The sequence below is a fragment of the Sinorhizobium sp. genome (genome assembly GCF_059070375.1).
Genome location: NZ_JCACWC010000002.1, coordinates 518,171 through 632,508, shown reverse-complemented (window position 1 = coordinate 632,508; position 114,338 = coordinate 518,171). Strand labels below are relative to the sequence as shown.

At 62.5% G+C, this 114,338-nt stretch carries 100 protein-coding genes and 3 pseudogenes (2 of these 103 running past the window's edge); 66 read left to right on the top strand and 37 right to left on the bottom strand.

Annotation, left to right across the window (positions count from 1 at the left end):
- Both AC5J09_RS07535 and uxaC read right to left on the bottom strand, forming a co-directional pair.
- Positions 1–155, bottom strand: partial view of a TRAP transporter substrate-binding protein gene (locus AC5J09_RS07535; RefSeq protein WP_100670249.1) — the 5' portion only. Its footprint begins 823 nt before the window's first position; only the first 155 of its 978 coding nucleotides appear in the window; its start codon is at positions 153–155; the stop codon falls past the left edge of the window.
- A 31-nt stretch (positions 156–186) separates the two neighbouring features.
- On the bottom strand, positions 187–1,596 hold the full coding sequence (gene uxaC / locus AC5J09_RS07530; protein ID WP_494297300.1) for a glucuronate isomerase: 1,410 nt from the start codon (positions 1,594–1,596) through the stop codon (positions 187–189).
- 153 nt (positions 1,597–1,749) lie between these two features.
- Here uxaC and AC5J09_RS07525 point away from each other — a divergent pair, with 153 nt between their 5' ends.
- The 6 genes from AC5J09_RS07525 (at position 1,750) to AC5J09_RS07500 (ending at position 7,214) form a co-directional block, all read left to right on the top strand.
- A complete protein-coding gene (locus AC5J09_RS07525; protein WP_494297299.1) occupies positions 1,750–2,769 on the top strand; it encodes a Gfo/Idh/MocA family protein in 1,020 nt (339 codons plus the stop codon).
- Between the two features lie 94 nt (positions 2,770–2,863).
- Entirely contained in the window at positions 2,864–3,856 is a 993-nt protein-coding gene (locus AC5J09_RS07520) for a YihY/virulence factor BrkB family protein (RefSeq protein WP_494297298.1), read from the top strand.
- 98 nt (positions 3,857–3,954) lie between these two features.
- Entirely contained in the window at positions 3,955–4,473 is a 519-nt protein-coding gene (locus AC5J09_RS07515; protein WP_100670253.1) for a DUF2231 domain-containing protein, read from the top strand.
- Positions 4,474–4,735: 262 nt separating this feature from the next.
- Complete coding sequence (locus AC5J09_RS07510) at positions 4,736–5,236, top strand: hypothetical protein (RefSeq protein WP_100670254.1); 501 nt, start codon at positions 4,736–4,738, stop codon at positions 5,234–5,236.
- Positions 5,237–5,246: 10 nt separating this feature from the next.
- On the top strand, positions 5,247–5,687 hold the full coding sequence (locus AC5J09_RS07505) for a DUF421 domain-containing protein (RefSeq protein WP_494297295.1): 441 nt from the start codon (positions 5,247–5,249) through the stop codon (positions 5,685–5,687).
- Between the two features lie 540 nt (positions 5,688–6,227).
- Positions 6,228–7,214, top strand: a complete 987-nt coding sequence (locus AC5J09_RS07500) for a YihY/virulence factor BrkB family protein (RefSeq protein WP_198516631.1) — start codon at positions 6,228–6,230, stop codon at positions 7,212–7,214.
- A gap of 8 nt (positions 7,215–7,222) precedes the next feature.
- On the opposite strand, the gene AC5J09_RS07495 is transcribed toward AC5J09_RS07500, so the two are convergent.
- Together AC5J09_RS07495 and AC5J09_RS07490 are read right to left on the bottom strand one after the other, a co-directional pair.
- The gene (locus AC5J09_RS07495; protein WP_494297294.1) at positions 7,223–8,776 is read right to left on the bottom strand and encodes a PQQ-dependent sugar dehydrogenase; all 1,554 of its coding nucleotides are present in this window, start codon (positions 8,774–8,776) and stop codon (positions 7,223–7,225) included.
- Positions 8,769–9,218, bottom strand: coding sequence for a DUF2231 domain-containing protein (locus AC5J09_RS07490; RefSeq protein ID WP_100670259.1), 450 nt, complete (start codon positions 9,216–9,218; stop codon positions 8,769–8,771). Before AC5J09_RS07490 ends, AC5J09_RS07495 begins: the two co-directional genes overlap by 8 nt.
- 251 nt (positions 9,219–9,469) lie before the next feature.
- Between AC5J09_RS07490 and AC5J09_RS07485 the strand changes: the two genes are divergently transcribed.
- Genes AC5J09_RS07485 through AC5J09_RS07460 form a run of 6 tightly spaced genes read left to right on the top strand, consistent with a single transcriptional unit; the run spans position 9,470 to position 16,124 of the window.
- Positions 9,470–10,051 carry a cytochrome c oxidase assembly protein gene (locus AC5J09_RS07485; protein ID WP_234819198.1) on the top strand — a complete coding sequence of 194 codons (582 nt, stop codon included), beginning with the start codon at positions 9,470–9,472 and terminating at the stop codon, positions 10,049–10,051.
- A complete protein-coding gene (locus AC5J09_RS07480; protein WP_494297292.1) occupies positions 10,042–11,166 on the top strand; it encodes a c-type cytochrome in 1,125 nt (374 codons plus the stop codon). Before AC5J09_RS07485 ends, AC5J09_RS07480 begins: the two co-directional genes overlap by 10 nt.
- Positions 11,163–12,146 carry a cytochrome c oxidase subunit II gene (locus AC5J09_RS07475; protein WP_494297291.1) on the top strand — a complete coding sequence of 328 codons (984 nt, stop codon included), beginning with the start codon at positions 11,163–11,165 and terminating at the stop codon, positions 12,144–12,146. The genes AC5J09_RS07480 and AC5J09_RS07475 overlap by 4 nt, the downstream gene beginning before the upstream one ends.
- A gap of 3 nt (positions 12,147–12,149) precedes the next feature.
- The gene (locus tag AC5J09_RS07470; protein WP_437405751.1) at positions 12,150–13,223 is read left to right on the top strand and encodes a sodium:calcium antiporter; all 1,074 of its coding nucleotides are present in this window, start codon (positions 12,150–12,152) and stop codon (positions 13,221–13,223) included.
- On the top strand, positions 13,223–15,745 hold the full coding sequence (ctaD, locus tag AC5J09_RS07465; RefSeq protein WP_494297289.1) for a cytochrome c oxidase subunit I: 2,523 nt from the start codon (positions 13,223–13,225) through the stop codon (positions 15,743–15,745). Before AC5J09_RS07470 ends, ctaD begins: the two co-directional genes overlap by 1 nt.
- Before the next feature lie 7 nt (positions 15,746–15,752).
- A complete protein-coding gene (locus AC5J09_RS07460; protein ID WP_102762594.1) occupies positions 15,753–16,124 on the top strand; it encodes a hypothetical protein in 372 nt (123 codons plus the stop codon).
- A gap of 3 nt (positions 16,125–16,127) precedes the next feature.
- On the opposite strand, the gene AC5J09_RS07455 is transcribed toward AC5J09_RS07460, so the two are convergent.
- The 7 genes from AC5J09_RS07455 to AC5J09_RS07425 all read right to left on the bottom strand — a co-directional run bounded on the left by AC5J09_RS07455 (position 16,128) and on the right by AC5J09_RS07425 (position 23,538).
- Positions 16,128–17,186, bottom strand: a complete 1,059-nt coding sequence (locus AC5J09_RS07455) for a LacI family DNA-binding transcriptional regulator (RefSeq protein ID WP_494297288.1) — start codon at positions 17,184–17,186, stop codon at positions 16,128–16,130.
- 106 nt (positions 17,187–17,292) lie between these two features.
- Positions 17,293–18,573: a D-tagatose-bisphosphate aldolase, class II, non-catalytic subunit gene (locus AC5J09_RS07450; RefSeq protein ID WP_494297287.1), complete on the bottom strand. Its 1,281-nt coding sequence runs from the start codon at positions 18,571–18,573 to the stop codon at positions 17,293–17,295.
- Between the two features lie 2 nt (positions 18,574–18,575).
- On the bottom strand, positions 18,576–19,517 hold the full coding sequence (locus AC5J09_RS07445) for a tagatose kinase (protein ID WP_494297285.1): 942 nt from the start codon (positions 19,515–19,517) through the stop codon (positions 18,576–18,578).
- 23 nt (positions 19,518–19,540) lie between these two features.
- Positions 19,541–20,503 carry an ABC transporter permease gene (locus AC5J09_RS07440; protein WP_100670268.1) on the bottom strand — a complete coding sequence of 321 codons (963 nt, stop codon included), beginning with the start codon at positions 20,501–20,503 and terminating at the stop codon, positions 19,541–19,543.
- Positions 20,500–22,011 carry a sugar ABC transporter ATP-binding protein gene (locus AC5J09_RS07435; protein ID WP_494297282.1) on the bottom strand — a complete coding sequence of 504 codons (1,512 nt, stop codon included), beginning with the start codon at positions 22,009–22,011 and terminating at the stop codon, positions 20,500–20,502. Before AC5J09_RS07435 ends, AC5J09_RS07440 begins: the two co-directional genes overlap by 4 nt.
- A 101-nt stretch (positions 22,012–22,112) precedes the next feature.
- Positions 22,113–23,003 (bottom strand): substrate-binding domain-containing protein, encoded by an 891-nt coding sequence (locus AC5J09_RS07430; RefSeq protein ID WP_411923647.1) that lies wholly within the window; start codon positions 23,001–23,003, stop codon positions 22,113–22,115.
- Between the two features lie 157 nt (positions 23,004–23,160).
- Complete coding sequence (locus AC5J09_RS07425; RefSeq protein WP_102762598.1) at positions 23,161–23,538, bottom strand: GFA family protein; 378 nt, start codon at positions 23,536–23,538, stop codon at positions 23,161–23,163.
- Between the two features lie 222 nt (positions 23,539–23,760).
- Between AC5J09_RS07425 and AC5J09_RS07420 the strand changes: the two genes are divergently transcribed.
- Positions 23,761–24,135, top strand: a complete 375-nt coding sequence (locus tag AC5J09_RS07420) for a DUF427 domain-containing protein (RefSeq protein ID WP_494297280.1) — start codon at positions 23,761–23,763, stop codon at positions 24,133–24,135.
- A 247-nt stretch (positions 24,136–24,382) separates the two neighbouring features.
- Complete coding sequence (locus tag AC5J09_RS07415) at positions 24,383–25,114, top strand: carboxylesterase family protein (RefSeq protein WP_100670273.1); 732 nt, start codon at positions 24,383–24,385, stop codon at positions 25,112–25,114.
- Positions 25,115–25,283: 169 nt separating this feature from the next.
- Here AC5J09_RS07415 and AC5J09_RS07410 read toward each other — a convergent pair whose 3' ends face one another.
- Together AC5J09_RS07410 and AC5J09_RS07405 are read right to left on the bottom strand one after the other, a co-directional pair.
- Positions 25,284–25,793, bottom strand: a complete 510-nt coding sequence (locus tag AC5J09_RS07410; RefSeq protein ID WP_324763697.1) for a nucleoside kinase — start codon at positions 25,791–25,793, stop codon at positions 25,284–25,286.
- 183 nt (positions 25,794–25,976) lie between these two features.
- Positions 25,977–26,145, bottom strand: a pseudogene (locus AC5J09_RS07405) (GntR family transcriptional regulator); the annotation flags it as partial.
- Positions 26,146–26,339: 194 nt separating this feature from the next.
- Here AC5J09_RS07405 and AC5J09_RS07400 point away from each other — a divergent pair.
- A complete protein-coding gene (locus AC5J09_RS07400) occupies positions 26,340–27,719 on the top strand; it encodes an enoyl ACP reductase FabMG family protein (protein WP_494297277.1) in 1,380 nt (459 codons plus the stop codon).
- A 95-nt stretch (positions 27,720–27,814) separates the two neighbouring features.
- Here the strand turns inward: AC5J09_RS07400 and AC5J09_RS07395 are convergent, their stop codons facing one another.
- Entirely contained in the window at positions 27,815–28,570 is a 756-nt protein-coding gene (locus tag AC5J09_RS07395; protein ID WP_494297275.1) for a DeoR/GlpR family DNA-binding transcription regulator, read from the bottom strand.
- Between the two features lie 201 nt (positions 28,571–28,771).
- Between AC5J09_RS07395 and AC5J09_RS07390 the strand changes: the two genes are divergently transcribed.
- The 3 genes from AC5J09_RS07390 to AC5J09_RS07380 all read left to right on the top strand — a co-directional run bounded on the left by AC5J09_RS07390 (position 28,772) and on the right by AC5J09_RS07380 (position 30,192).
- Positions 28,772–29,371 carry an NUDIX domain-containing protein gene (locus AC5J09_RS07390; protein WP_494297273.1) on the top strand — a complete coding sequence of 200 codons (600 nt, stop codon included), beginning with the start codon at positions 28,772–28,774 and terminating at the stop codon, positions 29,369–29,371.
- Positions 29,359–29,625: a GNAT family protein gene (locus AC5J09_RS07385; RefSeq protein WP_494297272.1), complete on the top strand. Its 267-nt coding sequence runs from the start codon at positions 29,359–29,361 to the stop codon at positions 29,623–29,625. The genes AC5J09_RS07390 and AC5J09_RS07385 overlap by 13 nt, the downstream gene beginning before the upstream one ends.
- Before the next feature lie 93 nt (positions 29,626–29,718).
- A complete protein-coding gene (locus AC5J09_RS07380) occupies positions 29,719–30,192 on the top strand; it encodes a GNAT family N-acetyltransferase (protein WP_494297270.1) in 474 nt (157 codons plus the stop codon).
- A gap of 84 nt (positions 30,193–30,276) precedes the next feature.
- Here AC5J09_RS07380 and AC5J09_RS07375 read toward each other — a convergent pair whose 3' ends face one another.
- Complete coding sequence (locus AC5J09_RS07375; RefSeq protein WP_029958543.1) at positions 30,277–30,714, bottom strand: Rrf2 family transcriptional regulator; 438 nt, start codon at positions 30,712–30,714, stop codon at positions 30,277–30,279.
- Complete coding sequence (locus tag AC5J09_RS07370; RefSeq protein ID WP_494297269.1) at positions 30,711–31,649, bottom strand: NAD(P)/FAD-dependent oxidoreductase; 939 nt, start codon at positions 31,647–31,649, stop codon at positions 30,711–30,713. The genes AC5J09_RS07375 and AC5J09_RS07370 overlap by 4 nt, the downstream gene beginning before the upstream one ends.
- A gap of 146 nt (positions 31,650–31,795) precedes the next feature.
- Here AC5J09_RS07370 and AC5J09_RS07365 point away from each other — a divergent pair.
- Positions 31,796–32,036, top strand: a pseudogene (locus AC5J09_RS07365) (hypothetical protein); the annotation flags it as partial.
- 159 nt (positions 32,037–32,195) lie between these two features.
- Here AC5J09_RS07365 and AC5J09_RS07360 read toward each other — a convergent pair.
- Positions 32,196–33,143 (bottom strand): alpha/beta fold hydrolase, encoded by a 948-nt coding sequence (locus tag AC5J09_RS07360; RefSeq protein ID WP_494297268.1) that lies wholly within the window; start codon positions 33,141–33,143, stop codon positions 32,196–32,198.
- A 79-nt stretch (positions 33,144–33,222) separates the two neighbouring features.
- Here AC5J09_RS07360 and AC5J09_RS07355 point away from each other — a divergent pair, with 79 nt between their 5' ends.
- Positions 33,223–33,843 (top strand): TetR/AcrR family transcriptional regulator, encoded by a 621-nt coding sequence (locus AC5J09_RS07355; RefSeq protein WP_494297660.1) that lies wholly within the window; start codon positions 33,223–33,225, stop codon positions 33,841–33,843.
- A 46-nt stretch (positions 33,844–33,889) separates the two neighbouring features.
- Here the strand turns inward: AC5J09_RS07355 and pdxR are convergent, their stop codons facing one another.
- Positions 33,890–35,365 carry a MocR-like pyridoxine biosynthesis transcription factor PdxR gene (gene pdxR / locus AC5J09_RS07350; RefSeq protein ID WP_494297267.1) on the bottom strand — a complete coding sequence of 492 codons (1,476 nt, stop codon included), beginning with the start codon at positions 35,363–35,365 and terminating at the stop codon, positions 33,890–33,892.
- A 155-nt stretch (positions 35,366–35,520) separates the two neighbouring features.
- Between pdxR and tauA the strand changes: the two genes are divergently transcribed.
- From tauA to AC5J09_RS07305, 9 genes are all read left to right on the top strand, one after another.
- Positions 35,521–36,540 carry a taurine ABC transporter substrate-binding protein gene (gene tauA / locus AC5J09_RS07345; RefSeq protein ID WP_100670279.1) on the top strand — a complete coding sequence of 340 codons (1,020 nt, stop codon included), beginning with the start codon at positions 35,521–35,523 and terminating at the stop codon, positions 36,538–36,540.
- 90 nt (positions 36,541–36,630) lie between these two features.
- Positions 36,631–37,443, top strand: coding sequence for a taurine ABC transporter ATP-binding protein (locus AC5J09_RS07340; RefSeq protein ID WP_102762609.1), 813 nt, complete (start codon positions 36,631–36,633; stop codon positions 37,441–37,443).
- Positions 37,436–38,263, top strand: a complete 828-nt coding sequence (locus tag AC5J09_RS07335; protein ID WP_494297265.1) for an ABC transporter permease subunit — start codon at positions 37,436–37,438, stop codon at positions 38,261–38,263. The genes AC5J09_RS07340 and AC5J09_RS07335 overlap by 8 nt, the downstream gene beginning before the upstream one ends.
- 119 nt (positions 38,264–38,382) lie before the next feature.
- The gene (locus AC5J09_RS07330; RefSeq protein WP_018098775.1) at positions 38,383–38,769 is read left to right on the top strand and encodes a nuclear transport factor 2 family protein; all 387 of its coding nucleotides are present in this window, start codon (positions 38,383–38,385) and stop codon (positions 38,767–38,769) included.
- A gap of 23 nt (positions 38,770–38,792) precedes the next feature.
- Positions 38,793–40,193, top strand: coding sequence for an NAD(P)/FAD-dependent oxidoreductase (locus tag AC5J09_RS07325; RefSeq protein ID WP_102762611.1), 1,401 nt, complete (start codon positions 38,793–38,795; stop codon positions 40,191–40,193).
- Positions 40,194–40,234: 41 nt separating this feature from the next.
- Positions 40,235–42,010, top strand: a complete 1,776-nt coding sequence (xsc, locus tag AC5J09_RS07320; protein WP_494297264.1) for a sulfoacetaldehyde acetyltransferase — start codon at positions 40,235–40,237, stop codon at positions 42,008–42,010.
- A 60-nt stretch (positions 42,011–42,070) separates the two neighbouring features.
- On the top strand, positions 42,071–43,108 hold the full coding sequence (locus tag AC5J09_RS07315; RefSeq protein WP_494297262.1) for a YeiH family protein: 1,038 nt from the start codon (positions 42,071–42,073) through the stop codon (positions 43,106–43,108).
- A complete protein-coding gene (pta, locus tag AC5J09_RS07310; RefSeq protein ID WP_494297261.1) occupies positions 43,108–44,100 on the top strand; it encodes a phosphate acetyltransferase in 993 nt (330 codons plus the stop codon). The genes AC5J09_RS07315 and pta overlap by 1 nt, the downstream gene beginning before the upstream one ends.
- 346 nt (positions 44,101–44,446) lie before the next feature.
- Positions 44,447–45,205, top strand: coding sequence for an SDR family oxidoreductase (locus AC5J09_RS07305; protein ID WP_102762615.1), 759 nt, complete (start codon positions 44,447–44,449; stop codon positions 45,203–45,205).
- A 179-nt stretch (positions 45,206–45,384) separates the two neighbouring features.
- On the opposite strand, the gene AC5J09_RS07300 is transcribed toward AC5J09_RS07305, so the two are convergent.
- Positions 45,385–45,963: a TetR/AcrR family transcriptional regulator gene (locus AC5J09_RS07300; RefSeq protein ID WP_440853781.1), complete on the bottom strand. Its 579-nt coding sequence runs from the start codon at positions 45,961–45,963 to the stop codon at positions 45,385–45,387.
- 67 nt (positions 45,964–46,030) lie between these two features.
- Between AC5J09_RS07300 and AC5J09_RS07295 the strand changes: the two genes are divergently transcribed.
- From AC5J09_RS07295 to AC5J09_RS07275, 5 genes and pseudogenes are all read left to right on the top strand, one after another.
- Positions 46,031–46,408, top strand: coding sequence for a nuclear transport factor 2 family protein (locus AC5J09_RS07295; RefSeq protein WP_494297258.1), 378 nt, complete (start codon positions 46,031–46,033; stop codon positions 46,406–46,408).
- A gap of 39 nt (positions 46,409–46,447) precedes the next feature.
- The gene (locus tag AC5J09_RS07290; RefSeq protein ID WP_018098768.1) at positions 46,448–46,732 is read left to right on the top strand and encodes a putative quinol monooxygenase; all 285 of its coding nucleotides are present in this window, start codon (positions 46,448–46,450) and stop codon (positions 46,730–46,732) included.
- A gap of 24 nt (positions 46,733–46,756) precedes the next feature.
- Positions 46,757–47,119, top strand: coding sequence for a nuclear transport factor 2 family protein (locus AC5J09_RS07285; protein WP_324763708.1), 363 nt, complete (start codon positions 46,757–46,759; stop codon positions 47,117–47,119).
- A gap of 116 nt (positions 47,120–47,235) precedes the next feature.
- Positions 47,236–48,374 (top strand): annotated as a pseudogene (locus tag AC5J09_RS07280) (DeoR/GlpR family DNA-binding transcription regulator).
- Positions 48,375–48,453: 79 nt separating this feature from the next.
- Positions 48,454–50,931: a GcvT family protein gene (locus AC5J09_RS07275; protein ID WP_494297257.1), complete on the top strand. Its 2,478-nt coding sequence runs from the start codon at positions 48,454–48,456 to the stop codon at positions 50,929–50,931.
- Between the two features lie 15 nt (positions 50,932–50,946).
- Here the strand turns inward: AC5J09_RS07275 and AC5J09_RS07270 are convergent, their stop codons facing one another.
- On the bottom strand, positions 50,947–51,816 hold the full coding sequence (locus AC5J09_RS07270) for a LysR family transcriptional regulator (protein WP_494297256.1): 870 nt from the start codon (positions 51,814–51,816) through the stop codon (positions 50,947–50,949).
- Positions 51,817–51,925: 109 nt separating this feature from the next.
- Between AC5J09_RS07270 and AC5J09_RS07265 the strand changes: the two genes are divergently transcribed.
- The 9 genes from AC5J09_RS07265 to AC5J09_RS07225 all read left to right on the top strand — a co-directional run bounded on the left by AC5J09_RS07265 (position 51,926) and on the right by AC5J09_RS07225 (position 66,199).
- Positions 51,926–53,596 carry a Na/Pi cotransporter family protein gene (locus tag AC5J09_RS07265; RefSeq protein WP_494297254.1) on the top strand — a complete coding sequence of 557 codons (1,671 nt, stop codon included), beginning with the start codon at positions 51,926–51,928 and terminating at the stop codon, positions 53,594–53,596.
- Between the two features lie 102 nt (positions 53,597–53,698).
- The gene (locus tag AC5J09_RS07260; RefSeq protein ID WP_494297253.1) at positions 53,699–54,895 is read left to right on the top strand and encodes a 2-aminoethylphosphonate--pyruvate transaminase; all 1,197 of its coding nucleotides are present in this window, start codon (positions 53,699–53,701) and stop codon (positions 54,893–54,895) included.
- Between the two features lie 27 nt (positions 54,896–54,922).
- A complete protein-coding gene (gene phnA, locus AC5J09_RS07255) occupies positions 54,923–56,197 on the top strand; it encodes a phosphonoacetate hydrolase (protein WP_100670293.1) in 1,275 nt (424 codons plus the stop codon).
- Positions 56,194–57,651, top strand: coding sequence for a phosphonoacetaldehyde dehydrogenase (phnY, locus tag AC5J09_RS07250; protein WP_494297252.1), 1,458 nt, complete (start codon positions 56,194–56,196; stop codon positions 57,649–57,651). The genes phnA and phnY overlap by 4 nt, the downstream gene beginning before the upstream one ends.
- Before the next feature lie 235 nt (positions 57,652–57,886).
- Positions 57,887–58,906 carry a putative 2-aminoethylphosphonate ABC transporter substrate-binding protein gene (locus tag AC5J09_RS07245; protein WP_494297249.1) on the top strand — a complete coding sequence of 340 codons (1,020 nt, stop codon included), beginning with the start codon at positions 57,887–57,889 and terminating at the stop codon, positions 58,904–58,906.
- A gap of 84 nt (positions 58,907–58,990) precedes the next feature.
- On the top strand, positions 58,991–60,154 hold the full coding sequence (locus tag AC5J09_RS07240) for a putative 2-aminoethylphosphonate ABC transporter ATP-binding protein (RefSeq protein ID WP_100670296.1): 1,164 nt from the start codon (positions 58,991–58,993) through the stop codon (positions 60,152–60,154).
- A 5-nt stretch (positions 60,155–60,159) separates the two neighbouring features.
- Complete coding sequence (locus tag AC5J09_RS07235) at positions 60,160–62,202, top strand: putative 2-aminoethylphosphonate ABC transporter permease subunit (RefSeq protein WP_494297247.1); 2,043 nt, start codon at positions 60,160–60,162, stop codon at positions 62,200–62,202.
- 184 nt (positions 62,203–62,386) lie between these two features.
- Positions 62,387–65,725, top strand: a complete 3,339-nt coding sequence (locus AC5J09_RS07230) for a M10 family metallopeptidase C-terminal domain-containing protein (protein ID WP_494297245.1) — start codon at positions 62,387–62,389, stop codon at positions 65,723–65,725.
- A 72-nt stretch (positions 65,726–65,797) separates the two neighbouring features.
- On the top strand, positions 65,798–66,199 hold the full coding sequence (locus AC5J09_RS07225; RefSeq protein WP_494297243.1) for a hypothetical protein: 402 nt from the start codon (positions 65,798–65,800) through the stop codon (positions 66,197–66,199).
- Between the two features lie 38 nt (positions 66,200–66,237).
- Here the strand turns inward: AC5J09_RS07225 and AC5J09_RS07220 are convergent, their stop codons facing one another.
- Positions 66,238–67,044: a LytR/AlgR family response regulator transcription factor gene (locus tag AC5J09_RS07220; RefSeq protein ID WP_494297241.1), complete on the bottom strand. Its 807-nt coding sequence runs from the start codon at positions 67,042–67,044 to the stop codon at positions 66,238–66,240.
- The gene (locus tag AC5J09_RS07215) at positions 67,032–68,183 is read right to left on the bottom strand and encodes a sensor histidine kinase (protein ID WP_494297239.1); all 1,152 of its coding nucleotides are present in this window, start codon (positions 68,181–68,183) and stop codon (positions 67,032–67,034) included. Before AC5J09_RS07215 ends, AC5J09_RS07220 begins: the two co-directional genes overlap by 13 nt.
- Before the next feature lie 230 nt (positions 68,184–68,413).
- Between AC5J09_RS07215 and AC5J09_RS07210 the strand changes: the two genes are divergently transcribed.
- The 7 genes from AC5J09_RS07210 to AC5J09_RS07180 all read left to right on the top strand — a co-directional run bounded on the left by AC5J09_RS07210 (position 68,414) and on the right by AC5J09_RS07180 (position 81,921).
- Positions 68,414–75,262, top strand: coding sequence for an autotransporter outer membrane beta-barrel domain-containing protein (locus AC5J09_RS07210; RefSeq protein WP_494297237.1), 6,849 nt, complete (start codon positions 68,414–68,416; stop codon positions 75,260–75,262).
- Between the two features lie 200 nt (positions 75,263–75,462).
- Positions 75,463–76,374 carry a sulfurtransferase gene (locus AC5J09_RS07205; RefSeq protein ID WP_100670302.1) on the top strand — a complete coding sequence of 304 codons (912 nt, stop codon included), beginning with the start codon at positions 75,463–75,465 and terminating at the stop codon, positions 76,372–76,374.
- Between the two features lie 107 nt (positions 76,375–76,481).
- Positions 76,482–77,696, top strand: coding sequence for a YeeE/YedE family protein (locus tag AC5J09_RS07200; protein ID WP_494297235.1), 1,215 nt, complete (start codon positions 76,482–76,484; stop codon positions 77,694–77,696).
- A 381-nt stretch (positions 77,697–78,077) separates the two neighbouring features.
- Complete coding sequence (locus AC5J09_RS07195) at positions 78,078–78,665, top strand: DUF6969 family protein (RefSeq protein ID WP_494297233.1); 588 nt, start codon at positions 78,078–78,080, stop codon at positions 78,663–78,665.
- Between the two features lie 556 nt (positions 78,666–79,221).
- Positions 79,222–80,649, top strand: a complete 1,428-nt coding sequence (locus AC5J09_RS07190; protein WP_275596165.1) for an ISNCY family transposase — start codon at positions 79,222–79,224, stop codon at positions 80,647–80,649.
- A 601-nt stretch (positions 80,650–81,250) separates the two neighbouring features.
- A complete protein-coding gene (locus AC5J09_RS07185) occupies positions 81,251–81,478 on the top strand; it encodes a CopG family transcriptional regulator (protein ID WP_080636789.1) in 228 nt (75 codons plus the stop codon).
- The gene (locus tag AC5J09_RS07180; RefSeq protein WP_324763721.1) at positions 81,475–81,921 is read left to right on the top strand and encodes a TA system VapC family ribonuclease toxin; all 447 of its coding nucleotides are present in this window, start codon (positions 81,475–81,477) and stop codon (positions 81,919–81,921) included. Before AC5J09_RS07185 ends, AC5J09_RS07180 begins: the two co-directional genes overlap by 4 nt.
- Here AC5J09_RS07180 and AC5J09_RS07175 read toward each other — a convergent pair.
- Positions 81,918–82,823 carry a LysR family transcriptional regulator gene (locus AC5J09_RS07175; RefSeq protein ID WP_275599103.1) on the bottom strand — a complete coding sequence of 302 codons (906 nt, stop codon included), beginning with the start codon at positions 82,821–82,823 and terminating at the stop codon, positions 81,918–81,920. The genes AC5J09_RS07180 and AC5J09_RS07175 overlap by 4 nt on opposite strands.
- Positions 82,824–82,917: 94 nt before the next feature.
- On the opposite strand from AC5J09_RS07175, the gene AC5J09_RS07170 reads away from it, so the two are divergent.
- From AC5J09_RS07170 to AC5J09_RS07160, 3 genes are all read left to right on the top strand, one after another.
- Complete coding sequence (locus tag AC5J09_RS07170; RefSeq protein ID WP_102763395.1) at positions 82,918–83,244, top strand: nuclear transport factor 2-like protein; 327 nt, start codon at positions 82,918–82,920, stop codon at positions 83,242–83,244.
- Positions 83,241–84,029 carry an SDR family oxidoreductase gene (locus tag AC5J09_RS07165; RefSeq protein ID WP_494297231.1) on the top strand — a complete coding sequence of 263 codons (789 nt, stop codon included), beginning with the start codon at positions 83,241–83,243 and terminating at the stop codon, positions 84,027–84,029. Before AC5J09_RS07170 ends, AC5J09_RS07165 begins: the two co-directional genes overlap by 4 nt.
- 204 nt (positions 84,030–84,233) lie before the next feature.
- Positions 84,234–86,015, top strand: a complete 1,782-nt coding sequence (locus tag AC5J09_RS07160) for a monovalent cation:proton antiporter-2 (CPA2) family protein (protein ID WP_127712365.1) — start codon at positions 84,234–84,236, stop codon at positions 86,013–86,015.
- Positions 86,016–86,096: 81 nt separating this feature from the next.
- Here the strand turns inward: AC5J09_RS07160 and AC5J09_RS07155 are convergent, their stop codons facing one another.
- The 8 genes from AC5J09_RS07155 to AC5J09_RS07120 all read right to left on the bottom strand — a co-directional run bounded on the left by AC5J09_RS07155 (position 86,097) and on the right by AC5J09_RS07120 (position 94,496).
- Positions 86,097–88,322, bottom strand: coding sequence for a xanthine dehydrogenase family protein molybdopterin-binding subunit (locus AC5J09_RS07155; protein ID WP_324763722.1), 2,226 nt, complete (start codon positions 88,320–88,322; stop codon positions 86,097–86,099).
- Complete coding sequence (locus AC5J09_RS07150; protein WP_324763723.1) at positions 88,319–89,296, bottom strand: FAD binding domain-containing protein; 978 nt, start codon at positions 89,294–89,296, stop codon at positions 88,319–88,321. Before AC5J09_RS07150 ends, AC5J09_RS07155 begins: the two co-directional genes overlap by 4 nt.
- The gene (locus AC5J09_RS07145) at positions 89,293–89,916 is read right to left on the bottom strand and encodes a (2Fe-2S)-binding protein (protein WP_324763724.1); all 624 of its coding nucleotides are present in this window, start codon (positions 89,914–89,916) and stop codon (positions 89,293–89,295) included. The genes AC5J09_RS07150 and AC5J09_RS07145 overlap by 4 nt, the downstream gene beginning before the upstream one ends.
- A 185-nt stretch (positions 89,917–90,101) precedes the next feature.
- Positions 90,102–90,611: a helix-turn-helix domain-containing protein gene (locus AC5J09_RS07140; protein ID WP_494297229.1), complete on the bottom strand. Its 510-nt coding sequence runs from the start codon at positions 90,609–90,611 to the stop codon at positions 90,102–90,104.
- Positions 90,612–91,271: 660 nt separating this feature from the next.
- Positions 91,272–92,534 (bottom strand): sensor histidine kinase, encoded by a 1,263-nt coding sequence (locus AC5J09_RS07135; RefSeq protein ID WP_324763726.1) that lies wholly within the window; start codon positions 92,532–92,534, stop codon positions 91,272–91,274.
- A 4-nt stretch (positions 92,535–92,538) separates the two neighbouring features.
- Positions 92,539–93,237 (bottom strand): response regulator, encoded by a 699-nt coding sequence (locus tag AC5J09_RS07130; protein ID WP_018099169.1) that lies wholly within the window; start codon positions 93,235–93,237, stop codon positions 92,539–92,541.
- A gap of 36 nt (positions 93,238–93,273) precedes the next feature.
- Entirely contained in the window at positions 93,274–93,825 is a 552-nt protein-coding gene (locus AC5J09_RS07125) for a Spy/CpxP family protein refolding chaperone (RefSeq protein WP_494297227.1), read from the bottom strand.
- 134 nt (positions 93,826–93,959) lie between these two features.
- A complete protein-coding gene (locus AC5J09_RS07120; protein WP_324763728.1) occupies positions 93,960–94,496 on the bottom strand; it encodes a 3'-5' exonuclease in 537 nt (178 codons plus the stop codon).
- Positions 94,497–94,767: 271 nt separating this feature from the next.
- Between AC5J09_RS07120 and AC5J09_RS07115 the strand changes: the two genes are divergently transcribed.
- On the top strand, positions 94,768–95,514 hold the full coding sequence (locus AC5J09_RS07115) for a DUF899 domain-containing protein (protein ID WP_018099166.1): 747 nt from the start codon (positions 94,768–94,770) through the stop codon (positions 95,512–95,514).
- Positions 95,515–95,711: 197 nt separating this feature from the next.
- Here the strand turns inward: AC5J09_RS07115 and groL are convergent, their stop codons facing one another.
- A complete protein-coding gene (gene groL / locus AC5J09_RS07110; RefSeq protein ID WP_324763729.1) occupies positions 95,712–97,340 on the bottom strand; it encodes a chaperonin GroEL in 1,629 nt (542 codons plus the stop codon).
- 46 nt (positions 97,341–97,386) lie between these two features.
- Positions 97,387–97,701 carry a co-chaperone GroES gene (groES, locus tag AC5J09_RS07105; RefSeq protein WP_026169069.1) on the bottom strand — a complete coding sequence of 105 codons (315 nt, stop codon included), beginning with the start codon at positions 97,699–97,701 and terminating at the stop codon, positions 97,387–97,389.
- A 280-nt stretch (positions 97,702–97,981) separates the two neighbouring features.
- Here groES and AC5J09_RS07100 point away from each other — a divergent pair, with 280 nt between their 5' ends.
- Positions 97,982–98,254, top strand: coding sequence for an usg protein (locus AC5J09_RS07100; protein ID WP_018099163.1), 273 nt, complete (start codon positions 97,982–97,984; stop codon positions 98,252–98,254).
- A gap of 259 nt (positions 98,255–98,513) precedes the next feature.
- Here the strand turns inward: AC5J09_RS07100 and AC5J09_RS07095 are convergent, their stop codons facing one another.
- Positions 98,514–100,550, bottom strand: coding sequence for an oxidoreductase (locus AC5J09_RS07095; protein ID WP_379940772.1), 2,037 nt, complete (start codon positions 100,548–100,550; stop codon positions 98,514–98,516).
- Positions 100,551–100,693: 143 nt separating this feature from the next.
- On the opposite strand from AC5J09_RS07095, the gene AC5J09_RS07090 reads away from it, so the two are divergent.
- The 3 genes from AC5J09_RS07090 to AC5J09_RS07080 all read left to right on the top strand — a co-directional run bounded on the left by AC5J09_RS07090 (position 100,694) and on the right by AC5J09_RS07080 (position 103,503).
- Entirely contained in the window at positions 100,694–101,320 is a 627-nt protein-coding gene (locus AC5J09_RS07090; protein ID WP_018099161.1) for a TetR/AcrR family transcriptional regulator, read from the top strand.
- A 99-nt stretch (positions 101,321–101,419) separates the two neighbouring features.
- The gene (locus AC5J09_RS07085) at positions 101,420–102,421 is read left to right on the top strand and encodes an ABC transporter substrate-binding protein (protein WP_494297225.1); all 1,002 of its coding nucleotides are present in this window, start codon (positions 101,420–101,422) and stop codon (positions 102,419–102,421) included.
- 98 nt (positions 102,422–102,519) lie between these two features.
- Positions 102,520–103,503, top strand: coding sequence for a L,D-transpeptidase family protein (locus tag AC5J09_RS07080; RefSeq protein WP_324763732.1), 984 nt, complete (start codon positions 102,520–102,522; stop codon positions 103,501–103,503).
- A 39-nt stretch (positions 103,504–103,542) separates the two neighbouring features.
- Here AC5J09_RS07080 and arsK read toward each other — a convergent pair whose 3' ends face one another.
- Positions 103,543–104,748 carry an arsenite efflux MFS transporter ArsK gene (arsK, locus tag AC5J09_RS07075; protein ID WP_494297224.1) on the bottom strand — a complete coding sequence of 402 codons (1,206 nt, stop codon included), beginning with the start codon at positions 104,746–104,748 and terminating at the stop codon, positions 103,543–103,545.
- A gap of 1 nt (position 104,749) precedes the next feature.
- On the bottom strand, positions 104,750–105,115 hold the full coding sequence (locus tag AC5J09_RS07070; protein WP_100670321.1) for an ArsR/SmtB family transcription factor: 366 nt from the start codon (positions 105,113–105,115) through the stop codon (positions 104,750–104,752).
- 174 nt (positions 105,116–105,289) lie between these two features.
- On the opposite strand from AC5J09_RS07070, the gene AC5J09_RS07065 reads away from it, so the two are divergent.
- From AC5J09_RS07065 to AC5J09_RS07045, 5 genes are all read left to right on the top strand, one after another.
- Positions 105,290–105,613: a hypothetical protein gene (locus AC5J09_RS07065; protein WP_018099156.1), complete on the top strand. Its 324-nt coding sequence runs from the start codon at positions 105,290–105,292 to the stop codon at positions 105,611–105,613.
- A gap of 263 nt (positions 105,614–105,876) precedes the next feature.
- On the top strand, positions 105,877–106,098 hold the full coding sequence (locus AC5J09_RS07060; RefSeq protein WP_324764626.1) for a heavy-metal-associated domain-containing protein: 222 nt from the start codon (positions 105,877–105,879) through the stop codon (positions 106,096–106,098).
- A gap of 199 nt (positions 106,099–106,297) precedes the next feature.
- Positions 106,298–108,781, top strand: coding sequence for a heavy metal translocating P-type ATPase (locus AC5J09_RS07055; protein ID WP_494297223.1), 2,484 nt, complete (start codon positions 106,298–106,300; stop codon positions 108,779–108,781).
- 61 nt (positions 108,782–108,842) lie between these two features.
- Complete coding sequence (gene cueR, locus AC5J09_RS07050) at positions 108,843–109,286, top strand: Cu(I)-responsive transcriptional regulator (RefSeq protein WP_026169068.1); 444 nt, start codon at positions 108,843–108,845, stop codon at positions 109,284–109,286.
- 25 nt (positions 109,287–109,311) lie between these two features.
- On the top strand, positions 109,312–111,531 hold the full coding sequence (locus AC5J09_RS07045; protein WP_494297221.1) for a copper-transporting P-type ATPase: 2,220 nt from the start codon (positions 109,312–109,314) through the stop codon (positions 111,529–111,531).
- Between the two features lie 14 nt (positions 111,532–111,545).
- Here AC5J09_RS07045 and AC5J09_RS07040 read toward each other — a convergent pair whose 3' ends face one another.
- On the bottom strand, positions 111,546–111,992 hold the full coding sequence (locus tag AC5J09_RS07040; RefSeq protein ID WP_018099151.1) for a YqaA family protein: 447 nt from the start codon (positions 111,990–111,992) through the stop codon (positions 111,546–111,548).
- Positions 111,993–112,264: 272 nt separating this feature from the next.
- Here AC5J09_RS07040 and AC5J09_RS07035 point away from each other — a divergent pair, with 272 nt between their 5' ends.
- The 3 genes from AC5J09_RS07035 to AC5J09_RS07025 all read left to right on the top strand — a co-directional run.
- Positions 112,265–113,356 (top strand): glycosyltransferase family 4 protein, encoded by a 1,092-nt coding sequence (locus AC5J09_RS07035; protein ID WP_018099150.1) that lies wholly within the window; start codon positions 112,265–112,267, stop codon positions 113,354–113,356.
- A gap of 366 nt (positions 113,357–113,722) precedes the next feature.
- A complete protein-coding gene (locus tag AC5J09_RS07030) occupies positions 113,723–113,935 on the top strand; it encodes a hypothetical protein (RefSeq protein ID WP_494297218.1) in 213 nt (70 codons plus the stop codon).
- Positions 113,936–113,974: 39 nt separating this feature from the next.
- A protein-coding gene (locus tag AC5J09_RS07025; RefSeq protein WP_324763735.1) for an N-formylglutamate amidohydrolase crosses the window boundary here: on the top strand, positions 113,975–114,338 show its beginning. The gene runs 494 nt beyond the window's last position; 364 of the gene's 858 nt are visible here — the first part of the coding sequence; it begins with the start codon at positions 113,975–113,977; its stop codon lies off the right edge, out of view.

Here is a 114,338-nt window from a genome sequence, read left to right as displayed (position 1 = left end):
TTGACCAGCTCGCCGAAATATTTGACCCCCTCGACCGTCGGATAGCCGTCCGGATGCGTATCCGATGAGCGCAGCACCGTCTGAGCATTGGCTGCATTGCCTATGAAAGAAGCGGCGACCAACAGACCGGCCGCCAGTTTGACCAGGATTTTCATGCTTTTCCTCCCGTTTGCATGATGTGAATTCTCAGAGCCGGTACGCCCCCTTGGCGAGACCATAGGCAAGGTCCCGCGCAAGCTCGTACGCCTCATCCTCCCGCAGGCGATGTTCCGCGACCAGACGCGCGAGAAATGCGCAGTCGACCCGGCGCGCAATGTCGTGGCGCGCGGGGATGGACGGAAACGCCCTTGTATCGTCGTTGAACCCGACGGTGTTGTAGAAGCCCGCCGTCTCGGTGGTCATCTCACGGAAGCGGCGCATGCCCTCCGCACTGTCGTGGAACCACCATGCGGGTCCGAGCTTCAGCGCGGGATAGACGCCGGCAAGCGGCGCCAGCTCGCGCGCATAGCTCGTCTCGTCCAGCGTAAAGAGAATGACGGTCAGATCGCGCTCGAGCCCGACTGCGTCGAGCAACGGCTTGAGTGCGGTCACATAGTCGGTGCGTGCCGGAATGTCGAAGCCCTTGTCGCGGCCGAACTTTGCCAGGATCGCGGGCGAGTGGTTGCGGAACGAGCCCGGATGAATCTGCATTACGAGCCCATCGTCCAGGCTCATCTTCGCCATCTCGGTCAGCATCTGCGCCCGGAACAAGCGCCGCTCGTCGGCATCCGCCTTGCCCAGCCGCACCCTGTCGAACAGTGCCGCGGCCTCCGCTTGCGAAAGGTTGGCCGTGTCTGCCGTCGCATGGCCGTGATCCGTCGAGGTCGCGCCGAAGTTCTTGAAATAGGCGCGGCGGGAGCGATGGGCGTCCAGATAGCCCGACCACTTTGCGGTATCGGCGCCGGTTATGTCGCCGAGCTTGTCGAGATTGGTCGAGAAACCCTGGAAATCCGGATCGACCACCGCGTCGGGACGGTAGGCGGGGACGACCCGTCCTTTCCAGCCGCTTTCCAGTATCTTGCCGTGCCAGCCCAGATCGTCCAGGGCACTGTCGGTCGTGGAGATCACCTCGATATTGAACCGCTCGTAGAGCGCGCGCGGGCGATAATCCGGGCGCCTCAGACAGTCGGCGACATGGTCGTAAAGCCGGTCCGAACTGGCGGCGGAGGGCAGTTCGTCGATGCCGAAAAGCTCGGAGAGCGTATAGTCGAACCAAAGCCGCGTCGGCGTGCCGCGAAAGAGATGGTAGTTTTCGCAGAAACGCCGCCAGATCGCGCGGCCATCCGTCTCGACCTGCGAACCGTCGAGCGCCGGAACGCCGAGCTCCTCCAGCCTGATCCCCTGGCTGAACAGCATGCGGAACACATAATGGTCCGGCACGATGAGAAGCTGGGCGGGGTCGGGAAAAGGTTCGTCCAGCGCATACCAGCGCGGCTCCGTATGCCCGTGCGGGCTGACGATCGGCAGACCGCTTACTTCGGCATATAGCCTCCGCGCCAGCGCACGGGTGCGCTCTTCGGCCGGAAACAACAGATCTGGATCGATCAGTCCCCTCATCACTCTCCCGCTCCTCAGGTGCTCTATGGCTACGGCTTGTAAAATATATTGTCAACATACAAACTTCATGAAGTTGTATGATGACTTTCTTGCCGCGCATCGCTGCAGGATGTAGATAGAGGTCCGGAGGAACTGTGCTGAGGGGGTGACGGAATGAAAAAGACGCGCATCGGCGTGATCGGACTCGGCATGGCGGCTGGCCCGCATGCCAAAAGCCTGTTGGACCTTGAGGAGAGAGTTGACGTCGCTGCCGCGTACAGTCCCACGGCCGCCAGGCGGGAGGCCTTTTCCGAGGCCTATGGTTTACCGACTTGCGACTCCGCCGAGACGATCTTCCATGATCCGTCGATCACGGCCGTCATGATATTGACGCCGCCGAGCACGCATCTCGATCTGGTGCGGCAGGCGGCCGAAGCGGGCAAGCATGTGCTTCTCGAAAAACCGCTGGAGATCACCCCGGAGCGATCGGAAGCCCTGGTGACGGTGGCCGAGCGCGCCGGAATAAAACTCGGCATCGTGCTTCAGCACCGCTTTCGCAGGGTCAGCCAGGAACTTGCAAGGCTCATCGATGAAGGCCGCCTCGGCCAAATCGTCAGTGCTTCGGCCCGGCTGCACAACTGGCGGCCGCAGAGCTATTACGATCAACCGGGCCGGGGTACGCGGGCTCGCGACGGCGGCGGCGTGCTTCTCACCCAGGCCATACACACCCTCGACCTTCTCGTTTCGCTCGCTGGCCTGCCGGAAGAGGTCAAGGCCTATGCGGCGACGAGCGGAATCCACCGCATGGAAACCGAAGACCTGGCGATGGCGGCGATCCGCTTCGCGGGCGGCGCGATAGGCACCGTGAGCGCGACCACCTGCGCCTATCCCGGCTATCCGGACGAGATAGATATAATCGGGACACGCGGCATGGCGCGCCTGGGCGGGCGGCTGCTTGCCGTTTCCTTCCACGACGGAACGGAATTCTCGATCGAGGACGAGGCTGCGGGTGGTGCCGGCGCCGATCCAATGGCATTCCCGCATCACCATCACCGTGCGGTCCTTGCCGACTTTCTCGATGCCGTCGAGGGGAATGGCGAACCGCGCGTCAACGGGCGCGAGGCGCTGAAGGTCCACCGGCTCATTAATGCGCTTCTCGGCGCTTCGGAAAGCGGGCAGGCGCACCGCCTCTGAGCCGTCGCGTCCCGGAACAAGCTATTTTCCGCGGCGTTGGATAGGCATGCGGCGAGGCGAAAGCCGGGTTCCGTCACCGGGCGGGCGTTGATTCATGGGTGCGAACGAAATCGAACTTGCCGAAAAGCTGGAGGCCGCGGAGCCGGGCAGGGGGCGTGCAGCCGACACGCCCGCGGATATCCCCGCCAAGGGGATGCGGGACGTCTTCTGGCGGGTGCTTTCCGAAATTGGCGAAGAGCGGGTCATGCTGATAGCCGCGGGGGTAAGCTTCTACCTTCTGCTGTCGCTCTTTCCCGCGATGGGTGCCCTCGTCTCGATCTACGGGCTCGTCGCGGACCCGTCGGAAATCGGCACCCATGTCGGTATCCTGCAGGTGATTCTGCCGGCGGACTCCTACGGGCTGATCATGAACCAGTTGGAGACCCTGACGACGCAGAAGCCCTCCACTCTCGGCATCAGTTTCTTCGTGAGCCTGTCAATCTCACTGTGGTTGGCAGCCAACGGCATTGCCGCCCTCTTCGACGCGATGAACGTCGCCTATGGAGAAAGGGAAAAGAGAGGCTTTCTGTCGAGAACCCTCCTGTGCATCGCGTTCACCTTCGCGGCGCTCCTCTTCGCGGTGGCGCTGATCGCGGCGATCGGCGTCGTGCCGGCCGTATTGGCCTATGTGTGGGTCGATCGTTGGGTCGAGCTCGTGACCCGAGCGGCGAGATGGCCGGTGGTACTCCTCCTCGTTACCTTCGGCACCATCCTCATCTATCGTTTCGGGCCGAGCCGCGAGCGGGCGAAGTTGCGGTGGCTGAACTGGGGCGCGGTGTTCAGTACCTTGTTTTGGCTGGCCGCCTCATGGCTCTTTTCCTACTATCTGGAACATTTCGCCAACTACAACGCGACATACGGCGCTCTCGGCGCGCTTGCCGGTCTCATGACATGGGTGTGGATCTCGGTGATGATTCTCCTCATCGGCGCACTCATCAACGCCGAACTTGAACACCAGACGGCGGTAGATTCGACGACGGGCAAGCCGCTCCCGTTGGGCGAGCGCGGCGCTCATGTGGCCGATACGATCGGCAAGGCGGCTGATTGATCAGCCGCGGCATGCGCCGGTTCGCATCGCCAAGGAACAATCGCCGCTTCTTACGCATTTCAGGATCACCGGGACTTGCGGTGCTGGAGGACTATGCCATGGCAGATCGTGACCTCTTGGGTCTGGCGGCCAGCGCGAAAATCGGCGGGCATCCGATCCATCCGATGCTCGTTCCCTTTCCAATCGCGCTTCTTGTCGCAACGTTCATATGTGACATCGTGTATCTCGCGAACGGAAATTCATTCTGGGCAGACGTATCTATGTGGTCGCTCGGTGCAGCCATCGTGATGGCAGCCCTGGCCGCTCTCGCCGGACTGACGGATTTCCTCGGAAACGCCCTTATTCGGGCGATCGACGACGCCTGGAAGCACATGATCGGAAACGTTGTCGTCGTACTCCTCGCGGTCGCCAGTTTTTGGCTGCGCTACGCGAACGGTTCCGTCGAGGCCGTCTGGCCCTGGGGCCTTCTACTATCTCTCGCCACCGTCCTGCTGCTTCTCTACACCGGCTGGAAAGGCGGGGAGCTCGTCTATCATCATCGGGTCGGCATGGACCCCGAGGCGGAGGACGGCGCTGCCACGCCATCCATTACCAGGCACGGGACGAAGCACATCTAAAGGCCCTCTCGTCCCCGGCGGCAACCAGCCGATTTCCGGTTGCCGCCCGTCTCCTTCTATTCGATGCGGTCGTAGGAGACCTGGATTCCAGGCCGCCCGTTTCGACGAACCGGCGCGGCGCGGGCTGCTGCCTTCTGCGTGGACACTGCTTGAGTTCTGCGGCGGACGTCGACGCAAGGAAGCGGGCCGTCATACAGGGTGGTTCACGGAACATTTCCGCCCGTTCAGCCATTCTACAAAGCTCAAGGGCGAGGTCTAAGCTTTGGATCAACCACCAGTTCGACCGGACGGATTGCAGATCGAAGAGCATCGCACGTTCCAGGAGTTTTTCTGGAAAGTAGAGCGCGTCGCATGGATCGTTTTTGGACTGACGCTGCTTGCCGCCGTCCTGGGCGTTACCGGCTCAAGGGGCTGGCTACAGAGGCAGACCGTGACATTCGCCGGTGGCGCCGTCGATATGCCCCGTTTCAGCCGTTGGGAGGCTTCCGAGACGCTGAACGCTTCATTGGCCGGCGGCGAGAACGAACGTCGCCTGACCTTGTCGCCCGAATTCTTCAAAAGCTTTCAGGTGGAGGATATGGATCCGCCACCGCTCTCCGCTGAAGCAGGCGATGAAGGGCTGGTATACCGCTTCCGGTCCGCTTCGCGGCAGCCCCTCGTGCTGACTCTGCACCTCCGTGCCCAAACTCCGGGTGTCGTTTCCTACCGGGCAAGTATCGATGACGAGCCGGTAAAGGAGGTGCGGACGATCGTCTGGCCCTAGGAGATACGTCATGGACTCCGTCGTTCGCGGTATTACGATCTATTTTATACTCCTCGCCGCGCTCCGGCTTTCCGGCCGGCGCACGGTTGCACAGATGACCACCTTCGACTTCGTGCTGCTCCTCATCATCGCCGAGACGACTCAGCAGGCGCTGCTCGGCGACGACTTCTCCATCGTCAACGCAACATTGCTCATCCTGACGCTTTTCGGCGTCGATATCGTTCTCTCCTACGTCAAGCAATGGTCGCCGAAGATCGCTCTGTTTCTCGACGGCACGCCGACGGTGCTTATCGCCGACGGGAAGGTCGACGAACGCGCCGTGAGAAGAGCCCGGATCGACATCGAGGACATACTTGTCGCGGCCCGAGAGCAGCAGGGTCTGGCTCGCCTCGACCAGATCAAATTCGCTGTTCTCGAGGCGGACGGGGGAATAAGCATCATTCCGAGATGACAACGCGGTGCCAAGCTGGAAATCCCGGTTCGTCCGCCAATGTAGGTGCCACTTATTTCGATCTCATCGTGCAACGATACTCCCCCTTGACACATGCGATCTTGGGCGAGGAGCACTCGGCCACTCCGTCGATCAACGAACATAGAGAGCATTGATCATTGAACTCGAGGCAGTCGGGATTGGTATCTACAAAATTCTTCATCGCCAGGCTTTGACTTCGAACTTTTCCCTTTTCGTGCTGCACATTCCCCGCGATCGCCGGAAGAAACGGAGTAGCCGCAGACAAAAATATGGCGGTCAGACGCAGCGTCGCAGGCTTCATGATTCAGTTCTTTCAAATCCGAATACGTGTCACGAGAGCATGGAGCACTTCCTATGAGAAAATAAGTCGTGCCTTGAAGTAAGGATTTCGCGCCCGAATAGGGGAGATCGCAAGGAACAAGCCATCGCCTGGCGTGTTCGAATGCCACCCGCGATCGCCCGCCATCGGCAAGCCCGATCAGCGGCACGGCGGACTTTCGAACCCGTGAGGAAGAGCAGATGAAATCCGGTGATGCAAAGAGGGGAACTGACGAAAAGGCTCAAGAGGGGGGCAGGGGACGCGCGGCCGACAGCCCGGGCGAAATTCCAGCCAGGGGTCTGCGTGACGTCTTCTGGCGGGTGGTTTCACAGATCAGCGAGGACCGGATTTCGCTCGTTGCCGCCGGCGTCACCTTTTATGTGCTCCTCTCCATATTTCCAGCGCTCGGCTCGCTCGTCTCCATCTACGGTCTCGTTTCCGATCCGGCCGCGATCGCCGAGCAGGCTACATTGCTCGCCACCGTGCTCCCGGCGCAGTCGCTTCAAATGATGACCGATCAATTGGAAACCCTGACGTCCCAGGAAACGTCCAGCCTGAGCCTCGGCTTCATAGGCGGGTTGCTCTTCGCTCTCTGGAGTGCGCGCAACGGCGTAGGCGCCCTTTTCGAAGCGATGAATATCGCCTATGACGAGACGGAAAAGCGCGGCTTCGTCCGGCTGGCACTGTTAAGCATCGGCTTCACGCTGGCCGGTTTGATCCTGACCGCCGTCCTCATCGCGGCCATTGCCATATTGCCGGCAGTGCTGGCCTTTCTCCACCTGGAACTGGAAGGTCTCCTCAGGTTCGTGCGCTGGCCCGTGATGCTGTTGCTCGTAGCGGCGGGCATCACCCTGATCTATCGCTACGGTCCTAGCCGGGAGCCGGCCAAACTCAGGTGGCTTACCTGGGGTGCGGCCCTGAGCACGATCTGCTGGCTCGTCGCGTCCCTGGCGTTCTCGTATTACATCGACAATTTTGCAAACTACAATGCCACCTACGGCGCTCTCGGCACGCTGATCGGCTTCATGCTCTGGATCTGGATATCCACCATGATCGTCATCATCGGTGCTGAACTCAATGCCGAGCTGGAACATCAGACGGCGAGGGATTCAACGACAGGGCGGCCCAAGGAGCTCGGAAAGCGCGATGCCTATGTCGCCGACACGGTCGGCGACGCCGAGGATTAGATCGGGAATTATTGCTGTGGCTCCGGTGATCCCTGTTCCGTAGCCCTCGGCAGAGTAGCCGGCGCGACATCGGTCTGCGGCGGCTCCGGAGGCGTGGCACCAGTTGCGGGAGGAGCGGCCCGTCCGGATGTCCCTCCTGTCTCACCCGCTGGCGGGCTGGCTTCACTGGTGACCGCGCTATCCCCCTGTCCGTCCGTACCGACAGGGCTCGGTGTGACCCTGCCGTCGGCTCCGGCGACGCGCCAGACGGTGTTGCCGGCGTCGTCGGCCACAAGCAGCGCCCCGGTCCCGTCGATCGCAACGCCGACCGGACGACCGCGAGCCTGATCGCCTTCGATGAAGCCGGTCACGACGTCCTGAGCCTTCCCGGCCGGCCGGCCGTTTTCGAATGGGACATAGACGACCTTGTAGCCGTTGAAGCTGCTGCGGTTCCAGCTGCCGTGCTCGCCTATGAAGGCGCCGTTGGCGAAGGGCTCCGGCAAGGCGGAGCCGTTGGAGAAGACCAGGCCCAGGGCGGCGACGTGGCTGGAAAGAGCATAGTCCGGGGGGATCGCTTTCTCGACCATGTCGGGCCGCGGCGGATGGACCCGCTCGTCCACATGGGCGCCGTAATAGCTCCATGGCCAGCCGTAGAAAGCGCCTTCCTGCACCGAGGTCATGTAGTCCGGCACCAGATTCGGCCCCAGCTCGTCACGCTCGTTGACGACCGTCCAGAGCACGCCGGTCTCAGGATGGAAGATCAACCCGTTCGGGTTGCGAAGGCCGGACGCGAAGACGCGGGCCGCACCCGTTTCCCGATCTACCTGCCAGATCGCAGCGCGGCCCTTTTCGGCCTCGAGCCCGCGCTCGGCCACGTTGGAGTTGGAACCGACGGAGGCATAGAGGTAGCGCCCGTCGGGGCTGAGGGCCAGATCCTTGGTCCAGTGATGGTTGATCGGGCCACCAGGAAGCGGTGTTAGAACCCGCGGCTCGCCGGTGATCTCCGCCTGCCCGAGCTGATAGGGATAGGCGAGGATCGCATCGGCCGCAGCCACGTAAAGCGTTCCGTCGTGCCAGGCCACTCCGAAAGGAGAATTGAGCCCCGTCAGCAGGTCGTGGCGTTCGTCCACCGTTCCGTCGCGATCGGTATCGCGGAGCAGCGTGATCAGATTGCTTTCCTTTTCGGGGCCGGCACCACCGCCGTGGGCCATGGACATGATCCAACCCCGGATCATGTCCTTCGGCCGCTCTATCGGCTTGCCCGAGGGTTCGCGCGATTGAACGACGAGAACGTCGCCGTTCGGCAGCGTATGGACGGTCCTCGGATTGGCAAGGTCCTTCGCGTAGGCGGCAATGACGAGATTGTCGGGAACGCTCGGTGTCGTGCCGTCCTGCCAGCCGACGACCTCGGCGATCTTCATGTCCGGCATGAGTTCCGATGTCGGTTCCGGCAAGACCGGATCGGGGCCGATCTGCTGCGAAACATCGAAATCCGCGCCGTCATCGCTGCAGCCTGCGAGCGCCAGGAGGAGAACGCCGGTTCCGATGAGGAATCTTGCACGGAAGAAGGCAGAGCTATTCATAACCGCTCACTCCGGATTGCCTGTAGAGGGTGGCGCGGCCAAGCAAAGCGAAGAGGATCGTCAGAAGCACCGTCGCCGCGGAGAGGATCAACCCGTAGGGTACCACAGCCGTCCAGCCATCGGCGGCATGGACGAGGTTGTTGACGAAGGCGAGACCGAGGACGAGGACGTAGCCGATTACATGGAGCCAAACCGCCCCTTGCCTACGCCGCTCCCTTCGAAACAGGAACTCCAATACACCGGCCACGCCAGCAATCACGCCGGCAATGATGCCGGCAAAGAGCAGCCAAGCGGAGAAGTTCTGCCACATGATATGTCCCGTCTGCCAGAAGGCGATATCGGTCAGAAGGGCGAGCGTAAAACAGACGACCGGAAACGGCACGAGCAACGAATGGACCGGGGTGGTGACGGTCGCGGCAGTCGATGCGGAATTTAAATTCATCGGCGCCTCCTGTTCGGTCGACCGTTGAAACCTCGGGCCCGCCCATTTGTTCCGGGAGCGCTCGCGGCGGGCGGTTCGACCGTCTACGCAACCACAGGAGGTGCGGATTGGAACCATGAAGCACCCCAAACAGTTTCGCCTTGCGACACAGTAATTCGATGCCGTGTTTCGACCGGCGGCCTGCGCCGGCGACCTTTCTGAAACCTGACCGGCGGGGTCTTGGTCAGCCGCTCGGAGGACTAGGGGGCGTGATGGGGCCGTTGGCGACGCATATGGCAGTGCACATCCTGCTGATGAACCTCGCCGCGCCCTTGGCTGCAGTCGCAATGACTTGGGGTCGGCCGCAGCGGCGGGAAATCGCCGGGTGGGCTCTGCCGCTTGCGACACTTGCGCAGATCGCCGCCCTCTGGGCCTGGCATGCGCCGCCATTTCTCAAGCGGGCCCTGGAATTTCCCACAGTTCATTTGCTCATGAATGCCAGCCTGTTCCTGACCGCATTCCTGTTCTGGCGGGCGGTCCTGCTTCTTCATGGCAAGCGTTCCTGGCAACCGATCGTTGCCCTTCTGATGACCAGCAAGCTCTATTGTCTTCTCGCCGTACTCTTCGTCTTCGCGCCGCGAGCGCTCTACCCCGCTTTCGCTGCATCCCACACGGCGCATGCAACTGGAACCCTGAACGCAACTTTGGCCGATCAGCAGCTCGCGGGGCTTATCATGCTGGTCGCCTGTCCTGTGACCTATGTTCTCGCAGGGATCGTGATTGCCGCGCGCTGGCTTTTGACAATGGAGGAAGACGAGGCCGGATCCAGAGCAGGTGCAGCAGCGTGGACCTGAGAAACCTCCACTGGACGGCGGTTGCGAAAATCGTCGGGGTCGGCGCCGTGCTGCTCGTGACCGCGGGCGTCGTGTTCGTCTGGTCCGGCGTCTACAACGTCGCGGCCTCCAAGGACCACCTGCGGATTACGACATGGATCCTGACGCTGATCCGCGAACGATCGATCGACAACCGAAGCTTTACGATCGAAGTTCCGCCGCTCGATGACGATGGCATGATCCGACTCGGTGCATCCCATTTCGAAGGTGCGTGCGTAGCGTGCCACAACCGCCCCGGCGAAGAGATAAATCCGATCGTCAGCGGCATGCTGCCCCCGCCTCCGGATCTGATGGACATCGGCAAGCGCCGCCCGCCGGAGGAGATCTTCTGGATCGTCAAGCACGGCCTCAAATATACCGGCATGCCGGCATGGCCGAATACCCGGCGCGACGACGAAGTCTGGGCCGTCACGGCATTCCTCGCAAGCCTGCCCGCAACGGCAGGCAATTATCCCGACCTGGCAGGCCTCACGCGCAGCCAGGCGAGTAGAGATGAGGGATCCGTGAGCGGCAGCGCCTTGACCGCCTGCGGGCGCTGCCATGAACGCGAAGGCACAGGCACGAACGGCGACCGTGTACCGCGGCTCGCGGGACTGCCCGAAGCCTATCTCCTGCGCAGTCTCCAGGAATATGCGCAGGGTGCCCGGGCGAGCGGTGCCATGGAACCGGTCGCCGACCTTCTGTCAGAGGACGCCATGCGGGAGCTGGCAGCGCATTACTCGGCGCTTCAGCCAACCGCCGGAAACCAATCGGCGCCACCTGACCCTGAGCAACTCAGGCGCGGCGAAGCCATAGCCAGGCGCGGCATCGCGCATCAGGGCGTACCGGCCTGCCTGAGCTGCCATTCCGGACGTCAATCGCAGCAGTTTCCGGTCCTCGCCGGCCAGCATGCCGAGTACATAGAGGAGCAGATACGGCTCTGGCGGCGCGGCGGGCGGATCGGGACCCCCTATGGGAGGATCATGACGGCGGTTGCCGGCGCACTGGACGAAGCGCAGATCGAAGACGTCGCCGCCTATCTGGGCTCACTGCCTCCGGGAAGCGCCACAGCGCCGATGACGGAGGCGAACCGATGAGGCTCGCCCGATATTTCGCGGTGGCAAGCGCTCTCGCGCTGCAGGGCTGCGCCGGGCTGCAGTCTGCGCTCGATCCTTCCGGAGCGGAAGCCGAGCGCATCGGCACGCTCAGTTGGCTGCTGATCCTGTTCTCTACCGCCATTCTCGTCGGGGTCTGCCTGATCACGGCGGTCGCGCTTTTCGGCGGTGAGCGCTGGCGTGCCCGCATCGCGGGCGAAAGGGTGGTCATCGGTGGCGGTCTCGTTTTCCCGATCCTCGCTCTCAGCGTCCTGCTGGGCTATGGCTTCTATCTTATGGCGCCCGGCACCACTGCGGCCCGTTCGCAGGGCGGATTGCGCATCGAGGTCGTAGGCGAGCGCTGGTGGTGGCGGGTGACCTATGTCGACGAGACCGGTCGCCGCATCGAGAGCGCCAACGAAATCAGGCTGCCTGTCGGGCGGCCGGTGGAATTGGAACTGACATCGGCAGACGTTATTCACAGCTTCTGGGTGCCGCGGCTCGCCGGCAAGCTCGACATGATCCCCGGCCATACCAACACGCTGACGCTTCAAGCGACGAAGGCCGGCATCAGTCGCGGCCAATGTGCGGAATATTGCGGCGGGCCGCATGCCTTCATGTCCTTTTACGTGATCGCCATGCCCGAAGATCAGTTTTCCTCCTGGCTGGCAGGTGAGGCCGGCGACGCCTCGGCTGCGAAACAGGATCAGGCCGCAGGGCAGGCGCTGTTCCTCTCCTCCGGCTGTGCCGCATGCCACCGGGTCCGCGGCACGGATGCCCGGGGTACGATCGGCCCCGATCTCACGCATGTGGGCAGCCGGCACTCGCTTGCCGCTGCCACGCTCGAGAACGATGTCGCCGCCTTCGTCCGCTGGATCCGCGACGGCCAGCACGTGAAGCCGGAAAATCTGATGCCGCCATACGAAATCTTCACCGACGACGAATTGCGGCAGCTCGCCGCCTATCTGGACCAGTTGAGGTGACCTATGCTTGACTTCGCCGGCCTTGGACTTTGGCTGAATCTTGCGATTTTCGCGGGGGCGGCCGTGGCAGTCTGGATGGCAGGCGTCAGGATCACCGGCTATGCCAATGCGATCAGCGAGAAGACGGGCGTAGGCCAGGCCTTCATCGGCGTCGTGCTTCTCGGCGGCATCACTTCGCTCCCGGAGCTGGCGGTAGGCGTGACCTCGTCGCTCAGCGGTGACGCCAGTCTCGCGGTCAACAGCATCCTCGGCGGCATCGTCATGCAGGTGGCGATCCTCGCCTTTGCCGACATGCTGATCGGCCGCCAGGCGCTGACTTCGGTCATTCCCGATCCGGTCGTCATGCTGCAGGGTGGCTTCAAAATCCTTCTCCTGTCGATCGTCGCCGCCTCGATCGTGGTGGGGGACGTGCCGGTGCTTTTCTCGGGCGTGTGGATGTGGTTGCTTGCAGCGGTCACGGGCTTCGGCATGTGGGTCTTGTCACGGTCGAAGCGCGACAAGCCCTGGATAGCGAATGACGAGGAGGTCACGCCCGAAAAGGAGGAAGAGAGGGCGCGGAAGGAGGCCGAAGACAGCAAGGAGAAATCGCTGCGCGAGGTGGGCTGGGCGACTGCCGGCTGCGGCGCCGTCATCATCGTCGCAGGCTATCTGCTGTCGCGTTCCGGAGATGCGATCGCCGAAGCGACCGGACTCGGCCAGAGCTTCATCGGCGCGGTTCTCGTGGCGATTGCGACGTCGCTGCCGGAAGTCAGCACGGTGTTCAGCGCCACGCGTGCCGGCCTCTATACCATGGCCATGTCGGATATCTTCGGCACGAACCTCATTGATCTCTTCCTTCTTTTCATCGTCGATATCACCGGAGGTGCCGACGCGGTGATGAACGGCGCCGGACGCTTCGAAGCCTTTGCAGCGCTGATCGCGATCACGGTCACGGCGATCTTCTTCATCGGGCTGGTCGAACGGCGGGACCGGACGATCTTCAGGATGGGTTACGACTCCTTCGCGGTCCTCACCGTTTACCTGGCGGGGCTGGTCGTCCTCTATTTCCTGCGCGACACTGGCGGCGGAGGCGGATGATGGAACTGCCAAATCCCGATACCCGGCCCGAAGGCGAGGTCCGTGAACTGGAGCGCATCTGGGCGACGCCGCGCGGTTGGCGGCTGGTGACGGCCGTCAACAATACGGTGATCGGTCTTCTCTATATCGGCGTCGCGTTTCTCTTCTTCCTCATGGCCGGTCTGCTGGCCGTCGTCATGCGCACGCAGCTCGCCCTCGGCGACAATCGCCTCATAGACCAGGACCTCTACAATCAGATGTTCACGGTCCACGGCACGACGATGATGTTCCTCTTTGCCGTGCCGGCGGTCGAGGCGCTCGGTGTCATGCTGCTGCCGCAGATGCTGGCGGCGCGCGATCTGCCTTTTCCGCGCCTCAGCGCCTTCGCGATCTGGGCCTATGTGGTCGGCGGGCTGGTCTTCTTCTCGACCATCTTCTACGACCTCGCGCCGAAAGGCGGCTGGTTCATGTATCCGCCGCTGACGCTCATGGAATATTCGCCGGGTGACAACGCCGATTTCTGGCTGCTCGGCATCGGCTTCATCGAGATTTCGGCGATTGCCGGGGCGGTGGAGATCGTCGTTGGCGCGCTGAGGACAAGGCCGCCGGGCATGTCGCTCGCCAGGATGCCGATCTTCGCCTGGACGATGCTGATCTTCGCCAGCATGATCATGTTCGCCTTCCCGGCAGTGATCCTGGCGACGATGATGCTGGAGATCGAGCGGGCGTTCGGCTGGCCCTTCTTCACCGCCGCGCTGGGGGGAGATCCGCTGCTCTGGCAGCATCTCTTCTGGTTCTTCGGGCACCCGGAAGTCTACATCATCTTCCTTCCGGCCGCGGGCCTCGTCTCGATGATGGTACCGACCATGGCCCGCACACCGCTCGTGGGCTATCACCTGATCGTCGTCGCCTTGATCGGCACGGGCTTTTTCAGCTTCGGGCTCTGGGTGCACCACATGTTCACGACAGGCATTCCGGCGCTGAGCCTCGCCTTCTTCTCCGCCGCCAGCATGGCGGTCGCCGTTCCCTCGGGCATCCAGGTCTTTTCGTGGATCGCGACCATCGCCGCGGGACGGGAGCGCTTCCGAATAACGACCGCATCGCTGTTCATTCTCGGCTTCCTGTTCATTTTCACCCTTGGCGGGCTTACCGGCGTCATGGTGGCCATGGTGCCCTTCGACCATCAGGTACACGACACCTACTTCGTGGTTGCACATTTCCACTACGTGCTGATCGGCGGGTTCGTCTTCCCGCTGTTTGCGGCGATCTATTACTGGATGCCGCTCTTCAGCCGCCGGATGCTCTCGGAACGGTTGGGCCGGTGGGTTTTCTGGCTGATCTTCATCGGCTTCAACGTCACCTTTCTGCCGATGCATCTGACCGGTCTCAGAGGCATGCCGCGGCGCGTCTGGACCTATCCCGGCGACATGGGCTGGGACACGCTGAACCTCATCTCAACCGTGGGGACCTATGTGCTTGCCGCCGGCGTACTCGTGTTTCTGGTGGATCTCGCCGCGAAGTTCCGCCCCGGCAACGGACCTCACGAGAACCCTTGGGGGGCGGGCACGCTCGAATGGCTGCCGAACGACGTCTACTCCACCCGAAGCATCCCTCACATCACCAGTCGCGAACCGCTCTGGGATCGGCCGAGTCTCCCTCAGGAGGTACGCGACGGCCATCACTATCTTCCAAACGCTCCGACCGGTTGGCGGGAAACGATCGTGACCTCGCCGATCCATGCCCGTCCGCAATATGTCATCCAGATGCCCGGTCCCGGCTGGCCGCCTTTCCTCGCGGCCGTCTTCACGGCGGCGTTCTTCCTGCTGCTGACGGTCAAGATGGTGACGATCGCGACGATCTGCGGAGTCCTCGCCATCGCCTTCATCCTCGTCTGGGCCTGGGGGCTCGACCCCGGGCCGTCGAAAGGCATGATCGAAATCGCCAAGGGCGTCCGCCTTCCCACCTATATGAGCGGACCGACGTCGCATTCCTGGTGGGCGATGGTGGTCCTGATGTTCGTTGCGGCGTCCCTCTATCTCGCCTATGTCTTTTCCTACCTTTTCCTCTGGGTCGTCTCGCCGGAGGTCTGGGCACCGGCCGGTTCTCCGGAACCACCGCCCCTTCGCTGGCCCTTGGGGTCCGCGGCGCTGCTTCTTGCCGGCTCGGGTATCTTATGGCTTGTCAGCCGCAGGCTGGGGATGTTCTCGGCATCGCGCGTGGCAATGGCGGCCGCTCTGCTTCTTTCGCTCGCCTGCCTGACGGGTGCGTTCGCACTTGAACTCCGGGGACACTTGGCGACCGGCTTGAGCCCCGATGGGAACGCGTACGGAGCCATGGTTTATCTCGGCGCCGTTCTCTTCGCTCAACTCGTCTTCGCCCTGCTGATCATGGGACTGTTCGCGATGGCGCGGCATCTGGCCGGGAAGCTGGATGCCGTACGGCGGGTGACCTACGACAGCTACGCGCTGCTCTATCACTACGCCGTCGCCCAGTCGCTGCTGGGCCTCGGACTGATTCACGGCTTCCCGCGACTGATCGGATAGGTGCGTCATGAACGATCCCGTCCGCGAACCACCCATTGCCGGCGCAATTCTCTTCCTTCTGGCCGGGCCGATCCTTTGGGGTGGACATCTGCTTGCCGTCTATACTTTCCACGCCGTGGCATGCGCCGCCGCGGGGCCGTGGGCGACCACCATCGTTCCGGGATCCATCGTCGTGGCCACACTCGCCGCGGCCGGAGCACTCTTGCTGGTCTTCTCTTTTCCGGGAAAGCTCGCGCAAGCGCTTCGCTGTGCCGATCCGGGAGACGACCAGCCCTTCCTGATCCGCGCGGGGCGCCTTCTGACGGTCCTGGCCCTGACGGGCGTCCTGTGGACCGGCTCGGGAGCGCTCGCGCTTGCGCCGTGCGCGCAGTTCAGGTGAGTTCTAAGCCGAACCGCGCAACATGATCTCCGCGCTCAGCAAAATGCGTTCGTCGTCGCGAAAGGCTTCACCGTTACCCGAAGAATCGCCGAGCTTGAACAGGAGCAGTTCGATCGCCAGCCTGCCGATTTCGTTGTAGTTCTGCGCGACCGTGGTCAGTGGCGGACAGGTGTAGCGGGACAAGGGATGGTCGTCATGGCCGGCGACCCTCAGATCGCTGTCGGCATCCCGCCCGACCTTCAGGCCGGACTGAAACGCGGCGGCAATGACGCCGAAGGCGACGCGGTCGTTCGCGCAAAGAACGGTTTGCGTCGGGAAGCCGCCACTGGACAGGATGCGCAGCGTCTCGTCGAAGCCGAACTTCTCGAAGTCCCAGGAGGCATATGCCGTCGTCTCTACGACCGCCGGCTTCATCTTCAGCTGCCGCATGGCCTCGACATAAGCGTCCTGGCGCGCCATGGCGTTGTTGTTGACCGGGGGCATGCCGAGATAGCAGGGCGGGCCACCCGAACGGCAGAGATAGTCGACCATCAGCCTGAAGCTCTGCCGGTTGTCGGTTCCGACGAAGGAGGAACTGTCGTCGAGCGGCGAGTCGACATAGATCAGCGGTATGCTTTGTGCGAGCGCGCTCAGCTTCTGGTGATGCGACTGGACGCCGAGCGGCGCGATGATCGCGCCGGCGACGTTCATCGACTTGAAGGTTTCGATCGCCCGTTCTTCCATCTCGGGCCTGCCGTCCGAGGAAAGGACGAAGGCGAGGAATCCCGCCTGATCGGCAATGTGCTCGATGCGCCGCGTCAGCGCCATGTAGAACGGGTCCGTCGAGTTGGGCACGATGACCCCGAGGATATTGGTGCGGCGGCGGTTCAGGTTGACGGCGAAGATGTTCGGCCGAAAGCCCGATTGCTTTATCGCCGCCTCGATGGCGTCGCGTGTCTTCTTGCGCACCGATGAGGGGTCGTTGAAATATTTGGAGACGGTGGGGCGCGACAGTCCGACGAACTCCGAAAAATCCTCCATCGTCTTGATCTGTCTGGTCACGGTCGAAGCGTCCCCGCTCATCTGATTTGGTCTTTCGGAATATTCACCGATCACGGAGCTTCCGCTAGAGCGGGTTGAGGAAAAGTGTGCGCGGCTTTCCGCCCGCATCCCGCTCTGACGTCTTGATCTAGACCCGGCACGCTGCGAAATAGTCCTGCAGAACGGCGTCGACGGCGGCAAGCGCCAACGGCTTGGCCTGCGGCGCGACCTCGCCATTGCGAACGCGCGCGTAGCTGCCGGCGAGAAACTGGCTGATCAGCGTTTCCGGGATCGCAACGCCGTCGAGCAGAGACATGAGTTCGTCCACGGCTGCAGCGGCCTTCGGATGCGGCCAGTAATAGCGTATGCGGTCGCTATAGGAGAAGTGCCGCTGGAGGCGCTGCTCGTCCGCCGAGCCGTGATAGTATTTGCCCCAGTTCGCCGGTTCCTCGCGCATCACCGATTCCGTGACTTCGGCAAGCGTCCGCTCGCGCGCGCCCGGAAAGAGAAAGGCAGCGATCTGGTCGAGGCCGTAGAGGGCTTCACGAAGAGCAAAGGTGAGGCCGGGTCCGACCTTCAGGATCGCGAAGCCGTCGGCGACCAGTTGGCGAAGCGCATCCGGCGTCTGGTAATCGGTGGAATGGGCCTCGAAGACCATCCCGTCAAGTTGGCCCAGCGTGGCGCTGAGCTTTTCGGCCCTGGCACGATCATAGGCAATGACGTTCTCGTTGCCGAATTCCACGCCCGGCTGGACGACGGCGCCCACGACGCGGCTGAAGGCACCGGCGGCGCCGGCTTCATCGAATGCCGCGCGATGGACGCGCACGGTTTCGATGGCGGCTTCGGGAGCAGTCACCTCGAGGGTGTCCAGCTCTTCGAGCGCGCCACCAGGTATCGGGACTTCGGTGCCGATGATGTAGACCGGGAGTACGCCCCCACGGCCGCCGATGGCGTCTTCGGCGACGGCCGCGAGCCGCGCCGCGCGGGCCGCCGTCGTGGCATCGGGCAAGGCCGTCGGTTCGCCGGCGCATCCCATGCTGGTGTCGAGATGCAGCTTGGTGAAGCCTGCTTTCGCGTAGGCCGCGATCATCGCCTCTGCCTTGGCCATCGCCTCCGCGGCGGGCAGATGCTTCCAGGGATTGGGGCCGAGATGGTCGCCGCCGAGCAGGATCTTCTCCCGGGGGAACGCGATCCGGTCGGCGATGGCGCCGACGAAGCGGGTGAAATCCTCAGGCGTCATTCCGGTATAGCCGCCGTCCTGATTGACCTGGTTGCAGGTCGCCTCGATCAGCACCGGCGTATTCTCCCGGCGCGCACGCAGCATGGCGGCTTCGATGACGAGCGGGTGCGCGGAACAGATCGACGGTATGCCGCGCGGACCGGGACGCTCGCTCCACCGGGCGATGTCGATGAGATAGTTCTCTTGCATGATCAGGCCTGTTGCTCGCTGATGAATCGTTCGAGTTCCGCGCGTGTCGAAGCGCCTTCCATGGGGCCGAAGTGCATGACGGCGCGGGCGCCGGAAGCGGCGGCGAATTCAAGGGCCTCGAGGGGGCTCGCCCCGTTGAGCCAGAAGCTGACGAAGGTGGCGCCGAAGCAATCGCCGGCCCCGGTCGGGTCCACCTCCTCGACAGGGAAGCCCGGCAGGGAGAGTGCCGTCACGGCATCGAAATAGCTGGCGCCTGCTGCGCCGCGTTTGACGACGACGGCTTTGATGCCGGATGCGAGGAGCTCCGCGACCGCCTGACCTTCCGTCTTGGCTTCGGTGATGAGGAAAAGCTCGTCTCCGCTCGGCAGGAAAAGATCCGTCTCGGCGAGCACCGTAAGCAGCGCCTCGCGCATGCCGGGGCTTTTGAGGATCTCCGGGCGAAGATTTGGATCGAAGGAGACGGTGCCCCCGCCCGCCTTGACGATCCCGATCGCGGCGAGAATGCTTTCGACCACGCTCGGCGCGTAGAGCGACGAGCCCATGACATGGATATGGCTGCATTCGCCGACGAGCCGGGTCATTCGCTCGTCGAGCATGATCTTGCCGCAGGCGCTGTCGCGGATGTTGAAGACGAAAGCGCGGCTGCCATCGGGCCGGTAGCGGACGAAGGCGCTGCCGGTCGTGGCGAGCGGATCGACCTCGATACCGGAAATGTCGACGCCGTCGCCCTTGAGGCGTTCGAGGTTGACCGTGCCGAAATCATCCCCTCCGACGCGGGAGATGATCGCGCATGGCTGACCGAGCTTCCCGGCCTGGTCGATGAATATGGCCGGTGCACCTGAAGGGAAGGGGCCGATGAGCGGCGTCGCCTGGCGGAACCCGTCACCCTTCTCGGTCGCGATGATTTCGACGAGAATCTCGCCGATCGTCAGTATCTTGTGCATGTGGATGTCACTCGTGTCGGGGTTCAGCGCTTTGCCTGTTTGGCGCGGACGTCGAGCCAGACGGCGACGAGGATCACCAGGCCCTTGACGATCAGCTGATAGAAGTAGGGGACGGAGAGCATGTTCATGCCGTTGTTCATCACGCCGATGATGAGCGCGCCGATCAGCGTGCCGACCATGGTTCCGACGCCGCCGGCAAGGCTGGTGCCGCCGAGAACGGCCGCCGCGATGGCGTCAAGCTCGTAGCTCATGCCCGCATTGGTCTGTGCGGAGAACAGGCGGGAGGAAAGCAGAATGCCGCTGATGGCCGCCATCACGCCGGAGATCATGAAGATCAGGATCTTCAGCCGATCGACCTTGATGCCGGAGTAGACGGCCGCCTCGCGGTTGCCGCCGGTCAGATAGGCGCGCCGGCCGAAGCTCGTCTTGCTGAGCACGATCTGATTGATGACGAAGAGGACGGCGACGACCCAGATGATGATCGGCAGCCCCAGGAAACTCTCGGTGCCGATTGCGGTCCAGGTTTCGTTCTCGATCATGGCCGGCGCGCCGTTGGTGGGCAGGCTCACCATGCCGCGATAGATACCCATGGTCGCGACGGTGACGATGAAGGACGGCAAGAGCAGCTTGGCCGTCAGCACCCCGTTCAACATTCCCATCAGGGCGCCGGCAACGAGCGTCAGCGCGATCGCCGGCACGAAACCCATCCCGAAGGCAAAGCATTGCGCCCCGACCATTCCTGCCACCGCGATGATCGAGCCGACGGAAAGGTCGATCTCGCCGAGCAGGATCACCCACGTCATCCCGAAGGCCGCGATCGCGACAACGGCGACCTGCTGCAGGATGTTCATGAAGTTTACAACCGTCATGAAGCGCGGGTTGAAGAAGGAAAAGACGATGCAGAGCATCACCAGCGAGAGGAAGATGCCGCCATATTGCTTGAGAGCCCGAACGAGGGCGGCTTTGGCTGCTGTGTTCTGTGTCATGATTGAAACCCTGTCGCGTGAGCCATGATCGTCTCTGGAGTGAGGGCGGAGCCTTCGAGCGTGGCGCCGGGCGCGCCTTCATGCATGACGACCACGCGGTCGCTCATTCCCAGGACTTCGGGCAGGTCGGAGGAGATCAGCAGAATTGCCGTTCCCTCGGCCGCCAGCTGGCGGATGATCTTGTAGATCTCGAATTTCGCGCCGACGTCGACGCCGCGGGTCGGCTCGTCGAGGATCAGCACCCTGGGTCGCGTGAGCAGCCATTTGGCGAGCACGATCTTCTGCTGGTTGCCGCCGCTGAGGGCCCCCGCCGGCGTTTCCAGCGAGTTCGTCTTGATGGAGAGCTTCCCGACCTGTTCGGATGCCGCCGCCCGTTCCGCGCCGTTGCGGATGAAGCCCAAACCTCCGGCGAAGTTCGCGAGAGCCGCCATGGATATGTTCCACTCGACGCTGTGGCCGAGGACAAGGCCCTCTTCCTTCCGGTTCTCCGTCACGAAACCGACGCCGCGGGCGATGGCCTCGTCCGGGGAACGGAACCGCACGGCCTCGCCATCGAGGCGAACCGTGCCTTCGGCGTTCTTCATGCCGAAGAGCGCGTTCATCACCTCCGAGCGGCCCGAACCGACAAGCCCGAAGAAGCCGAGGATCTCACCGGCGCGCACGTGGAAGGACACGTCGTGAAACTCGCCTTCGCGCGTCAACCGGTCGACTGCAAGGACCGGGGCGCCGTCCGCCGCCACACGGTGCATCGGCGGCGGGTAGATTTCGTCCATGCGGCGTCCGACCATCAATGCGATCAGCGTCTCGATGGTGACTTCGTCGCGCGCATGCGTCGAGACATATTCGCCGTCTCTGATGACGGTGATGTCGTCGCTGAGCCGCATGATCTCTTCCATGCGGTGCGAAATATAGATGACCGCGGCGTTGCGCTGCTTCAGCCGGCCGATGATCTCGAAGAGGATCTCGGCCTCGCTGTCGCTGAGCGAGGAAGTCGGCTCGTCCAGAATGACGACCTTGGCATCATGGCTCAGGCCCTTGGCGATCTCGACGAGCTGTCGCTGGGCGATCGAGAGATTGCCGACCTTCTCCGTCACGTCGATGGGAAGTCCGAGGTCGGCTACGATCCGTTGCGCCTCTGCGACGAGCGCCTTGTCGTTGATGAAGCCGAAACGGCGTGGCTCGCGCGTGGCGAGGATGTTCTCAGCGACCGTCAGATTGTTGCAGAGGCTCAATTCCTGGAAGACGATCGCCAGCCCGAGCGAGGCGGCTTCCTGCGGGTTGGCGGGCCGGTAGGGCTGCCCGTCGAGAACGATCTCTCCCGACGTTGCCCCGTGCACGCCGGCGAGAATCTTCATCAAGGTCGATTTGCCGGCGCCGTTTTCGCCGAGCAGCGTATGCACCCGGCCGCGCCGGACCTCGAGCCGCATCCCCTTGAGGGCGGCGACCTGCCCGAAGGACTTGGTGACATCGGTGATCTTGAGAATGGTATCCGCAGCGGAACCATGCATGGCGGGCCTCCTTCAGCCGGACCGGAGCGTATCCGGCGGCATGCGCCGGATACGCCCGTGGTATGCCGCCGCCAGCAGGCGGCAGCCGTCCTGGGAGGGACCTATTTCCCGGTGTAGACGCCCGGTACGATCGGCTGCTCGGCCGGCACCGTCTCTCCGGCGACAACCTTCACGGCGGTGTCGATCGCCTGTTTGCCCATCTGGTCCGGGAATTGCTGGATCACGCCGACCATTACCGGATTGCCGTCGACGGCATCGCGTGCTTCCTTCATGCCGTCGAAACCGATGACCTTGACCTGCGATTCCAGTCCGGCAGCCTTGACGGCAACGGCCGCGGCAAGGGCCGCATCGTCGCCGAAGCCGAAAATGCCGGTAATGTCGGGGTTGGCCTGCAGCATGTTCTGTGCGGCAGCGAGGGCTTCTGCGCGGGTGATGCCCGTCTGGGTCGCGACGATCTCCATTTCCGGATGCTTGGCGATCGCTTCCTTGAAGCCGTTGATGCGATTGACCACCGACTGAACCGTCGGATAGTCGATGATGGCGACCTTGCCCTTGTTTCCGAGAACCTCGGCCATGAGCTCGCCCGCCTTCACGCCGCCGGTGAAATTGTCGGTGCCGATATGCGACGTCACCGTCGCCCCATTGGCCGGAACGTCGACGGTGATCACCTTGATGCCGGCCTTTTCCGCCTTTGCTATGGCCGCGCGTACGCCCTGGCTGTCGACGGGCGAAATGACGATCACATCAACGCCCTTGACGATGAAGTCCTCGACGTCGGCGAGCTGCTTGTTGAGGTCCTGATTGGCGATGGCCACTTCGAGCGCGACGTTCTTTTCCTTGGCTTCGGCTTTCATCGCCTCGGCGAGCTCAATGTAGAACGGGTGCTGCTGGGTCAGGAGCGATGCGCCGATGCCGTCGGCGAAGGCGCCGGATGCCAGCAAGGTGAGCGCGGTGCCGGCGACGAGAGTTTTGAGAATGCGGGGCATGTTCATGGTTTCCTCCCTTGGAAACGGCGGGCCTTCAACGTTTGCAACCAGGCAGGCGGGCCCTCCCGTCCCTGACCTTGGCAGGGAGTAAACACCATAAAACTTATCGCGCGTCAATTTTAAAAAGAACACACAACAACAAAAATCAGCGCGCGAGAAAATATTAGCTTCGGCTTCGATCCCCCGGATATTGCGGCACCGGAAGGGGAGGCAACCACCCTTCGCGCCGGACGACCCAGATCTCGTATTGGGGATTGAGGGCGGCCGGGGCGTCGTCCAGTGACCCGACGCGAATTTCGGTTTCCTCTTCTCCCGGGTTGAAGAGCCGCGATCCGCAGTCGGGGCAAAAGCCACGGCCGGCGAATATCCTGACTTCGCCAGAGCTCTTGAAAGCCCGGGTGGGCCAGACGGCGAAGGTCACGAAAGAAGAGCCGCTTTCCTTGCGGCAGTCCGCACAATGGCAAAGTCCCACCCGCAAAGGTTCTCCGCGAACCTCATATCTCAGCGCGCCGCAAAGGCACCCACCTGTTCTCGCAATCATCTGCCGGCATCTCCAATCTGGCTAAACATCAAGCGGGATCAAGGAAAGGCGCATGCCCGTTTCCGCCCGCATCCGCTCCAACTCTTTCAGATATCCGATGGTTCATGATTTTGTTTGGCCGGACCGGAAGCCATCCCAGCCCGTCGAGGCGGTGCGGCCCTTGGGGAGCGGGAGGCGTGACCCTATCTAAGAGGCGGTGCAACCACCTGAAGGCGAACGCTCATGTCAGACAAGCCGATCAGAATTCCAGGCCCCGACCATCCGATCACTGTCGAACGCAATCCCCGGCGTGTTGTAGTCAGGCTCGATGGCCGCATCGTGGCCGATACGCGCGACGCGCTCACATTGCGCGAGGCGTCCTATCCGCCCGTGCAATACATCCCCCGCAGCGACGTCGACATGTCGCTGCTTGCGCGCACCGATCATGGGACCTATTGCCCCTACAAGGGCGATGCGTCCTATTACAGCATCGCGGCCGATGGCGAACGCTCGAAGAATGCCGTCTGGACCTATGAGAATCCGCATGAAGCGGTCCGTGAGATCAAGGAGCACATGGCATTCTATCCGGACCGGGTGGATGCGATCGAGGAAATGTAGCGGCACTGTCTGCCCTTCTACGAGAAGGAGAGAACGGCCCGACCCAGCGATTGCTCGCCACACCGGAGGTAATTCTTCACTCGACAACCGGGCTGTCAGGTCGCGCTTCCGGGATTGCCGCGGCTTTCCGCGACAATCCTTCCCCGAGGCGACGATTCCATCCTCGGGGTAAGCAGGCTTGAGTTCTGGTTTTTCGGTTCCATTTGATGCTTGCAGGCGCAACATTAATTATGAAGCAGGTGGTCGAATGACGCGGAACATCATGGCACTGGCTTTCACGGCCGTAATCGGAATGTGCAGTGCAGGCGTGGCGCATGCAGAGCAGTTGGCAGCGAGATCGAGCACCAGCATAAAGAATGATCTCAACTATCTGATTTACAAGCCGGACGACTATGCGTCGTCCGGCAACGCGTATCCGCTTGTCGTGTGGCTACACGGCGGCGATCAGGGCGGGACCGATATCGAGAAAGTCAGATCGAGTGGCATTCCGAAATTGATCGAGGAGGGAAAGAAATTCCCTTTCCTGGTGTTTTCACCTCAGAATCCGAGTGAAGAGCTGCTTTATCCGATCGAGAAAGTCGAGGCGGCACTTGACGAGGTGATGTCGAAGTATCGCGTCGATCGCGCGCGTGTCTATGTCGTGGGGTTCAGTCGCGGCGCTTTCGCGGCCTGGGCCATGGCAGAACAGTTTCCCGAAACATTCGCCGCTGTCGTTCCGATCGCCGGCGGCGGCAATCGCCACTACCTCAGCAGAACAAATGAAAAGGCAGCCTTCTGGGTGTTCCACGGCACGAACGATCAAGTCATCCCTTTGTCGGATTCAGTCGTGCTTTATGAGCGGCTTGTGGGTCTGAAGCGTAATGCTCGTCTGAGTGTTTTGGAGGACGTGGACCACTCGGGCGTCGAGCGGGCCGCCTTGAACGATCCCGAGCTCTGGGACTGGCTTCTGAAACAGCGCCTTGAGGTCGCGCCTGAGTAAACCTGTCGATCCTCAGCCCGTACCGCGGAATGCGAACGGCGTCTGCTTGGCGCCCGCTCCGATCAGAAAGGCCGGTGAAGCCGGCACCGCCGCCAGTGAGTCGTACGGCAGCTAGCGGCTTTTTCGCGACAATCGGTTGCTTCTCTCCCTATCACAAACCTGCCGGGCTTCAGGTGAGTTTAGCGAGGATGTCGTCGACGACACTTGGGACGGTATACGCCGTGTCGATATTGATACCGGCAGGAAGATACTCCCGGGTACGATGATAGCGGAGTACCAGGGCCCGCTCGGCCGGCTCGAAACCCGGTTCATTGGGCCGCCCATCCAGTCGTCGGTCCAACGTCTCAACGTCGATGTCGAGCACGAAAACCTTATCGAACAGGTCCAGGAATTTGTGGAAATTGCGCGAGCCGCCACAAAAGAACGTGGCGGGATGGGTGGAGTCGGCAGCAATAGCTCGCACCTTCTCGACAGGCCAGATCCAGTGCGCGTATCCCCAGGCGATGCGGTCTGCGCCTTCGGGTGGTCCTGCGAGCGCCTGGCCTGTCTCGGGGTCGCCGACATAGGCCAAAACGCGGTCACCATGGACGACATGGTAGCCCCGCCGCTCCAGTTCGGTAGCGACAGACGTCTTTCCGGTACCCGAGCCGCCTTCGATTAGATAGTTCTTGATGCCCATGGGGTTTTTTATCACTGCCTTCAATCCGGTGTGAAGACACTGTACCTGGGGTGTGCTCAGCAAGGGTATCGCCTTGCGGAAAGAAGGTACTCACAAACTTCGAGCCGCCAGCAAACAGCGCTGTCAACGGCGCTCCGCTTGCTAGTGCCGCTGCCGCACCGATGCCACCCGAAGCTGCAAGATTCATCCTACCCCCGTAGCCATGCGGAAGAAGCGGCACGGTCCGTCGTCTTGCGGGAAGAAGGGGGACCTGGATTCGATCAGCACGCCTGCGCAAAGCGTTCATCAGCAGGTCCGCATCGAGACCTTCCGGCCCCTCGATCCAGACGGACGTGCCGCCGAAAGCCGCACTCGTTTCGGTATCGGCGCGCCGATCTCCAACGGCCTCGGCATTTCGCCGCATTGCAGGAACAGCAGAGACCGACTTCACGTTTTGAAATGAACCGTCACCGAAAATGAGTTCCCATTCGGTGCCAGTGCGGTCATGTCTTTGCGACGCTCGTATGAGCCATTGCTCGACGACACACGAATCAAAGAGCTGACAGCATGGAAAATCCGGTTGCACTGAATCGTCTTTCCGAGAACACGGTCTTCCGTAAAGGCGATGTTTTCGTACTCTTCGGCGAACTGTTCGGCCGCGGATACGCCACCGGTTTGCTCGAGGAAGCCCGGCGGGCTGGCATGGAGATTGTGGGGATCACCGTCGGGCGGCGCGACGAGAACAACGCGCTTCGGCCGCTCGATGCCGAGGAACTGTCTTCAGCGGAGGCCCGGCTGGGCGGCAGGATCATCAACATACCTCTTATGGCGGGTTTCGATCTCGATGCGCCCGCAGACGGCCCAACTCCCACCGATCTCCTGGCAAAGATGACGCTTGAGAGCTGGGAACACGACAAGCTCGACTGGGACTATGTCGGGCAATGCCGCGACATTGCCACTGCGCGTTTTACGGAGTCGCTTGCAAAGGTCATGACCGTTCTCGACGGAATGATCGCCGCTGGCCGCAATGTTTTCTTCGCCCACACAATGGCCGGAGGCATCCCGAAGGCGAAGGTACTCTTGGTCGTCGCCAATCGAATCTACAAGGGAACCGGAACCCGCCACATGTCGTCGCAGACCTTGCTCGACAGTGATATGGGAAAACTCATCCTGCAGAATTTTGACGACGTCTCCGCAAACACCTTTCGCCACCTCATTGATTTCAGCGCGGCGATCCGCGAGCGCGTGGAAGCTTCGGGCGGTCAAATACGATATACGGCCTATGGTTACCACGGATCGGCGATCCTCATTGACGGAAGCTATCGTTGGCAGACCTACACCAACTACACCCAGGGTTATGCCAAGATGCGGCTCGAAGGCATTGCAGAGGAAGCCTGGGCGAAAGGGATCAAGGCAACTGTCTATAACTGTCCCGAAATCCGGACCAATTCGTCCGATGTGTTCACGGGTATCGAGCTGCCCCTGATACCGCTGCTGCTTGCGTTGAAGAAAGAAAACGGCGGCCAATGGGCAGACGAACAGTGGCAGGCCTGCGAGCAGCTTCTGGCAGACGGCGTAACCATGAAGGATGTGTTCGGGAAGATCACCGACATGCAGGCCAGCGAGGTTATGCGCCCGTTCTATGAGTTTTCGGCATGGCCCATGGCAAACAGCCAGGCACAGGCCGATTTGACCATCGGCACGTCCAACGACATCACCCGGATGCATCGGGATAGCAAGTTGATGATCAGCGATCTCCTGAGCGGTCTCGTTGTGAAGGCGACGGGGCAGCTGATTTTCGGCGAATCTTCCGAACCCTCCGGTCCCGTCCTGTGGCTCAACCACGATATCGTGGCTCGGCGACTTAACGCTTCCCACCCGCATGCGAAGTCTCCCGCGCCGCTTATCACGCAGGGAACGGAATCTTCGCACCTTGAGGTGGCGTGACGGGCTCCCGGCTTAGCTTGGAAGCTGGTGTTTTGGCCATGAAGCGACGAATCTTGCGACAGGAATGAGCCTTCATTTCCGCCACTGTCCGCCATTTACGACGATATGATCTGCATGCCTAGATCGCGAAGAGGGGTGAGCAGATCCTCGGGACACTTCCTGCTCACAATAAGCCCGTCGACGTCATCGAAGCCAACGACGCTGTACGCGGAGACGGCACCGAGCTTTTCCCTCGAGCCAAGCACGACCGTCTCCGCAGCCTGCCGGCAGATCGCCCGCTTCACCGCCGCCTCCTCGCGGTCTCCCGTCGTCAGGCCGTGCTCTACATGGATACCGGTCACGCCCATGAAGTAGAGATCCACGCGAATCTGCGATATTGCTTCGATGGCGACGGCGCCTACGGAGACGTTCGAATGCTTGTAGATGTGACCGCCGATAAGCTCCACATCCACCCCCGGATGATCAAGAAGAGCGGTTGCGACGTCGGGGCTATGGGTCACGACCGTCGCCTTCAAGGCCTTTGGGAGGACGCGCGCGAGCCTGATTGTCGTCGTGCCTCCATCCAGGAAGACGATCTGTCCTTCCTTGACCATGCCGGCGGCGACCTTGGCGATCTCGGCCTTGTCGTTGACGGACACATTTCGGCGCGTGGGAAGGTCTTTGAGTGCCTTGGACGCGGGGAGAGCGCCGCCATGCACGCGTTGAAGTAGTCCTTCGCCAGCAAGCTCCCGAAGGTCTCGCCGGATCGTGTCCTCGGATAGGCCCAGCTTCCGGCTGAACTCTTTCGCGACGATCCGGCCTTCCTTGCCGAGGGCGTCGAGGAGCAGCGCCTTGCGCTCAGTGGTCAGCATGTGGAAGCTTCCTTTTCAGATAGTGCAAACCTGGCAATAACCGCTGCAATTGAATCCCTGGCTCCAGCCCGTGGCAGGAATTTCCCGAACGTGGAAGCTCGCCTTAACGCGCCCGCCATGATGCGTCCGTCGCCGATGCTCCGCATATTGCACGAACACAAATATAATGCAATATCGTGCAGTATGTGATGGAGAACGTGTATGTCGGTTGCAGATCGGATTCGGGTTGAGCAGGTGACCACCCTGTCGGACGACTGGTATGTCCTGAAGAAGACGACCTTCAGCTTCCGTCGGACGGACGGAGAGTGGCAGAGACAGAGCAGGGAGACCTACGATCGCGGCAATGGCGCGACGATCCTGCTTTACGATTTGCAGCGCCGAAAGGTCTTGCTCACCCGGCAGTTCCGCTACCCTGCCTTCGTCAACGGGTATGACGATCTTCTGGTCGAGACACCCGCTGGCCTTCTGGACAAGGCAACACCGGAAGAGCGGATCAAGGCGGAGGTGGAGGAGGAGACCGGATACCGCGTCACCGATGTCAGTCAGGTGTTCGAAGCGTTCATGAGCCCTGGATCGGTGACGGAACGGCTTCACTTCTTTGTCGGAGCCTATTCGGCCGCTGATCAAGTGTCGGAGGGCGGTGGCGACCCGGACGAAGGCGAAGACATCGAACGTCTGGAGCCGACAATCGAAGAGGCGCTGAGGATGGTCGCCGACGGCCGGATCCGCGACGGCAAGACCATCATGCTGCTGCAATATGCGGCGCTGCACCTCTTCAAGGAGACCGCATGTTCACCTTGAGAGCGGCGAAATGCGAAGACCTTGCGCGCAACTTCGAGATCTGGTGCACGTCGGTTCTGGCGACGCACCAGTTTCTCTCGGCGGAAGACTTCGACGAGATCGGCGCGCTCGTCGAGAAGTCGTACCTGCCAACCGCAGATTTCACAGTTGCGGTTGACGCAGATGACACCGCCCATGGGTTGATGGGCACGACCGGAGATCATGTCGATGCCTTGTTCGTCCACGCTGAGAGTAGGGGTCAAGGCAGTCGATGAATGCTCTTAAATCGACGACACTGACTTGAACATCGATAGTGCGATTCTCACAGGGTCGATCGCCCATCCAGACCGAAGGCAAATTCATAAACGATGAGTTCAGATCCGTGCAGCATCAAGATTCGTCGGGCTAGATCTACGGAACCAGAGGCTGTGGCATCTGTATTCCGGAGGTCGCGCCAAGCCTTTCTCCCCTACTTGCCAGATCTGCACACCTTTGAGGAAGACAAGGCCTACTTCCGCAACATCGTGTTCCAAGACTGCGATGTGTGGGTGGCTGACGAACAGCAGTTGGTCGTCGGCTTCTGCGCCTTCAAGCAAGGTTGGGTGGAACATCTTTACCTCCTGCCTGGCTATACGGGCCGCGGGATCGGCCGGAAGCTGATTGCGAAGGCGCAGGACCATTTCGACCATCTTCAGCTCTGGGTTTTCCAGGCGAATGTTGATGCGATCGCCTTCTACGAGCGAAACGGCTTCGTCAGGATTCGTGAGACGGACGGAACCGACTGTCAGGAGAAGATGCCCGATGCGCTATATCGGTGGGATGCCGGCGTGACAGCAGGGTAACGTCGGTGTCGCGTCGGCCTCAGGAACCTTTAGCAACGGCTTCGGGCCGAGTCTCAGACCATGAACGGACATCCTCCGATGGCGCTACTGTTTGAGTTCGGCGTGGCAGATGGCATCAAACTGTTCCGCCAACTCGGCGAGTGTGACCTCGCCCAATCTGCCGATCAGCAGCCGTTCGGCTCGATCCAGCGCATCCGCGACTGCGCTGTTGACGACCCGTTCGACCGCGCAGGATGGATTGTCGTTGTCCAGGCCAATCGCGAAGATATGACGGCCGCCGACTGCCCGATGAATATCCAGCAAGGTCGTTTTGTTGAGGTCGCAGGCAATCGTCCAGCCGCCCCCCTGTCCAGTGACAGATCGAACATAGCCGTTGGCGCGCAAGCCAGCCATGGTCCGACGAACGACAACGGCGTTCGTCTGAAGCATTCCGGCGATATGCTCGGATGTATATGGGCGATCATGGCGGGCCATGTGCAGCAGGACGTGGAGCATGCGGGACAAGCGGCTGTCGGTTCTCATGATGCTCTTCGTGAGATGTCAACCGAGCCGTCATTCCTCTGATCGGCCGTTCGCCGCTCTATTTCTCTCTCCAGCAGATACATGACGACATGCGGGCCAACATTGGTGCCGGCAGCGGACGCGTGAACGAGATGAGCGGCGGGATCGGCGGCGTTTCCGACGGCAAAAATCCCCGGTCGGCTCGTCCGTCCGGCGCTGTCGGTCCGAGCCAGGCCCATGTCGTCAACATCACATAGGCTAGCTGCGAGATCGGAGGCCGCGACCATGTCAGCAGCAATCCAGGCGGCGTCGCAGGCGATCGATTTCCCCTTGCGTGTCGTGAGCGCTTCAAGTCGCTCGCCGCCGTGAACCAATCCCGTCACCTCGTCGGCAATCACCTCGATTTCCAAAAGTCGCAGGCGATAGAGATCGACGTCGGTGAACGCATGCTCGGAAACCACCGTCACGTCGCGAGACCACATCCACACCCATGATGCCATGTGGACCAGCCTGTCGGGCACTCCGAAGACCACGAAGCGCTTTCCTTGGACCTCATAACCATCGAAGCATGGACAGACACGAAGATCTCTTCCCCAGACCTTGGGCAATCCTGAAAGCGGCGGCAGTTTGTCTATCAGTCCGGTTGCAAGAACAACGGTGCGAGCCATCCTTACCGAATGGCCGTGATGCACCTCGAAAAGGCCGTCGGCGCGTGGTGTTACCGACGTTACTCGCTGGCGTATGATCTCGACCCCGTATTGTTGGACCTCAGCGCTGGCTCGGGCAAGCAGCTCCTGGGGCGGCAACCCATCGAAGCCGAGGTATTCGCGGACTTCCGCAACGCTTTCGATCCGGGTTGTGCCTCCATCGAATATGATAGCGGACCTGCCTGCTCTACCGAGGAATAAAGCGGCGCTTAGACCCGCAACACCCGCGCCCACGATGACCGCGTCCACGACACGTTCCATTCTACTATCTCGCTCTGAATCTCGTTCGGGTCGCGAGTATAGACCGCCCAGCATCATGCGCAACTTCAAATGTTACAAATAACGAGAAAGACTGTGACTGCCCCGGGTGGCTGCTTCGTCGATCCGGCTAATGCCCCTGGTTCCCGCTGGGCGGCTTCAACCCGCTACAGGCTGAAACGCGCTCCGAAGTCGCGCCGGTTGGAGGCAACTCCAATGCAAGTGGGGCACGCGCGGCTCCTGCAGCGGTCGCCGGACATCCTGCTGATCCCCGGCACCATGAAGAAACGGTCTGTCATGACCTGCTGCCACCGCGTCCTGGCGGCATCGGGCACAATTTGCCGCAGGAGTCTCCGCGCGCCTCTGCCGACGCGGTAATCGAAGCCGATGCGAACAGCCAGGGTGACCACTTCGTCTCGCCGGTTGGGTGCCCTCGGGCTTCGGCCAGCGTGCCAGTGATAAGCCGGCAAGGGGCCCGGTCGCGTCCGCAGCATGCGTGACGTTCGCCATCGGCAATGAACGTCATGCACATACAGATCAACTGGCGTGCGTGCGGTAAGGCTCGAGGAAGGGCCTCAACAGTGCCAATAGCGCGCCCGGTGTTTCCTCCGGCACGAAATGCCCGCATTCCGGAATTATGGTACAGCGAACATCGTCAGCAACCTGGCGAAGCTGCTCCTCCACCGCGCCCGCGCAGGCTAACTCGCCGGCGAAGCCTAGCACCGGCATGGTCAGCCGAGTCTTCATCCGTTCACGATTTGCCGGAATGTCATCGTCGATGGCGCGGTAGTAATCGAAGCTCGCACGTAGCGTCCGGCGATCGCGCTTGATTAGGTCGATGTAGAAGGCACGGATGTCGGCTGGGATAGGGTTGGGTACCGGAATCTTGGTGAATTGATAGTCGAAGAATATTTCCTCACGACCTACTACAAGCGCCTCGTTGATCCCGCGCACGCGACAAAAATTGTTGTGCCACAGAAAATCGCTGAGCTGCCGATCGTCGGAGATCAGCGGCGGGGAGACGGCGACACCGGGGATTATCGCCTCGCCCAGCGCAATCCGCGCGATCCGCTCGGGCTGGTCCGCTGCCATCGCATAGCCTACCCACATGCCGCAATCGTGGCCAACCAGCGCGAAGCGTTCGTGGCCAAGCGCCGTCATCAGCCCGAACAGGTCGCGGCCTAGTGTCCCCTTGTCATAGCCTTCTTCCGGCTTATCCGAGATCCCGAGCCCGCGCGGGTCAGGCACGACGAGTGTGAAGCGCTCAGCCAGCGGCAGCATTACGTCACGCCAGATGTACCAGTTCTGCGGCCAGCCCCCGAGGAGCAGCAGCGGCGGGCCCTCGCCACCGATAACGGCATGGAGTTCGATCTCTCCGGTAGGCACCCGGTAGCTTTCGAATACGTCGATGAAGCCCGGCGGCAGGCTGGGGACGCCGTGGACGGAGCCGAACCCCTTGATGTTTGGGAATGGTGGACGGGTCATACGTTGCGCTCCTTATGTTTAGCGATCGCTACAAACTAACGCATTGCCTTTCCGCGTCAAGCTGTGTTTAGTGATCGTTATGGATAAGCCTCGCCAACGCCGCTCCGCAGGCCCGCGCAGCTTCGATCGAGATCAAGCAATTGAGACCGCGATGCGTCTGTTTCGGCGCTACGGGTATCAGGGCGTGTCGATCTCCGACCTGACGAGCGCGATCGGCATCGCTCCGCCAAGCCTGTACGCGGCGTTTGGGAGTAAAGCGGGCCTCTACCGGGAAGCGCTCGACCTTTATGCAGGCCTACCCGGTGCGCTCGACGGCATGGAAGGCGCTGTGACGCTGGAGCAGGCGCTGAAAGGATTACTCGATGCGGCGATCCGTGCAGTGACGGCCGAGGAGCGCGGCTGCATGATCTCGACCGGTTTGGTCGAAGCTGCGGACGAGCAGCAGGAACTCGCACGCGAGCTCGGCAAACGTCGGCGAGCGCTACGCGACCGTATTGCGAATGCCTTGTCTCGATGGCTTGACCGATCCGAAGCAGAGGGGCTCGCCCTGTACCTATCCGCCGTACAGCAGGGCATGTCGGTGCAGGCGCGTGATGGCGCGACAGCGGAAGAGCTCTCGCGCATTGCTGACGAAACCGTCGCGGGCATCATTGCTAGGCGGATACCGAGCGCTTCGCAATCCTGCCCGCCCGCGGCTTAGCAAGAGCGTACCGAATGAACGGCAGGGGGTCGTCTGGAGATCCATCCTACCCCCGCTCCGCGATCCGCGCCGCGGTCAGGGCCACGCCGTCGGCTATGCGGTTGCGTGCAATCGACGAGTAGCCCATGCGGAAGAAGCGGCACGGTCCGTCGTCCTGCGGGAAGAAGGGGGATCCGGATTCGATCAGCACGCCGTCCTTGCGCAAAGCGTTCATCAGCAGGTCCGCATCGAGACCTTCCGGCCCCTCGATCCAGAAGGACGTGCCGCCGAAAGCCGCAGATCCTGCAATCTTCAATCCGGCATCCCGGAGGGCGGCGTCCATGATGATGTGGCGGCGATGATACTCCTCGCGCATCCGGTGCAGCACGGCATCATAGTGGCCGAGCGCCAGGAAATAGGCGGCCGTTCTCTGGAGGTGTCCCGGCGGATGCCGCAACATCAGCGCCCGTAGTGCCCGCGCCTCCCGGATCACGGCAGCCGGTGCCACCAGATAGCCGAGACGCAGGCCGGGAAACAGCGATTTGGAGAAACTGCCGATGTAGAAGACCCGCCCGCTGCGGTCGAAGGCCTTGAGGGCAGGGGAAGGGGGCGCCAGAAAGCTCATCTCGAACTCGTAATCGTCCTCGACGATTATGAAGTCCTTGGAGGCGGCCGCCTCGAGCAAGGCCGCCCGCCGCTCGATCGGCATCGTCGCGCCGGTCGGCGAATGATGGCTGGGCGTGACGAACACGGCATCGACCTCTTGCGGAAGCGCGGCGGGCGGCAGGCCGTCCCTGTCCACATCGACGAAGGTGATCCCGGCGCCGCTCAAGCGAAGCGATGCACTCATGTCGGGATGGCAGGGGTTCTCGCAGACCGCATGGGCGCCCTGACGCAACAGGAGCTGGATGACGATCCAGAGGGCGTTCTGCGCGCCCACCGTCACCAGGATCTCGTCGGGGTTCGCACGGATGCCGCGGCCCGGCAAGGTGCGCGAACAGATATAGTTGACGAGCTGGATGTCGTCCGCCGCCGCGAAGTCGCCCGCCATCAGCTCGAAATCCTCGCGCGCCAGCGCCCGTCGCGCGCAGTCGCGCCAGGCCGTGAGATCGAACAGTGACGGGTCCATCTGACCGTAAAGGAACGGGTAGGGATAGGCTCGCCAGTCGAGGGGCTTACGCATCTGCTTGGCCACGATGAAGGTCGAGCGCAGCTTGGCCGACCAGTCGATCGCATCGGCCGCAGCATGGGCGGCCTGCATCGCGATTGCTGTCGTCGGGGGTTTGCCGGCGACACGGTAGCCGCTCCGGTTCGCCGCCTCCACATAGCCTTGGGAAGCGAGCTCCTGATAGGCGAGCGTTACGGTGATCCGCGAAATATTCAGATAGGCCGCAAGCTTGCGGCTGGAGGGCAATTGGGCGCCCGGCGCCAGGCGGCCCGACAATACGGCCGAAACGATCGTTTCACGGATCTGCGCCTGCAGGCCCGTTTGGCTTGCCCGGTCGAGGAAGAAGATCGTTTCCGAGACCGTCGAGCCCGTCATTGTTCACCTCATCCAACTGGACTCATCTAACTTCCTATCTGGATATAAGGCAATCCGGGACGTGGGCATATTTCTATTCGGCAAGCAAAGACCGTCATTCAATGTACGGCGCGACCCCGCAAAAAGCGGGGCGACATAACCAAGAGGGTAACGACATGATCCACCTTAGAAGTTTCAAGCACTTATCCGGAGCCGTGGCCATCGCCGCCGGTGTCCTCACCTCCTTCGCCGCCCAGGCGGAAACCAGCGTCGTCGTGGGCTACCAGCAGATCGTCGGCCCGTTCATCTCGGCGATCGCCGACGGTCGTTTCGATGCCGCAGCGAAGGAAGCCGGCTATACGATCGATTGGCGCCAGTTCAGTTCCGGCGGTGACATTTCGACCGCCCTCGCTTCCGGAAACGTGCCGATCGGCGTCATCGGTTCGACCGGCACGACAGCCGCGGCGACCCGCGGCGTCGGGCTCGAACTTTTCTGGATCCTGGACAATATCGGCAAGTCGGAAGCGCTCGTCGCCCGAGAAGGTTCCGGCATCGAAAAGCCGGAAGACCTGAAGGGGAAAAATGTCGGCGTTCCCTTCGTCTCGACTTCGCACTTCCATCTGCTGGTCGGCCTCGAGCAGGTCTGGAAAACCGATCCGCGGGAAGTGAACATCCTCAACATGAAGCCGCCGCAGATCGTCGCAGCCTGGCAGCGCGGCGATATCGATGCCGCCTATGTATGGCCACCGGCGCTGTCGGAACTCCTGAAGAGCGGCAAGGTCATCTCCGATTCCGAGGCGATCGGCGCGGCGAGCGTGCCGACCTTCGACGGCCTCGTGGCCGACAAGGAATGGGCCGAGCAAAACCCCAAATTCATGGCCGCCTTCACCAAGGTGCTCGCGGACGCCTATGCCGATTACAAGGCGAACGGCAGCGGCTGGAAGGCTGACTCGCCGCAGGTCCAGGGCATGGTCAAGCTGATCGGTGGCGACGCCGAGGGTATCGTCCAGGCATTGAACCTCCTGTCCTTCCCGACCGTCGACGAACAGGTCTCCGATCAGTGGCTTGGCGGCGGCGCTGTCCGGGCGCTGGAGGCGAGCGCCAAGTTTCTGGTTGATCAGAAGCAGATCGACACCGCGCTCGACGACTACGCGCCCTTCGTCAACAGCTCATATGCGAAAGAAGCCTCCAAGTAGCAGACGACGCGCGCTCCCGCCCGCGCGCCGTGCGCGGCCAGGAGCGCCGCTGATACCCTCGACACAGCACTTTCCAGGAAGGCCTGCGACATGGAAACGCTTAACGTCAGCAATGTCAGTCTGACCTATCCCGGTCTCTATTCGGACCAGGCGGTCATCGCGCTCAAGGGCGTGGATCTCGAAATCAAAAGCGGCGATTTCGTCGTCGCCCTCGGTGCATCCGGATGTGGCAAGACCACGCTTCTCAACCTGATGGCGGGGTTCATGGCGCCGAGCGCCGGGGAAATCATGCTGGGCGACCGCCGCATCACCGGCCCCGGTGCCGACCGTGGCGTCGTCTTCCAGAAGCACGCGCTGCTCCCCTGGCTTAACGTCATCGACAATACCGAGTTCGGATTGAAGCTCAGGGGTGTCGACAAGGCGACCCGGCGGGACCTGGCGACCAGAAATCTCGCACTTGTCGGGCTGCAGGATTTCCACCGGCACATGATTTATCACCTCTCCGGCGGCATGCAGCAGCGTGTCGGCATCGCCCGCGCGCTCACCTGCGATCCGGCGATGCTGCTCATGGACGAGCCGATGGCTGCCCTCGACGCGCTGACGCGCGAGACCATCCAGGAATTGCTGCTCGAAGTGTGGCAACTCACCAACAAGATGTTCTTCTTCATCACCCACAGCGTCGAGGAGGCGCTGTTCCTCGGCTCCAGGCTGATCGTGATGTCGCCCCGTCCGGGCCGCATCACCCATACCTACGAGCTCGATTTCAACAAACGCTTCCTGGAGAACGGCAATGCACGCGCAATCAAATCCAGCCGCGACTTCATCGACATGCGTGAAGAAATCCTCGGCATCATCTATGGCGACGAGCGCCAGTCCGGGAACCCGGAGATCCTCCATGCTTGAGGGTGTCGCAAAGAGCAAACCGGTTCGTCCGGGCAGGATCTACGGTGCGCCGGGCGACGGCATGAGCGGCCACATTAGCCTGCTCACGGCCATTGCGTTCATCGCGCTCTGGCTGCTCGTAACCGAAATGGGCTGGATCAAGCCGCTGTTCCTGCCGTCGCCGCTCGCCGTCTGGGACAAGTTCGTGATTGCGCTTACGGAGGGCGTCTCGAACTCCACTTTGGCGCAGCATACCCTGTCAAGTCTCGGCCGCGTGCTCGGAGCTTTCCTGCTGGCACTCGTCACGGCCGTTCCCGTCGGCATCCTCATGGGCGTCAACCGGGTGGTGCGCGGTCTCTTCGACCCGATCATCGAATTCTACCGGCCGCTGCCGCCGCTCGCCTATCTGCCACTGATCATCATCTGGCTCGGCATCGGCGAATTCCCGAAAGTGTTCCTGATCTATCTGGCGATCTTCGCGCCGATGGCGATCGCCGCCAGAGCCGGTGTCCGCTCGGTCTCGACGGAACAGATCCATGCGGCCTATGCGATGGGCGCGACGCGAGCCCAGGTGATCAGGCATGTGATCCTGAAGGCTGCCCTGCCGGAGATATTCACCGGCATGCGTATCGGAATCGGCGTCGGCTGGACCACGCTCGTCGCCGCCGAAATGGTGGCCGCCCATCGTGGCCTCGGCTTCATGGTGCTGAATGCGGCCGAATATCTCGCCAGCGATACGGTCATCATGGGCATCGTCGTCATCGGCGTCTTCGCTTTCGCCTTCGATCTCATGATCCGCTACCTCGAAAAGGCGCTCATTCCCTGGAAGGGCAAAGTGTGACGGCAGCCGATCGGACGTAGTGGGCGCCGCCCCGGACAACCTCTTCCAACCCATTTCAACGGGCTTAGGGCCGCCCGCCCGGCGAAGCTATGCCCAGGCATGAACAAAGGAATTTCGACATGACTGCCGAAGATCTCGCAAAGCTTTTCGACGCCTTCAACAGGCACGACATCGACGGCGTCATGGCCTTTTTCGCCGCCGATTGCGTCTTCAACGCCGTTGCCGGGCCGGAGGCCTGCGGCAAGCGCATCGTCGGCGCTGCGGCGATTGCCGATGCCTTCTCAGGTGTATGGACGGCAATGCGGGATGCCCATTGGGATCATCACAGCCACTTCGTCCACGCTGATCGCGCCGTCTCCGAGTGGACGTTCTCAGGCACCAATGAGGACGGCTCGCGCATCGTCGCGGAAGGCTGCGATCTCTTCACGCTTCGCGACGGAAAGATCGTCCGCAAGCAGGCATTCCGAAAGAACCGGCCGCTCATCGAACCGCAGCCGAGATACTGAGAGCCTCAGGGCAGGATCACGACATGGAACATCAACTGGCCAGACCGATCGCATCGCGGAAGCCCTTCGATCCGACCTATGATCCGATCCGCGCGCCTAATCCGGGCGACGGCAAGGACTATGCGCCGACCTATTGGATCGGCACGGCCGGCACTCCGCCTGCCGACGACGGACCCGTCACACGCGATATGGACGTCGACGTCGCTGTCGTCGGCTCCGGATACACCGGGCTCTCCTGCGCGATCCATCTGGCCCAGGAGCATGGCATCAAGGCGACGGTGCTCGAAGCCAATGGCGTCGCCTGGGGCTGCAGCACCCGCAACGGCGGTCAGGCGCAGATCTCCGCCGGCCGGCTCAAGCGTTCGCAATGGATCGAGCGCTGGGGCGTCGATGTCGCCAAAAGGCTGCATGGCGAAATCAGCGAAGCCTTCGATCTCTTCCGGGACCTGATCCGCTCGCCCGAGATCGACTGCGACCCTCAGGACGGCGGCCATCTTTATATCGCCCACCGCGACAAGGTGTTGCCGGCGCTCGAAGCCGAGTCGCGGCTTCTCAACGAGGTTTTCGGCTACCGCTCGCGCATGGTCGGCCGCGATGAGGTCCACCGCGACTTCGTACGCGACGAGGAGGCGAGGGGGGCGATGTACGAACCGGACGGCATGGGCATCCACGCGGCCAAGCTCGCCTTCGGCTACCTCAGTCTGGCGCGCAAGCTCGGTGCGCGGGTCCACACGGCAAGCCCCGTTCTCGGCTGCGACTGGAAAAACGGAGCCTATCATCTGACGACGCCGGGCGGCACCGTTCGTGCGCGCGCCGTCTGCATTGCGACGGCAGGCTATACCTCGCCGGACCTGCATACGCTGACGCGGCACAGGCTGATGCCGATCCTCTCGAACTCGATCGTCACACGCCCGCTGACCGAGGAAGAACGCGCCGAACTGAACTTCAAGACCCGGATCCCGCTCACCGATACGCGCACGCTGCGCCACTACTACCGGATGTTGCCGGACGGTCGCGTGCAGATCGGCAGCCGCAGCGCCATCACCGGCCGCGACGCGGTCAACCCCAAACATCTCGATCGGCTGCTCGAAGGGCTCTACCGAAAGTTCCCGATCCTGAAGGGGATCACGATCGACTACTCCTGGTGGGGCTGGGTCGATGTCAGCCACGACATGATGCCGCGCATCTTCCGCCCCGACCCGAAGCAGCCGCTGTTCTACGCCATGGGCTATGGCGGCAACGGGGTCATGTATTCCGCACAGGCCGGCCGCCGCATGGCCCAGATGGTGGCGGGCAAGGGCGGCGCCCTCGATCTGCCGATCTTCACGTCGCCGCTGCCGAGTCATGGCCTGCTCACGCCGTTCAGACGCCTCGGCCAGTGGGGCATGTATCGCTGGTACTACCTCAAGGATGAAATTCTTTAGCCGCCCGGTCGGCCTTACCCTCAACGCGAAAGGAACATGACATGAAAATGACGACCGAAGAGGCGTTTGTAAAAGTCCTGCAGATGCATGGCATCGAGCATGCGTTCGGGATCATCGGCTCGGCGATGATGCCCGTATCGGACCTGTTTCCGAAGGCGGGCATCCGGTTCTGGGACTGTGCCCACGAGACCAATGCCGGCATGATGGCCGACGGCTTCAGCCGTGCGACCGGCACGATGTCGATGGCGATCGGCCAGAACGGCCCCGGCGTGACCGGTTTCATCACGGCCATGAAGACGGCCTACTGGAACCATACGCCACTGCTCATGGTCACGCCGCAGGCCGCCAACAAGACCATCGGCCAGGGCGGCTTCCAGGAAGTCGACCAGATGGCTATGTTCGAGGAGATGGTCTGCTATCAGGAGGAAGTGCGCGATCCGAGCCGCATTCCCGAGGTCCTTAACCGGGTCATCGAGAAGGCATGGCGCGGTTGTGCACCGGCGCAGATCAACATCCCGCGGGACTTCTGGACGCAGGTGATCGACGTGGACCTGCCGCGCATCGTCCGCTTCGAGCGGCCGGCGGGCGGACCCGCGGCCATCGCCCAGGCCGCGCGGCTGCTTTCGGAAGCGAAGTTCCCGGTCATTCTCAACGGCGCCGGCGTCGTCATCGGCAACGCCATCCAGGAATCCATGGCACTTGCGGAGAAGCTGGATGCGCCGGTGTGCTGCGGCTATCAGCACAACGACGCCTTTCCCGGCAGCCACCGTCTGTCGGTCGGACCCTTGGGCTATAACGGCTCGAAGGCGGCGATGGAATTGATCAGCAAGGCCGACGTCGTGCTCGCCCTGGGTACGCGGCTCAATCCCTTCTCGACGCTGCCTGGCTACGGCATCGACTACTGGCCGAAGGATGCGGCGATCATCCAGGTCGACATCAATGCCGACCGGATCGGCCTGACCAAGAAGGTGACCGTCGGCATCTGCGGCGACGCGAAGCAGGTGGCGCAGCGAATTCTTCAGCAGCTTGCGCCCGCCGCCGGCGACGCAAGCCGCGAAGAGCGGAAGGCGCTGATCCACCAGACACGCTCGGCCTGGCTGCAGCAGCTCTCGTCGATGGACCATGAGGATGACGATCCGGGCACGGAGTGGAACGTCGGAGCACGCCAGCGCGAGCCCGATCGCATGTCGCCTCGCCAGGTCTGGCGGGCGATCCAGGCCGTGCTTCCGAAGGAGGCGATCATCTCCACCGACATCGGCAACAACTGCGCGATCGGCAACGCTTATCCGAGCTTCGAACAGGGCAGGAAATATCTGGCACCGGGCATGTTCGGCCCCTGCGGCTACGGTTTCCCGTCGATCGTCGGCGCCAAGATCGGCTGCCCGCACGTGCCGGTGGTCGGCTTTGCCGGGGACGGCGCCTTCGGCATCTCGATGAACGAGATGACGTCGATCGGTCGCGAGGGCTGGCCGGCCATCACCATGGTGATCTTCCGCAACTACCAGTGGGGAGCGGAAAAGCGGAATACCACGCTCTGGTACGACAACAACTTCGTCGGCACCGAGCTCAATCCGAACCTGAGCTACGCCAAGGTTGCAGATGGCTGCGGCCTGAAGGGCGTGACGGTCGACACGCCGGCCGCACTCACCGAGGCCCTTGCGAAGGCGATCGAGGACCAGGCCAGGGGGATCACCACCTTCGTCGAGGTTATCCTCAACCAGGAACTCGGTGAGCCCTTCCGCCGCGATGCGATGAAGAAGCCGGTAGCGGTGGCCGGCATCGATCGCGCCGACATGCGCACCCAGCGACCTATGTAAGAAGCTCTCGCGACCCGCTCGGCGGTGGTCGCCGCCGAGCTCACTCAACGGAAAGAAAAGATGGACGCGATCCCCAAAACCGAGCGACGGAAGCAATCCCTGTCAGCCGTCCTGTCGACCTATGGACCGGGTCTCCTGGTGACGGCCGCCGTCGCCATGGCTGCCCAGTTCCTGTCGGAGCATTACGGGGCGCCGGCGATGCTGATGGCGCTGCTGCTGGGGATCGCCCTCCACTTCCTGGCGGAAGAAGGACGTTGCGTCGCGGGCATCGAGCTTTCGGCAAAGCTGATCTTGAGGATCGGTGTGGCGCTGCTCGGCATGCGCATCAGCGTCGATCTTCTGATCGGCCTCGGCGCCGGCACCATTCTGCTGCTCGTCTCGGCGATCGTGGCAACCATCCTGTTCGGCCTCCTGGCCGCCCGCCTGCTTGGCCGGGGCTGGCGTCTCGCCCTTCTCACCAGTGGCGCGGTTGCCATTTGCGGCGCTTCGGCCGCCATGGCCATCGCCGCCGTGCTGCCCCGCAACGAATTTTCCGAGCGCAATCTGATCTTCACCGTGCTGTCGGTGACCGTGCTCAGCACGCTTGCGATGATCGGCTATCCGATCGTCGCCGAGTATCTCGGGCTTGACGGCCAAGCCACAGGCATCTTTTTCGGCGGCACGATCCATGATGTCGCCCAGGTGGTGGGAGCCGGCTTTTCGGTCTCTCCGGAGGCGGGCGAGACCGCGACGCTCGTCAAGCTCATCCGGGTGACGATGCTGGCGCCGGTGGTCCTGATCTTTTCCCTCGCCCTGCGCGGCGTTCCGCAGGAGGGCGCGTCCATCGGAAAGCGCGCGCCGCTCGTGCCGGGCTTCGTCCTGGCGTTCCTCGTTCTCGCGGGGTTCAATTCCGCCGGGCTGGTGCCGGTGCTCGCAAGCGAGATCGGGATGGCCATATCCAGATGGGCGCTGCTGGCGGGCATCGTGGCGGTCGGCATGAAGACGTCGCTGCGCCGCGTCCTCGAAGTCGGCGGAGATGCCGTTGCGCTGGTCGTGGCCGAAACGCTGTTCATCGCCGTCTTCATACTCGCCGGCATGTACTATCTGGGACACAGCTGATGAAACCTCTCGATCGCATCATCAACGCCGCCAGGAAAGCGCCGCGGCACATCGTCCTTCCGGAAGGCGAGGACCCGCGGATCGTCGCCGGCGCCGTGCAGGCGAGGCGGGAAGGCGTGGCGGAGATTACGCTGGTCGGAAACCGCGAGGTGATTGCGCAGAGGCTCGCAGCCCTGGACGCAATTCCGCGGGAATTCCGGATCGAGGACCCGGCGTGCTCTCCGCTTACCGATGATTTCGCGACCGCCTATCTCGAGCACAGAAGGAGCAAAGGCGTCGACGAGACCGCGGCTCGGGCCGCCGTCCTGTCACCGCTGACCTTCGCCGCGATGATGGTGCGCGAAGGAATGGCCGATGGGACTGTCGGCGGCGCGGTCGCAACCACCGCAGACACCGTTCGTGCCGCATTGCAGGTGATCGGCAGGGCGCCCGGCGTCGGGCTCGTCTCCAGTTTCTTCCTCATGATGCTTTGCGAGCCCCATCACGCCAGGAAGGGGGCCTTCGTCTTTGCCGATTGCGGACTGGTCGTGGACCCGGACGCAGCCGGTCTCGCCGACATCGCGCGCATGTCGGCCAAGTCCTTTGAGAGGCTTGCCGGAGAACGGGCAAAAGTCGCGATGCTCTCCTTCTCGACAGGCGGCAGCGCCGCTCACGAGCGCGTTTCGAAGGTCGTCGAGGCGACCGGCATGGCGCGGCGCGCCGAGCCCGATCTTATCATCGACGGCGAATTGCAGTTCGACAGCGCCTTCGTCGAGGCCGTCTGTCTGACCAAGGCGCCGCATTCGGCGCTGCGCGGGGAGGCCAACGTCTTCGTGTTTCCGAACCTCGACGCTGCCAATATCGGCTACAAGATCGCCCAGCGGATCGGCGGCGCGACGGCAATAGGCCCGATCCTCCAAGGGCTTTCACGGCCCGCCAACGACCTTTCGCGCGGCTGCAGTGCGGCCGACGTCTTCCATATGATTGCCGTGACCGTGGTTCAGGCCGCCTGACGCCAGTTTCGCCGCGCCCGTCCATCTCAAGGCTCCACAAAAAATCACAAATCGCAAATTAATCGCGTGCGTGGTGTCGGTTCAAGGAGAGGGCGAAATGCAGGGCCGTCTGATGCACCAAAAGCGGGCTGCGAGATTGCGGCCGCCGTGACACCAAGGGGAGGTCATCCCCCTAACAGCAATGACGGGCACCGCGGAAGGGGACAATCTTGTGCCCATCAAGGCCAGTTGCTGGGCAAATGCGTCCGCGTTCGGCCCGAAGCGGATTTCTGCTGAGACAGGAAACGGGTGGCGACCGGCCTGAGGGCGCAATAGCCATCTCCTGCATCATTAACAGGAGATAAAAATGGAACTGGCTAACAAGACCTTGATCGTGACCGGAGCCAGCAGTGGTATCGGAGCAGCCGCCGCCAGATTGTTTGCATCCGAGGGGGCAAATGTCGTTCTGGCCGCGCGACGATCTGATGAACTTCAATCGGTTGCCGAGGACATCACCAGAGGCGGCGGCAGCGTCGTGTACCGTGCGGGTGATGTACTGGATGAAGCCTATGCAGGTGTGCTGACCGAGTTGGCCCTGGAGCGTTTCGGCAGCCTGCATGGGGCCTTCAACAACGCAGGCGTGGTGGGTGACATGGTGGCGGTACCTGACATGTCCATTGACAACTGGAACAGAGTAATCTCGACAAACCTAACCAGCGCCTTCTGGGCGGCCAAGGCGCAGGTTCCGGTTCTGAAGGAGCAAGGCGGCGGCTCTATTGTCTTCACGTCCTCTTTCGTCGGGTTCAGCAACGGCGGCCTACCAGGCATGGCAGCCTATGCCGCGTCCAAGGCAGGGTTGAATGGGCTTGTCCAATCGCTTGCCGCTGAGCATGCCAGAGAGGGCATCCGTGTCAACGCGCTGCTGCCCGGAGGGACAGTCACCCCGGCAGGTGGCGAAGGTAATCCTGAAGCTTTAAAGTTCGTCTCTGACCTGCACCCCATAAAGAGAATGGCTTCGGCTTTGGAGATCGCTCAAGCCGCACTCTTTCTTCTCTCGGATCGGTCCCAGTTCATGACTGGTAGTCCCATGATCGTTGACGGGGGCATGTCGGTCCGCCTCTTATAGTTCACAGGATCGGGTGTCGCAGTGCCGGGAGCATCTGCGACACCAAGAGGACCCATTGCGGTCACTGGATCGGACTGGCCGCTATTGGGCAGGCGAGTCGGAGAGCTGCCCCTGATTGGCGGCAAAGTCCCCGGCGCACAGTTCACGAATTTCGGCAGATTTGAGCCCATCCGACTTCCTCAAAGTCGGACCAGCAACCTATCCAGCGCTTCGCCTACAAGGGCGGGAACGGCCGCCGGATCGTCAAGGTATGCGGCTTCGAGCAAGCCGTCTGATACGGCGACAAGCAACGAGGCAGTAACGGAAGGGGTCGGATCGCCGTCGGCCTGAAGGAGGTCCCGTAGGACACCGTAATACCAGGCGCGCCGCGCTTCAATGGCTTGCCGCACGGGACTTTTAGGGGCTGGATATTCGGCCGCCGCGTTGAGAAACGGGCATCCACGCCAACCTCCCGCGACCACGGCCTCGCTGATGCGCCCCATGATAGCGGCGATCCTGTCCCGTGGAGGCTGCTTCGGCAGCGCTGCGACTGCCGCCCGCCCAAGCCGGTCCTGCTCCTCGATATAGGCGAGGACGAGGTCATCCTTCGATGGGAAGTAATTGTAGAACGTCGCCTTGGCCACGCCCGCCTCCGCGATGATGCGGTCGATGCCGACTGCACGAATGCCCTCGGTATAGAAAAGACCAGTGGCGGTATCGAGCAAGCGGCGGCGTGCGGCGCTTGCCTTGGAATCGGTCGGCGACATGGCTTTCTTCATGCGGTTGACTCTAACAGACAGGTCTGTATACTGCAACTAGACAGACCTGTCTGACTAGGAGGAGATTATGCAAACGATCGAGACAGCCGACATCATGCGCAGGTTCAACCAGGCGTTCCGCGATCACAAGCCCGCTATCCTCAAAGACCTGATCGCCCCGGACTGCGTGATGGAGTCCATTCAGCCCGCACCCAATGGAACGCGATACGAAGGCTATGACGCCTGCCTCGCGTTTTGGGAGGTTCTGGCCGCCGACAGGACTGCTCACTTCGACGTCGAAGACACGATCGCAATAGGCGACCGGGCGATCATCCGCTGGCGTTTTAACTTCGGCTCCGGGGGTTCGCTCCGGGGCATCAACCTGATGCACGTCCGGGACGGCTTGATCGTCGAGGCGCTGGGTTATTCAAAAATTCCCGGCCAGTCGGCGCCGCTTCCTGAGTGACAGCAACAACCCATCCACACGTTTCAGGGAGCAAAGCTCATGATTATCATAGCCGGCTATACCCGGACCGACGCTGAGAAGCGGGACGGCTCCGTGGAAGCCTTCAAGAGTATGGTCGAACGCGCGAGAGCCTATGACGGCTGTGTCGACTTCTCGATAAGCGCGGACGCGGTCGATCCGGAGCGCGTCAATCTCTTCGAGTGCTGGCGCGATCAGGCCACGCTAGACGCCTGGCGCAAGGTCGCGAGGGGAGGTCCGCGCGGAAAACCCCGGGAGGTGGCCGTAAGCCTTTATCGCACCAACAAGTCCGAAAAGCCTTTCTAGGCCCTGATCTCAAGAGGTAAAAAGATGACCACCGATAGCGAAACTACCCGCGAAATCGTGAAACGCTTCCATAACGCGTTTGAGAAGCACCGCCCGGAAGACCTCGATGATCTGATTGGTGAGGGCTGCGTCCTTGAGAACACGGCGCCCGCACCGGATGGCGCACGCTACATAGGGCGTGAAGCTTGCCTCGACTTCTGGAAGGGGATTGCATCCTCTGCGAACCTCGTCTTCGAAGCCGAGGAGATTTGGGCCAGCGAGGATCGGGGGATCATCCGATGGCGGCTTCGTTGGGGCGATAGCCCGGCGGACCGGGTTCGAGGGGTAAACATCATGCGCGTTCGGGACGGAAAGATCGTTGAAGGTCGAGGATACGTAAAGGGATAAAGCATCAGGGCCGAAGTCAGCGCGCCGGATCGTAATTGGAAAGGGCGGCTTTCGCTGGCTACTCGGGAGCGGACTGTCCGCTATCGGGCCGGGTGGCGGCACTCCGAACGGCGACAATGAAGGTCGCTTGCCGAACGGCAGCTATCGGTTGGGCATATTCCAGGACCGGACAGTCCGCAGTCGGCCCTATTTTGGTCATCGCCACCATGTTCGAGATCACCGCTTTTGGCGCATTCCGGTCGAGCTTCTGCGGTCCCAACTGGACATTAGTCTGTTTTGGACAGCAACCAGCCCATGCAAACCAAGGCTTTCCGGCACCAAAACCCACAAGGGTTCAAGTGGGACATCGCAACTGGCTTACGGTGTCATTCTCCCTCTACATGAGCCGATCCCTGCATTGTAGTTGCACCCGACGCTTCCCGTTCGCGACGTCTCTTGCGGCGAGCCACAAATATTGCAACATTGTTCACATGTCCAAGTTGCCGAACACCCGAGCGCTCGCGCCCCGCCGCCACGAAGAAATATTGAGGCGCGTCGTTTCCGAAGGTTCGGTGAGCATTGCCGAGCTTGCCGCCTATTTCGACGTCTCGCGCGAAACGATCCGCCGGGACATGAAGTTGCTCGCTGACCGCGGCCAGCTCGATGTCGTGCATGGGGGCGCCACACTGTTCGAAGCAACCGAGCCGGCGCTGGTCTTGCGAAGCGGGGAAAACGCCGCCGCGAAGGCAGCGATCGGCCGGAGGGCGGCCGAACTGGTGAAGGACGGCATGGTCGTCTTTCTCGACTCCGGCACGACGACGCTGGCCGTCGCGCACGCGTTGAGCGGTCCGCGTGACCTGACCATCTGCACCACCGGCCTCGCCATCGCGCTGCACATGTGCCGCCAGCCGCAAGTCCGGGTGCACATGCTGGGTGGCGAGATCGATCCTGCCGAGGAGGCGGCAGTGGGCCTCGACGCGCTGGAAGCAATAGGACGCTTCCGAGTGGACATCGCCTTTCTCGGCGGGGAGGGCTTTCTCCTGACGGCGAGGTTACCGACTTCACCCGCAACGGCGCCGAGCAGCGCTCGCGGATGATCGCCATGGCGGGCAAGGCCTACTTCGTCCTCGACAGTTCGAAATTCGGGCGGCTGACACCCCTTCGAATACCCGGGTTTCATCAGGCGACCGGTGTGATCGTGGATAGGCCGCCGCCCCCTACGATCTCTGAAGCACTCGAGCGAAAAGGCCCGCGCGTCATCGTCGCCACCGCATGATGTTGCATTTTGTTGCATCTATTGTTGCTTTTTGTGATTCCCTGGCTATGCTGACTCCAGTCCATTGGGAGGTCGGTTCATGGCGCAGGAATTTCCAACACAGGCGCGGGTCGTCATCATCGGCGGCGGCATCATAGGCTGCTCGGTCGCCTATCATCTCACAAGGCTCGGCTGGACCGACGTGGTCCTGCTGGAGCAGGGGCAGCTCAGCGGAGGAACCACCTGGCACGCGGCCGGCCTTGTTGGGCAGTTGCGCAGCCATGCCAACATGACCGGCCTCATCCGATATTCGACGCAGCTCTACAGCGAGCTGGAGGCGGAGACGGGCCTTGCGACGGGCTGGAAGAATTGCGGCTCGCTCGCAGTGGCGCGCACGAACGATCGCATGACCGTGCTGAAGCGGACCGCAGCATCGGCGCGGGCGCAAGGGGTTGCCGTCGAGGTGATCTCACCGCGGGAAGCCGCCGATCTCTGGCCGGTGATGGCGATGGACGATCTCGTAGGAGCCGTCTGGCTTCCCGGAGACGGCAAGGCCAATCCGACGGACCTCACCCAGTCGCTGGCGAAGGGGGCGCGCAACCGCGGCGCCCGCATTATCGAGCGCGTGCGCGTGACGGGCATCACGGTTAAGGACGGGACGGTCCGTGGCGTCGAGACCGATGGGGGGAATATCGCCGCCGAAATCGTCGTCAATTGCGCCGGCCAGTGGGCGCGCAAGGTCGGGCTGATGTGCGGCGTGACGGTCCCTCTGCACTCGGCCGAGCACATGTATATAGTCACCGGAAAGATCGAGGGGGTGCATCCCGACCTGCCGGTGCTGCGCGACCCGGACGGCTACATCTATTTCAAGGAGGAAGTCGGCGGTCTCGTCATGGGCGGCTTCGAACCGGAAGCCAAGCCCTGGGGCATGAACGGCATTCCAGACGATTTCGAATTCGCCTTGCTTGCAGATGACTGGGACCAGTTCGAGATCCTGATGCAGAACGCGCTGGTGCGCGTGCCGCAGCTCGAAACGGCCGAGGTCAGAAAATTCTACAATGGGCCGGAGAGCTTCACGCCGGACAATAATTTCATTCTCGGAGAGGCACCGGAACTGCGGAATTTCTATGTAGGAGCAGGGTTCAATTCCATGGGCATCGCCAGCGCCGGCGGCGCCGGGCGGGCTCTTGCCGAGTGGATCGTCAACGGTGCGCCGACAATGGATCTCTGGCCGGTCGACATTCGCCGCTTCGCGAGCTTCAACAACAATCCGCGCTGGCTGCACGACCGGGTGAAGGAAACGCTCGGACTGCACTATGCCATGCCATGGCCGAACCGCGAGCTGCACACAGCGCGGCCCTTCCGGCGCTCGCCGCTCTACGACCGGCTTGCCTCCAAGGGCGCATGCTTCGGCTCGAAGATGGGTTGGGAGCGCGCGAACTGGTTTGCCGAAGCAGGCCAAACACCGGAAACGGACTATGCCTTCGGTCGGCAGAATTGGCATCGGGCGGTAAAGCGAGAGATGAACGCGGCGCGACAAGCTGCTGGGATATTTGATCAAACTTCATTTGCCAAATTTCTCGTGCAGGGGCCCGACGCAGCGAAGGCGCTCAACCGCATCTGCGCCGCGGACGTCGATGTCGAGGTTGGCCGGTCGGTCTATACGGGCATGCTCAACGAACGGGGCGGCTATGAAAGCGACTTGACGGTGATGCGGCTCGCCGTCGACCGGTTCCTCATCGTCACCGGATCCGCGCAGGCGGTGCACGACGCCGACTGGATCCGCAGGAACACCTCACCGGACGCCCGCGTCACCCTCACCGACGTGACCTCGGCTTACGCGGTGCTGGCCCTGATGGGACCGAACGCACGCGACATACTCGGGCGGATCACGTCCGCCGACCTCTCGAATGCAGGCTTTCCCTTTGCGACCATCCGCGAGATCGACATCGGCTATGCGACGGCCTACGCCAACCGAATGACCTATGTCGGCGAACTCGGCTGGGAACTGATCGTGCCCAGTGAATTTGCCGTGGGCGTTTACGAGGCATTACACCAGGCGGGGCGCGATCTCGGGCTCGTCGATTGCGGCTATTACGCTCTCGAGGCGCTCCGCATCGAGAAAGGCTTTCGCGCCTGGAGCCGCGAATTGACGCCTGACATCAATCCTCACGAAGCGGGGCTCGCCTTCGCCGTATCGTTCGACAAGCCGGGCGGATTCATCGGCCGCGAGGCGTTGATCCGGGCAAAGCAGGTCGGCGCCCCCGTCAGACGCATCGTGCAGTTCACCTTGGATGATCCCGAGCCGATGCTTTGGGGCGGGGAACTCATCCTGCGTGACGGCAAACCTGTCGGCGAAGTCCGCTCAGCCGCCTATGGCCACACGCTTGGACGTTCCGTTGCGCTCGGCCTCATAGAGCATGGAGAAGGGGTCGACCGCGAGTTCATCGCAAGCGGGAGTTTCCAGATCGACCTTGCCGGTGAGCGTCACCCGGCGACCGCCCACCTGAAGTGCCCCTACGATCCGAAGTCAGAACGCGTACGGGCGGATGCCGGGGAGCCGCGAGCCGCCGCCTGAAGCGGGTAGCTCCATTCACCTCTCCGCCAGCGAGCGGGCAATTTCGAAGAAGGCGCGCACGAGCTTTCCGCCGCTGCGCTCCTTCAGGCAGATCAATGCCTCGTCCATCAGCATTTCGGCGCCGACGATCTCGATCGGCGCGAGACGTCCGTCCCGGCCGAATTCCGCGGCTGAGACGAAGCCCACCCCGGCACCGGCCGCGACGATCTCCCGCACCGCCTCCCGGCCCTCCGCTTCGATGGCCGGCTTCAGGACGACGCCTGCGGCGGCCGCGAAATCCTCGAGCTTCTGCCGCGTCTTCGAACCGCGTTCCCGCATCACCAGCGGCTGGCCCGAGAGTTCCTCGAGGCTGACGGTGCTTCGCCGGGCGATCGGATGTTCGCTCGACGCGAAAGCGATGATCGGCGTCGAGTTCAGCTTGACGATGTCGAACTCACGGCTCTCGGGAACCTCGCCGAGCACGCCGATGTCGGCCTCGTAGGAATAGAGGCTGGTGATGACCGTTTCCGTGTTGCCGGCCCTGAGCGAGATCTGAACCGACGGATATTTCTGACGAAAGGCCGCAAGGATGTGAAGCAGATGGTGGGCGGCGTCGGCGACGATGCGAAGCGTGCCGGCCCGCAACGCGCGCGATTCCGATAGCAGATCGAGCGCCTGCTGCTCGGTGTCGAACATGCGTCGGGTGATCTCCAACAGCTGGTGACCGGCCTGGGTCAGCGTCACCTGCTTCTTGTTCCGGTTGAAGAGGAGCACGTCATATTCCTCTTCCAGTTTGCGGACCTGATCCGACACGGCCGGCTGCGTGAGGAACAGCGCCTCTGCTGCACGGGAGAAGCCTCCACAAACCGCAACATTGTGGAACGCGCGAAGCTGGACGTACCGCATGGCCTCTCCCAATCATAAGCTGACCTGATCAAACGATAGAAACGAACGATTTGATTTATGTAAAGGGAAAAGTGACGGTCGTCGGATCGATATTCCGGAGAGATTGAAGATGGCTCTCGTTACTCTCTCGCTGCATCTGGCCGGCGCGACCGTGCTGCTGCTCTACGCGGTGCATCTCGTCCGCAGCGGCGTCGAGAACGCCTATGGCACGTCGTTGAAGCGTGTGCTGGCGAGGGGAGGGAAGCCCCGCATTTACGCCGCCGCGAGCGGCACGGTCCTTGCGGTCCTGCTGCAGAGCTCGACCGCCGTGGCGATGCTCGCCTCCGGTCTTTCGGCAAGCGGCTATCTTACCCTCAACACCAGCCTTGCCGTTCTGTTGGGAGCGGATTTCGGCTCGGCGCTGGTGGTTCGCGTTCTTTCCTTCGACCTGCGCTGGCTGTCGCCGCTCCTGCTTGCGGCCGGCGGACTGCTTTACCTGAAGGGCAGAAGCGACAAGCCCCGCGAGCTCGGCCGCATGCTGCTCGGCATCGGCTTCGTCCTCATGTCGCTGAAGCTGATCGGCGAGGCGACCTTGCCGTTGAAACAGAGCGACGTGTTGCCCGCCATCGTCGGCTATCTCGCGGAGGACCATGTGACGGCCTTCGTGGCGGCGATGCTCTTCACCTGGATCGTGCATTCGAGCGTCGCGGTCCTGATCCTCATCCTGGGTTTCGCCGCGCAGGGGCTTCTGCCCGTCGAGGCAGGCCTGCCGCTGATTCTCGGCGCCAATCTCGGCAGCGGGTTGATCGCCATGTGGCTGACGCGCGGATTTTCAGCCGAGACGCGGCGCGTCGCGGCCGGCAATCTCCTCTTCCGGGCCTCCGGCGCCTTGATCGCCTTGCCGGCGATCGGCCCCTTGTCGGCAGAACTTCGACATCTTGGCGCAACCCCGGCGGAGCAGCTCGTCCATTTTCATCTAGCCTTCAACGCCTGCCTCGCGATCTTTTGCCTGCCGCTTTCGCAGCTTGCCGCCGGCGCCGTTACTTCTCTCATCAAATCGGATCTCAAGAGCTCCGAAGACGGCGACACGCTTGCCCGGAGAATCAGTGCGCTGGACCGGACTCTGCTCGACAGCCCCGACACGGCCCTCGCCGCCGCGACGCGCGAGGTGCTGTTCATGGGCGAGGTGGTCGAGCGGATGCTCTGTCCGGTGATGGAGCTCCTGGAGCATCCGAGCCCGGCGAAGATCGAGGAAATCCGCCGGCTCGACGGATATGTCAATCGCGCCCACCGCGACATCAAGCTCTATCTCGCAGCCATCCATCGCGGCGTGCTCGACGAGCGTCAGTCGCGGCGGGGTGTAGAACTCATCGACATCGCCATCAATCTCGAACATGCCGGCGACATCGTGTCCAAGACCCTGGTCGAAATCGCTCGCGACAAGCTGGAGAACGGCAACAAGTTCTCCGACGAGGGCTGGACCGAGCTCAAGGTGCTTCACGCCAGCGTGCGCGACAACATGCGTCTCGCTTTCAACCTGCTGGTGTCGGATGACCCGGCGATGGCGCGAAAGCTCGTCCGGGAGAAGGAGCGGGTACGCGCGCTCGTACGGGAAAGTCACGAACGGCATCTGGCGAGATTGCGGGCAGGGCGCCCGGAAAGCGTCGAGTCCAGCAACATGCACCTCGAAGTCGCACGGGCGCTCAAAGAGGTGAACTCCCTTCTCGCCACGCTCGCCTATCCAATCCTGAAACAGCGGGGGGATCTGCTCGAGAGCCGTCTTGCGCTTGTCAAAGGTTGATAAGCCAAATCTATGAATGAATATGAAATATCGATTTTACAGATACATATGGGATCGCCATCCTCGCCCATGTCCCGGCAGTTCTCAAAGGAGAGAAACCAGATGCCCGCAGATTCAAAGACGAATGAAGTTCTCGAAGCGCCGAGATTGCGCGAGCCGTACCTGCTGACGCCTGGGCCGTTGACCACCGCCTTTTCCGTAAAGGAGGCGATGCTGCGCGACTGGGGGTCCTGGGACGGCGACTTCCGGGGCATGACGGCCGAGTTGCGTCGCGAACTGCTTGCGATTGCGGGAGACGAAAGCGGCGAATACGACTGCGTCCCCATGCAGGGGAGCGGCTCCTTCTCGGTGGAAGCCACGCTCGGCAGCTTCATTCCCCGCGACGGCAAGGTTCTGGTGTTGATGAACGGGGCCTACGGTCAGCGCATCGGCCAGACGCTCAAATATCTCGGCCGCACGCATGTCTCGATCGACAAGGGCGACTATATGCCCCCGCGCGGCAGCGAGGTTGCGGCCGCTCTCGACGCAGATCCGGCAATCACCCATGTCGTGGTCGTCCATTGCGAGACGAGCTCGGGCATTCTCAATCCTCTCAAGGAAATTTCCGAGGCAGTCTACAGTCGCGGCCGCAAGCTGCTGGTCGACAGCATGAGCGCCTTCGGCGCTGTGCCCGCCGGTGTCGATGACTTCCGCTACGAGGCGATCGTTTCCTCCGCCAACAAATGCATCGAAGGCGTTCCGGGTTTCGGTTTCGTCATCGCGCGCAAGTCGGAACTGGAGGCTGCCAAGGATCGCAGCCATTCCTTGAGTCTCGACGTCCATGCGCAATGGGCCTACATGAACAAGACGGGCCAATGGCGCTTTACTCCGCCGACCCATGTCGTCGCCGCCTTTCTCGAGGCGCTGCGGCTGCATCGCAAGGAAGGCGGCGTTGCCGGACGCGGCGCGCGCTACGCGAACAACCGCGACGTCATGGTCGCCGGCATGCGCCAGCTCGGCTTCGAGACACTGCTAGGCGACGAGTGGCTCTCGCCGATTATCGTGACCTTCTTCAGCCCCGCCCATCCGAACTTCAATTTCGAGCGCTTCTACGAATTGATGAAGGCGAGGGGCTTCATCATCTATCCCGGCAAGCTCACCGTCGTCGACAGCTTCCGGATCGGCTGCATCGGCCAGATGGACGCGCAGGTGATGGAAAAGGTGGTTGCCGCCGCCGCCGAGAGCCTTGCGCAAATGGGCGTCGACACCGCCACCCCACCGGCGCTCGCGCTCGCCGAGCGCGCCCGCCTCGCCGCCTGACCGATCCCCCTTCCAGGAGCACAACAGATGAACCAGATGTCCAAGATTTCGGTGACGGTCAATGGCCGCCGCTATCCATGGCCCCGCGTGCCAGCAATTGCGATCTGCCTCGACGGATGCGAGCCCGCCTATCTCGATGCAGCGATCGACGCCGGGCTGATGCCCGCGCTGAAGCGCATCAAGGAACGGGGAGCCGTGCGGTTGGCGCACAGCGTCATCCCGAGTTTTACCAATCCCAACAATCTCTCGATCGCAACCGGCAGCCCGCCGGCGGTCCACGGGATTTGCGGGAACTACCTCTATGAGCCGTCGACGGGCGAAGAGGTGATGATGAACGATCCGAAGTTCCTGCGCGCGCCCACCATTTTCCAGGCCTTCTATGATGCAGGTGCCCGGGTCGCGGTCGTCACGGCGAAGGACAAGCTGCGGGCGCTGCTGGGAAAAGGGCTCCGTTTCGACGAAGAGCGCGCCGTCTGCTTCTCGTCCGAAAAATCGGACAAGGCGACCCGCGCGGAGCACGGGATCGACAATGCTTCCGCCTGGCTCGGCCGGCCGGTTCCCGAGGTCTATTCGGCAGCACTTTCGGAATTCGTCTTCGCTGCGGGCGTCAAGCTGCTCAGGGAGTTTCGCCCCGACATCATGTATCTGACGACGACCGACTATGTTCAGCATAAATATGCCCCCGGCGTTCCCGAAGCCAATTCCTTCTACGAAATGTTCGACCGGTATCTCGCCGAACTGGACGGGCTCGGAGCAGCCATCGTCGTCACTGCCGATCACGGCATGAAGCCGAAGCACAAGGCGGACGGCTCACCCGACGTCATCTATGTTCAGGACCTGCTCGACGAATGGCTCGGCAAGGATGCGGCCCGCGTCATCCTGCCGATCACCGACCCCTATGTCGTGCATCACGGCGCGCTCGGGTCCTTTGCCACCGCCTATCTTCCGGACGGATGCGACCGCGGCGAGATCATGGCAAGGCTGAAAGCGATCCAAGGCATCGACGTCGTGCTCGACCGCTCGGAGGCGTGCCGGCGCTTCGAGCTGCCGGAAGACCGCATCGGCGACATCGTCCTCGTTTCATCCGAAAACAAGACGCTCGGCACCAGCGAGCACCGGCACGACCTGGCCGCACTCGACGAACCGTTGCGCTCCCATGGAGGGCTGACCGAGCAGGAGGTTCCCTTCATCGTCAACCGCGGGCTGCCCGAACTCCCGAACGCGCCCCGTCTTCGCAACTTCGATGCGTTTTTCTACGCGGTCACGGCGGCGGCCGAGGCCGGTGCGGAGGGCGCGCTATGACGAAGGCGGAGGTCACAATCGCAGTGCGCCACGAACCGATGCGCATAGCCGGGCGCCTTATCGACACGGACGATCGCATAGAAGTCCGCTATCCCTGGAACGACACTGTCGTCGGCACCGTACCCGCCGGCCGCGCCGAACACGCAAGAGAAGCCTTTGCGATCGCGGCCGCCTATCAGCCGAAGCTCACGCGCTACGAGCGGCAGAAAATCCTGCTGGCGACCGCCGAGGCACTGGCCGCCCGCAAGGAGGAGATTTCCGACGTCATCACGCTGGAACTCGGCATCTCGAAGGCTGACTCGCTCTATGAAGTCGGGCGCGCCTTCGACGTCTTTACGCTTGCCGGCCAGATGTGCATCCGCGACGACGGCGAGATCTTCTCCTGCGACCTTACGCCCCACGGGAAGGCGCGCAAGATTTTTACGATGCGCGAACCCCTGACCGCAATTTCGGCGATCACCCCGTTCAATCACCCGTTGAACATGGTGGCGCACAAGGTCGCACCGGCGATTGCCACCAATAACTGCGTGGTGGTGAAGCCGACCGAGCTCACGCCGATGACGGCGCTGCTGCTCGCCGACATTCTTTACGAGGCCGGCCTGCCGCCGGAAATGCTTTCGGTCGTCACCGGGTGGCCCGCCGATATCGGCATGGAAATGATCACCAATCCGCATGTCGATCTCGTCACCTTCACGGGCAGCGTTCCTGTCGGGAAATTGATCGCCGCCAACGCGCACTACAAGCGCCAGGTACTCGAACTCGGCGGCAACGACCCGTTGATCATCCTCAACGACCTGTCCGACGACGACCTCGCCAGGGCGGCCGAGCTTGCGGTCGCCGGAGCCACGAAGAATTCCGGCCAGCGCTGCACGGCGGTCAAACGCATTCTCTGCCAGGAGAGCGTCGCGGACCGTTTCGTGCCGATGGTTCTCGAACGGGCGAAGCGCTTGCGTTTCGGGGATCCGATGGACCGCTCTACCGATCTCGGGACCGTCATTCACGAAAAGGCGGCGGCACTTTTCGAAGAGAGGGTGATGCGTGCGGCGGAGGCGGGAGCCGACATTCTCTACCATCCCGGGAGAAGTGGCGCGCTCCTGCCGCCGATCGTCGTCGATCGGGTGCCGCACCAGTCGGACCTCGTGCTGGAGGAGACCTTCGGTCCCATCATACCGATCGTGCGGGTTCCCGACGACGACGAGGCAACGATCGCCCTGTCGAACTCCACGGCCTTCGGCCTCTCCTCCGGCGTCTGCACCAATGATTACCGCAGGATGCAGAAATACATAGCCGGTCTGAAGGTCGGAACGGTCAACATCTGGGAAGTGCCCGGCTATCGGATTGAAATGTCGCCCTTCGGCGGCATCAAGGACTCCGGAAACGGCTACAAGGAAGGCGTGATCGAGGCGATGAAAAGCTTCACCAACGTCAAGACCTTCTCGCTGCCCTGGCCGTAAGACAATCTGCCCCCCAAGTAGCAGCGAAAGGAGCGGCCCGATGGCCGCTCCTTCCATTTCGAGAACCTACGTAAAGCTATATAAGCTGAGACAATACTTATATAAAATAAATAGATTTTACTTATCGATCCATCCCCCGCAGATTTCCCAGGCAGGGTGGATTTCCAGGCGCGCAAGTCGCCGATACCGCCACAAAAGCTTGCCAATTCGAATGCCAACAAAAAGGGGAATTAGCATGCCGTTTTCAAAGATATTCCTGGGCGCAGCGACTGCCCTCATCCTCACATCTTCCGCCTATGCCGAGACGGAGCTCACCGTCTACACGTCCATCGAAGCGGTCGACCTCGACCGTTACAAGGAGACATTCGAAAAGGCCCACCCCGACATCAAGATCAACTGGGTCCGCGATTCCACCGGTGTGATGACGGCCAAGCTGCTGGCGGAGAAAGACAATCCGCAGGCCGACGTGGTCTGGGGCGTGGCTGCGACATCGCTGCTGCTGCTGAAGTCCGAGGGCATGCTCGAACCCTATTCTCCGAAGAACGTAGAGGCGCTCGACCCACGTTTCGTGGATGGCGACAAGCCGCCGAGCTGGGTGGGTATGGACGCATATGTGGCGGCTCTTTGTTACAATACGGTGGAGGCGGAGAAGCTCGGCCTGACGCCGCCCACCAGCTGGAAGGATCTCACGAAGCCCGAATACAAGGGCCATATCGTGATGCCCAATCCCAATTCCTCCGGCACAGGCTTCCTCGACGTCTCCGCCTGGCTTCAGACGTTCGGCGAAGAGGGAGCCTGGTCTTTCATGGACGCCCTGCACGAGAACATCGCCGCCTATACCCATTCGGGCTCCAAGCCTTGCAAGATGGCGGCATCAGGCGAAACCGTCATCGGCGTATCCTTCGAATTCCCGGGTGCCAAGGCGAAGACGTCGGGCGCGCCCATCGACATCATCTTTCCTTCCGAAGGATCGGGCTGGGAAGCCGAGGCCACGGCGATCATCGCCGGGACGGCCAATCTCGAGGCAGCGAAAACGCTGGCCGACTGGTCGGTCAGCAAGGAAGCCAACGAGATGTACAATGTCGGCTATGCCGTCGTGGCTTATCCCGGCGTCGCCAAGCCTATCGAAAATCTTCCCGACAACGTCGCCGACAAGATGATCGAGAACGACTTCGAGTGGGCCGCAAACAATCGCGCGCGCATTCTGAAGGAATGGCAGAAGCGCTACGACGCGAAATCCGAGCCCAAGTCCTGATCCGCATGCGTCTCACGGGAACGTTCGGCGCCAGCGGCGTTCCCGTCAAGCCTCATCGAATGCCTATTGCCCAGGAGCTTGCGGATGAAACATGCAACAGCCCCCGCGGAGCCGGCCATGCCCGCCTCCGCTACCCGTCAGATCGAAAGACGGCCATTCCTCGAAATCGGCGGCCTCTGGAAGGCCTATGGCGATTTCGTCGCGCTGCGCGACATCGACCTTCAGGTGAAGGAGGGCGAATTCATCTGTTTCCTCGGACCTTCCGGCTGCGGAAAGACCACGCTTCTGAGGGCCATCGCCGGCCTCGACATCCAGTCGCGGGGTACCATTTGGCAAGGCGGGCAGGATATTTCGAGGCTGCCGCCGGCGCAGCGGGACTATGGCATCGTCTTCCAGTCCTATGCGCTCTTCCCGAATCTGACCATCGAGAAGAACATCGCCTTCGGGCTCGAGAATATCGGCCGCCCGCGGCACGAAATCGCCTCCCGCGTCTCTGAGCTTCTGGAACTCGTCGGCTTGGGCAGTCAGGGCCGAAAATATCCGGCCCAGCTATCCGGCGGACAGCAGCAGCGCGTGGCACTTGCCCGCGCCATGGCGATCTCGCCGGGCCTGCTGCTTCTCGACGAGCCCCTGTCGGCGCTCGACGCCAAGGTGCGCGTGCATCTCAGACACGAGATCAAGGAGCTGCAGCGCAAGCTCGGCGTCACCACGATCATGGTTACGCACGATCAGGAAGAGGCGCTCTCCATGGCAGACCGGATCGTCGTCATGAATCATGGCGGCATCGAACAGGTCGGTACGCCGACCGAGATCTATCGCCACCCGAGGACACTCTTCGTCGCCGACTTCATCGGCGAGACCAACCAGTTCCCCGCAACGGTCGGGAAAGGCGCGCAAGTCGAAATCGGTCACACGCGATTTGCCTGTGCCGAGCATCGGTTACCGCCGGGTTCGGCGGCCGTAGCCGCTGTCCGGCCGGCCGATATCATTCCGCACGGAGCCGCCGCCCATCGGGCGACCGGGCTCGATGCCGTCGGCAATGCGGACAATCTCATCGACGCCCATGTGGAGGATATGGAGTTTCTCGGCATGTTCTGGCGCACACGGCTCTCAGCCCCGCGCCTGAAAGAGAAGGCGCTCGTCGCGGATTTCTCGACAAACGCGGTTCGCCGCCTGAGCATCGAGATCGGCAGCGCCATCCAGGTCGAAATCCCGCAGGAACGCCTGCTCCTTTTTGCAAAGGCCTGACGCGAATGACGCTTGCTGTCGATTTCCTTCCGCCCGGCCGAGCCGTTCGCCAGCAGACTTCCGGCGATGACAGGCTCAAACGCGCAGTCATGCTCGTCGTCGGCATCTATCTGGTCGTCGCTCTTGCACTACCGCTCTTCGTGATGCTGTCGAAATCGTTCTCCACCTACACGTTCGATCTCCGCCAGTTCGAGTTCCAAGTGAGCGACCAAAGCGGGCAGGAGTGGAGCGATGCCGTTACCGCAGCGGCGCTCAATGCCGCCGTCGCCGCCTTCCCGGAAAGCGAGCTCAAGGCCAGCGCCGATGGTCGGCTGCAGGCTGCGAAGCTCTTCCCGGATTTCAGCTTCCGCAGCCCGGTCAGATATCGCATTCGCGGCACGAGCGACGAGGCGCATTTTCTTGCCGGTTCGCAGCTGGTGCGCGGTACCGAGTGGCAGGAATATGACAGCAACAATTTCCGCAGGGTAATGCTGCGGCCCTCGCGCTCGATCGGAGTTTCCAACTTCGCCGAGTATTTCTCAACGCCTTCGCTCGTCCGTTCGATCAGGAATTCGGTGACGATGGCGCTGATCAGCACCGCAGTCACGCTCGTCGTCGCCTTCGGGCTCGCCTATGCCCTGAACAGGAGCCGGATGGCGGGGAAGGGGCTGTTCAAGCTCATCGTCACGATCCCGATCCTGGTTCCGTCTCTCTTGCCGGGTATCGCGCTCGTGTACCTGTTCGGAAATCAGGGCGTCTTTAAGGATCTGTTGTTCGGCCATTCGATCTATGGCCCGCTCGGAATCGTCGTGGGCTCGGTATTTTTCACGTTGCCGCACGCCTTTCTGATCATATCGACGGCTCTCTCGGTCGCCGATGCCCGTCACTACGAGGCGGCGACGTCGCTTCGCGCAAGCAAGTGGCGGACCTTCTGGACGGTGACCGTGCCCGGTGCCCGATACGGCCTGATCTCCGCGGCTTTCGTGGTTTTCACGCTGGTCATAACCGATTTCGGCCTGCCCAAGGTGATCGGCGGGCAATATGGCATGCTGGCCGTCGACATCTACAAGCAGGTGATCGGTCAGCAGAATTTCGAAATGGGCGCCGTCGTGTCGGTCATCCTGCTCGTTCCGGCCTTTCTGGCCTTCGTCGTCGATCGCATGACGCAGCGCCGGCAGGTGGCTTTGCTTTCCGCGCGCGCCGTCCCCTACGAGCCGAAGCCGCGGCGCGGTTTCGATGCGGCTTGTTTCGTATTCTGCTCCCTGGTCGCGGTCTTCGTCCTCGGGATGATCGGCATGTGCCAGGTTGCGGCGATCGTGAAATTCTGGCCATACGACCTCAGCCCGTCGCTGCGCAACTATGCCTTCGACCTTATGGATGGCGGCGGCTGGGATGCCTATTACAATTCGATCCGGCTCGCTCTCATGACGGCTGTGATCGGCTCGCTGATCGTGTTCACCGGCGCCTACATGGTCGAAAAGACCAAGGGCTTCGGGCTCGGCCGGGCGACCTTTCATATGCTCGCAATGCTCCCGATGGCCGTGCCGGGCATGGTGCTGGGTCTTGCCTATATCTTCTTCTTCAACAATGCCGCAAACCCGCTTCACGGCATCTACGGCACGATGACCATTCTGGTGCTGTGCACGGTCACGCATTTTTACACCGTCGCCCATCTGACGGCGCTCACTGCGCTGAAGCAGTTGGATCCGGAGTTCGAGGCAGTGGCGGGTTCTCTGAAGATACCCTTCTACAAGCTCTTCTTCCGGGTCACACTGCCGGTTTGCCTTCCTGCCGTGCTGGAGATCGCGATCTATCTCTTCGTCAACGCCATGACGACGGTCTCGGCAGTCGTGTTCCTCTATGCCACGGACACCAAGCTCGCCTCTGTTGCCATCCTGAACATGGATGACGCGGGCGACATAGCGCCCGCGGCCGCGATGGGCATGATGATCTTCTACACCAATGTGGCGGCAAAACTTCTTCATGCATTTGTATCGCGGCTTCTCCTTGCCCGCACACAGGGCTGGCGGCGTGTATCGCAGAGTGCAGCGGCCACCGCTCCGCACTGACCGCCGCGCCGGCTAAGGTGACGTCACCCCCGGCTTTGTGGGGGTGACAAGTCGACGTTTCCAATCTCATTATTTCAGGTGGGGCTGACGGGCAGGCGCACGCCAAGCGTGCGGGGTGGAAAATTGGCAGCTGCAGAACGGCAAAGCCGTAAATGCGCACAATCGTCAGAGAGGGAAGCTTAAGATGCCGAACCCTAGCCAGACCAGCGACAATTGGTGGATCAACGATCAGACGCCGGATAACCCTTATGGCAAGAGCGAGGACTATGAGTCCTTTCTCGACTACCTCGGGGCATTGCCCCGCAGTCTGACGCCGGAACTGGCTGCGGGAACGCTGAGGATCAACGTTTACGAGCTCAACGATCACCCCGAATACAAAGCCGCCGCGATCGGCGCGTTGCAGATGTGGGCGTCCGTCACCCCTTTAAAATTCGAGATCGTCGACGACGCACCGTTCGACAGCACGACGGACTGGATGGAGGTCGTCAGCCCCGAGCTCGGCGAGGAGGACGATGGCAGCGCCTATTCGAGCAACCGCTATGTCAGCATCGGGCAGCGTTTCCACGACACGGAACCGAATAAGACGGACATCGGCGGCTATGTCTTCGATTCCTTCATCCATGAGTTCGGCCATGAATTCGGACTGAACCATCCCGGACTTTACAATTACAGCGGTCCCGGCGGCGTGCAGATCAACTATCTGAACAATGCGACCTGGACTTATGATCGCCAGCAATACAGCGTGATGTCCTATTTCGACGGGATCGATGTCGGGGAAACCAGCCGCTGGTCTGCCTCGACGCCCCTCATGGCCGACATCGAGGCGGTCATCCGCCGCTTTTTCTCGACCGTGGACGAGAACGGAGTGCGCACTTATCAGCACATCGAGCTCAACACGGGGGACAACGTCTACGGCTTCGGGAGCACGCAATACGGCTATCAGTTGACCTCCTCGGGCATGCAGCATGACATCGGCTTTGCGATCCACGACACCGGCGGAACCGACACGATCGACTTCTCCGGCTCGACCGCGGGTACGATCCTCGACTTGCGCGCCGGTCAGTTCTCCAGCGTCAACGGTCACAGCAACAACGTGTCGATTTTCGCCGGCCACAATGCGGATGGGACTGATTATTACATCGAGAACGGCATCGGCAGCAGCTTCGACGACATTCTGATCGGCAATGACGGCGCCAACACGCTCGATGGCCGCGGCGGTGGCGACCGCATGGCCGGCAATGGCGGCGACGATACTTACTTCGTCGATTCACTTGACGACATCGTTCGTGAGGAGGCCAACGGCGGCAACGACACCGTCATCCTCCTGTCCAGGAACCTGAAAATCAGGAAAATCGCCAACGTCGAAAACATCATCTATGCCGACGAGTCGACGACGCAGCCTGGCGGGGGCGGCGCGTCCCCGCCCAGCGTCGGCGACAACACGATGACCAGCATCATTTTCGGCGGCAGCGGAAACGATACCCTCGACGGAGGCGCCGGCGACGACACGATCTTTGGGCAGGGTGGTGACGACCTGATTATCGGGGGCCGCGACTCGCTCGCCAGCCGCGACATCAACAATACGATCGACGTCGAAGACCTCGAAGACCAGACCGAGAGCGATGACGGAAACGATACGCTCTACGGCGGGGCCGGCAACGACACGATCCTCGGCGGCCAGGGCAATGACATTCTCGACGGCGGCGCCGGCGACGATACGCTAAGCGGCCAGGACGGAGTCGATATATTCAGGGGCGGGGCGGGGATCGATACCGTCGATTTCAGCAAGGAAAGTCCGTTTCAGCTGCTCGTCAACCTTGCCACGAATGTTGCCAGCGGCGGCACCGCCTCCGGCGACACTTTCTACAGCATCGAAAACCTGATCGGGTCCGATGACCGCATCGACCGCTTCATCGGCACATCCGCCGCAAATCACTTCTGGGGCCAGGGCGGCGGAGATTACTTCAATGGCGGCGGCGGCAACGACACCCTGGATGGCGGCAACGATGGCGACATCCTGTATGGCGAGGCCGGCAACGACACGATCATCGGCGGGGCCGGTCAGGACTATCTGGATGGTGGTTCCGGTATCGACACGGTCGTCTATGCGGGTAGCCCTGACGGCGTCACGATCGATCTTGCCAATGGCACTGCCAGCGGCGGCGACGGTGACGGCCCGGTGCAGATCGTCGGGCGAGGCGCGGTTATCCGGCACGATATGCTGGTCGGCTTCGAAAATGCCGTCGGCTCGTCCTTTGACGATCATCTCATCGGCAATGCGCAGGCCAACGATCTCGCCGGCGGTGCTGGCGACGACACGCTGACCGGCGGCGGCGGCGCCGACAGATTGAACGGCGGCGCCGGCAGCGATACGGCAGACTACGCCGATGCAGCGAGCGGCGTCAGGCTCAGTCTCACTGGAGGCAGGTCCGGCGGAGATACATATATCTCCATCGAGAATCTCGCAGGGTCGGGGTTCAATGACCGGCTGACCGGCAACGGTGCGGCCAACGTGTTGACCGGCCAGGGCGGCAACGACACGATCGACGGCGGCCGCGGCGACGACACCCTGCTCGGCGATTTTGCCTATCAGGGGGACGCGCCGCCACGCCCGGGCATGGGAACCGGCTACGCGACGCTCGGACCGGACGCGACGAACAATTCGATCGCGGCCGCGTTCGACATCTCCGACAACTTCTCCCTGACCAGCGACCCCGATATCTTCGACTCGACCACCGTCCTTCATACGACCGTCAACGCCACCGGCAACGGCCAGGGCGGATACTACAAGATCGATCTGGCGGCCGGTACGGTGATTACGATCGACATCGACGGAATCGCCGATCCGAACGTCCATGACAGTTGGGTCAGGCTGCTCGACAGCGCCGGCAACATCGTCGCTCAGAACGATGACGGCGGCGGCGATCCGGGCTCTGCCAGCAACCGGGATTCGAGCCTGGTATTCGTGGCTCAGGAGACCGGAACCTATTACATACTGGAAGGCAGCTGGTCGCCCACGGCGCCGGGCGACGGCTGGGCAGAAGCCGTGCCGGCAGGCTCGTCATACGAGCTTAATGTGTCGGTCGAGTTCCCTCCGGCTCCGGCCCAGCCGGGCGTCGCGGGATCGGACACCCTGATCGGCGGCGCAGGCAGCGATCTGCTGGATGGCGGACTGGCGGCCGACATGCTCACCGGCGGCGCGGGAGAGGATACATTCCGCTTCTCGACGGCGCTTGGGAACGGCAATGTCGATTGGATCAAGGACTTCGATGTCATCGACGACACGATCCTGCTGGACAACCTCGTTTTCGAAAGCGTGGGTGGCGAAGGCACTCTCGCCCTGGGCGCATTTTACGGAAGCGCGGGAGGTGTCGCCCATGACGCAGACGACCGCATCATATACGACACGGACAGCGGCGCCTTGTCCTATGACGCCGATGGCGGCGGAGACGTTGCAGCCATTCAGTTTGCGCAGCTGAGCACAAATCTGAGGCTTTCGGCCTCCGACTTCATTATCATCTGACGCACGGACGGGGCGCCTCAGGCGCCCCGTCCGCAGCGCCGCGTTTCGCGGGGCTTCCAGGGAGAGTGTGTGATGAAGCGCCGTACCGACCGCCGCACGGTACTCTTGACCGTCGGAGCTGCCGCCGTCGCCGCCGTCGCCGGGCCGGTCGCCGCGCAATCGACGGATATCCGCGGTGCAGTCACCTTCGAGGGTAGCGCGGTTATCCCGGAAGGTCATCTCGAGATTTATCTCGACGACCCTGCCATTCAGGACGAGACGCGGCGTCGCGCCACCCAAACGCGCATCAAAAGCGACGGAAAATCGAAGTCGATAGCATTTTCCTTGCCGTCGCCTGCAAGCGCGACCGCTTCTCCGACGCGGCGGATCGTGGCGCGTCTGGAGCGTGCGGACGGCTGGCTGATTGCGCGCGGCAGCACACGGCTGGAGGCGGGCTCGCCTGTATACGTCACACTCAATGCAGTCATTTATTGAAGGCTGGCAGCAGTCTCCGACGGCGCCGGTCTGATCAGTCAAGCGGGAGCGTCATTCGCGTCAGATACAGTTTTCACTCGCTGGACTCCGTCGAGCGCACGCCGCAAGCGCGTGGTGGCGACTCGACCGAGCATGATGGGCGCAAGGGACCGCCCGAGCGACAGGAGCGAGCGCCCCTTGTCGTGCGTTCTCACGCGTACCACCCGATCCAGATTTATCATCAGGGAGCGGCTGACGCGGAAGAATGGCGGCGTCGGAAGGTCTGCGCCGCATTGGCCGAGCAGCCGGCACACCAGATAGTCCCGCCCATCCGCCATCACGATGCGCGTGAAGTCCGCTTCGGCGGCGAGCATGGCGATCCCGTCTGTCGGCAGGACGACCGTTTGGCCCGCCATCCTGATGTGCAGGCGTCTCCTGTCGGGCGTGGCCCTGTCGGGCGTGGCTACCGGCGCTGTTGCCGTGTCCTCGATCTTGCCGTCAAGGTCGTGCGCGCGCCGATAGCGCCGCAGCCGGTCCAGGGTCAATGCCAGACGTTGCCGCTCCACGGGCTTCAGCAGGAAATCCAGCGCTGCGACGTCGAACGCCTGCGGCGCGTAGGTGCCGTGTCCGGTCACAAAGACGATCGCCGGCACCTGATCGAGCCGCTTGATCAGGCCGAATCCGTTGTCGTCGCCAAGATCGATGTCGAGGAAGATCGCATCTGGCCGCAGGGCATGCGTCAGTTGCTGCGCCTGATCCAGCGAACCGGCTTCGCCGATGACTTCGACATCCGGGTGCGCTTGGATCAGACGTTTCAGCCCTCGCCGGGCCGGCGGCTCGTCGTCGACAACCATCACGCGAAGCATGCATCCCCCCTCAGCATCAGGCGCGCGATCACGTTGTCGCCGGCCTGGATCAGTGTCAATGCGTGACCGAGCGGATAGTGCAGTTCCAGCCGGCGGCGAATGTTGGCGAGACCGATGGCCGGGCGGTCACGTTCGCCCGCTTCCAGCCTGCCGGGATTGCTGATCTCGATGACGAGGTCGACGTCTCGACGCTCCACGGTGATGCCGACCGCGAAACGGCTGGCCGACGAGCGCAGTCCGTGCTTCACGGCATTCTCCACCAGCGGCTGCAGAATGAGATGCGGCACGGCGATCGACCGGGCCGCGGGGTCCACCTCGACCATCAAATCGAGGCGGCCTTCGAACCGCAGCTCCTGGATACGGATGTAGGCGAGCATTGCTTCGATCTCGTCCGAGAGCGGACAGATGCGACGCGTCTGGTTCTCGAGCAAATAGCGCAGATAGGCCGTGATTCGGTGGATCATCTCGAGCGCCGTGTCCGGCTCCTCGGGAATCTCCATCGCGACGGTGTTCAGCACGTTGAACAGGAAGTGCGAATCGAGTTGCAGGCGCAACTGGTGAAGCTCGGCCCGCAGCGCCTCCTCGCGGGCCCGGTGGCGCCGGATCCGTTGCTTTCTCGCGTCGGCATCCGCCTTGATCCAGAGATAGGCAAGAGACCATCCCAGAAAGATCAGGGTATAGTAGATCGCCGGGATCACCGAGCCGTTGGCGCCGTAGTCCGGATCGATGTTCGGCTGCAGGATGTCCTTTATTCCGTTGGCGATCAGCATCTGCAGCAGGCCACCGGCAATCGAGAGCGCCAGGGCGACCGCGACGACCGTCAGCGTGACGCCGCCGATCCGGTGGCGAAATACCCGGTAAGCAAGGGTGGTGAGCGCGAAGCCGAGCGGCTCGAGAACGGCGGTCAATGCAAACGCGAATGCCACGTCCTCGAATGCGAGAATACGGCTCACGACGGCAAACAGCGCGCCGAATAGCCAGCCGGCCGTCTGCGCCCGCCAGAACGAACCGAGCGCACCCACCAGAACGGTGCCCGACCTGTCGGTTTTTCGCATCATCCGGCTCCGCCCGGAGCTCGGATCCGCGATGTGGCCTCCACTCAGCTCGCGACGAGGATCGGGCTCGGCAATGACAACCATCGAAGCTGTAATTCCCTAATTGCCGTCATCCCCGGGCTGGATTGGTCTCTTCACCGAGTAGATCGACCGGTTCATCGAATAGGGCGTGTCCATGCGCGGAGAGCGCATCATTAATACCTATGAGGAGTCGCATATTCAGTGCGTCGCACACTCGCACGTTGAACATGGCGGTGCAAGGCTTGCCGCCGTGTCTCGCTGTACGGGCGCCATTTTTCGGGGGGATACATCGGATGAAGCACGCCACCAGAAGCAGGAAAGCCCGGCCGAGGTCTTCGCTCACAGCATTCCGGCCCGGCGACCAAGCGGCGCTTCCGTCCGAGCGGAACACCTCGCATTTTTTGTTCGTGCTGGCCGTGGGTCTCGGCGGGGCGGCCCTGGCCGGCGAGGCGTATGCGGGTTGCAATGGAAGTGCAACCCAGACGATCGGCCAGGTCGACTATGGATACACATGGTCGGCCTGTTGGGGCGACAGTGGTGTGGATGACAAGGATGAGAAGAACGGTGATCCCGGAGCGAACATAACGATCAACACCCAGGCCTCGTACACGGCCGGCGCCAGTCTCCCCTACACCATGCCCTGGGATTCCGTCGGCGGTGTCATCATGACGTACACAATGGGTGGCGCTGGCGTCGACGAGGGAAGCGCCGGCGCAGGGGGCACCGTGACGATCACCAATTACGGGCCCATAACCCTGACCACCTCGACGGATCCAGGCTCGATCGGCAGCCTGATTTCCGCGACGAGCTTCGGCGGCTCGGGGGACGGGGATAACGACAATTACAAGTCCAACGGTGGGGCAGGCGGGTCCGGAGGCGCGCTGACGATCACCAACTACGGCGCGCTGAGCGTAGAGTCGCTCAGCTCCAATACGGCCAGGGGCATGGCCGGCATCCATGCCGTGAGCAAGGGTGGCACCGGCGGCAACCAGAACAGCGGCGCGGCAGGCGACCAGTTCGGGGGAGTCGGCGGCAGCGGCGGAAGCATCAGCATCACCAACACCGGGCAGGTGAATCTCGGCAGCGCGACCAACCCGCTGAACGGGCTGGACTATGTCTGGGGTCTCGCCGCCCAATCCATCGGCCAGGCGGGGGGGCACGACAATGGCGCGGGTGGGGCAGGTGGCGCCATCCGCATCAGCAACGGTTCAACCGGCGGAAATGCCTCGGTCGGTGCGATCAACATCTACTCGAACAGTGCCGACAGCGTGCGCGGGATCTATGCGTTCAGCCAAGGCTCCTATGGCACGGCCTCTCAGGATTCATCCGACAATGGCGGCGCCGGCGCGGACGGCGACCAGTTCAGCATCGACACCTATTCCGACATCACCGTGGTCGCCACCGGCTCCGGCCCGAACGAACTGTCCGGCGGCATCGTTGCCATCAGCCAGGGTGGTGATGGCGGCGCCGGCACCAAGTCAACGACCGGAGGCCGTGGCGGGAACGGCTCTGCGTTCAACTCGACTCTGAGCGTCCAATCGGGCGTCACGGTTTCGACAAAAGGCGATTATGTCGCCGGTGTCGTCGGGCTGGCCCAGGGCGGTAGAGGCGGCGACGGCGCCAGCGGCGAGAAGGACAGCTCCGGCGGTAAAGGCGGCGACGTCAGCGAGATTCAGATCAACGTCTATGGCGGTTCCATCGAGACCGACGGCCTCGAGGCCTACGGCCTGCTGGGGGGAAGCATCGGCGGTCAGGGAGGCAATGGCGGCGACGACACGGCCCTTGTCGGAACGAGCGGCGGCGGCGGCTACGGTGGCAATGCCGGCGGTGTCGGCGCGTATGTCACTGCTGGCTCCAAGATCACGACGACAGGGGACTTTTCGGCTGCGGTCACCCTGCATTCGATCGGCGGCGGCGGCGGCACGGGCGGCGATTTCACCGACGTGCTCGGCGGCGGTGCCGGCAATGGCGGCAATGGCGGCGATGGTAATACGGCCACCATCAACAATGCTGGCGGGACGATCGACACCTCGGGCGACCATTCCTATGGCATCCTGGTACAGTCGATCGGCGGCAGCGGCGGCACAGGCGGCATCGCCGACGGGCTGACGCTCGAGCTGGGTGGCGATGGCGGCGACGGCGGGAAGGCCGAGACGGCCAGCGTCCAGCATACCGGAATCATCACCACGACCGGCTATTCCGCGCACGGCATCATCGCGCAGTCGATCAGCGGCGGCGGCGGCGCTGCCGGCACGGCGGGCGGGGTGCTGTCTATCGGAGGTACCGGCGGCGCCGCCAACTACGGCGGTACTGCCGAGGTCCGGAGCTCGGGTGCCATCAGCACCGCCGGCGACGCGGCGATCGGTATCATGGCGCAATCCATCGGCGGCGGCGGCGGTTCAGGTGGCGGTGCTGAAGGCATCGCGGGCGTCGGAGGCTCGGGCGGCGCCGGCGGCTACGGTACTCATGCCAACATATTGCTGTCCGGCGGTTCGGTCACCACGCAGGGAGAAATGGCGCATGCGATCATGGCGCAGTCGATCGGCGGCGGCGGCGGCAATGGTGGCGATGTGATCGATATGTCGGTTGCGGTTCCGGGGCTGGGCGTCGGCGGCAGTGCCTCGGGTGGCGGTAGCGGCGGATGGGTCTGCGTCACCAATGCGAATCCCAGCAGCGATTGCTCCGCGGGTTCCGGAGCGCCGCAGCCCGTCACGATCGCGACCGGGGGTTCCGGAGCGGTCGGCATTCTCGCGCAGTCGATCGGCGGCGGCGGCGGCAATGGCGGCAACGCCACGGGCGGCGATGCCGGGTTCGGCAGCTTCCAGATCGGCGGCGGCGGTGGCGGTGGCGGCTATGCAAATACCGTGGATGTCGGCTTCCAGGGCCTCAGCCTGATGACCGGCGGCTCGCACGCCGCGGGCATCGTGGCGCAATCGATCGGCGGCGGCGGCGGCACCGGCGGCACCGCGAGCTCCTATTCCGCAGGTCTCGGCTTCACCGCGTCGGTCGCCGTCGGCGGTACCGGTGGCAACGGCGGGTACAGCGACAAGGTTACAGTGCATCTGACCGACAGTTCCATCTGGACCGGACAGGACGACGGCGACGTGACCGATGCCATCGGCGTGCTCGCGCAGTCGATCAGCGGCGGCGGCGGCAGTGGCGGCTCTTCGATTGCCGACGCACTCACTGTGGCGGTGCCGACCGGTGAGGACGTCTCCCTGGCGATGAGCGTCTCCACGGCGGTTGGAGGCAGCGGTGGATCGTCCCATGACGCCGCCGCGGTGTCACTGACGCTCGACGGCAGCACCGCGGTCTCCACGAAAGGCGCTTCGTCGCATGGCCTCGTGGCGCAGTCGATCGGCGGCGGCGGCGGCAATGGCGGCAGCGCGTCGTCGTTGGCCGCGACGGCGGGCACGGTGGACACGGTCAGCGCCGACATCGGCGTCTCGGTCGGAGGCTCGGGCAGCGGCGGCGGCAATGGCGGTACCGTCACGGTCGATCTCGATGACAGCGCCTCGGTGGCGACGGCCGGCGACTATGCCAATGCGATCGTGGCGCAGTCGATCGGCGGCGGCGGCGGCAATGGCGGCGTCGGCAGTGTCAACAGCAAGCAGATCGGCAGCGGCTTCAACCTGACCGCAAAAGTCGGGATCGGCGGATCAGGCAGCGGCGGCGCCGGCGCCGGGAACGCGACTGTGACGCTCGACAGCGGCACCAGCCTGCAGACCAGCGGGTCCGGTTCGCGCGGCGTGCTCGTCCAGTCGATCGGCGGTGGCGGCGGGACTTCGCAGGGCGCCAGCGTCGGGCTGTCGGCCAGCGCCAGTCTGCCCGGCGGCGAGGAAGCCGAAGAATCGGAAGAGGGCAGCGGCGCTTTCTCCGCATCTGTCGACGTTTCGCTGGGCCGCACCGGCGGCAGCGGCGGCTCCGCCGGCACGGTCGACGTCACCACCGCAGGTAAGATCACTACTTTTGGCGCCGATGCCGACGGGGTATTGGCGCAGTCGATCGGCGGTGGCGGCGGGCTGGGCGGCTCGGTGGGGCAGGCTACTTCCGACGGTTCCGAGCCGCTCGACGACGAGGGAGAGAGCGATTGCTCCAGCGTCGACGGCGATGGTGAATCCGGCTACTGCTTCGGAGTGAGTGTCGGCGCGACCATCGACGACGGCGGCACTGGCGGGACGGCCGCAAACGGCAACGCGGTCACGCTGACGCATGCCGGTCGCATCGCCACGCTGGGCGACTGGGCCGACGGCATCGTCGCCCAGTCGATCGGCGGGGGCGGCGGTGCGGGCGGCACCTCCACCGCGTCCGGAAGCCAGGCAACGGCCAACATCACCGTCGGTGTCGGCGGCAGTGGCGGTGCGGGCGGCAATGGCGGTGCGGTCGACGTCACCTTCGACGACAATCATGGCAACAGCATCAGCACCGCGGGATACAGCGCCTATGGCGTGCTGCTGCAGTCGATCGGCGGCGGCGGCGGGCAGGGCGGCGATGGTTCCGACCAGGCGGCAGGCAGGATCACGGTCGGCGGCGGCTTCGGCGGCAGCGGCGGTGCCGGCGGCAGCGGCGGTAAGGTCACCGCCAAGGGATGGATCAACCTTTCGACGAGCGGCGATGACGCGCACGGCATCGTAGCGCAGTCGATCGGCGGCGGCGGCGGCGTCGGCGGCGCCGGAAGCAGCACCGCCGCCGAAAAAGAGCACAGCCACACGATCGATCTCGTTGTCGGCGGCAGCGGCGGTGTCGGCGGCAGCGGCGGCGAAGTCGATCTCAGCGTCGGCACGACCCTCAACACTTCGGGCGCACGGGCATTCGGCCTCGTCGCCCAGTCTATCGGCGGCGGCGGCGGCATCGGCGGCGCTGGCGAGGCCGACAGCATTGCCTCGCTGGTGGTGGGCGGCTCGGGCGGTGGAACAATAGACGGCGGCGCAGTCACGGTCGACCTGACGAGCCAGAGCTCGATCACGACGCGGGGCATAGCCGCCCATGGCCTCGTCGCCCAGTCGATCGGCGGCGGCGGCGGTGTTGGCGGCGCCGCCTCTGGTGCACCGCTCTCTTTCACCGGCAAAAGCCCCGGCAGCTACGGTGACGGTGGCAACGTCGCCGTCACGGCCGACGGCAGCATCTTCACGCGCGGCGACTACGCCTTCGGCGTGCTGGCGCAGTCGATCGGGGGCGGCGGCGGCTTCGGCGGCAATGCGACGAGTGCCTTTATCGGTTCCAACGGAAATCTCTCCTCGGACGGCAAGAGCGGCAATGTTACCGTCAGCCTCGCTGCCGGCAGAACTATTCAGGCGTCCGGCAAGGACTCGATCGGCATATTCGCGCAGAGCGATGCAGGAACGGACAACAACGGCACGGTCGATGTGACCGTCAGTGGTACTGTCACCGGCGGTTCCGGCGACAACGGCGCCGGCATCTGGGTTTCGGCCGGTAAAAACAACGTGTTGACCGTCAACTCCGGAGGCAGCGTCTCGGCCGCTTCGGGCGTCGCCGTTCAATATACCGCCGGCGTAAACTCGCCCGGAGACAGCACCCTGATGGTGAACAACGCCGGTACCATCAGCGGCAGCGTGAAAGGAGCCTTGCCCGTCGCGGCCAAAATGTCGAGGGTGGCCCGCTTGGGCGGCGACACGGCGGTCTCCGTTGTCAATAAGGCAGGCGGCCTGTTGGCGGATGCAGAGATCTACGAGGCTGACGTAATGAATCATGGCAGCCTCACGATCGGTCGTTCCGGCGGTATCGACGGCACCCGGATCACAGGCAACCTCACGCAGGACGCAGGTGGGCTGCTGGGGATCACCGCCGACTTCGCCGGCTTCCGTATGGACCGGCTGATCATCGACGGCGACGCCACGCTCGCCGGCAAGTTGACGGTGAACGCCATCAGCGTCCTGCCAGACATCAGCCTGCCGTTCCTCACTGTCGAAGGCGCCCTGGACCATTCGTTGAGCGCCGAGTCGTCGATCTTCGATTATTCCATCAGCCGGGCGGGAAATGAGCTGTCGGTTTCAGCGGATTCGGCTCACTTCACCGATCCCGGTGCCGTGCTGAACCAAGACCAGAACAACGTCGCCGGTCATCTGCAGCAGGTTTGGGACGCCGGCGGCGGTTCCTTCGGCACGCTTTTCGGCACGCTCGGATCTCTGGCCGACCACGATTCCGGCGACTACGCGGCTGCTCTCTCCGACATGTCGCCCGGCATTTCGGGCGCGGCCGCGGCCGGCAGCATCGCCATGACGCAGCAGCGTCTCGACCTGCTATTGAGCTGCCCGATGTTTGCCGATGGCACCTCGGCTCTGGTCGAGACGAGTTGCATGTGGAGCCAGGCCGGCGCACAAACACTGGACCAGAAGGCCGGCGGCGGCGTGTCGGGCTTCGATACGACGACCTACGCCCTTCGGGCGGGGGCCCAGGTGGAGGTATCGCCGGACTGGTTCGTCGGCTTCGCCGGTGGCTATGACCGCAGTTCCATTCGCGGCGACGACGGCCGGGTCAACGCCGACGGCGACATCATCTATGCCGGCGCCTCGCTGAAGCATGAGATCGGCCCATGGCTGCTGTCGGGCGCCGTCGCCGGCAGCTATGGTTGGTACGACAACACGCGCACGATCCGCATTCCGGGCTTCGCCGGCCAGGCCGAGGGCGATCCGGAGATCTACAACCTCAGCACCCGGGTACGCGCCGCCTATACCTTCGCGCAGGAGCCCTATTATGTGCGGCCTCTGGTCGATCTCGATCTGATCTACTCGCATGCCAGCGGTTATCGCGAGTCGGGAACCGGCGCGCTCGACCTCCTGGTCGACGACTCCGGCCAATGGAGCTTCCACGCAACCCCGGCAATCGAGGTCGGCACGCGGGTCGAGGTGAACGAAACGACGGTGATGCGGGCGTTTGCAGGCGCAGGAGTGAGCTTCAGCACGGTCGACAGCTGGGATACCTCGGCCCGGCTGGCCGGTGCTCCGGCCGGGATCGGCATGTTCGACAGCGAGGTGCCGCTGGCAGACGTGGTCGGGCGGGTAACCGCGGGCATCGATCTTGCAACGGATAGCGGCTTCGGTCTCCGCGTGGAATATAACGGCTCATTCTCGGACACCTACAACAGTCATGCCGGTTCGCTGCGCTTGAGCCACAAGTTCTGAGGAAACGACTGGAGACAATGCAGCTGCGCAGGAGCTGCGGACGCTCCCGGGCGGGGCGTCCTCGGCGCGGCTTACCGCATCGCTGGTACCGTACAGAAAGATTTTCCAAGGTTCGGCGGATCTCCAGCCAAACCATGTCCTGACTCGACGTACATCGCGGGGTAGATGAGGTTCACATATGAATTCGGGAGCCTCACGAAATGCGCATCGCATCATTAGCCTTCACGCTGTCCTTCCTCGCCTCTTCAGCGCTGGCTGCCGACATCAGTCCACTCGTAGATGCCGAATGGGTCAAGGCGCATGCCGGCGATAAGGACGTCGTCATCCTCGACATCCGTGACAAGGTCGCCGAGACAGAACTTGGCGACAAGCCCTATATCCAGGGCGCGGTGGTTGCCCCCTATGCGAGCGCCGGTTGGCGTACCGAGGTGGGTGGCGTCCCCGGCATGCTGCCGCCGCTGGAGCAGATCACCAAGTTGATCGGCGATCTCGGCATCGACGATGACGATCACGTCGTCATCGTGCCCTGGGGTACGGATTCGACTGAGTTCGGTGGCGCGACCCGCGTCTATTGGACGTTCAAATATCTCGGCCATGAGGAAGTCTCGATCCTCGACGGCGGGTGGCGGCAGTACGACGCCGCCGGCGGGGCCCGTTCCGCCGAGGCAGTAAAGCCCGAACCGGCGACGTTCCACGCCGAGCCGCAGGAAAAACTGCTGGCGACGACCGAGGAAGTCGCTGCCGCGCTTAAGGCCGGCGTCAAGCTCATCGATGGCCGGCCGGCCGAGCAGCACGAGGGCAAGTCCAAGAGCCCGGTCGTGCGCGCCAACGGCACTATTCCTGGATCGATCAATATCGAGCACTCCAAGCTCTACAGTCAGGACCACGCGCTTTTCGCCCGACCCGAAACTGTGAAGGCCCTGACCGAGGCCGCCGGTCTGGCTGCGGAAGAGGAAAACATCGCCTTCTGCAACACGGGGCACTGGGCATCCGTAACATGGTTCGCCCTGTCCGAGGTGCTAGGCAACAAGAACACCACCATGTATGACGGCTCGATGGCCGAATGGACGGCCGACCCGGCGCGCCCGGTCGAGAACAAGTCGGGCACCTGACGCCAGCGGACCGGGACCGATCCGCGGTAGCGGAAGAACAGGCGAATGTCCGCAAGCTGCGGACATTCGCGATTTGACCAATGCCGCACAAGCGGCAGGAATTCGAAATGACCGACATTTCCTTTGATCGTTCGCGATATTTGCCGCCGGCGATTGTCGACCGTGGGCCGGCGCTCGTAGCCGGCGGCGCACTGCTGATAGGCTTTCTCGTCATCGCGCAGCTGATCGATCTGCGGCAGGCGGCCCTCTTCGTCGTCGGCGGCCTGTTGGGGGTTGCTCTTTATCACGGCTCCTTCGGTTTCACGGGCGGGTGGCGCCGGATGGTGGTCGAACGTCGCGGGCGCGGCATCCGCGCCCAGATGCTGATGATCGGCGTGGCGGCATTGGCCATGATCCCGCTGATCTCGGCAGGCAGCCTCGGTGGCCAGCCGATCGTCGGCGCGCTGGCGCCGGTCGGGGTCTCCGTACTCGTCGGGGCTGCCATGTTCGGGTTGGGCATGCAGCTTGGCGGCGGCTGCGGTTCGGGCACATTGTTCACCGTCGGCGGCGGTTCGGCCCGCATGCTCGTCACGCTTGCCTTCTTCATCGTCGGCGCGCTCATCGGCTCGGCGCATCTTCCGTGGTGGCTGACCCTTCCATCCTTCGGCACGATCGATCTCGGCCGGCAGCTCGGGACCGGCACTGCCATCCTCGCGACGCTCGCAGGGCTCGGCCTCGTTGCCCTGGCGACGGCGCTGATCGAGTGGCGGGCGCATGGCAATATCGAAAGGGAGCCGGAACCGTCGCGTGCGGGTTGGACCTGGCTGCTTTACGGTCCATGGCCTCTGGTGGGGGCAGGGCTGCTCATGGCTTTGCTCAACGTCGCCACGCTGCTGCTTGCCGGCCATCCCTGGTCGGTCACGTTCGGCTTCGGTCTGTGGGGGGCCAAGGCGGCGCAGGCGGTCGGCGTACCGGTCGCGACGTGGGAGTTCTGGAGCTGGCCGGGGCCGCAAGCGGCGCTCAATGCAAGCGTCCTCGCCGACGTTACATCGGTGATGAATTTCGGTATCGTTCTTGGCGCGGCAGCCGCCGCGAGTCTTGCCGGAAAATTCGCGCCGAAGGCAAAAATTCCGTTTGGCTCCATGCTCGCGGCCGTCGTCGGCGGTCTGTTGATGGGTTATGGCGCACGGCTTTCCTTCGGCTGCAATATAGGCGCGCTGTTCTCAGGCATCGCTTCGGGCAGCCTGCATGGCTGGCTGTGGTTTGCAACTGCCTTTGTCGGCTCGTTCGTCGGCGTCTGGATGCGTCCGCTTTTCGGTCTCGACGGGTTCAAGAAGAAATGACGACAAGGAACACGCTTCTTTTCGGTGCAGCGCTGGCGGCAGCGACCGCCGCTGTGGCCGTCGATCACCACAGTCATCCCGTTCCGCGCCCCCAGCCGGCAGCGGCCTCCGGTTCGGCTGGAGGGGCGGCGCCCTGTGCCGCAGGTGCCCCGTGCGCCGCTGCCGCGCCTTGTGCGGCCGGTGCGCCTTGCGCCGCCGGCGCTCCGCTCGCGGCACCACCTCCGCCGCCCGCGCCAGTGCCCATCGCACCTTGTGCCGCCGGGGCACCCTGCACGGCAGCGGCACCCAAGCTCGCGCCGCCGCCGCCGCCGGTTCCCCTTCCGGCCGAGAGCAAGAAGCTTCCGCCGCCTCCGCCGCCCATTCCCTTGCCGGACCGGGAAAATGGCTGAGCAAGCCATAGAACTCGCGCGCCGCGAGATCGCCTACTGCGAAACCTTGCTCGCCAAGGGCGGTCTCAACGTGCTCAGCGAGACCTTTCGCGACACGGCTGAAATCAAGGCCTGGGACCACTACCCGACAGGCGATGTGTTCGACCCGACGAGCGGCGCTCAGTGGTTCTATCACTGCCACCCGGCTGAAGAGGCAGCGGAAGAACACGGCCATTTCCACTGCTTCTTGCGACCGCAAGGACCGCAAGGGCCGATCCACCATCTCGCGGCTGTGGGGGTCGACGCTCACGGGCGCCTTTTGCGGCTTTTCACGGTGAACCAATGGGTGGTCGGCGATGACTGGCTCGGCGCGGAAGGCACGATCGCTCTTTTGCCGCGCTTCGACGTACAGATGCCGCGGCCGTCTTATCTCGTGAACCGTTGGCTGACGGCAATTTTCGTTGCCTACGAGCCGCAAATAACCGAACTGATCCGCGAGCGTGACCGCACCTTGCTCACACACCGCCAGCCTGAAGGCGTCGAAGCGCGCCAGGACCGCGCGCTGGAGGTCACTTCGGAGTTCAAGCTTTCGGGTCGCTAGATGTGGCGAACGAGGATTCAGCATATCCCCCTTAACCACACCAAAGCTCCAAGAGTGCGGTATCGGCTCCGAAACTGGGTGAGTGAGTGACTGGAACCTCCTGTAATCACAGGCGTTCTATGGAATCGTCGCTGCCGACCCGAAGGTACAATGTGCCGTGCGGATCTGAAAGGTACGCTGGCAGCGAAGTGCGTCCAGTCAGAGAAGCGGCCCAGGATAGCCTTCTGTTGCCTCACTCCCTGAGGTGGACTTTTGCGCGTGCACTCGCTTCAGCACGTCAAGATTTGTCTTGGTACGCGCTATCGCGTCGTGAAGCCGCGGATCAGGTCCAAGCATCTTGTTGTCATTAAGCAAAGCAACGGAAACAACACCTGCGTTGTGTTCCATAAGATAGATTATCTGATTTTTGCATGTAGCGGCAGTTTAGAGATGCGACATATGAGCCAGTTAGAGATGCGACAGTCGTCGCCTCTCGGGATGCTGGTCAAACGTCAACGTTTGGAAGGAAGACTGGCGACGTGAAGCGTGGTTGAGACCATGAGCGTTCGGAGTCGTCATGTCTTGTTTGATCACCATGTCGCAGAAGGAATTGCATCGTCTTGAACTCATACAGCGGATTCGCGGTGGCAGCCTGACCGTCGTCGAGGCGGCCGCGTTGCTTCGTCTCAGCCGCAGTCAGGTCCACCGGCTGTTGCAGGCCTATGACCTGGACGGCGCCGACGGTCTCGTGTCGAAGAAGCGCGGCCGTCCGAGCAACCGGCGTCATAGCGAGGATTTCCGCAACCTGGTGCTCGATCTGGTGCGTGAGCATTACGGGGATTTTGGACCTACGTTGGCCGCCGAGAAGCTGCTGGAACGCCACCGGATTGCCGTCAGCAAGGAGACGCTGCGTCAGTGGATGATGGAAGTCGGCCTCTGGGTGTCGCGACGCGAGCGCAAGAAGCGGGTTTTCCAGCCGCGCGGCCGGCGCGATTGTTTCGGCGAACTCGTTCAGATCGACGGCTCGCTTCATTGGTGGTTCGAGAACCGCGGTCCCAAATGCGCCCTGCTCGTCTATATCGACGATGCCACCGGCAAGCTGTTGCACTTACGCTTCGCCGGATCGGAGAACACCTTCGACTATCTGCACGCGACGAAGGCCTACCTGCAGCAATGGGGCAAGCCGATCGCCTTCTATAGCGACAAGCATGGCGTCTTCCGCACCACCCATGCTTCCAAGAAGGACAGAACCAGTGGCCTGACGCAGTTCGGACGAGCCCTTTATGAACTCAACATCGACATCATCTGCGCCAACACCCCGCAGGCCAAGGGACGCGTCGAGCGCGCCAACCAGACGCTGCAGGATCGCCTCGTCAAGGAACTGCGGCTGCGCGGCATCGACACGATCGCCGCGGCGAATGCCTATGCGCCGGAGTTCATGGCCGACTTCAATCGCCGCTTTGGCAAGGCGCCGCGCAATCCGAAGGACATGCACCGGCCGTTTGCCGCGCATGAGAACCTCGATGGCGCGATGTGCCGCAAGGAGATCCGCAAGCTGTCGCAGTCGCTGACGCTGCGCTATGACAAGGTGATGTTCATCCTCGATCCGACCGACCTCGCCACGGCGCTGGCCGGCAAGAAGGTCATTGTCTGCGACTATCCCGACGGTCGCCTCGAGGTCACCCATGAGGGGACGTCCCTGCCCTACAGAACCTTCGACACGCTGCGCTCGGTGCACCGCTGCGAGGTGGTTGAGAACAAGCGCCTTGATGACATGCTGGCGGTGGTGGCCGAAATGCAGGCCGGACGAGAGCAACAGCGCAGCAAGGGCGGGCCGCGCCGCACCGGCCAGACGGACCATATGTTCGGCATTCGCGACGGCAGCCAGAGCAATGGCTATCAAAAGCGCGGCACGAAGCCTGGCCGGAAGACGGATTTTACCAAGGATCCGGTGGTCATCGCCAAGCGCCAGCAAGCCCTTGCGCAGCTGAAAGCGGCGGAGTGATCGGGATGTCAAAGCTAAAGTTTATCTTGCAGCTGGAGCCATCCGCCGCCGACCGGGCTGCGCAACCCTGACCAGCTCCACCCGGCCGGCGGCTTGCGTCTCCGTACTTTTTAAATATAGCAACTTGCAAATGCAGTAGTAATGGATAGGATGTTGTCGCGTTTCTAAGTTGACTACTTTGTCTCATCTTTAAATAGCTGTGACATTGCATGTAGCCGCAAAGTTAAAGTGTCCTGTTTCTGCAAAGTAAGAATGTCACTCTCCCGGCGTTTTGACGGCGGCCGCGTGGCCAAGGTAGCCAAGCGTCAGGTTCCTGAATTCCAGACAAGTGTTCATCGCGTCCTCGATGATTGACAGCGACTGCATAGGTAATGTTATTACGTTCGCCAACCGGAAGCGTAACGTAAAAACATACTCACCAACCGAACCGCCGGCAGCGATGCCTCACGCGGAGACCCGTGTTTCGCGCAGAGAGGTGAGACTGTGATTTTTTCCGCCGTGAGCGGATCGTACCAATGACTGCGTCCCTTCGCATCCACCTTGAGAAGGCCGACCTCGTCCTTTATATGATGCGTGATGACTGATGCGCAACGAGGCCGGTATGAGAACGACCCTGGCAATCGACGACGATGTACTGATCGCCGCAAAGGCGATGGCAGCCCAGCAGCACCGGAGCGTCGGCGAAGTCATTTCCGAACTGGCTAGACGTTCTTTGCGCAGACCGCGCAGCAGCGGCGAGCGCAATGGAATTCCTCTCTTATCACCTCAGCCGGATGCTCCGCCAGTGACGCTCGAGATCGTCAACGCCTTGCGTGACGAACTGCCGTGACTTTCCTGCTCGACGTCAATGTGCTGATTGCCTTAATCGATCCGGGCCATGTTGCCCATGACGATGCGCACGAATGGTTCGCGGCGACGGGTCAGACCGCGTGGGCTACCTGCCCCATTACCGAAAACGGCGTCATCCGGATTGTCGGCAATCCCAAATATCCGAATTCTCCCGGTTCACCGTCACTCGTGATGGAGATCGTCGGCAAAATGCGGTCGCTCCCCGGTCACAGTTTTTGGCCGGACGATGTGAGCCTTGTCGGGTCACGTGATATCGCTCCCACGAAAATCCTAACTTCGGGGCAGGTAACTGACACCTATCTCCTTGCGCTCGCCAAGGCGCGTGGGGGGCAACTGGCGACATTCGATCGCAAGCTCTCAGCAGCGGCGGTCACGAGGGGTAATTCTGCCTTGCACCTGATCACTACAACTCGGGTTCGTTAATCACTATCTCGCCGCGCAAGCTCACGAGCGAGTTCCAGAAAAGCTCTAACACCTGCCGAAAGATTCCGCCTTCCGGGGTAGTACAAGCAGAGACCCGGGTACGGCGGTGTCCAGTCTTCCAGCACTCGGATGACCCGCCCCGTCTTGATCTCCGGAAGAATGTCCTGTTCGAACAGGTAGCCGATGCCCGCACCCGCGAGCACAGCAGCCCGCGTGAGGCTGGCTTCATCGAGCGAGATCTGTCCCTCGACGTCGATCTGAACCTGCTCGCCGTCCTTCTCGAACCGCCAACGGTACGTCGAGCCGTCAGGTAGCCGGACGCGGATGCACTTGTGGGTAAGGAGATCCGGCGGCACCACAGGGACACAGTGCCTCTCGAAATATGCAGGAGACCCTACGACAGCATGTCGTTGAGGCCGACCGAGCGAAACGGCGATCATGTCGCTGGGAACAAGTCCTGCGACTCTGACCCCCAGGTCGAACCCGTCCCGGACGATGTCGATCATCCTACCCTCCGTGACGATGTCAACGTTCATGTCGGGATATCGGCGCACGAACTCGAGCACGAGCGGCGAGATGATCGCGCGCGCGGCGAACGGTGCCGCGTTGATCCTGATCGTTCCGGAAGGTGTTTCGCGCTGCTCGCGCACGGTTTCCAGGGCGGCGTGGAGATCCTGCAACGACGGAGCGACATGTTGAATGAACAGGCGCCCCGCATCCGTCAGCGAAACGCTCCGCGTGGTGCGGTTGAACAACCTGACTCCCAGTGCCGACTCCAGCCTGCCGATCGTATGGCTCAGCGCGGTGGTCGAGATACCGAGATCGATCGAAGCGGCGCGGAACGTCCCGCGCCGGGCGATGGCGACCGCCGCTTCCAGTTCCTTCAGGCTGGCCTGCTCCATTGTCCCGATCCCTTCATCAGCGCATGCAAGGTTATCCCACTTATGTGACCAATATCTGAGTGCTAGATTTTCTGCAAGCAAAGGAGAGACACTCATGATCCCGCCATTACCCAGACCCATCGCGGACTATGTCAAAGCCAACGCACTTCTCGACGTTGACGGCATGCTGAAGCCATTCAGCGCGGATACGGTCGTGCTGGACAACGGACGTCGTTACGAAGGCCATGCCGAACTGCGGAACCTGCTCGTCGAGGCTGCAGGTGTGAAGGCGATCTTCACTCCGGACAGTGTGCGTCATGAAAACCTTCAGGTCGTGGTTGAAGGACCCGTCCACGGCGACTTCAAAGGCAGCCCGATCCGTTTCACCTATCGGTTTTCCCTCGAGAACGACGGGATAAAGGCTTTGGAGATCACGGCATGAACAGCAAAGTGGATCCAACCGAGTTTGCGGGGAAGCGTGTGCTGGTCAGCGGAGGCACCAAGGGCGCGGGCCGCGCCACTGTTGACCGCTTCCTGGCAGGAGGCGCCCGCGTGATTACCTCAGCCCGCGGAACACCAGAGTCCGTCGACAGCGTCGAGTTTGTCCGGGCAGACCTGAAGACGTCCGAGGGGGCAGCAACCTTGGCCAAGGCCGCCCTCGAGCGCTTTGGCGGCATCGACGTCCTGGCTCATGTTCTTGGCGGATCGTGGACACCAGGCGGAGGCTTCACTGCCCTGACAGACGACCACTGGCTGTCCGAACTGAACCTCAACCTCTTGGCGGCCGTCCGCCTTGATCGTTTTTTGATCCCGCAGATGATCGAACGCGGCAGCGGCGCGGTGGTTCACGTTACCTCCATCCAGTCGGTGCTTCCCCTGCCCGATGCCACCACCGCCTACGCTTCCGCCAAGGCGGCGCTCAGGACCTACAGCAAGTCCATCTCCAAGGAGCTTGGTCCCAAGGGGGTTCGGGTCAATGTCGTCTCCCCCGGCTGGATCATGACGGAGTCCTCCGTCGACCTGCTGAAACGTCTACAGGCGGCCAATGGTGGTACGATCGAAGAAGCACGGCAGCTGGTCCTCGACAGCCTTGGCGGGATCCCGATCGGTCGTCCGGCCGACCCCCACGAAGTCGCCGACCTCATCGCCTATCTGGCCTCGGACCGTGCGGCCGCGATCCACGGCGCCGAATTCGTCATCGACGGAGGCACCGTTCCGACCGTCTGAGGTGATCGTGCCGACGTCCGAATTCAAGGCGGACGTCGGCTGACGGCGTGGGAGATTGAGCGAGCGTGACGTGCAGCGAATTGAGGTTCTGTCGAAAGCGTTCGCGCTTGATTCAAACCCGGTTGAGTGGAAGGATGTCCCGGCCTCAACGGTCGCTGGCGCCGCTCTACGAGGCGCCCGTCATCTGGAAATTCGGAGCGAAATATGGCTGCTGAGTCCCACGGCATAGACCTGCTGCCGGTTATCGCCCTGCTTGGAGCGGCCGTCGTCGCGGCTCCGCTTTTCAAGCGTATCGGGCTCGGCTCTGTTCTCGGTTATCTCGCCGCCGGGATTGCCATCGGCCCCTTCGGCCTTCGGCTGCTCCAGGAGCCGTCATCCATTCTTCACGTCGCCGAATTGGGCGTGGTGATGTTCCTCTTCATCATCGGACTGGAGATGCGGCCCTCTCGCCTCTGGGGGCTTCGCCGCGAGATTTTCGGGCTGGGCATCGTACAGGTCGCCCTTTGCGCGATACTTCTGACGGGCGTCGGCGTTCTGACCGGCTTTCCGGTGGCCCCCTCCTTCGTCGCCGGCGCCGGCTTCGTGCTCACCTCGACTGCGATCGTCATGCAGTTGCTGGAGGAACGCCGAGAGATGGCGGCTCCGAAGGGACAACGCATCGTGTCGATTCTCCTCGTGGAGGATATGGCCATCGTGCCCCTGCTTGCGCTGGTCGCGTTCCTCGCGCCGATCGTGCCCGGAAGCGTTGCCGCGTCCGGGGGGATCGATTGGCTTTCCATCGCGATCGGACTTGCATCGATTGCAGGCCTGGTCCTCGCCGGGCGTTATCTGCTCAATCCGCTTTTCGGCCTCATTGCAAGCGTCGAGGCCAGGGAGGTGATGACGGCGGCAGCGCTGATGGTTGTGCTCGGGTCGGCCTATGTCATGCAGCTCGGCGGTCTCTCCATGGCGATGGGTGCGTTCCTCGCCGGTGTCCTGCTGTCGGAGTCGACGTTCAGGCATCAGCTCGAGGCTGATGTGGAACCGTTCCGGGGCATTCTGCTCGGCCTCTTCTTTCTTGCGGTCGGGATGTCGCTCGATCTTAGCGTCATCGCTCGCAACTGGGCGATGATCCTCTTCTACGTGGTCGCCTACATGGTCGTAAAAGCCATCGTCATCTACCTGGTGGCGCGGCTCTTCAGGGCGTCCAACTGGGAGGCGATCGAGCGTGCGGTTTTCATGGCGCAGGGCGGCGAGTTCGCCTTCGTGCTCTACGCCGCGGCCCTCGGCACCGGCATCATCAGCGGCGAAGAGAACGCCATACTGACGGCGATCATCATCGTCTCGATGATGGTGACGCCGTTGCTGATCGCGGCGCTGCGTCTCGTGGAGAGGAACATTCCGCTGTCGACGGATGGCGTCGAGCGGCCCGAGAACCTCAGCGGCAATGTCCTGATCATCGGTTTCGGCCGTGTCGGCCAGATCGTGAGCCAGGTCCTTCTGACACGAGGTCACGTCATCTCCATCATCGATACCGACGTGGAGATGATCAACACAGCCCGCGAATTCGATTTCAAAGTCTATTACGGTGATGGCAAGCGCCTCGACATCCTCCATGCGGCGGGCGCCGAGCGCGCCAATGCGATCGTGGTCTGCGTGGACAAGGCGGACGACGCCACGAAAATCGTAGAGCTCATCAAGGCCGAGTTCCCTCTCGTCCCGGTTCTCGCGCGTGCCTCGGATCGGCGGCACGCGCTGGATCTTATCGGCGCGGGCGCCGATTTCCACATTCGTGAGACATTCGAATCCTCGCTGGTTCTCGGGCAGAAGACACTGGAGGCCTTGGGTGCGGATCTGCCCGAGGTCGCCGAAATCATCGAGAAGGTTCGGCAGCGGGACGAGAAGCGGCTCGAGCTCGAATTGGTCGGCGGCCTCTATGCCGGGCGGCCGCTCTTCAGCGGCAAATTGGAGCCGGTGGAAGTGGTGCCGCCTGGCGGTTCGGCGTGAAGGAAGCAAGAGACAGCGTCGAAGCGGCGACCCTCATTCCTGTGACGCGCACAGGAATGAGGAGAGGAAAGCGGCTACATTCTACAGCAGGCTCTCGATCATGATCGGCAGTTCATGCACCCGCCTTCCGGTTGCGTGATGAATGGCGTTCGAAACCGCCGCCGACATTCCCACAAGCGCGATTTCACCGAGCCCCTTTACCCCCAGCGGGTTGACGATCGTGTCTTCCTCATCGACGAAGTGGGCTTCGATGTGCGGCGTATCGAGGTTCACCGGGACGAGATAATCGGCCATGTGCGCATTGATCGGACGCCCGTTGCGCCTGTCGAGCACCGTTCGTTCCATGATGGCCATGCCGATGCCGCCGATCATGCCTCCGATACACTGGCTCGTCGCAAGCTTCGGGTTGACGACCCGGCCCACTCCGTAGGCGCCAAGGGCTCGCCTGACCTTGATCGTCTTCACGTCGGGATCGATGGCAACTTCGGCGAAGACCGCGCCGAATGAATGCATGGAATATTTCTGTCCGGTTTCGCCGTCACGGGCGGCAGTCCCCTCCCCGACGAGCGGGCTCTCCCCGCCATAGGACACGAGCTCGGCATAGGTGACGCCTCGATCGGACCGGCCTTTCACGAACAGCATGCCATCGCGCCATTCCAGCGCTTCCGGCGATTGCCCGGCAAGCCCCGCATTGCCTCCGGCTTTTGCGGCAAGCACGGCCGCCTTCGCCTGAAGATCGAGGCATGCGGCTCTGATCGCGGAGCCGACAGACGCCATGGTCATCGACCCACCATGGGGCGGCGTCGCCGGAAAATCGGAGCGGCCAAGAGAAAACCTGATTCGCTCGACGGGAATTCCCAGATATTCCGCGGCGACCTGCGTCATCGAGGTGTAGGTGCCCGGCCCCATGTCGCTTGCCGCCGCCTCCACCTCCACCGTCCCGTCGGGGAGAAGTCTTACTCGGGCGTTTGCCGGGGCAAACAGGCATGGATAAGAGGCGTTGGCCATTCCATAACCGATCAGAAGGCGCCCGTCCCGCATCGAGCCCGGCTCGGGCGTCCGGCGACTCCAGCCAAAGCGCTCGGCTCCGAGATCGTAGCATTTCAGCATCGATCGGCTGGAGAACGGAACCTGCCGCCCTTCGTCGATCTGCGGCTCGTTGATCCGTCGCAAGTCGATCGGATCCATCTGAAGCTTGTAGGCCAGTTCGTCGATCGCACATTCGAGCGCGTGGATACCGCTCGCCTCGCCGGGGCCCCGCATATAGGTCGGTGTGCTGGCGTCCAGGGGAATGAGACGATAGCTCGTGCGCACGTTCGGGCAGGAATACATGAAGCTCGTCACGGACGTGAGCGCCTCCATGAACTCCTCGTAACGACTCGTCTCCCCTGCCCCTTCGTGGACGATACCGATGAGCTTGCCGTCGGCCTGCGCCCCCAGGGCGATGCGCTGTAGCGTGTAAGGCCGATGCCCCGTTGCGAAGAACATCTGTTTGCGGGTGAGCACGAGCTTTACCGGACGGTTGACGTGCCGCGCGGCCAGAGCCGCCAGGGTGACGTGCGGCCAGGTTCTCAGGCTGGTGCCGAACGCGCCGCCGATGAACGGACAGTTCACCTGCACGTTTTCCGGCGGAAGCCCGAAAATGGCGGCGATCTCCGCCTGCTCGTTGACGACGAACTGGCTTTTGCTCCACAGCGTCAGGTTGTCGCCGTTCCAGGCGGCGATCGTCGCGTGCGGCTCCATCGGGTTGTGGTTCTCACGCGCGATGACATATTCCGCCTCGACCTTCACGGCCGCGGTTTCGAGCGCCTTGTCGGCATCTCCGCGGGCGAGATCGGCTTCGGCCCGGGCACCCGGCCGGCGCGCGACGGCCGGGATGACCCGCTCGCCGGCATGTGCATCGACCTGCGGCTGGCGGGCGGAGTAGGTGACCTTGAGGGCGTTGGCCGCATGCTCCGCCTGATCGAGCGTTTCGGCGACGACGATGGCGACCGGTTCTCCGAAGAAGCGTACCTCGGAGCCCTGCAACACGTGAAGCCGTTCTCCCGCCGGCGGGTCGATAGGCCCTCGGTGTTCGTTGTAGGCAAGCCGCTGCGCGTTGATGTGGCTTATGACAGCCACGACGCCCGGCATTTTCTCGACTGCTGCGCTGTCAATCGATTCTATTCGGCCGAGCCCGACAGTACTGCCCACGATGACCGCGTGGGCTTGGCCTTCCTGGTTGAACTCGGCCGCGTATGTGGCCTGACCAGTGACCTTCAGGCGGCCTTCGATGCGCGACAAGGATTTACCGATAGCCGTCGTCATGCCACATCTCCTGCCATTTCGAGTGCTCGTACGATCGTTGCGGGAAGGAGTTTCACCTTGAACCCGTTGTGGGAGAGAGGACGCGTCTCCTCGGTCGAAATCGCCGCCGCGATCTCGTAGCTGGCGCGAGCGGCGGGTTTTCCCACCAGCGCCTGCTCGACAGCGTTCATGCGCCACGGGCGGGTGCCCACGCCCCCTGCAGCGATGCGGACCTCTTGGATTGTTCCGTTCTCCACATGAAGAGCCGCCGCCGCCGATACGAGGGCAAACTCGTAGGAGGATCGGTCCCTGACCTTCAGGTAGCGCGCCTTTCTCGCATAGGGGCCGTTTGGGATCTGGACCTCCACGATGAGTTCGCCTGGTTCCAGCGTGTGCTCGAGATGAGGCGTCGACTCCGGAAGCCGGAAGAGCTCCTCTACCGGAATGGTTCGCTCGCCGCGTGGCCCCTTCAAGGAGAGCGTCGCGCCCAGCGCGACGAGAGAAACGGCCAGATCGGATGGATGTGTGGCGACGCAGTGCTCGCTGGTGCCGAGAATTGCATGGCCGGCGTTCAGGCCGTCGATTGCCGAGCATCCCGAGCCCGGTACGCGCTTGTTGCAAGGCGCGTCCAGCATTCGGAAATAGGGACAGCGGACCCGCTGCAGCAGATTGCCGCCGATCGACGCCACGTTGCGGAGCTGCGGCGATGCACCCTCGGTCAACGTTTCCGAAATGAGCGGCTGCAATCTGCGCACGTCCTGATTGGCGGCGACCTCGGACATGCGCGCCAGCGCGCCGATGACGATCGCCTCATCCATAGCCCGGATGTAATTCAGCGGCAGCCTGTTGATGTCCACGATCTTTTCCGGCGTCTCCACCTCCTCGCGCATCAGGTCGACGAGGGTCGTCCCGCCGGCAAGATATCTGGCTCCGGCAGCGGCTGCGGCGATCGCTTCGGACTCGCTGGCCGCCCGTTGAAAGTCGAAGGGTCTCATGTACGATCCTCCTTGGCAGCCTGGGCGACGGCCGCAACGATCCCGGGATAGGCGCCGCAGCGACAGATGTTGCCGCTCATCCAGTAGCTGATCTCCTCGGCCGAGGACGCATGACCCTCGCTGATGCAGCCGAGCCCCGACATGATTTGTCCCGATGTGCAATAGCCGCATTGAAAGGCGTCATGCTCGATGAAGGCCACCTGCAGCGGATGCAGCGCCTCTCCTTCCGCGACGCCCTCGATGGTCGTGATCTTCGCGCCGTCATGCATGACGGCGAGCGCCAGGCAGGCATTGACGCGCCGGCCGTCTATCAGCACCGTGCAGGCCCCGCACGCACCCTGGTTGCACCCCTTTTTGGTGCCGGTCAGAGAGAGCCTCTCTCTCAGCATATCCAGAACCGACAAGCGGGGATCGACGACCAGCTGATGGACGCGACCGTTCACGGTCACTTCCAACGGCAGCGTGTGCGTGTCAGGCGCGGGCGTTGCGGTTGAACCCGCAGCTGCCTCGGCTGGGAGCGGCAGCGCCGCAAAGGCCACGGCTCCGGCGGTTGCCTGAAGCGCTTCTCGGCGTGACATGGCAAGACCTGGCGGATGCGTGTCTGCTGTTTCGTCAGTCATGAAAGGTCCCCTTCAGCTCAGTAATGGCGATAGAGGATAGGACGTGCGCCGCGGCTTCACTGTTCCGGTCTTTCGGAATTGTTCCGATGTTGCTGTGATCGTTTGGGGATCGGACGAGGATGGCGCCAGCCGCCGACGTGCTGGCCCGGACAAAGGCGTTGCCAGGCAGTTCGTGGTGACAGATGTCAGAGGCGACGGCGAAACTCGGTCGGGCTAATCCCCACCGCTTTTCGAAAGCTCGCAGCGAAAGCGGATTGTGTCTCGTATCCTACGACCAGGGCGACGTCACTGATCCGCAGCGATCTATCTCTCAGGAGCGATTTGGCATAGGCGATGCGCTGGCGTGTCAACCATCCGTACGGTGTCTGCCCGGTGGCCACTCGGAATGCGGTGCAGAAATGGAAGCGGCTCAGGTTAACGAGTGCCGCCAGTTCCTGAAGCCGGATGTCCTCCGCGATATTCTCGCGCATATAGGTCGTCACGCGCTTGACTTGCCGAGCCGAAAGGCCGCGCCGAGGCCCATTCGCCATCGGCGCCGGTGCTGCGGAGTGAGCTCTGAGAAGTTGCAGACACATAAGATCGAGGAGCTGCTCGATATACAAGTGCGAAATCGCGTCTGCCGAACCGATCTCGTCGTTGATCAGCGCCATAATCGTGAACAGTTTCGGGTCGTCGAAGTGCACGCGGTCGACCAACTCTGGCTCCCGGCCATTTCCGATCTGATCGGCACAAGCGTGAAGGCGGCTGTGGCCCAGAAAGATATTCGAGACCTCCACGGAACCGTCCGCCCGCCAACGGCCATCATGTCCCCTCACCCCTATCGTTATCATGCCCGGTCTTGCGGGAGCAGAAATGGTCTTCCCGTCAATTTTCGCCGAGGCGATACCGGCGCCCGCATAGGTGGCCGAGATGACGTGATCCCTCAGGGGCGGCAGATCATATTCGAACGGCTGGTTCCGCCACCGGCCGACCAGCCGCGTGTCGCCTGAAAACGCCTCCGGGGCCACAGGCGGCGCCAGGCCTCGCTGCAAACGCCGAATGTGAACCATCGTGTCCGCAAGCGCACCTCCCCCCACCGCTGCCCCCTCTTCTTCAATCTACAGCTGGCCCAAGCTTCGCGAACGCTAGCATTGCTCGAATATTTGCAAAATATACAGTTTGGTGAAGTGACGGCTTGTATTGGCGGCAGCGTGTACTTGCACGAGGCGGTTAACGGGTCAGCGTGACGCCATTTTGCACATAAACGTGCATCGCCACTTTGCCGCATTCCAACTGCCGCGTCGAGGTGCCCCGAGCTTTCGAAAAGAGTGTCCTGCCCCTCTCCGAAGTTTGCACGCGGCGGTGACCCCGGCGCCTTACCGATCCCTCGCAGGCCTGCTTTGCACCGGCAGCGTCACGACGAAGCAGGCGCCACCGTCCGGCGGAGCTTCGTAGCGGACGGCGCCGCCGTGACGTTCGGCGATCTGGCGCACCAGCGCCAGTCCCAAACCCCAGCCGCCCGCAGCCTCGCTCCGTCCCGAAGGGCGGTAGAATGGCTCGAAAACGCGGTGCCTCTCGCTATCCGCTATGCCGGGCCCGTGATCGCGGACCCTGAGGATCGCAGCACCGTCCGCCGGCGCGACAGCGGCTGTGACAGGTGGACCGCCGTGGTGCAGCGCGTTCTGCAGAAGGTTGCGCACGAGCCTGCGAAGCAGGCGAGCATCGCCTGCGACGATCGCAGGCATTCCGGAAACCTCGACATCGTTGCGCGCGCCTTCTTCCGAGACGAGAGCCAGAAGGTCGACGGACTCCAGCGCATCGAGGTTCTCGACGTGGTCCAGTCTGCTTGCCAGTAGGATCTCCTCGATCAGCGTGTCCAGCTCGGAAAGATTACGGATGATTTCGTGCTTACGATCCTCGTTCGGCGCCTGCTCATAGAGGTCGATCGCCATGCGCAGGCGCGCAAGCGGCGAGCGCAATTCATGGCTCGCATTTGCGAGCAACGCCCGGTGCGACTTGATCAGCCGCTCGACATGGTCGGCGGCTCTGTTGAAGCTCTTGGCCACCGCCGCCACCTCGTCGCTGCCGTCTTCCGGCACGCGAGCCACTAGATCGCCCTTGCCCCAGGCATCCACGCCCACGCGCAGCCGCTCCAGCCGGCGAGTCAGGTGACGCACCATCGGATAGGCGGCCAGCCCGATGACACCGGCGATCAAAACCAGGTAGGCGAGCGGATTGCGGCCGGAGGGACGCAGGGGCCGTTCCAGGCGCGCAGCCACGGTACGGCCGTCGGGCAGTTCGGTCACCATGGTGTGAAAATTGCCCGGGCCGTGGCGCCAAGTCTGGTCGAGAATGTCGCGCGGAAGCGGGCTACCGGCGCTTGCGATCAGCCCGCCGCGCGGGTCGAATACGGCAATGTCGGCATTGAAGGTGCGTGAAAACCGCTCAATGGTCGCCTCGACGGTCCGGTTGTCCATGTCGGGCGGAATGAGCGCGGCGACGAACCGGGCGCGCTGGCTTTCCCAACCGGATTCCTCCTCGCCCTGCCCGAGCCATACGAATGCGGCGCTGGCGACGGCAACCGCAGCAAGGCTCGCGAGCAGTGTCAGGTAGATTTTCAGGAACAGCCGGCTGCGCATCGCTCTATCTCATATCGTCCTGATAGCGGGCGAAGACATAGCCGGCGCCGCGCACTGTTATGATGCGCTTCGGATGTTTCGGATCGCTCTCGATGGCCGCCCTGATGCGCGAGATGTGAACGTCGATCGAGCGGTCGAAAGCATCCAGCTCCTCGCCCTTGACCGCATCCATCAACTGTTCGCGCGAGAGCGTGCGGCCGGGATTTTCGGCGAGCGCTACAAGCAGGTCGAACTGGTAGCTCGTCAGCGTACACTCGCGGTCGTCGATCCTGACGGAGCGAGAACCGGGATCGATCTCCAGCCGTCCGAAGCGAAGGGACCGCGCAACCACGGCGCTGCCGTTTCGGCGGCGCAGAATAGCCTTCAGCCGTGCCAGAAGCTCGCGCGGATTGAAGGGCTTGGGCAGATAATCGTCAGCCCCGAGCTCCAGCCCGACGATGCGATCCGTCTCCTCGCCTTTGGCCGTGAGCATCAGGATGGGGACGTCCGATACCGCGCGTATGCGTCGGCAGGTTTCGAAGCCGTCGAAATCCGGCAGCATGACGTCGAGGATGACGACGTCAGGGTTGCGGCGCCCGAGCTCGGCGATGCCCGCCGTGGCGGTCGCCGCGGTATCGACGGTGTAGCCGTTTCCGGAGAGATAGTCGGAGAGCATGGCGGACAGGCGCGTGTCGTCGTCAACAATCAAGACCCGTTCCGCCATCCCTGCGCTCCGCTCAATCTTCTGCCCGACTCATATTTACCACCGGCCGTGGCCCCTGCGCTCTTTCAAATGCTTGACGAGCTTGACGCGCTGCTCCGGCGTCAGCACTTCGGCCGCGTCGAGCAGCGCGGTCGTCATCTTGCGTGAGGCATCGTCAATGGCTGCAATGCGTTCGCTGCGAAGTTTCTCGGCGGCGGCCCGGTCGATGCCCGGCGCGCCCAAGAGTTCGATAACCTCCTCGCGCGTCTCGCGGAAGTCCCGGAAAGTCGGCCTGATCTCGGCGCGGGCATTATCGATGATGTCCCAAAGCTTGTCTTCCTGTTCGGGTGTCGCATCGAGCTCGTCGAGCATGGTGCCGATCCGGTGTTCCATAAAGCCGCCACCTCCCATATGCGCCTGCATTACATGGCCGCCCATGCCGAAACGGCCCATGCCGAAGCCGAAATCGTCGCTGCGCGCGGCTGCAAATCCCACCGCGCTGACGGCCGCGACGGCTGCGAGGCCGCCGATCGCCGCGTGCCGTCCCCATCCTTTCGAAACGGCTTTGCCGGCGCCCGGGCCCGACAGGTTCTTGTCTTCGTTGTCCATTACCAGTCTCCTTTGCTCCGCAGCACCTGCTGCGTTGGAGAAAAGCTAACTCGACAACGTTTCGACCGTTCTGGGCGAATGTGAAGAAATGTAAAGCCGCCGCTGCGCCGTAAACTGGAGGACGCGAGCACGAGCTACACCGATCCCGCACGCTCCGCCGCCGCCTCGGCGACCAGCCTCAATCGATCCAGCTCGAGGCGCGCATCGGGAAGCGCTCTATGGACGGGCGACGGCCCGGTTGCGCCGATGACGCCGAGGACCAGGTCCGATATCTCCTTATCCGAAAACCTCTCGCCCATCTTGCGCCGTGCCGCATCGAGGAAGGCCTCGTCGGACCTTTTCAGCCGTAGAGCGTGCCTTGGCAGCCCGGCGGCTCTCAACAGCACGCTCAGCCATTTGCCGTCCCAGGAGGGTGCGCTGGCATAGAGCTGGTGTCCGGCGAGCTCACGGATCATTTCTTCGGCGATGAACGCGACGGGGAGCCCCTCCGCCCGAAGCAGTTCCCTCGATATGCCATGGACTTCCTCGGCTTCGTCGGACCAGTCGATCCATTCCGGAGCCGGTCGTATCAGATAGGAACGCGAGCGGCCGTCCTGGAAGACCCAGGCGACCTCTATGGGGAAGCTTTTCTTGTTCAGAGACGATGCTTCGAAATCCAGGAATACGATCATTCGCGGCCACGTTCTTCCAATGCACCAACGTAATCTAGGTCAGTCCCGCTCGATCGACATGTCCAGGGAATCTCACGCGATATGTCGGAATGCCACGCGGCCGCCAGCAGCTCCGATGGAATGGCGCCACACTTGTTACTCCCACCATCGGCGTTCCGGTGCCAAACTACTTCGAGCCCGACAGCCAGGCGATGGCGCGGTCGGGATCGCGCCTTCAAGAGGCGCCAATGCGTACAGATTGCCAAAGCGCACAAACTGGAGGTGCCGAGCCATGACGAAACCGATGCACACGCCACCCGTCGTCCCGCCGCAGGCTTGGGAGGCTGCGCGCGAGCAGCTCCTCGTCAAGGAAAAGGCACTGACCCGGGCGCGAGACGCGCTGGCCGCCGAGCGCCGGCGGATGCCATGGATGGCTGTAGAGAAGGAATATGCGTTCGAAGGCCCCGCGGGGAAGGTCAGCCTCGTCGACCTGTTCGACGGTCGCCGTCAGCTGATCGTCTACCGCGCCTTCTTTGAACCGGGCGTTTTCGGCTGGCCCGACCACGCCTGCAGAGGCTGCTCCATGGTGGCCGATCAGGTGGCGCACCTCGCCCACCTGAACGCCCGTGACACAACTCTCGTTTTCGTCTCGCGGGCGCCCCAGGCGGACATCGCCCGGCTGAAGGCGAGCATGGGATGGCAGATCCCGTGGTTTACGGTGACAGACAGCTTCGACGCCGATTTCGGGGTGGACGAGTGGCACGGCACGAACGTGTTCTATCGCGACGGTGACCGCGTTTTCCGTACCTACTTCATCAACAATCGCGGCGACGAGCAGATGGGCAGCACGTGGAATTACCTCGACATCACGCCGCTCGGCCGGCAGGAAGTCTGGGAGGATTCGCCCGAGGGCTATCCGCAGACCCCGACCTACAAATGGTGGAACTGGCACGACAGCTACGTCAAAGACGCCGAGCCGGACAAGAAGTGGGTCGAGGTGTCGGACGCCGGAGAGGCGGCGTTCCGGAACCAGGACTAGATCGGGGCGACCTTGGGCCGAAAGAACGCTTCCCGCGCCGCAGACGTTGGCGCGGCTCTCATCTCCGTGACAAGGACAGAGATGATGAAGAGGAGAGATTGCAGTTCTCCGATACGTTCGAGCGGTTTGAGGAAAAGTACGTTTCCGCCCGGAAGGGAGGCCCGCCCCCGAGGGCTCGGGCGGGCCTGATCGATCGCTTAGAAGTCCATGCCGCCGCCCGCCGGAAGCGCCGGTGCGGCTTCCTTCTTGGGCTTTTCTGCGATCATGGCTTCGGTCGTAACGAGAAGACCGGCGACCGACGCTGCGTCCTGAAGCGCGGTGCGGACGACCTTGGCCGGGTCGATGACGCCCATGGCATAGAGATCGCCATATTCGTTGGTCTGGGCATTCCAGCCATAGGAGAACTCCGCCTTCTCGCGCAGCTTGCCGACGATGATAGAGCCCTCGGCTCCGGCGTTTTCCGCAATCTGGCGAACGGGGGCTTCGATAGCGCGGCGCACGAGATCGACCCCGACGCGCTGATCGTTGTTGGCGGTCTCAAGGCCGTCGAGAGCCTTGACCGCCCGCAGCAATGCGACGCCACCGCCGGGCAGGATCCCTTCCTCGACTGCCGCCCGCGTCGCATGCAAGGCGTCGTCGACGCGGTCCTTCTTTTCCTTCACCTCGACTTCGGTAGAGCCGCCTACGCGGATCACCGCGACGCCGCCGGCGAGCTTGGCAAGGCGCTCCTGCAGCTTCTCGCGATCGTAGTCGGAGGTCGTTTCCTCGATCTGGGCGCGGATCTGCGTGGTACGGCCCTCGATCTCGGCCTTCGAACCCGCACCGTCGACGATGGTGGTGTTCTCCTTTTCGATCGAGACTTTCTTGGCCCGGCCGAGCATGTTTAGCGTGACGCTTTCAAGCTTAATGCCGAGGTCTTCCGAGACGACGGTGCCGCCGGTCAGGATGGCGATGTCTTCCAGCATGGCCTTGCGGCGGTCGCCGAAGCCGGGCGCCTTGACGGCCGCAACCTTGAGGCCGCCGCGCAGCTTGTTGACCACGAGGGTGGCGAGCGCCTCGCCTTCCACATCCTCGGCGATGATGAGGAGCGGTTTGCCGGACTGTACGACGGCTTCGAGCACCGGCAGCATGGCCTGCAGGTTCGAAAGCTTCTTTTCGTGGATGAGGATATAGGGGTCCTCCAGTTCCACGCGCATCTTGTCCTGATTGGTAATGAAATAGGGCGAGAGATAGCCGCGGTCGAACTGCATGCCCTCGACGACCTCGAGTTCAGTCTCGGCCGTCTTGGCCTCCTCGACCGTGATCACCCCTTCATTGCCGACCTTCTCCATGGCCTCGGCAAGATAGCGTCCGATCTCAGTGTCGCCATTCGCGGAAATGGTGCCGACCTGGGCGATCTCGGAATTCTTGGAGATCTTCCTGGCGTTGTTCTTCAATTCCTTCACGACCGCATCGACTGCGAGATCGATGCCGCGCTTCAGGTCCATCGGGTTCATGCCGGAGGCGACGGCCTTGGCACCTTCCCGGACGATTGCCTGTGCGAGCACGGTCGCGGTCGTCGTTCCGTCCCCGGCAAGGTCGTTGGTCTTGGACGCGACTTCGCGCAGCATCTGCGCGCCCATATTCTCGAACTTGTCCTCGAGTTCGATTTCCTTGGCGACGGAGACGCCGTCCTTGGTGATCCGCGGTGCACCGAACGACTTGTCGATGACGACGTTACGGCCCTTCGGGCCGAGGGTTACCTTTACGGCATTGGCCAGCACATCGACACCACGCAGCATGCGCTCGCGTGCGTCGGTCTGAAATTTGACTTCCTTCGCAGCCATTTCTTCACTCCTCAAAAGGCAGCTTGTTGACTGTATCTTCGCATTTTCAGGCGGCTATCTTCTCGGCGGCCTGGGCCTCGATGATTCCCATGACATCGCTTTCCTTCATGATCAGCAGATCTTCGCCATCTATCTTGATCTCGGTGCCGGACCACTTGCCGAACAGGATGCGATCGCCCACCTTGACGTCGAGCGGCTGGATCTGACCCTGTTCGCTGCGCGCGCCAGGACCTACAGCGATGACTTCGCCTTCCTGGGGCTTTTCCTTGGCAGTGTCGGGGATAATGATGCCGCCTTTGGTCTTCTCTTCGGACTCGACGCGGCGGACGAGAATACGATCATGAAGCGGTCGAAACGCCATGTTTTCCTCCATGGACAAACATTGATGATCTTGTTCCCCATCCCGGACCGGATGACCAATCCGGACGGGTGCGAAGCCTCGTTCGAGCACTTCGCGCGGGTTGATCTGGTTGGGCAAAAAATGGATTTCAAGAGGTCCCCGCAAAAAAATCAGCAGCGCTTCGACGCGGCTGCTAACAGACTGGAAAGGAACCTGAATTTTCGTTGTGACGTTAAGGTCATGCCGGGGGCCTCGCAGGATCAGCGGGGAGCCGGCGAATGATATGTAACGGAGATGAAGTATGCGATTTTCATCGGATCTCGAGCGCCAGCTCAACGGTTACGGTCTCACGACCGCGCATATCCTCTACCGCATTCCCGACTTCGAATCCGTCCTGCAGACCTATGTCTGGCAGGATTACGACGTCGCACCGGAATTTCCCCAGATGCGAAAGTTCCTCGATTTCTGGCAGACCAATCTGGACGGGCCGCTCCACTCCGTGCGGTTCACCCACAAACGGTTGATCGGGCCGAACGAGTGGCGGCAGGTGGATGGCGAATTCAACATTCACTGATTTCCGGCGTTGAAAGGGCACTTGCGTCTCCCGCGCCAAGGCCTATTGAGATTTGGAACAGCCGCCGCGGCTTGTTTGGTTTCCTCATTCCTGTGCTTGTCACAGGAATCCAGCCAGACCAAAGTCCTTGGGCTGAAAGAACGCTTCCCGCGCCGCGGACGCGGCGCTGCTCTCATCCCTGTGACGAGCACAGATGAGGCAAGGGAGAGATTCCAGTCCCCGCCTCAAGGTGCGAACACGCCGGTGGATCTGCCTGGCGTCAGATATCCTTGAGAAGGCGGAGGGCGTCGTAGATCGCGGCGTGGGTGTTGCGCGCCGCGACCGCATCGCCGATCCGGAAGAGCTGGAACTTGCCCTCCGCGTTGCGGACGACCGATTGCGGTTCCCCGGCGATCAGCTGGTCGTGCGCGATCTCGCCCAGATTGCTGGAGGAGGGCTTCAGCTCGAAGTACAGATCGTCGAGCGGGATGGTTCCGTGATTGACGACCACCTGGTCGAAGGTCCGCTGTTTGGAGATACCCCCGTAGTCGCTGCCGACATGGGCGACCAGTTGATTGCCGCTCTTTTCGACCGCTTCCAGACGGTAGGTGACGGTAAAGGTCACATCGAGCTTCTGCAGGGAACGCATGTAAGGCACGAGGTTCATCGCCATGACCTCCGGCGCGAAGGAGCGGTCGGGCGTCATGATCTCCACTCTTGCGCCGGCATTGGCGAGAAATTCGGCGGCCTGCAGAGCGGCGTGGTCGCCGGCGTCATCGAAAATCAGGACGTTGGTGCCCGGCTTCACATCGCCGGAAATAATGTCCCACGCCGACACGACCAGCTCGTTGCCCCTCGACAGCACCTCCGTATGCGGAAGCCCGCCGGTGGCGATGATGACGACGTCAGGATTTTCCGCCTGAATAGCCTCCGCTTCCGCCCATGTATTGAAATGGAAGGTGACGCCCAGCTTTTCGCACTGGCTCATGCGCCAGTCGATGATGCTGATCATTTCCCGCCGGCGCGGGCTTTGCGCAGTCAGGCGGACCTGGCCGCCGGGATCTTTTGCCGCCTCGAACACAACCACCTCGTGGCCACGCTCCCCCGCCACGCGTGCCGCCTCGAGACCGGCCGGTCCGGTCCCGACGATGACCACTTTCCTGCGACAGTATGCCTTCGCGATGCTGTGCGGCATCGTCAGCTCGCGTCCGGTCGCAGCATTGTGGATGCAATAGGCGGCGCCCCCCTGGTAGATGCGGTCCAGACAGTAGTTCGCGCCTACGCAGGGGCGAATGTCGTCCTCCCGCTTCTCGATGATCTTACGGACGATGTGCGGGTCGGTCATGTGGGCGCGGGTCATCCCGACCATGTCGACCTTGCCGGACGCAATCGCATGGCGCGCGGTCGCGACGTCGGGGATCTTCGCCGCATGGAAGGTCGGGAAATTCGTCGCTGCGCGGATCTCGCCGGCGAAGTCCAGATGCGGCGAATTGGCCATGCCCTGAATAGGGATCACATCCGTCAGTCCTGGGTCGGTATCGATATGGCCGCGAATGATGTTCAGGTAGTCGATAAGTCCGCTTCCCTTGAGACGTTTCGAGATCTCAAGACCTTCCGCCTTGTCCGTCCCCCCGGGAAGGCATTCATCGGCCGTGTATCGCACGCCCAGGATGAACTCGTCTCCGACACGTGCCCGGATCGCCTTCAGAACGTCGAAACAGAAGCGCATGCGGTTGTCGAGCGAGCCGCCGTAAGGACCATCGAGTTCGTTCGTCAATGGCGAGGCGAACTGGTCGATGAGGTGACCGTAGGCCTCGAGCTCGACGCCGTCCATGCCGCCGGCCTTCATGCGCTCGGCCGCATCGGCAAAATCCTTGATTATCCTGTCGATGTCCCAGTCTTCGATCTTCTTGGGAAAGGCGCGATGCGCCGCTTCGCGATGATGCGAGGGAGCGACGACCGGGAGCCAGTCTCCCTTGTCCCACCGCGTGCGCCGGCCGAGATGAGTGAGCTGGATCATGATCGCCGCCCCCTCCTCGTGCACGGCGTCGGTCATCTCCCTGATCCAAGGCACGATCTCGTCCTTGTAGGCAAGCAGATTGTTGAAGACCGGCGGGCTGTCCTTCGAGACGGCCGCCGAACCGGCGGTCATCGTCATCGCCACGCCGCCCCGCGCGCGCTCCACCGTATAGGCGCGATAGCGCTCCTTCGGCATGCCGTCCTCCGGATAGGCCGGCTCGTGCGCCGTTACGATGATGCGGTTGCGCAGCGTCAGGTGCTTCAGCTGGTACGGTTGAAGGAGGGGATCGTTCGGCATTTGCGGGGCTCCGGCTTGGACGTGGCGGCAGCGTAAGTGAAAATGTACACATGTGTCAACAAATCAGGCATTGAAGTCAGGGTCGGAGACACTGATGTACATTTTTCTTGCGGGGGTACCCGTCGATCTGCTAAATAGCGACGATGGAGCACATCACGAGCGACAGCGGCTGGCGCGGTTCCCCGGATGTCTGGCTTGGAGCAGCCTACGAATCCCTGCTCGATGCCGGCATTGATGCGGTGAAGATCCAGCCGCTTGCGAAGAAGCTCAATCTGTCGCGGACGAGCTTTTACTGGTTTTTCAAGGACCGCGAGGAACTGCTCGACAGGCTCGTCTCGCGCTGGCGCGAAAAGAACACGGGCAATCTGGTAAGACAGTCCGAGGCCTATGCCGAGACGATTGCCGAAGCGATGCTCAACGTTTTCGACTGCTGGCTTGATGGCGGTCTCTTCGATTCTCAGTTCGAGTTCGCGGTGCGAAGCTGGGCCCTGCAGTCGCCTGAAATTCTTGCGGAAGTCCAAAGCGCCGATCAGCAGCGACTCGACGCGCTCACGCGCATGTTCCTGCGGTTCGGGCATGGCGAGGCGCGGGCCGATGTGCGTGCGCGCACGATTTATCTCGTGCAGATCGGCTACATCTCGATGCAGACGAAGGAAGACGTATCCGTGCGGATGAAGCGCATTCCGGAATATGTGGAGATCTTCACCGGACAAGCTCCGGAGCAGAGAGAGCTTGATCGCTTCTTCGCCCGGCACGGCTACTCCGGATAGCGATAGAGGGCGATAAAGAACGAGCGAGGCAGGAGCGGGCAGACGCGGCACCCTGCTCTTCCGATAAGACGCCGCAAAAAAAGAAGAGGGAACAGTGTAATGAGAAAGCTGCTTGCGTCGACATGTCTGATGCTTGGCCTCATCGTAGGAGCATCGGCGTCGAATGCCGCCGAGTGCGGGAGCGTCACCATTGCCAGCATGAACTGGCAGAGTGCCGAGGTCCTCTCCAACCTGGACAAGTTCATTCTCAATGAAGGCTACGGCTGCAGTGCCGAGATCACGATCGGCGACACCGTGCCGACGATCACCTCCATGGCCGAAAAGGGCCAGCCCGATATCGCGCCGGAGGCGTGGATCGACCTCCTGCCCGATGTCGTCAAGAAGGGCCAGGACGACGGTCGTATCATCACAGTCGGCTCACCGCTGCCCGACGGCGGCGTCCAGGGATGGTGGATCCCCCAATACCTCGCCGACGCACACCCCGACATCAAGACGATCGGCGACGCGCTGAAGCACCCCGAGCTCTTTCCGGCCCCCGAGGACCCCAGCAAGGGCGCGATCCTGAACGGACCGCAAGGCTGGGGCGGCACGGTGGTGACGACGCAGCTTTTCAGCGCGTTCGACGGCGAGAAGGCGGGCTTCACCCTGGTCGACACCGGCTCTGCTGCCGGCCTGGACGGGGCCATCGCCAAGGCCTATGAACGCAAGGAGGGTCTTCTTACCTATTACTGGTCTCCTACCGCCCTGCTCGGCAAATACAAGATGGTCAAGCTGGACCCCGGCGTGCCCCATGACGCGGCCGAATGGAAGCGCTGCAACACCGTAGCGGATTGCCCCGACCCCAAGCCGAATGCATGGCCGGTCGACACGATCGTGACGCTGGTTGCCAAGCCCTTCTCCGAGCGGGTCGGTCCCGAGGTCATGGACTATCTGACCAAGCGCTCCTGGAGCAACGATACCGTCAGCCAGCTCATGGCCTGGATGACCGACAATCAGGCCAGCGGTGAAGAAGGTGCGAAGCGCTTCCTCGAAGAGAACGAAGACATGTGGTCGAAGTGGGTCTCGCCTGAAGCCGCCGAGAAGATAAAAGCGGCGCTCTGACGGCCTTGCGCCCGTGGGGCGTGCAAGAGGCACGCCGCATCCACTGCCGAGGGCAAGGAAATCAGCGGGCGGAACAAGTCGGGCCGGCTGGCCATTTGATGTTCATGAAGAACATCATCCTTGTCGCAACCGCCCTGTCATTGGGCCTCCATTCCACCGCCAGCGCTGAAGACCTTCAGCCGGAAGCCGTCAACAATGCGCCGATTGCCGCGATCGCACCGGAACGGCCGCCGAAAGAGCCGCCTCACCCGGATCCCGCCATCGTCCATCTCCAGATCCTCTTGGATCGCGCGGGGGCCTCTCCCGGGGTAATCGACGGCTACTACGGCGAGAATGTAACCAAGGCCGTTGCGGGATTCGAGGCCATGCAACGTCTTCCCGTCGATGGAAGGCTGGACCCTGAAGTCGTCAGCCGGCTTTCGCAGGATCAGCCTGTCATCCAGTCCTATGTCATCACCAAAGAGGATGCCAAGGATCTCGTCGATGAGATTCCCGACGACTATTCCAAGCAGGCCAAGATGGATCACCTCGGCTATACGAGCGTCGAGGAGAGGTTGTCCGAACGGTTTCACATGGACGTCGACCTTCTGAAGGCGCTGAATCCAGGTGCGTCGTTTGCCGTCGGGGAGACGGTTTGGGTTGCAAAGCCCGGCGCCGCGAAGGAAGGCGCGGTCAAAAGGATAGAAGTGCGCAAACGAACGGGGCAAGTTCTGGCATTCGCCGAAGATGGTTCGCCGCTCGCTGCCTATCCCGCCTCCATCGGCAGCGAAGGGACCCCCTCCCCCACGGGCATCCACAAGGTCAAGGGGGTCGCGCGAATGCCCCCTTACGAATACGACCCCGATGTCAACTTCAAGCAGGGCGACAACAACAAGCCCCTGACCCTTCCCAAAGGCCCCAACAATCCGGTGGGAACCGTCTGGATCGATCTGACGGAGCCCACCTATGGAATCCACGGCACGCCCGAACCGTCCTTGATCGATAAAGCCCAGTCACACGGGTGCGTTCGTCTGACGAACTGGGACGCCGAGGAACTGGCGGCGATGGTCAAGCCGGGGGTGGTCGCCGAGTTCACCGACTGAACCTCAGTCGACTCCGAACCCGGCTGAGGCAACGCAGCGTCAAAGAGTGAGAGCATCCGGCCGACGCTTGGCGGCCGATGCCACCGCCACGAAGGCGCCCATGCCGACCGCGCCGAGGCCGGCATTGGCCAACAAGGCGACATCAGTGCCGAAACGTTCCATCAGGACGGAGAAGACAAAGGGTGCCATCGCGCCCGCCGCCAGCCGTGCGGCGGCCATTCTTCCCGTTATCGCACCGTAACCGGCCGATCCGAACAGCCAGAGCGGAAGCGATCCCTGCGCAATGCTGTTGATGCCCGATCCGAGACCGAGACAGATCGCGAAGACCACAGCCCCGGGCAGCCAGGTTCCGGAAAGACCGAGGATGACGACACCCGCTACGATGAGCGTGGCGGACAGGGTCGCGAGCATGGGCGGCAGCAAGTTTGCGCCGAACGTCATGTTGATGAGCCTGCTCAGAACCTGCGACGGTCCGAAGAGCGAGCCGATCATCACGGCTGCCGCACCGAAGCCGATCGTTCCCAGCATCGGAACCATATGCGTCAGTATCGCGGAAAGCGTGAATCCCTGTAAGGCAAAGGCTAACGATACGAGAAGCATGCCACGCCGTCTGGCCTGTGCCGGAAGCGCGCCGGCAATCGCTTCCCGGTCCAGGCCGGCAGATTCGATCGCTGCAGACGTCCGGCTTCGCATGATCCAGCGATGCAGCGGGAGGCAGACGAGCAGGTTCAACGCCGCATAAGCGATGTAGATTTCGCGCCACGAGAGAAACTCTCCAAGGGTTGCGGCAATCGGCCAGAAGATCGTCGAAGCGAAGCCTCCGATCAACGTCAGATAGGTGATGCTGCGTGAAGCCGCCTTGGGGCGAATTTCCACAAGTGCCGCAAAGGCCGCCTGATATTGCACCATGCCGGAGGCCACTTCCAGGAGGACTATGGCAATGGCGAACACGGCCGTCGAGGGAGACCAGGCGCACAGCAAAAGAGCCAGAGCGGAGACGGCCGAGCCGGAAGTCATAATCGTCGCGGCGCCGAACCGATCCATCCATCCCCCAACGAGAGGAGCCGAAAGGCCACCCACCAGCAGCGAAGCGGAAAACACGCCGAACACTTGCTCGGCGGTCAGGCCGAGGTCGCGTGCCATTCCGGGCGCTAGAATGCTGAAGCTGTAATAGAGCGTGCCATAGCCGATGATCTGGGTGAGGCCGAGTGCGGCGACGATGCCCGCGGGGATCCCGGACTTCATATCAGCCGTTCCCGCCTTCGGCCGGCCCGGAGGATGCCACGCTACACGGTTTGGGCCCGTTCAAGGATGCACGTACGCTGGCGTGTCCGACACAACAGTCCTCCATCAGGAACTTCACAAGATCGGCAAGGGTTTCGTAGCTGGCGCTGTAGACGATCGAGCGTGATTCGCGCCTCTGCGCGATCAATCCGGTCCGTTCCAGTTCCTTCAGGTGGAAGGAGACGTTCGAGGGCGAGACGCCCATCTTTTCTGCTATCGCGCCCGCAGCCATGCCCCCCGGCCCCGCAACGACGAGTGTTCTCACAATTCCCAGGCGCGTCTCCTGCGACAGGGCGGCGAAGGACGATCGGGCTTGTCGCTCTTCCATATTTCAATCTTCCTACAATAATCAAATTGATGCGTAGCCGACCTGACGCGGATCGGCAAGTCCGAAGTGAGATCACGCTTCCTGAGCTTTAAATCCCTGGTCCGCGCAAGCGATGGAACGATCGGCCTGCCGATTGGTTTTCACACATCTGCTTCCGAGATAAAGGAGATTACAATGAAGGTACTCGCTACGATCCTTACGGCAATTTCGATTGCGGGCCTCGCATCCGGTACAGCCACGGCCGCCTGCAAAGATGGTACTTCGGCGGACACCACCGCCTCCATCAATGCCGAAAAGCCGGGGATAGCAAAGGACGGAACCAAAGCCCCGCTGGAAACCGGGAACAATGCTGCGAGCAAGGACGGTCAGACGATGCCTCTGGCTAACCAACAGGGCGGAGGAGACGAGAACCTCGCCACGTCGCAGCAGGATGCCGAAGCTCAGCAGTCAGGCGAGCAGACAGCCGCCGCGAAGGCTGACGATTGCGTCGTCGAATGAAGCCAGCGGCCATTCGGGGCGGCCCGGATGATAAGGGCTGCGCGCAAGTTCGATGTCAGCACCCCGGCTGGCTTGCCGCTGTCGCAGATGAATGCCGGCCAGCCGACCCTTGCATGGAGGGCAACGGCTGGCGGGAAGCGGCAACACCGCTGAAGTGGCGGTGAACGGGCCGTAGCGCCCGAAAATAAAGTCCGGGCGCTCCCTTGACCCTGACATCGTTGGAAGATGCATGCTGTGGCGGTTTCGTGAAGCAAGGGTGTTCCATGTACGATATCAGCATATCCGATATGACCTGCAGCCACTGCGCCGGCACCGTCGAAAAGGCGGTGAAATCAGTCGATCCGAACGCCAAGGTCACCGTTGATCTCCGGGCGAAAATCGCATCGATCGAGTCCGACATTGGTCCCGCTGCCTTTGTCGCCGCCATTGAGAATGCCGGTTACAAGGCGTCCATTGGCAATGCCTGCTGCAGCCAAGGCATCTGAATGCCCCGTAAGGCCGGAGGTTGGAGCGGTTCGGTGTTTCACCGAACCGCTCCAAGTATTTGATACGACGTCCTTCCGAGCCGAAGACCCTAGGCACTCCCGCTGCTGCTTGCCGTGGAGGGAAGAAAACACGCAAAGGTGCTTGACCTTCCCATTATTGGAAGGATTATGAAGGGTGCAGTTTGGAAAGGACCTTCCGATGACTGCACTGAAAAAGATCGAAAAATCCACACCGCTTCCGATTCCCACCGACTTCGGCATTGAGGGCATGACGTGTGCCTCCTGCGTCCGACGCGTCGAAGAGGCGATCACCGCGGTGCCGGGTGTGGCCTCTGCGAATGTCAACCTGGCGACGGAACGGGCAACGGTTCGGTTCGATGGAGAGCCGGACACGCCTGCGGTGCTCCGCGCGATCGAGAAAGCCGGCTACGCGCCGAGGATCGCCACCGAGGAACTCCAGATCGAAGGCATGACCTGCGCCTCCTGTGTTTCTCGCGTAGAGAAGGCGTTGAAGGCCGTCCCAGGCGTTGCGGATGCGGCCGTTAATCTTGCGACGGAGAAGGCGACCGTGCGCCTGCTTTCCGGAACCGTCGACATGTCCGCCCTCGAAGCTGCAGTCCGCGGTGCCGGATACGAGCTTCGCAAGACGAAGGCCGCCGAGGCTTCGGCAGGCGAAGAGGATCACCGCGCCACCGAGCTCCGCTCTCTCAGATACGCCGTGACGATCTCGGCGCTGATGACCCTTCCGCTTTTCCTGGTCGAAATGGGGTCACATTTCATTCCAGGCGTCCATGAGCTGATCATGGGTACGATCCGCATGCGAAACAATCTGTACCTTCAGTTTGCACTCGCCACGTTCGTCCTCTTCGGACCGGGGCTGCGGTTCTTCCGGAAGGGCGTGCCGAACCTTCTGCGCTGGACGCCCGACATGAACTCGCTGGTCGTCCTCGGGACCACCGCCGCATGGGGTTATTCGGTCGTGGCGACCTTCAGCCCCGGCGTTCTGCCTTCGGGAACGGCGAATGTCTATTACGAGGCCGCTGCCGTGATCGTCACCCTGATCCTCCTCGGCCGCTATCTCGAAGCACGGGCGAAGGGTCGCACGAGTCAGGCGATCAAGCGGCTCGTCGGCCTGCAGCCGAAAACGGCTTTCGTGCTGCGCGGCGGCGAATTCGTCGAGGCGCAAATCAGCGAGGTCGTGGCCGGTGACGTCATCCGCATTAGGCCCGGTGAGAAGATCCCCGTGGACGGCACGGTCATCGACGGCAGCTCCTATGTCGACGAGTCGATGATCACCGGTGAACCCCTTCCCATCCGGAAGACGGCCGACAGCGCGGTGGTCGGCGGCACGATCAACAAGACCGGGTCCATCACCTTCAAGGCCACCAAGGTCGGCAACGACACGCTGCTTGCGCAGATCATCAAACTGGTCGAAGCCGCCCAAGGCTCGAAGCTGCCGATCCAGGCCCAGGTCGACAGGGTTACCGGATGGTTCGTTCCGGCCGTGATTCTCGCAGCCGTGCTGACTTTTGCCGCCTGGTACGCCTTCGGCCCCTCGCCTGCGCTCTCATTCGCCCTCGTGAATGCTGTCGCGGTCCTGATCATCGCCTGCCCCTGTGCGATGGGCCTGGCGACCCCGACCTCGATCATGGTCGGTACCGGCCGCGCCGCCGAACTCGGCATCCTGTTCCGCAAGGGAGAGGCTCTCCAGAGCCTGCGCGACGCCGACGTGGTCGCGCTCGACAAGACCGGGACTTTGACGAAGGGCCGCCCGGAACTGACCGACCTCGTCGCTGCAGAGGGCTTCGAGGCCGACGAAGTGCTCTTCCTCGTCGCGAGTCTCGAAACGCTTTCCGAGCATCCGATCGCGGAGGCCATCGTGTCGGCGGCAAAGTCCAAGGGGATCGCGACGGCCGCGGTCGCCGGCTTCGAAGCGACGCCCGGCTTTGGCGTAAGCGGATCGGTGTCCGGGCGGCAGGTGCTGGTCGGCGCGGACCGAGCGCTCGCCACGAGCGGGATCGACGTTTCCGGTTTCTCGACCGAGGCCGAGCGGCTCGGCGCCAGTGGCAAGTCGCCGCTCTATGCGGCCATCGACGGGCGGCTGGCGGCGATCATCGCAGTGTCGGATCCGGTCAAGGAAACGACGCCTCAGGCGATCAAGTCCCTGCATGAGCTCGGCCTCAAAGTGGCGATGATCACCGGTGACAACCGCCTCACTGCCGAGGCGATCGCCAGAAAGCTCGGCATTGACGAGGTCGTCGCCGAGGTCTTGCCGGAAGGCAAGGTCGAGGCGATCAGAAAGCTTCGACACGACGGCCGCTCGGTCGCGTTCATCGGCGACGGCATCAATGATGCGCCGGCTCTCGCCGAAGCGGATGTCGGCATCGCCGTCGGGACGGGTACCGACATCGCGATAGAAAGCGCCGACGTCGTGCTGATGTCCGGCGACTTGAACGGCGTTGCGAAGGCGATCGCGCTCAGCAAGGCGACGATCCTGAACATCAAACAGAATCTGTTCTGGGCATTCGCCTACAACGTCAGTCTCATACCGGTCGCAGCCGGCGTGCTTTACCCGGTGAATGGCATCCTGCTTTCGCCGATTTTCGCGGCAGCGGCCATGGCGATGTCGAGCGTTTTCGTCCTCGGCAATGCTTTGCGGCTGAAATCGGTCAACCCGGCATGAAGGCGCAGGTGCGAGGGCGACCGGCCGGCCGTAAGCCACGCCCGCAGAAAAGGAGAAACACATGAATATCGGCGAAGCCTCCAAGGCCAGCGGCGTCTCCTCCAAAATGATCCGCTACTACGAACAGATCGGGCTTATCAGTCCCGCCCTTCGAACCGCGTCCAGCTATCGGACTTACGGCGACAACGACGTCCATACGCTTCGCTTCGTGCGCCGGGCACGCGATCTGGGGTTTTCGGTGGAGCAGATCAAGGAACTGCTTGCCCTCTGGCGCGATCGGTCCAGGGCGAGTTCCGACGTCAAGGCGGTCGCCCTGGAACACATCGCGGAACTGGAACGCAAGATAGCCGCCATCCAGGAAATGACGCGGACGCTCAAGCATCTCGCGGGCCATTGTCACGGCGACGATCGGCCGGACTGCCCGATCATCGAAGAAATCGCGAACGGGTCCGCCCGGGTGAATACCGAGGTCAATCCCCGCTTCGGCGTCGCGTCGCTGAAATAGCGTCCAACTCGGAATGGAGACTTCGATGGCAGATCAAAAAGATCATGGGGATCGACACCACCATCACCGCCATAATGCGCAAGGCGAGAACCAGGCCCGCACGCAAAAGCGCGCGGTCGCCGCTCAGGCAGAGGACGCGATCTACACCTGCCCCATGCATCCGCAGGTAAGACAGGTCGGCGCCGGGAACTGCCCGATCTGCGGCATGGCGCTGGAGCGGGAAATCGCGACTAATGAAACAGGACCGAGCCCGGAACTCGCCGACATGCGTCGGCGGTTCTGGATCAGTCTCGTCCTGGCAATGCCTGTGCTGATACTGGAGATGGGCGGCCATCTCGTCGATCTACACATGCTCCTCACGCCGCAAATGTCGAATTGGCTGCAGCTCGTCCTTGCCACGCCGGTGGTCCTGTGGGGTGGCTGGCCGTTCTTCGAAAGGGCATGGCGGTCCATCATAGCGCGGCACCTGAACATGTTCACGCTGATCGCCATGGGCACTGGAGCTGCCTGGGTCTACAGCGTCGTCGCAACAGCAGCGCCGGGCCAGTTTCCGGCAACGTACCGTTCCGACGGCGGAGCGGTTGCGGTCTATTTCGAAGCGGCTGCCGTGATTACGGTGCTGGTCCTGCTCGGCCAGGTTCTGGAGCTGCGCGCCCGCGAACAGACGGGCGGCGCCATAAGAGCGTTGCTCGACCTTGCGCCCAAGACCGCTCGCCGCATCGAAGGTGAGGGTAACGAAGTGGACGTACCCCTGGAAACCGTGGCCGTCGGTGACTGGCTGCGCGTGCGGCCGGGCGAGAAAGTGCCTGTAGACGGCAAGCTCATCGAAGGCCGCAGTTCGGTGGACGAGTCGATGATCACCGGCGAATCCATGCCGGTCACCAAGGAAGCCGGCGATCACCTTATAGGCGGCACCGTGAACAAGACGGGTGGCTTCGTCATGGAGGCGGGCAAGGTGGGACGCGATACCATGCTGTCGCGGATCGTGCGGATGGTAGGCGAAGCGCAGCGCTCGCGCGCCCCTATCCAGCGTCTGGCCGACGAGGTCTCCGGCTGGTTCGTTCCCGCCGTCATCGCGACCGCCGTCGCCGCCTTCGCCACCTGGATGTGGCTCGGACCGGAGCCGCGATTCATTCACGGCCTTGTCGCTGCTGTCGCGGTGCTCATCATCGCCTGCCCCTGCGCCCTCGGTCTCGCCACACCGATGTCGATCATGGTCGGCGTAGGGCGCGGCGCGCGTTTGGGCGTGCTTATAAAGAATGCCGAGGCACTGGAGCGGTTCGAGAAAGTAGATACGCTGGTGGTCGACAAGACAGGAACGCTCACCGAGGGCAAGCCCAGGGTGACGTCGATCGTCGCGACCGAAGGGCTGGGCGAGAATGAGCTTCTCCAATTGGCCGCAAGCCTCGAAAGGGGGAGTGAGCACCCGCTGGCAGACGCAATCGTCGACGCCGCGGCGGCGCGCGGTCTAACCTTCGGCAAGGCGGAGGATTTCGACAGCCCGGTCGGCAAAGGCGTCACGGGTTCGGTCGATGGCCGGAAGCTGATCATCGGCAGCCACCGGATCATGGAAGAAGAAAGCGTCGATGTGTCAGCCCTTGCGGAAGAAGCCGAACGTCTTCGCGGCGAAGGAGCAACCGTCATTTTCGTGGCCATCGACGGCCGCGCGGGCGGTCTCTTCGCGATTTCCGATCCCATCAAGGCGACAACCCCCGATGCCATGCGAACATTGATCAATGAGGGCATCCGTGTCGTCATGCTCACCGGGGACAACAAGACCACCGCCAAAGCCGTCGCACGCAAACTCGGGATCGAAGAAGTCGAGGCCGAAGTGCTTCCGGATCACAAAAGCGAAATCGTCGCGCGCCTGCGCCAGCACGGACGTATCGTCGCCATGGCTGGAGACGGTGTCAATGACGCCCCCGCGCTCGCCGCGGCCGATGTCGGCATTGCCATGGGGACCGGGACGGACGTGGCAATCGAGAGCGCAGGCGTGACCTTGATCAAAGGCGACCTTCAGGGAATCGCCCGGGCACGGCAGTTAAGCCATGCGACGATGAAGAACATCCGCCAGAACCTGTTTTTCGCCTTCATATACAACGCTGCGGGAGTCCCCGTCGCCGCAGGCATTCTCTATCCTAGCTTCGGCCTCCTGCTCTCACCGATCATCGCAGCGGCGGCAATGGCCCTTTCGTCGGTCAGCGTAATCGCCAATTCACTGAGACTGAGAGGCGTCCGGATATAGCAAATGCGAGCGCCTCAGAAACCGAGAACGGCTTTGGCGCCGAGAGTGGCCGCGGCAAGGAAGACGTATCGGCCCGTCTTGGCGATGGCGACGAGGATCAGGAAGGACCAGAGCGGCTCGCGCAAGACGCCGGCGATCACGGTGAAGGCGTCGCCGAAAACGGGCATCCAGGAGAGAAGCAGGGTCCAGCGGCCGTAACGCCGGTACCATCCGCCTGCCCTTTCAAGCGACGCCTCCTTCACCGGGAACCATGGTCTGTCGTGAAAACGATCGATGAACCTCCCGAGGAACCAATTGCATACGGCTCCGAGGATATTGCCGAGGCTAGCCACGACGATAAGTGCCACGAGCGAAAACTTGCCTGAAGCGAGCAGCCCCACCAGCAACGGCTCGGACTGGAACGGCAGGACGGTGGCTGCCCCGAAGGCGACGAGGAAGAGGCCGGCGTAAGCTGCGGTCATGGGTTCTCAGGTCTCTTCACTGGTCGACATCATCATAAAACCCTTGGTTATTATCGTCACGCCATCGCTACCAGAAGTGGCGCGCATAGCTTCCCTGCGGCTGTAAGGCGGGCGGCCATGCAGCCGCAGGTGCGTGCGCGCGGTCCAACTCTGCAAACACAGCCGGCACTCCGGAACAAGAGCGGCTCTCCGACAATTGTGCAGGGGTGAGAACATCCTTTTTATCGCCGAGGTACGTCCTGCCGACGCCCCTCGATATCAGGAGTTGAGCGATGAAAATTGCGCAGATCGCACCCCTTGCAGAACGCGTCCCGCCGAAGCTTTACGGAGGCACGGAGCGAATCGTCCATTGCCTGACCGAAGAACTCGTAAGGCTGGGCCATGACGTGACCCTTTTTGCCAGCGGCGATTCGCTTACAAGTGCCGAGCTGGTGCCCTGTTGCGATGTCGCGCTCAGGCTCAATGCGAAAGTTCAAGATTTCCTTCCCCATCACATCGCAATGCTGGAAGAGGTCCGCCGCCGCGCGCCTCAGTTCGACGTTCTGCATTTCCATATCGAATTCCTCCATTTCCCCCTGATCAGAGATTTCGCCGACAGGACGGTGACGACACTTCATACACGCCTCGATCTGCCCGATCTGCAACCCTTCTATCTCGCCTTCCCCGATATCCCCCTGGTTTCGATCTCGCAGCACCAGCGAGCGCCGATGCCGCCGGTCAACTGGAGGGGCACTGTGCTGCATGGACTGGACCCGACGGTGTTGGCGCTGCGGGAAAGACGATCTGACGCGTATCTGGCATTCCTCGGGCGCATTGCACCGGAGAAGGGTCCCGACCGCGCGATCGAAATCGCCGCACGGACCGGCATGCCTCTGAAGATCGCTGCGAAGATCGACGCCCAGGATCGCGCCTATTGGGAAGCAGTCGTCGAACCTCTCGTCGCAAGCCATTCCAACGTCGAATACATCGGCGAGATAGACGAAAACCAGAAGGCGGACTTCCTCGGCAATGCGGCAGCACTCCTTTTTCCGATAAACTGGCCGGAACCGTTCGGCCTCGTGATGATCGAGGCGATGGCCTGCGGCACTCCGGTGCTTGCCTTCCGCTATGGCTCGGCGCCGGAGGTGATCGACGACGGTGTGTCGGGGATCCTGGTCGACACGGTCGACGAAGCGATCGAAAGCCTCGAACGGGTGCTGGAACTCGACAGGCGTAAGGTTCGCGAAAGCTTCGAGAGACGGTTCACTACCGAACGGATGACACGCGATTATCTCGACATTTACCAGAACCTTCCGGGTGTCCTGAGGCAGACCGCCCCCACCCCGCAAGGCGAGCCCAAGAAAGTCGGCCTCGAGGCGGCATGAGGAACGCATCGGACGACAGATAAGATTTTTCTGCGGCGCCTTTGACGAAAGACGCCTGACGCGAAGGATGCCATCGCGTCAGGCGTTATCCGTTCATGAAGGGCTCGCTCCTGTTGCTCCGAAACGGGTTCCTCGTGGCGCTCGGCTTTGCTGCAAGTTTCGCCGTCGCCTATCTGGCCTACCGGCTTCTGACGTCATGAGACTGATGGCTTAGTCGTTGGCGTCAAACCGGATTTTGCCTCCGGACCGGTAGAATCGGGAGCAGGATCAAAGTCGCAATGGACCGGGAACGTCCAGAAGCCCGGAGCGTTTTCGCATATGTGGCAGCCGGCTGGCGTCGCGAAACTCAAGACCTGGAGTAGAGCCATGGAACTGACGAACGCGCGTAAACTTGCGACCGAGTACCTGCATCTCGGCGGCCATCGCCGGGTGGTCATCGACGATAACCAGACATCGGTCAGGAATTGGGAGAACGAGCCCAAGGAGGCGGAAGACTTCTGGAGGACGAACATCGAGACGCTGTCGCCGCAGATGCAGCGCGAAGTGGAACTCCTCCTTCCGACGATCAATCGTGCCTGAGGCGCCTGGAACCGAAATCGCGATCCGGAATTTTAATCCGTGAACGCGCCCGCGGAAGCGACGGACATGAATCTTGCCTCTGAACAGTTGCTGGATCTGACGCCATCCGCCACATCCGCCTGGTGGACCCAGCACCGTGGCGATACGCCCGTCGTCGCGACCGCCATTCACGACGGCCATGCCACGCGTGCCGCGGTGCGGCGCATGTTCGCGATTTCCGAAGAAGAACGTCTGCGGGAGGAGGATCCCTTCACCGAATTCCTGATCCGCGACTTCGCCAATCGGATCATCGTCCATCGTTCGCGGTTCGAGGTGGACATCAATCGTCCCCGCGGCGGCGCAGTCTACCTGCGGCCGGAACAGGCCTGGGGCCTGGACGTGTGGGCGGAAGAACCGCCGCAGG

Excerpts from the sequence above, each read along its gene's own strand:
- uxaC (WP_494297300.1), bottom strand. The coding sequence starts at position 1,596 with ATGAGGGGACTGATCGATCCAGATCTGTTGTTTCCGGCCGAAGAGCGC.
- AC5J09_RS07525 (WP_494297299.1), top strand. The coding sequence starts at position 1,750 with ATGAAAAAGACGCGCATCGGCGTGATCGGACTCGGCATGGCGGCTGGC.
- AC5J09_RS07520 (WP_494297298.1), top strand. The coding sequence starts at position 2,864 with ATGGGTGCGAACGAAATCGAACTTGCCGAAAAGCTGGAGGCCGCGGAG.
- AC5J09_RS07515 (WP_100670253.1), top strand. The coding sequence starts at position 3,955 with ATGGCAGATCGTGACCTCTTGGGTCTGGCGGCCAGCGCGAAAATCGGC.
- AC5J09_RS07505 (WP_494297295.1), top strand. The coding sequence starts at position 5,247 with ATGGACTCCGTCGTTCGCGGTATTACGATCTATTTTATACTCCTCGCC.
- AC5J09_RS07500 (WP_198516631.1), top strand. The coding sequence starts at position 6,228 with ATGAAATCCGGTGATGCAAAGAGGGGAACTGACGAAAAGGCTCAAGAG.
- AC5J09_RS07495 (WP_494297294.1), bottom strand. The coding sequence starts at position 8,776 with ATGAATAGCTCTGCCTTCTTCCGTGCAAGATTCCTCATCGGAACCGGC.
- AC5J09_RS07490 (WP_100670259.1), bottom strand. The coding sequence starts at position 9,218 with ATGAATTTAAATTCCGCATCGACTGCCGCGACCGTCACCACCCCGGTC.
- AC5J09_RS07485 (WP_234819198.1), top strand. The coding sequence starts at position 9,470 with ATGGGGCCGTTGGCGACGCATATGGCAGTGCACATCCTGCTGATGAAC.
- AC5J09_RS07475 (WP_494297291.1), top strand. The coding sequence starts at position 11,163 with ATGAGGCTCGCCCGATATTTCGCGGTGGCAAGCGCTCTCGCGCTGCAG.
- AC5J09_RS07470 (WP_437405751.1), top strand. The coding sequence starts at position 12,150 with ATGCTTGACTTCGCCGGCCTTGGACTTTGGCTGAATCTTGCGATTTTC.
- ctaD (WP_494297289.1), top strand. The coding sequence starts at position 13,223 with ATGGAACTGCCAAATCCCGATACCCGGCCCGAAGGCGAGGTCCGTGAA.
- AC5J09_RS07460 (WP_102762594.1), top strand. The coding sequence starts at position 15,753 with ATGAACGATCCCGTCCGCGAACCACCCATTGCCGGCGCAATTCTCTTC.
- AC5J09_RS07455 (WP_494297288.1), bottom strand. The coding sequence starts at position 17,186 with ATGAGCGGGGACGCTTCGACCGTGACCAGACAGATCAAGACGATGGAG.
- AC5J09_RS07450 (WP_494297287.1), bottom strand. The coding sequence starts at position 18,573 with ATGCAAGAGAACTATCTCATCGACATCGCCCGGTGGAGCGAGCGTCCC.
- AC5J09_RS07445 (WP_494297285.1), bottom strand. The coding sequence starts at position 19,517 with ATGCACAAGATACTGACGATCGGCGAGATTCTCGTCGAAATCATCGCG.
- AC5J09_RS07440 (WP_100670268.1), bottom strand. The coding sequence starts at position 20,503 with ATGACACAGAACACAGCAGCCAAAGCCGCCCTCGTTCGGGCTCTCAAG.
- AC5J09_RS07435 (WP_494297282.1), bottom strand. The coding sequence starts at position 22,011 with ATGCATGGTTCCGCTGCGGATACCATTCTCAAGATCACCGATGTCACC.
- AC5J09_RS07430 (WP_411923647.1), bottom strand. The coding sequence starts at position 23,003 with ATGAACATGCCCCGCATTCTCAAAACTCTCGTCGCCGGCACCGCGCTC.
- AC5J09_RS07425 (WP_102762598.1), bottom strand. The coding sequence starts at position 23,538 with ATGATTGCGAGAACAGGTGGGTGCCTTTGCGGCGCGCTGAGATATGAG.
- AC5J09_RS07420 (WP_494297280.1), top strand. The coding sequence starts at position 23,761 with ATGTCAGACAAGCCGATCAGAATTCCAGGCCCCGACCATCCGATCACT.
- AC5J09_RS07415 (WP_100670273.1), top strand. The coding sequence starts at position 24,383 with ATGACGCGGAACATCATGGCACTGGCTTTCACGGCCGTAATCGGAATG.
- AC5J09_RS07410 (WP_324763697.1), bottom strand. The coding sequence starts at position 25,793 with ATGGGCATCAAGAACTATCTAATCGAAGGCGGCTCGGGTACCGGAAAG.
- AC5J09_RS07400 (WP_494297277.1), top strand. The coding sequence starts at position 26,340 with ATGGAAAATCCGGTTGCACTGAATCGTCTTTCCGAGAACACGGTCTTC.
- AC5J09_RS07395 (WP_494297275.1), bottom strand. The coding sequence starts at position 28,570 with ATGCTGACCACTGAGCGCAAGGCGCTGCTCCTCGACGCCCTCGGCAAG.
- AC5J09_RS07390 (WP_494297273.1), top strand. The coding sequence starts at position 28,772 with ATGTCGGTTGCAGATCGGATTCGGGTTGAGCAGGTGACCACCCTGTCG.
- AC5J09_RS07385 (WP_494297272.1), top strand. The coding sequence starts at position 29,359 with ATGTTCACCTTGAGAGCGGCGAAATGCGAAGACCTTGCGCGCAACTTC.
- AC5J09_RS07380 (WP_494297270.1), top strand. The coding sequence starts at position 29,719 with ATGAGTTCAGATCCGTGCAGCATCAAGATTCGTCGGGCTAGATCTACG.
- AC5J09_RS07375 (WP_029958543.1), bottom strand. The coding sequence starts at position 30,714 with ATGAGAACCGACAGCCGCTTGTCCCGCATGCTCCACGTCCTGCTGCAC.
- AC5J09_RS07360 (WP_494297268.1), bottom strand. The coding sequence starts at position 33,143 with ATGACCCGTCCACCATTCCCAAACATCAAGGGGTTCGGCTCCGTCCAC.
- AC5J09_RS07355 (WP_494297660.1), top strand. The coding sequence starts at position 33,223 with ATGGATAAGCCTCGCCAACGCCGCTCCGCAGGCCCGCGCAGCTTCGAT.
- pdxR (WP_494297267.1), bottom strand. The coding sequence starts at position 35,365 with ATGACGGGCTCGACGGTCTCGGAAACGATCTTCTTCCTCGACCGGGCA.
- tauA (WP_100670279.1), top strand. The coding sequence starts at position 35,521 with ATGATCCACCTTAGAAGTTTCAAGCACTTATCCGGAGCCGTGGCCATC.
- AC5J09_RS07340 (WP_102762609.1), top strand. The coding sequence starts at position 36,631 with ATGGAAACGCTTAACGTCAGCAATGTCAGTCTGACCTATCCCGGTCTC.
- AC5J09_RS07335 (WP_494297265.1), top strand. The coding sequence starts at position 37,436 with ATGCTTGAGGGTGTCGCAAAGAGCAAACCGGTTCGTCCGGGCAGGATC.
- AC5J09_RS07330 (WP_018098775.1), top strand. The coding sequence starts at position 38,383 with ATGACTGCCGAAGATCTCGCAAAGCTTTTCGACGCCTTCAACAGGCAC.
- AC5J09_RS07325 (WP_102762611.1), top strand. The coding sequence starts at position 38,793 with ATGGAACATCAACTGGCCAGACCGATCGCATCGCGGAAGCCCTTCGAT.
- xsc (WP_494297264.1), top strand. The coding sequence starts at position 40,235 with ATGAAAATGACGACCGAAGAGGCGTTTGTAAAAGTCCTGCAGATGCAT.
- AC5J09_RS07315 (WP_494297262.1), top strand. The coding sequence starts at position 42,071 with ATGGACGCGATCCCCAAAACCGAGCGACGGAAGCAATCCCTGTCAGCC.
- pta (WP_494297261.1), top strand. The coding sequence starts at position 43,108 with ATGAAACCTCTCGATCGCATCATCAACGCCGCCAGGAAAGCGCCGCGG.
- AC5J09_RS07305 (WP_102762615.1), top strand. The coding sequence starts at position 44,447 with ATGGAACTGGCTAACAAGACCTTGATCGTGACCGGAGCCAGCAGTGGT.
- AC5J09_RS07300 (WP_440853781.1), bottom strand. The coding sequence starts at position 45,963 with ATGAAGAAAGCCATGTCGCCGACCGATTCCAAGGCAAGCGCCGCACGC.
- AC5J09_RS07295 (WP_494297258.1), top strand. The coding sequence starts at position 46,031 with ATGCAAACGATCGAGACAGCCGACATCATGCGCAGGTTCAACCAGGCG.
- AC5J09_RS07290 (WP_018098768.1), top strand. The coding sequence starts at position 46,448 with ATGATTATCATAGCCGGCTATACCCGGACCGACGCTGAGAAGCGGGAC.
- AC5J09_RS07285 (WP_324763708.1), top strand. The coding sequence starts at position 46,757 with ATGACCACCGATAGCGAAACTACCCGCGAAATCGTGAAACGCTTCCAT.
- AC5J09_RS07275 (WP_494297257.1), top strand. The coding sequence starts at position 48,454 with ATGGCGCAGGAATTTCCAACACAGGCGCGGGTCGTCATCATCGGCGGC.
- AC5J09_RS07270 (WP_494297256.1), bottom strand. The coding sequence starts at position 51,816 with ATGCGGTACGTCCAGCTTCGCGCGTTCCACAATGTTGCGGTTTGTGGA.
- AC5J09_RS07265 (WP_494297254.1), top strand. The coding sequence starts at position 51,926 with ATGGCTCTCGTTACTCTCTCGCTGCATCTGGCCGGCGCGACCGTGCTG.
- AC5J09_RS07260 (WP_494297253.1), top strand. The coding sequence starts at position 53,699 with ATGCCCGCAGATTCAAAGACGAATGAAGTTCTCGAAGCGCCGAGATTG.
- phnA (WP_100670293.1), top strand. The coding sequence starts at position 54,923 with ATGAACCAGATGTCCAAGATTTCGGTGACGGTCAATGGCCGCCGCTAT.
- phnY (WP_494297252.1), top strand. The coding sequence starts at position 56,194 with ATGACGAAGGCGGAGGTCACAATCGCAGTGCGCCACGAACCGATGCGC.
- AC5J09_RS07245 (WP_494297249.1), top strand. The coding sequence starts at position 57,887 with ATGCCGTTTTCAAAGATATTCCTGGGCGCAGCGACTGCCCTCATCCTC.
- AC5J09_RS07240 (WP_100670296.1), top strand. The coding sequence starts at position 58,991 with ATGAAACATGCAACAGCCCCCGCGGAGCCGGCCATGCCCGCCTCCGCT.
- AC5J09_RS07235 (WP_494297247.1), top strand. The coding sequence starts at position 60,160 with ATGACGCTTGCTGTCGATTTCCTTCCGCCCGGCCGAGCCGTTCGCCAG.
- AC5J09_RS07230 (WP_494297245.1), top strand. The coding sequence starts at position 62,387 with ATGCCGAACCCTAGCCAGACCAGCGACAATTGGTGGATCAACGATCAG.
- AC5J09_RS07225 (WP_494297243.1), top strand. The coding sequence starts at position 65,798 with ATGAAGCGCCGTACCGACCGCCGCACGGTACTCTTGACCGTCGGAGCT.
- AC5J09_RS07220 (WP_494297241.1), bottom strand. The coding sequence starts at position 67,044 with ATGCTTCGCGTGATGGTTGTCGACGACGAGCCGCCGGCCCGGCGAGGG.
- AC5J09_RS07215 (WP_494297239.1), bottom strand. The coding sequence starts at position 68,183 with ATGGTTGTCATTGCCGAGCCCGATCCTCGTCGCGAGCTGAGTGGAGGC.
- AC5J09_RS07210 (WP_494297237.1), top strand. The coding sequence starts at position 68,414 with ATGAAGCACGCCACCAGAAGCAGGAAAGCCCGGCCGAGGTCTTCGCTC.
- AC5J09_RS07205 (WP_100670302.1), top strand. The coding sequence starts at position 75,463 with ATGCGCATCGCATCATTAGCCTTCACGCTGTCCTTCCTCGCCTCTTCA.
- AC5J09_RS07200 (WP_494297235.1), top strand. The coding sequence starts at position 76,482 with ATGACCGACATTTCCTTTGATCGTTCGCGATATTTGCCGCCGGCGATT.
- AC5J09_RS07195 (WP_494297233.1), top strand. The coding sequence starts at position 78,078 with ATGGCTGAGCAAGCCATAGAACTCGCGCGCCGCGAGATCGCCTACTGC.
- AC5J09_RS07190 (WP_275596165.1), top strand. The coding sequence starts at position 79,222 with ATGTCTTGTTTGATCACCATGTCGCAGAAGGAATTGCATCGTCTTGAA.
- AC5J09_RS07185 (WP_080636789.1), top strand. The coding sequence starts at position 81,251 with ATGAGAACGACCCTGGCAATCGACGACGATGTACTGATCGCCGCAAAG.
- AC5J09_RS07175 (WP_275599103.1), bottom strand. The coding sequence starts at position 82,823 with ATGGAGCAGGCCAGCCTGAAGGAACTGGAAGCGGCGGTCGCCATCGCC.
- AC5J09_RS07170 (WP_102763395.1), top strand. The coding sequence starts at position 82,918 with ATGATCCCGCCATTACCCAGACCCATCGCGGACTATGTCAAAGCCAAC.
- AC5J09_RS07165 (WP_494297231.1), top strand. The coding sequence starts at position 83,241 with ATGAACAGCAAAGTGGATCCAACCGAGTTTGCGGGGAAGCGTGTGCTG.
- AC5J09_RS07160 (WP_127712365.1), top strand. The coding sequence starts at position 84,234 with ATGGCTGCTGAGTCCCACGGCATAGACCTGCTGCCGGTTATCGCCCTG.
- AC5J09_RS07155 (WP_324763722.1), bottom strand. The coding sequence starts at position 88,322 with ATGACGACGGCTATCGGTAAATCCTTGTCGCGCATCGAAGGCCGCCTG.
- AC5J09_RS07150 (WP_324763723.1), bottom strand. The coding sequence starts at position 89,296 with ATGAGACCCTTCGACTTTCAACGGGCGGCCAGCGAGTCCGAAGCGATC.
- AC5J09_RS07145 (WP_324763724.1), bottom strand. The coding sequence starts at position 89,916 with ATGACTGACGAAACAGCAGACACGCATCCGCCAGGTCTTGCCATGTCA.
- AC5J09_RS07135 (WP_324763726.1), bottom strand. The coding sequence starts at position 92,534 with ATGCGCAGCCGGCTGTTCCTGAAAATCTACCTGACACTGCTCGCGAGC.
- AC5J09_RS07130 (WP_018099169.1), bottom strand. The coding sequence starts at position 93,237 with ATGGCGGAACGGGTCTTGATTGTTGACGACGACACGCGCCTGTCCGCC.
- AC5J09_RS07125 (WP_494297227.1), bottom strand. The coding sequence starts at position 93,825 with ATGGACAACGAAGACAAGAACCTGTCGGGCCCGGGCGCCGGCAAAGCC.
- AC5J09_RS07120 (WP_324763728.1), bottom strand. The coding sequence starts at position 94,496 with ATGATCGTATTCCTGGATTTCGAAGCATCGTCTCTGAACAAGAAAAGC.
- AC5J09_RS07115 (WP_018099166.1), top strand. The coding sequence starts at position 94,768 with ATGACGAAACCGATGCACACGCCACCCGTCGTCCCGCCGCAGGCTTGG.
- groL (WP_324763729.1), bottom strand. The coding sequence starts at position 97,340 with ATGGCTGCGAAGGAAGTCAAATTTCAGACCGACGCACGCGAGCGCATG.
- groES (WP_026169069.1), bottom strand. The coding sequence starts at position 97,701 with ATGGCGTTTCGACCGCTTCATGATCGTATTCTCGTCCGCCGCGTCGAG.
- AC5J09_RS07100 (WP_018099163.1), top strand. The coding sequence starts at position 97,982 with ATGCGATTTTCATCGGATCTCGAGCGCCAGCTCAACGGTTACGGTCTC.
- AC5J09_RS07095 (WP_379940772.1), bottom strand. The coding sequence starts at position 100,550 with ATGCCGAACGATCCCCTCCTTCAACCGTACCAGCTGAAGCACCTGACG.
- AC5J09_RS07090 (WP_018099161.1), top strand. The coding sequence starts at position 100,694 with ATGGAGCACATCACGAGCGACAGCGGCTGGCGCGGTTCCCCGGATGTC.
- AC5J09_RS07085 (WP_494297225.1), top strand. The coding sequence starts at position 101,420 with ATGAGAAAGCTGCTTGCGTCGACATGTCTGATGCTTGGCCTCATCGTA.
- AC5J09_RS07080 (WP_324763732.1), top strand. The coding sequence starts at position 102,520 with ATGTTCATGAAGAACATCATCCTTGTCGCAACCGCCCTGTCATTGGGC.
- arsK (WP_494297224.1), bottom strand. The coding sequence starts at position 104,748 with ATGAAGTCCGGGATCCCCGCGGGCATCGTCGCCGCACTCGGCCTCACC.
- AC5J09_RS07070 (WP_100670321.1), bottom strand. The coding sequence starts at position 105,115 with ATGGAAGAGCGACAAGCCCGATCGTCCTTCGCCGCCCTGTCGCAGGAG.
- AC5J09_RS07065 (WP_018099156.1), top strand. The coding sequence starts at position 105,290 with ATGAAGGTACTCGCTACGATCCTTACGGCAATTTCGATTGCGGGCCTC.
- AC5J09_RS07060 (WP_324764626.1), top strand. The coding sequence starts at position 105,877 with ATGTACGATATCAGCATATCCGATATGACCTGCAGCCACTGCGCCGGC.
- AC5J09_RS07055 (WP_494297223.1), top strand. The coding sequence starts at position 106,298 with ATGACTGCACTGAAAAAGATCGAAAAATCCACACCGCTTCCGATTCCC.
- cueR (WP_026169068.1), top strand. The coding sequence starts at position 108,843 with ATGAATATCGGCGAAGCCTCCAAGGCCAGCGGCGTCTCCTCCAAAATG.
- AC5J09_RS07045 (WP_494297221.1), top strand. The coding sequence starts at position 109,312 with ATGGCAGATCAAAAAGATCATGGGGATCGACACCACCATCACCGCCAT.
- AC5J09_RS07040 (WP_018099151.1), bottom strand. The coding sequence starts at position 111,992 with ATGACCGCAGCTTACGCCGGCCTCTTCCTCGTCGCCTTCGGGGCAGCC.
- AC5J09_RS07035 (WP_018099150.1), top strand. The coding sequence starts at position 112,265 with ATGAAAATTGCGCAGATCGCACCCCTTGCAGAACGCGTCCCGCCGAAG.
- AC5J09_RS07030 (WP_494297218.1), top strand. The coding sequence starts at position 113,723 with ATGGAACTGACGAACGCGCGTAAACTTGCGACCGAGTACCTGCATCTC.